This is a genomic window from Nocardioides marinus (assembly GCF_013408145.1).
Lineage (GTDB): Bacteria > Actinomycetota > Actinomycetes > Propionibacteriales > Nocardioidaceae > Nocardioides > Nocardioides marinus.
Genome location: NZ_JACBZI010000001.1, coordinates 1,857,151 through 1,969,118, shown reverse-complemented (window position 1 = coordinate 1,969,118; position 111,968 = coordinate 1,857,151). Strand labels below are relative to the sequence as shown.

General features: G+C 72.0%; 111 protein-coding genes (2 of these 111 only partly in view). 67 read left to right on the top strand and 44 right to left on the bottom strand.

The annotated features are described in order from the left end of the window. On the bottom strand, positions 1 to 119 hold the beginning of the coding sequence (locus tag BKA05_RS09370; protein WP_179531203.1) for an acyl-CoA dehydrogenase family protein. It extends 1,129 nt beyond the left edge of the window; only the first 119 of its 1,248 coding nucleotides appear in the window; it begins with the start codon at positions 117 to 119; its stop codon lies off the left edge, out of view. Then, positions 119 to 1,654: a FadD3 family acyl-CoA ligase gene (locus BKA05_RS09365; RefSeq protein WP_343045588.1), complete on the bottom strand. Its 1,536-nt coding sequence runs from the start codon at positions 1,652 to 1,654 to the stop codon at positions 119 to 121. The genes BKA05_RS09370 and BKA05_RS09365 overlap by 1 nt, the downstream gene beginning before the upstream one ends. A 46-nt stretch (positions 1,655 to 1,700) precedes the next feature. Here BKA05_RS09365 and BKA05_RS09360 point away from each other — a divergent pair, with 46 nt between their 5' ends. Genes BKA05_RS09360 through BKA05_RS09345 form a run of 4 tightly spaced genes read left to right on the top strand, consistent with a single transcriptional unit; the run spans position 1,701 to position 5,554 of the window. Further along, positions 1,701 to 2,912 carry an acyl-CoA dehydrogenase family protein gene (locus tag BKA05_RS09360; protein ID WP_179533088.1) on the top strand — a complete coding sequence of 404 codons (1,212 nt, stop codon included), beginning with the start codon at positions 1,701 to 1,703 and terminating at the stop codon, positions 2,910 to 2,912. Positions 2,913 to 2,915: 3 nt separating this feature from the next. Beyond that, positions 2,916 to 3,719: an SDR family oxidoreductase gene (locus tag BKA05_RS09355; protein ID WP_179531202.1), complete on the top strand. Its 804-nt coding sequence runs from the start codon at positions 2,916 to 2,918 to the stop codon at positions 3,717 to 3,719. After that, on the top strand, positions 3,712 to 4,398 hold the full coding sequence (locus BKA05_RS09350) for a TetR/AcrR family transcriptional regulator (RefSeq protein WP_179531201.1): 687 nt from the start codon (positions 3,712 to 3,714) through the stop codon (positions 4,396 to 4,398). Before BKA05_RS09355 ends, BKA05_RS09350 begins: the two co-directional genes overlap by 8 nt. Then, positions 4,391 to 5,554, top strand: a complete 1,164-nt coding sequence (locus BKA05_RS09345) for an acetyl-CoA C-acetyltransferase (protein WP_179531200.1) — start codon at positions 4,391 to 4,393, stop codon at positions 5,552 to 5,554. The genes BKA05_RS09350 and BKA05_RS09345 overlap by 8 nt, the downstream gene beginning before the upstream one ends. Positions 5,555 to 5,591: 37 nt before the next feature. Here the strand turns inward: BKA05_RS09345 and BKA05_RS09340 are convergent, their stop codons facing one another. After that, positions 5,592 to 6,944, bottom strand: coding sequence for a CehA/McbA family metallohydrolase (locus BKA05_RS09340; RefSeq protein ID WP_218842380.1), 1,353 nt, complete (start codon positions 6,942 to 6,944; stop codon positions 5,592 to 5,594). 109 nt (positions 6,945 to 7,053) lie between these two features. Between BKA05_RS09340 and BKA05_RS09335 the strand changes: the two genes are divergently transcribed. After that, positions 7,054 to 7,707 (top strand): sulfotransferase family protein, encoded by a 654-nt coding sequence (locus BKA05_RS09335; RefSeq protein WP_179531199.1) that lies wholly within the window; start codon positions 7,054 to 7,056, stop codon positions 7,705 to 7,707. A gap of 89 nt (positions 7,708 to 7,796) precedes the next feature. Here the strand turns inward: BKA05_RS09335 and BKA05_RS09330 are convergent, their stop codons facing one another. Genes BKA05_RS09330 through BKA05_RS09315 form a run of 4 tightly spaced genes read right to left on the bottom strand, consistent with a single transcriptional unit; the run spans position 7,797 to position 11,315 of the window. Further along, complete coding sequence (locus tag BKA05_RS09330) at positions 7,797 to 8,879, bottom strand: nitronate monooxygenase (RefSeq protein WP_179531198.1); 1,083 nt, start codon at positions 8,877 to 8,879, stop codon at positions 7,797 to 7,799. Continuing rightward, a complete protein-coding gene (locus tag BKA05_RS09325; protein WP_179531197.1) occupies positions 8,876 to 9,664 on the bottom strand; it encodes a CoA-transferase subunit beta in 789 nt (262 codons plus the stop codon). The genes BKA05_RS09330 and BKA05_RS09325 overlap by 4 nt, the downstream gene beginning before the upstream one ends. Beyond that, positions 9,661 to 10,557, bottom strand: a complete 897-nt coding sequence (locus BKA05_RS09320) for a CoA transferase subunit A (protein ID WP_343045587.1) — start codon at positions 10,555 to 10,557, stop codon at positions 9,661 to 9,663. Before BKA05_RS09320 ends, BKA05_RS09325 begins: the two co-directional genes overlap by 4 nt. Continuing rightward, entirely contained in the window at positions 10,554 to 11,315 is a 762-nt protein-coding gene (locus BKA05_RS09315; protein WP_179531196.1) for an enoyl-CoA hydratase family protein, read from the bottom strand. Before BKA05_RS09315 ends, BKA05_RS09320 begins: the two co-directional genes overlap by 4 nt. Positions 11,316 to 11,445: 130 nt before the next feature. Between BKA05_RS09315 and BKA05_RS09310 the strand changes: the two genes are divergently transcribed. Together BKA05_RS09310 and BKA05_RS09305 are read left to right on the top strand one after the other, a co-directional pair. Next, the gene (locus BKA05_RS09310) at positions 11,446 to 12,192 is read left to right on the top strand and encodes an SDR family oxidoreductase (RefSeq protein ID WP_179531195.1); all 747 of its coding nucleotides are present in this window, start codon (positions 11,446 to 11,448) and stop codon (positions 12,190 to 12,192) included. A 25-nt stretch (positions 12,193 to 12,217) separates the two neighbouring features. Continuing rightward, a complete protein-coding gene (locus tag BKA05_RS09305; protein WP_179531194.1) occupies positions 12,218 to 13,099 on the top strand; it encodes an SDR family oxidoreductase in 882 nt (293 codons plus the stop codon). A 116-nt stretch (positions 13,100 to 13,215) separates the two neighbouring features. Here the strand turns inward: BKA05_RS09305 and BKA05_RS09300 are convergent, their stop codons facing one another. Next, positions 13,216 to 14,151, bottom strand: coding sequence for a type IV toxin-antitoxin system AbiEi family antitoxin domain-containing protein (locus BKA05_RS09300; protein WP_179531193.1), 936 nt, complete (start codon positions 14,149 to 14,151; stop codon positions 13,216 to 13,218). A gap of 156 nt (positions 14,152 to 14,307) precedes the next feature. Further along, on the bottom strand, positions 14,308 to 15,471 hold the full coding sequence (locus BKA05_RS09295) for a steroid 3-ketoacyl-CoA thiolase (RefSeq protein WP_179531192.1): 1,164 nt from the start codon (positions 15,469 to 15,471) through the stop codon (positions 14,308 to 14,310). A gap of 244 nt (positions 15,472 to 15,715) precedes the next feature. Between BKA05_RS09295 and BKA05_RS20290 the strand changes: the two genes are divergently transcribed. Genes BKA05_RS20290 through BKA05_RS09280 form a run of 3 tightly spaced genes read left to right on the top strand, consistent with a single transcriptional unit; the run spans position 15,716 to position 19,516 of the window. After that, complete coding sequence (locus tag BKA05_RS20290; protein WP_343045586.1) at positions 15,716 to 16,954, top strand: cytochrome P450; 1,239 nt, start codon at positions 15,716 to 15,718, stop codon at positions 16,952 to 16,954. Positions 16,955 to 17,001: 47 nt separating this feature from the next. Next, positions 17,002 to 18,246 (top strand): cytochrome P450, encoded by a 1,245-nt coding sequence (locus tag BKA05_RS09285; RefSeq protein WP_179531190.1) that lies wholly within the window; start codon positions 17,002 to 17,004, stop codon positions 18,244 to 18,246. 25 nt (positions 18,247 to 18,271) lie between these two features. Next, positions 18,272 to 19,516 (top strand): SpoIID/LytB domain-containing protein, encoded by a 1,245-nt coding sequence (locus tag BKA05_RS09280; RefSeq protein WP_179531189.1) that lies wholly within the window; start codon positions 18,272 to 18,274, stop codon positions 19,514 to 19,516. Positions 19,517 to 19,534: 18 nt separating this feature from the next. On the opposite strand, the gene map is transcribed toward BKA05_RS09280, so the two are convergent. Genes map through BKA05_RS09260 form a run of 4 tightly spaced genes read right to left on the bottom strand, consistent with a single transcriptional unit; the run spans position 19,535 to position 23,554 of the window. After that, positions 19,535 to 20,302 (bottom strand): type I methionyl aminopeptidase, encoded by a 768-nt coding sequence (gene map / locus BKA05_RS09275; protein ID WP_179531188.1) that lies wholly within the window; start codon positions 20,300 to 20,302, stop codon positions 19,535 to 19,537. A gap of 31 nt (positions 20,303 to 20,333) precedes the next feature. After that, positions 20,334 to 21,494, bottom strand: a complete 1,161-nt coding sequence (locus tag BKA05_RS09270) for a thiolase domain-containing protein (protein WP_179531187.1) — start codon at positions 21,492 to 21,494, stop codon at positions 20,334 to 20,336. Beyond that, positions 21,491 to 22,564, bottom strand: a complete 1,074-nt coding sequence (locus BKA05_RS09265) for a thiolase domain-containing protein (protein WP_179531186.1) — start codon at positions 22,562 to 22,564, stop codon at positions 21,491 to 21,493. Before BKA05_RS09265 ends, BKA05_RS09270 begins: the two co-directional genes overlap by 4 nt. 27 nt (positions 22,565 to 22,591) lie before the next feature. Next, positions 22,592 to 23,554 carry a Zn-ribbon domain-containing OB-fold protein gene (locus BKA05_RS09260; RefSeq protein WP_179531185.1) on the bottom strand — a complete coding sequence of 321 codons (963 nt, stop codon included), beginning with the start codon at positions 23,552 to 23,554 and terminating at the stop codon, positions 22,592 to 22,594. A 59-nt stretch (positions 23,555 to 23,613) separates the two neighbouring features. Between BKA05_RS09260 and BKA05_RS09255 the strand changes: the two genes are divergently transcribed. Genes BKA05_RS09255 through fadD8 form a run of 3 tightly spaced genes read left to right on the top strand, consistent with a single transcriptional unit; the run spans position 23,614 to position 26,961 of the window. Continuing rightward, complete coding sequence (locus tag BKA05_RS09255; protein WP_179531184.1) at positions 23,614 to 24,657, top strand: LLM class F420-dependent oxidoreductase; 1,044 nt, start codon at positions 23,614 to 23,616, stop codon at positions 24,655 to 24,657. A gap of 1 nt (position 24,658) precedes the next feature. After that, the gene (locus tag BKA05_RS09250) at positions 24,659 to 25,297 is read left to right on the top strand and encodes a PaaI family thioesterase (protein WP_179531183.1); all 639 of its coding nucleotides are present in this window, start codon (positions 24,659 to 24,661) and stop codon (positions 25,295 to 25,297) included. Between the two features lie 59 nt (positions 25,298 to 25,356). Next, the gene (gene fadD8 / locus BKA05_RS09245) at positions 25,357 to 26,961 is read left to right on the top strand and encodes a fatty-acid--CoA ligase FadD8 (RefSeq protein ID WP_179531182.1); all 1,605 of its coding nucleotides are present in this window, start codon (positions 25,357 to 25,359) and stop codon (positions 26,959 to 26,961) included. 75 nt (positions 26,962 to 27,036) lie between these two features. On the opposite strand, the gene BKA05_RS09240 is transcribed toward fadD8, so the two are convergent. Next, entirely contained in the window at positions 27,037 to 27,819 is a 783-nt protein-coding gene (locus BKA05_RS09240; protein WP_179531181.1) for a crotonase/enoyl-CoA hydratase family protein, read from the bottom strand. A gap of 46 nt (positions 27,820 to 27,865) precedes the next feature. On the opposite strand from BKA05_RS09240, the gene BKA05_RS09235 reads away from it, so the two are divergent. Genes BKA05_RS09235 through BKA05_RS09225 form a run of 3 tightly spaced genes read left to right on the top strand, consistent with a single transcriptional unit; the run spans position 27,866 to position 32,197 of the window. Further along, on the top strand, positions 27,866 to 29,506 hold the full coding sequence (locus BKA05_RS09235; RefSeq protein WP_179531180.1) for an AMP-binding protein: 1,641 nt from the start codon (positions 27,866 to 27,868) through the stop codon (positions 29,504 to 29,506). Between the two features lie 46 nt (positions 29,507 to 29,552). Then, a complete protein-coding gene (locus tag BKA05_RS09230) occupies positions 29,553 to 30,659 on the top strand; it encodes an NAD(P)H-dependent flavin oxidoreductase (RefSeq protein WP_179531179.1) in 1,107 nt (368 codons plus the stop codon). Between the two features lie 59 nt (positions 30,660 to 30,718). Further along, complete coding sequence (locus BKA05_RS09225; RefSeq protein WP_179531178.1) at positions 30,719 to 32,197, top strand: LVIVD repeat-containing protein; 1,479 nt, start codon at positions 30,719 to 30,721, stop codon at positions 32,195 to 32,197. A gap of 106 nt (positions 32,198 to 32,303) precedes the next feature. Here BKA05_RS09225 and fadD1 read toward each other — a convergent pair whose 3' ends face one another. The 4 genes from fadD1 to BKA05_RS09205 are packed head-to-tail and all read right to left on the bottom strand — an operon-like array spanning position 32,304 to position 37,951. Beyond that, the gene (gene fadD1 / locus BKA05_RS09220; protein WP_179531177.1) at positions 32,304 to 33,872 is read right to left on the bottom strand and encodes a fatty-acid--CoA ligase FadD1; all 1,569 of its coding nucleotides are present in this window, start codon (positions 33,870 to 33,872) and stop codon (positions 32,304 to 32,306) included. A gap of 55 nt (positions 33,873 to 33,927) precedes the next feature. Next, positions 33,928 to 35,574, bottom strand: coding sequence for an AMP-binding protein (locus BKA05_RS09215; RefSeq protein ID WP_179531176.1), 1,647 nt, complete (start codon positions 35,572 to 35,574; stop codon positions 33,928 to 33,930). Positions 35,575 to 35,621: 47 nt separating this feature from the next. Further along, positions 35,622 to 36,725, bottom strand: a complete 1,104-nt coding sequence (locus tag BKA05_RS09210) for an acyl-CoA dehydrogenase family protein (RefSeq protein ID WP_179531175.1) — start codon at positions 36,723 to 36,725, stop codon at positions 35,622 to 35,624. A 38-nt stretch (positions 36,726 to 36,763) separates the two neighbouring features. Then, positions 36,764 to 37,951, bottom strand: coding sequence for an acyl-CoA dehydrogenase family protein (locus BKA05_RS09205; protein WP_179531174.1), 1,188 nt, complete (start codon positions 37,949 to 37,951; stop codon positions 36,764 to 36,766). A gap of 187 nt (positions 37,952 to 38,138) precedes the next feature. Here BKA05_RS09205 and BKA05_RS09200 point away from each other — a divergent pair, with 187 nt between their 5' ends. The 3 genes from BKA05_RS09200 to BKA05_RS09190 are packed head-to-tail and all read left to right on the top strand — an operon-like array spanning position 38,139 to position 40,740. After that, positions 38,139 to 39,326: a 3-ketosteroid-9-alpha-monooxygenase, oxygenase component gene (locus BKA05_RS09200; RefSeq protein WP_179531173.1), complete on the top strand. Its 1,188-nt coding sequence runs from the start codon at positions 38,139 to 38,141 to the stop codon at positions 39,324 to 39,326. A gap of 1 nt (position 39,327) precedes the next feature. Next, entirely contained in the window at positions 39,328 to 39,633 is a 306-nt protein-coding gene (locus BKA05_RS09195; RefSeq protein WP_179531172.1) for a hypothetical protein, read from the top strand. Between the two features lie 6 nt (positions 39,634 to 39,639). Then, entirely contained in the window at positions 39,640 to 40,740 is a 1,101-nt protein-coding gene (locus tag BKA05_RS09190) for a 2Fe-2S iron-sulfur cluster-binding protein (RefSeq protein ID WP_179531171.1), read from the top strand. A 21-nt stretch (positions 40,741 to 40,761) separates the two neighbouring features. Here BKA05_RS09190 and BKA05_RS09185 read toward each other — a convergent pair whose 3' ends face one another. Then, a complete protein-coding gene (locus BKA05_RS09185) occupies positions 40,762 to 41,436 on the bottom strand; it encodes an MBL fold metallo-hydrolase (protein ID WP_179531170.1) in 675 nt (224 codons plus the stop codon). Further along, positions 41,436 to 42,164, bottom strand: coding sequence for a maleylpyruvate isomerase family mycothiol-dependent enzyme (locus BKA05_RS09180; RefSeq protein WP_179531169.1), 729 nt, complete (start codon positions 42,162 to 42,164; stop codon positions 41,436 to 41,438). Before BKA05_RS09180 ends, BKA05_RS09185 begins: the two co-directional genes overlap by 1 nt. Before the next feature lie 198 nt (positions 42,165 to 42,362). Here BKA05_RS09180 and uvrA point away from each other — a divergent pair, with 198 nt between their 5' ends. The 11 genes from uvrA (at position 42,363) to BKA05_RS09125 (ending at position 54,994) form a co-directional block, all read left to right on the top strand. Further along, positions 42,363 to 45,401, top strand: coding sequence for an excinuclease ABC subunit UvrA (gene uvrA, locus BKA05_RS09175; RefSeq protein WP_179531168.1), 3,039 nt, complete (start codon positions 42,363 to 42,365; stop codon positions 45,399 to 45,401). A 76-nt stretch (positions 45,402 to 45,477) separates the two neighbouring features. After that, positions 45,478 to 45,993 (top strand): Rieske (2Fe-2S) protein, encoded by a 516-nt coding sequence (locus BKA05_RS09170; protein ID WP_179531167.1) that lies wholly within the window; start codon positions 45,478 to 45,480, stop codon positions 45,991 to 45,993. Between the two features lie 157 nt (positions 45,994 to 46,150). Then, a complete protein-coding gene (gene uvrC, locus BKA05_RS09165; RefSeq protein ID WP_179531166.1) occupies positions 46,151 to 48,181 on the top strand; it encodes an excinuclease ABC subunit UvrC in 2,031 nt (676 codons plus the stop codon). 19 nt (positions 48,182 to 48,200) lie between these two features. Then, complete coding sequence (rapZ, locus tag BKA05_RS09160; protein ID WP_179531165.1) at positions 48,201 to 49,070, top strand: RNase adapter RapZ; 870 nt, start codon at positions 48,201 to 48,203, stop codon at positions 49,068 to 49,070. After that, on the top strand, positions 49,063 to 50,112 hold the full coding sequence (locus BKA05_RS09155) for a uridine diphosphate-N-acetylglucosamine-binding protein YvcK (RefSeq protein ID WP_179531164.1): 1,050 nt from the start codon (positions 49,063 to 49,065) through the stop codon (positions 50,110 to 50,112). Before rapZ ends, BKA05_RS09155 begins: the two co-directional genes overlap by 8 nt. A 31-nt stretch (positions 50,113 to 50,143) precedes the next feature. Beyond that, positions 50,144 to 51,130, top strand: coding sequence for a DNA-binding protein WhiA (whiA, locus tag BKA05_RS09150; RefSeq protein WP_179531163.1), 987 nt, complete (start codon positions 50,144 to 50,146; stop codon positions 51,128 to 51,130). A 175-nt stretch (positions 51,131 to 51,305) separates the two neighbouring features. Continuing rightward, the gene (gene gap / locus BKA05_RS09145) at positions 51,306 to 52,301 is read left to right on the top strand and encodes a type I glyceraldehyde-3-phosphate dehydrogenase (protein WP_179531162.1); all 996 of its coding nucleotides are present in this window, start codon (positions 51,306 to 51,308) and stop codon (positions 52,299 to 52,301) included. 2 nt (positions 52,302 to 52,303) lie between these two features. After that, positions 52,304 to 53,521, top strand: a complete 1,218-nt coding sequence (locus tag BKA05_RS09140; protein WP_179531161.1) for a phosphoglycerate kinase — start codon at positions 52,304 to 52,306, stop codon at positions 53,519 to 53,521. A gap of 3 nt (positions 53,522 to 53,524) precedes the next feature. After that, a complete protein-coding gene (gene tpiA, locus BKA05_RS09135; RefSeq protein ID WP_179531160.1) occupies positions 53,525 to 54,316 on the top strand; it encodes a triose-phosphate isomerase in 792 nt (263 codons plus the stop codon). 49 nt (positions 54,317 to 54,365) lie between these two features. Beyond that, positions 54,366 to 54,596: a preprotein translocase subunit SecG gene (secG, locus tag BKA05_RS09130; protein WP_179531159.1), complete on the top strand. Its 231-nt coding sequence runs from the start codon at positions 54,366 to 54,368 to the stop codon at positions 54,594 to 54,596. A gap of 38 nt (positions 54,597 to 54,634) precedes the next feature. After that, the gene (locus BKA05_RS09125) at positions 54,635 to 54,994 is read left to right on the top strand and encodes an RNA polymerase-binding protein RbpA (protein ID WP_179531158.1); all 360 of its coding nucleotides are present in this window, start codon (positions 54,635 to 54,637) and stop codon (positions 54,992 to 54,994) included. Positions 54,995 to 55,151: 157 nt separating this feature from the next. Here the strand turns inward: BKA05_RS09125 and BKA05_RS09120 are convergent, their stop codons facing one another. The 5 genes from BKA05_RS09120 to tkt all read right to left on the bottom strand — a co-directional run bounded on the left by BKA05_RS09120 (position 55,152) and on the right by tkt (position 62,054). Continuing rightward, entirely contained in the window at positions 55,152 to 55,988 is an 837-nt protein-coding gene (locus BKA05_RS09120) for a hypothetical protein (RefSeq protein ID WP_179531157.1), read from the bottom strand. A gap of 347 nt (positions 55,989 to 56,335) precedes the next feature. Further along, complete coding sequence (gene pgl, locus BKA05_RS09115) at positions 56,336 to 57,070, bottom strand: 6-phosphogluconolactonase (protein WP_179531156.1); 735 nt, start codon at positions 57,068 to 57,070, stop codon at positions 56,336 to 56,338. Further along, the gene (gene pgi / locus BKA05_RS09110; RefSeq protein WP_179533085.1) at positions 57,067 to 58,716 is read right to left on the bottom strand and encodes a glucose-6-phosphate isomerase; all 1,650 of its coding nucleotides are present in this window, start codon (positions 58,714 to 58,716) and stop codon (positions 57,067 to 57,069) included. The genes pgl and pgi overlap by 4 nt, the downstream gene beginning before the upstream one ends. A 2-nt stretch (positions 58,717 to 58,718) precedes the next feature. Next, positions 58,719 to 59,825 (bottom strand): transaldolase, encoded by a 1,107-nt coding sequence (tal, locus tag BKA05_RS09105; protein ID WP_179531155.1) that lies wholly within the window; start codon positions 59,823 to 59,825, stop codon positions 58,719 to 58,721. Positions 59,826 to 59,870: 45 nt separating this feature from the next. Beyond that, positions 59,871 to 62,054 carry a transketolase gene (gene tkt / locus BKA05_RS09100; protein ID WP_179531154.1) on the bottom strand — a complete coding sequence of 728 codons (2,184 nt, stop codon included), beginning with the start codon at positions 62,052 to 62,054 and terminating at the stop codon, positions 59,871 to 59,873. 79 nt (positions 62,055 to 62,133) lie between these two features. Here tkt and BKA05_RS09095 point away from each other — a divergent pair, with 79 nt between their 5' ends. Beyond that, the gene (locus BKA05_RS09095; protein ID WP_179531153.1) at positions 62,134 to 63,087 is read left to right on the top strand and encodes a heme o synthase; all 954 of its coding nucleotides are present in this window, start codon (positions 62,134 to 62,136) and stop codon (positions 63,085 to 63,087) included. A gap of 41 nt (positions 63,088 to 63,128) precedes the next feature. Here BKA05_RS09095 and BKA05_RS09090 read toward each other — a convergent pair whose 3' ends face one another. From BKA05_RS09090 to BKA05_RS09080, 3 genes are read right to left on the bottom strand one after another with little or no spacing between them, the layout of a single operon-like run. Continuing rightward, entirely contained in the window at positions 63,129 to 63,989 is an 861-nt protein-coding gene (locus BKA05_RS09090; RefSeq protein ID WP_179531152.1) for a COX15/CtaA family protein, read from the bottom strand. Positions 63,990 to 63,991: 2 nt separating this feature from the next. Beyond that, a complete protein-coding gene (locus BKA05_RS09085; RefSeq protein ID WP_179531151.1) occupies positions 63,992 to 64,768 on the bottom strand; it encodes an ABC transporter permease in 777 nt (258 codons plus the stop codon). Further along, entirely contained in the window at positions 64,765 to 65,709 is a 945-nt protein-coding gene (locus BKA05_RS09080) for an ABC transporter ATP-binding protein (RefSeq protein WP_343045584.1), read from the bottom strand. Before BKA05_RS09080 ends, BKA05_RS09085 begins: the two co-directional genes overlap by 4 nt. Positions 65,710 to 65,765: 56 nt before the next feature. On the opposite strand from BKA05_RS09080, the gene BKA05_RS09075 reads away from it, so the two are divergent. From BKA05_RS09075 to BKA05_RS09005, 15 genes are all read left to right on the top strand, one after another. After that, entirely contained in the window at positions 65,766 to 66,134 is a 369-nt protein-coding gene (locus BKA05_RS09075; RefSeq protein ID WP_179531150.1) for a hypothetical protein, read from the top strand. After that, the gene (locus BKA05_RS09070; RefSeq protein WP_179531149.1) at positions 66,127 to 66,546 is read left to right on the top strand and encodes a hypothetical protein; all 420 of its coding nucleotides are present in this window, start codon (positions 66,127 to 66,129) and stop codon (positions 66,544 to 66,546) included. The genes BKA05_RS09075 and BKA05_RS09070 overlap by 8 nt, the downstream gene beginning before the upstream one ends. A gap of 77 nt (positions 66,547 to 66,623) precedes the next feature. Continuing rightward, entirely contained in the window at positions 66,624 to 67,331 is a 708-nt protein-coding gene (locus tag BKA05_RS09065) for a helix-turn-helix domain-containing protein (RefSeq protein WP_179531148.1), read from the top strand. Beyond that, on the top strand, positions 67,328 to 68,746 hold the full coding sequence (sufB, locus tag BKA05_RS09060; RefSeq protein WP_179531147.1) for a Fe-S cluster assembly protein SufB: 1,419 nt from the start codon (positions 67,328 to 67,330) through the stop codon (positions 68,744 to 68,746). The genes BKA05_RS09065 and sufB overlap by 4 nt, the downstream gene beginning before the upstream one ends. A 53-nt stretch (positions 68,747 to 68,799) precedes the next feature. Next, positions 68,800 to 69,975 (top strand): Fe-S cluster assembly protein SufD, encoded by a 1,176-nt coding sequence (gene sufD / locus BKA05_RS09055; protein WP_415836600.1) that lies wholly within the window; start codon positions 68,800 to 68,802, stop codon positions 69,973 to 69,975. Continuing rightward, positions 69,975 to 70,322 carry a non-heme iron oxygenase ferredoxin subunit gene (locus BKA05_RS09050; protein WP_179531146.1) on the top strand — a complete coding sequence of 116 codons (348 nt, stop codon included), beginning with the start codon at positions 69,975 to 69,977 and terminating at the stop codon, positions 70,320 to 70,322. Before sufD ends, BKA05_RS09050 begins: the two co-directional genes overlap by 1 nt. After that, positions 70,319 to 71,077, top strand: coding sequence for a Fe-S cluster assembly ATPase SufC (gene sufC, locus BKA05_RS09045; RefSeq protein ID WP_179531145.1), 759 nt, complete (start codon positions 70,319 to 70,321; stop codon positions 71,075 to 71,077). The genes BKA05_RS09050 and sufC overlap by 4 nt, the downstream gene beginning before the upstream one ends. A gap of 92 nt (positions 71,078 to 71,169) precedes the next feature. Continuing rightward, positions 71,170 to 72,435 carry a cysteine desulfurase gene (locus BKA05_RS09040; protein WP_179531144.1) on the top strand — a complete coding sequence of 422 codons (1,266 nt, stop codon included), beginning with the start codon at positions 71,170 to 71,172 and terminating at the stop codon, positions 72,433 to 72,435. After that, positions 72,435 to 72,917: a Fe-S cluster assembly sulfur transfer protein SufU gene (gene sufU / locus BKA05_RS09035; RefSeq protein ID WP_179531143.1), complete on the top strand. Its 483-nt coding sequence runs from the start codon at positions 72,435 to 72,437 to the stop codon at positions 72,915 to 72,917. Before BKA05_RS09040 ends, sufU begins: the two co-directional genes overlap by 1 nt. After that, the gene (locus tag BKA05_RS09030) at positions 72,910 to 73,290 is read left to right on the top strand and encodes a metal-sulfur cluster assembly factor (RefSeq protein WP_179531142.1); all 381 of its coding nucleotides are present in this window, start codon (positions 72,910 to 72,912) and stop codon (positions 73,288 to 73,290) included. Before sufU ends, BKA05_RS09030 begins: the two co-directional genes overlap by 8 nt. Before the next feature lie 138 nt (positions 73,291 to 73,428). Continuing rightward, entirely contained in the window at positions 73,429 to 73,800 is a 372-nt protein-coding gene (locus BKA05_RS09025) for an ASCH domain-containing protein (RefSeq protein WP_179531141.1), read from the top strand. Position 73,801: 1 nt separating this feature from the next. Continuing rightward, the gene (locus BKA05_RS09020; protein WP_179531140.1) at positions 73,802 to 74,479 is read left to right on the top strand and encodes an acVLRF1 family peptidyl-tRNA hydrolase; all 678 of its coding nucleotides are present in this window, start codon (positions 73,802 to 73,804) and stop codon (positions 74,477 to 74,479) included. Between the two features lie 10 nt (positions 74,480 to 74,489). Next, positions 74,490 to 75,383 (top strand): ATP-binding cassette domain-containing protein, encoded by an 894-nt coding sequence (locus BKA05_RS09015; protein ID WP_179531139.1) that lies wholly within the window; start codon positions 74,490 to 74,492, stop codon positions 75,381 to 75,383. Continuing rightward, complete coding sequence (locus BKA05_RS09010; protein WP_179531138.1) at positions 75,376 to 76,959, top strand: ABC transporter permease; 1,584 nt, start codon at positions 75,376 to 75,378, stop codon at positions 76,957 to 76,959. Before BKA05_RS09015 ends, BKA05_RS09010 begins: the two co-directional genes overlap by 8 nt. 58 nt (positions 76,960 to 77,017) lie before the next feature. After that, positions 77,018 to 77,878: a phosphotransferase gene (locus BKA05_RS09005; RefSeq protein ID WP_246289778.1), complete on the top strand. Its 861-nt coding sequence runs from the start codon at positions 77,018 to 77,020 to the stop codon at positions 77,876 to 77,878. 116 nt (positions 77,879 to 77,994) lie between these two features. On the opposite strand, the gene ypfJ is transcribed toward BKA05_RS09005, so the two are convergent. Continuing rightward, positions 77,995 to 78,903: a KPN_02809 family neutral zinc metallopeptidase gene (gene ypfJ, locus BKA05_RS09000; RefSeq protein WP_179531136.1), complete on the bottom strand. Its 909-nt coding sequence runs from the start codon at positions 78,901 to 78,903 to the stop codon at positions 77,995 to 77,997. A gap of 75 nt (positions 78,904 to 78,978) precedes the next feature. Between ypfJ and BKA05_RS08995 the strand changes: the two genes are divergently transcribed. Genes BKA05_RS08995 through BKA05_RS08985 form a run of 3 tightly spaced genes read left to right on the top strand, consistent with a single transcriptional unit; the run spans position 78,979 to position 83,387 of the window. Then, positions 78,979 to 80,577 (top strand): ABC-F family ATP-binding cassette domain-containing protein, encoded by a 1,599-nt coding sequence (locus BKA05_RS08995; protein ID WP_179531135.1) that lies wholly within the window; start codon positions 78,979 to 78,981, stop codon positions 80,575 to 80,577. 59 nt (positions 80,578 to 80,636) lie between these two features. After that, positions 80,637 to 81,449: an enoyl-CoA hydratase/isomerase family protein gene (locus BKA05_RS08990; RefSeq protein WP_179531134.1), complete on the top strand. Its 813-nt coding sequence runs from the start codon at positions 80,637 to 80,639 to the stop codon at positions 81,447 to 81,449. Between the two features lie 60 nt (positions 81,450 to 81,509). Continuing rightward, positions 81,510 to 83,387: an ABC transporter ATP-binding protein gene (locus tag BKA05_RS08985; RefSeq protein ID WP_218842773.1), complete on the top strand. Its 1,878-nt coding sequence runs from the start codon at positions 81,510 to 81,512 to the stop codon at positions 83,385 to 83,387. A 7-nt stretch (positions 83,388 to 83,394) separates the two neighbouring features. Here BKA05_RS08985 and BKA05_RS08980 read toward each other — a convergent pair whose 3' ends face one another. Beyond that, positions 83,395 to 84,180, bottom strand: coding sequence for an SURF1 family cytochrome oxidase biogenesis protein (locus BKA05_RS08980; RefSeq protein ID WP_179531133.1), 786 nt, complete (start codon positions 84,178 to 84,180; stop codon positions 83,395 to 83,397). Between the two features lie 57 nt (positions 84,181 to 84,237). Between BKA05_RS08980 and moaA the strand changes: the two genes are divergently transcribed. Next, positions 84,238 to 85,236: a GTP 3',8-cyclase MoaA gene (gene moaA / locus BKA05_RS08975; protein ID WP_179531132.1), complete on the top strand. Its 999-nt coding sequence runs from the start codon at positions 84,238 to 84,240 to the stop codon at positions 85,234 to 85,236. Between the two features lie 94 nt (positions 85,237 to 85,330). Here moaA and BKA05_RS08970 read toward each other — a convergent pair whose 3' ends face one another. Next, positions 85,331 to 85,552: an acetone carboxylase gene (locus BKA05_RS08970; protein ID WP_343045582.1), complete on the bottom strand. Its 222-nt coding sequence runs from the start codon at positions 85,550 to 85,552 to the stop codon at positions 85,331 to 85,333. Then, positions 85,553 to 85,897, bottom strand: coding sequence for a DUF3099 domain-containing protein (locus tag BKA05_RS08965; protein ID WP_179531131.1), 345 nt, complete (start codon positions 85,895 to 85,897; stop codon positions 85,553 to 85,555). 79 nt (positions 85,898 to 85,976) lie between these two features. Between BKA05_RS08965 and BKA05_RS08960 the strand changes: the two genes are divergently transcribed. The 4 genes from BKA05_RS08960 to BKA05_RS08945 all read left to right on the top strand — a co-directional run bounded on the left by BKA05_RS08960 (position 85,977) and on the right by BKA05_RS08945 (position 88,390). Next, positions 85,977 to 86,189: a dodecin gene (locus tag BKA05_RS08960; protein ID WP_179531130.1), complete on the top strand. Its 213-nt coding sequence runs from the start codon at positions 85,977 to 85,979 to the stop codon at positions 86,187 to 86,189. 97 nt (positions 86,190 to 86,286) lie between these two features. Then, positions 86,287 to 87,012, top strand: a complete 726-nt coding sequence (gene fabG / locus BKA05_RS08955) for a 3-oxoacyl-ACP reductase FabG (protein WP_179531129.1) — start codon at positions 86,287 to 86,289, stop codon at positions 87,010 to 87,012. 1 nt (position 87,013) lies between these two features. After that, on the top strand, positions 87,014 to 87,793 hold the full coding sequence (gene fabI, locus BKA05_RS08950; protein ID WP_179531128.1) for an enoyl-ACP reductase FabI: 780 nt from the start codon (positions 87,014 to 87,016) through the stop codon (positions 87,791 to 87,793). Positions 87,794 to 87,850: 57 nt separating this feature from the next. Next, positions 87,851 to 88,390, top strand: a complete 540-nt coding sequence (locus tag BKA05_RS08945; RefSeq protein ID WP_343045581.1) for a SixA phosphatase family protein — start codon at positions 87,851 to 87,853, stop codon at positions 88,388 to 88,390. A 180-nt stretch (positions 88,391 to 88,570) separates the two neighbouring features. On the opposite strand, the gene serB is transcribed toward BKA05_RS08945, so the two are convergent. Beyond that, positions 88,571 to 89,812: a phosphoserine phosphatase SerB gene (gene serB / locus BKA05_RS08940; protein WP_179531127.1), complete on the bottom strand. Its 1,242-nt coding sequence runs from the start codon at positions 89,810 to 89,812 to the stop codon at positions 88,571 to 88,573. Between the two features lie 34 nt (positions 89,813 to 89,846). Continuing rightward, positions 89,847 to 90,608, bottom strand: coding sequence for a hypothetical protein (locus BKA05_RS08935; RefSeq protein WP_179531126.1), 762 nt, complete (start codon positions 90,606 to 90,608; stop codon positions 89,847 to 89,849). Between the two features lie 72 nt (positions 90,609 to 90,680). Between BKA05_RS08935 and BKA05_RS08930 the strand changes: the two genes are divergently transcribed. The 3 genes from BKA05_RS08930 to BKA05_RS08920 all read left to right on the top strand — a co-directional run bounded on the left by BKA05_RS08930 (position 90,681) and on the right by BKA05_RS08920 (position 93,192). Next, positions 90,681 to 91,475, top strand: coding sequence for an ABC transporter ATP-binding protein (locus tag BKA05_RS08930; protein WP_179531125.1), 795 nt, complete (start codon positions 90,681 to 90,683; stop codon positions 91,473 to 91,475). Positions 91,476 to 91,516: 41 nt separating this feature from the next. Further along, on the top strand, positions 91,517 to 92,017 hold the full coding sequence (locus BKA05_RS08925; protein WP_179531124.1) for an NfeD family protein: 501 nt from the start codon (positions 91,517 to 91,519) through the stop codon (positions 92,015 to 92,017). Positions 92,018 to 92,088: 71 nt separating this feature from the next. Next, positions 92,089 to 93,192, top strand: a complete 1,104-nt coding sequence (locus tag BKA05_RS08920) for an SPFH domain-containing protein (protein ID WP_179531123.1) — start codon at positions 92,089 to 92,091, stop codon at positions 93,190 to 93,192. Between the two features lie 90 nt (positions 93,193 to 93,282). Here the strand turns inward: BKA05_RS08920 and BKA05_RS08915 are convergent, their stop codons facing one another. From BKA05_RS08915 to BKA05_RS08905, 3 genes are read right to left on the bottom strand one after another with little or no spacing between them, the layout of a single operon-like run. Further along, positions 93,283 to 93,729 (bottom strand): DUF4267 domain-containing protein, encoded by a 447-nt coding sequence (locus BKA05_RS08915; RefSeq protein ID WP_179531122.1) that lies wholly within the window; start codon positions 93,727 to 93,729, stop codon positions 93,283 to 93,285. 56 nt (positions 93,730 to 93,785) lie between these two features. Further along, complete coding sequence (locus BKA05_RS08910; protein ID WP_179531121.1) at positions 93,786 to 94,763, bottom strand: alpha/beta fold hydrolase; 978 nt, start codon at positions 94,761 to 94,763, stop codon at positions 93,786 to 93,788. After that, a complete protein-coding gene (locus BKA05_RS08905; RefSeq protein ID WP_179531120.1) occupies positions 94,760 to 95,575 on the bottom strand; it encodes a glycerophosphodiester phosphodiesterase family protein in 816 nt (271 codons plus the stop codon). Before BKA05_RS08905 ends, BKA05_RS08910 begins: the two co-directional genes overlap by 4 nt. Before the next feature lie 80 nt (positions 95,576 to 95,655). On the opposite strand from BKA05_RS08905, the gene BKA05_RS20285 reads away from it, so the two are divergent. Genes BKA05_RS20285 through BKA05_RS08890 form a run of 3 tightly spaced genes read left to right on the top strand, consistent with a single transcriptional unit; the run spans position 95,656 to position 98,480 of the window. Next, complete coding sequence (locus BKA05_RS20285) at positions 95,656 to 96,753, top strand: SpoIIE family protein phosphatase (RefSeq protein WP_179531119.1); 1,098 nt, start codon at positions 95,656 to 95,658, stop codon at positions 96,751 to 96,753. A 58-nt stretch (positions 96,754 to 96,811) separates the two neighbouring features. Further along, positions 96,812 to 97,528, top strand: a complete 717-nt coding sequence (locus tag BKA05_RS08895; RefSeq protein WP_343045580.1) for a class F sortase — start codon at positions 96,812 to 96,814, stop codon at positions 97,526 to 97,528. After that, entirely contained in the window at positions 97,521 to 98,480 is a 960-nt protein-coding gene (locus BKA05_RS08890; RefSeq protein ID WP_179531118.1) for a hypothetical protein, read from the top strand. Before BKA05_RS08895 ends, BKA05_RS08890 begins: the two co-directional genes overlap by 8 nt. Here BKA05_RS08890 and BKA05_RS08885 read toward each other — a convergent pair. Beyond that, entirely contained in the window at positions 98,434 to 98,964 is a 531-nt protein-coding gene (locus BKA05_RS08885; RefSeq protein ID WP_179531117.1) for a YbhB/YbcL family Raf kinase inhibitor-like protein, read from the bottom strand. The two genes, BKA05_RS08890 and BKA05_RS08885, sit on opposite strands and share 47 nt — an antisense overlap. 84 nt (positions 98,965 to 99,048) lie before the next feature. Here BKA05_RS08885 and cobA point away from each other — a divergent pair, with 84 nt between their 5' ends. Continuing rightward, positions 99,049 to 100,284, top strand: coding sequence for a uroporphyrinogen-III C-methyltransferase (gene cobA / locus BKA05_RS08880; RefSeq protein WP_179531116.1), 1,236 nt, complete (start codon positions 99,049 to 99,051; stop codon positions 100,282 to 100,284). Between the two features lies 1 nt (position 100,285). After that, complete coding sequence (locus BKA05_RS08875; RefSeq protein ID WP_179531115.1) at positions 100,286 to 101,089, top strand: TrmH family RNA methyltransferase; 804 nt, start codon at positions 100,286 to 100,288, stop codon at positions 101,087 to 101,089. A 22-nt stretch (positions 101,090 to 101,111) separates the two neighbouring features. On the opposite strand, the gene def is transcribed toward BKA05_RS08875, so the two are convergent. Further along, positions 101,112 to 101,708, bottom strand: coding sequence for a peptide deformylase (gene def / locus BKA05_RS08870; protein ID WP_179531114.1), 597 nt, complete (start codon positions 101,706 to 101,708; stop codon positions 101,112 to 101,114). A gap of 94 nt (positions 101,709 to 101,802) precedes the next feature. On the opposite strand from def, the gene BKA05_RS08865 reads away from it, so the two are divergent. After that, complete coding sequence (locus BKA05_RS08865) at positions 101,803 to 103,176, top strand: acyl-CoA dehydrogenase family protein (protein ID WP_246289777.1); 1,374 nt, start codon at positions 101,803 to 101,805, stop codon at positions 103,174 to 103,176. Next, a complete protein-coding gene (locus tag BKA05_RS08860; RefSeq protein ID WP_179531113.1) occupies positions 103,176 to 104,396 on the top strand; it encodes an acyl-CoA dehydrogenase family protein in 1,221 nt (406 codons plus the stop codon). The genes BKA05_RS08865 and BKA05_RS08860 overlap by 1 nt, the downstream gene beginning before the upstream one ends. Positions 104,397 to 104,473: 77 nt before the next feature. Here BKA05_RS08860 and BKA05_RS08855 read toward each other — a convergent pair whose 3' ends face one another. The 3 genes from BKA05_RS08855 to galK all read right to left on the bottom strand — a co-directional run bounded on the left by BKA05_RS08855 (position 104,474) and on the right by galK (position 106,636). Continuing rightward, entirely contained in the window at positions 104,474 to 104,968 is a 495-nt protein-coding gene (locus tag BKA05_RS08855; protein WP_179531112.1) for a hypothetical protein, read from the bottom strand. A gap of 127 nt (positions 104,969 to 105,095) precedes the next feature. Beyond that, on the bottom strand, positions 105,096 to 105,389 hold the full coding sequence (locus BKA05_RS08850; RefSeq protein WP_179531111.1) for a YiaA/YiaB family inner membrane protein: 294 nt from the start codon (positions 105,387 to 105,389) through the stop codon (positions 105,096 to 105,098). 71 nt (positions 105,390 to 105,460) lie between these two features. Continuing rightward, a complete protein-coding gene (gene galK, locus BKA05_RS08845) occupies positions 105,461 to 106,636 on the bottom strand; it encodes a galactokinase (protein WP_179531110.1) in 1,176 nt (391 codons plus the stop codon). Between the two features lie 39 nt (positions 106,637 to 106,675). Here galK and BKA05_RS08840 point away from each other — a divergent pair, with 39 nt between their 5' ends. Further along, positions 106,676 to 108,109, top strand: coding sequence for a GuaB1 family IMP dehydrogenase-related protein (locus tag BKA05_RS08840; RefSeq protein WP_179531109.1), 1,434 nt, complete (start codon positions 106,676 to 106,678; stop codon positions 108,107 to 108,109). 28 nt (positions 108,110 to 108,137) lie between these two features. Here the strand turns inward: BKA05_RS08840 and BKA05_RS08835 are convergent, their stop codons facing one another. Together BKA05_RS08835 and BKA05_RS08830 are read right to left on the bottom strand one after the other, a co-directional pair. Further along, the gene (locus BKA05_RS08835) at positions 108,138 to 108,716 is read right to left on the bottom strand and encodes a LysR substrate-binding domain-containing protein (protein WP_179531108.1); all 579 of its coding nucleotides are present in this window, start codon (positions 108,714 to 108,716) and stop codon (positions 108,138 to 108,140) included. Between the two features lie 25 nt (positions 108,717 to 108,741). After that, the gene (locus BKA05_RS08830; RefSeq protein WP_179531107.1) at positions 108,742 to 109,335 is read right to left on the bottom strand and encodes a hypothetical protein; all 594 of its coding nucleotides are present in this window, start codon (positions 109,333 to 109,335) and stop codon (positions 108,742 to 108,744) included. Positions 109,336 to 109,601: 266 nt separating this feature from the next. On the opposite strand from BKA05_RS08830, the gene BKA05_RS08825 reads away from it, so the two are divergent. Together BKA05_RS08825 and BKA05_RS08820 are read left to right on the top strand one after the other, a co-directional pair. Continuing rightward, entirely contained in the window at positions 109,602 to 111,032 is a 1,431-nt protein-coding gene (locus tag BKA05_RS08825) for a DUF1800 family protein (protein WP_179531106.1), read from the top strand. Then, positions 111,029 to 111,968, top strand: partial view of a DUF1501 domain-containing protein gene (locus BKA05_RS08820; protein ID WP_179531105.1) — the 5' portion only. 311 nt of this gene lie beyond the right edge of the window; 940 of the gene's 1,251 nt are visible here — the first part of the coding sequence; its start codon is at positions 111,029 to 111,031; its stop codon lies off the right edge, out of view. The genes BKA05_RS08825 and BKA05_RS08820 overlap by 4 nt, the downstream gene beginning before the upstream one ends.

The following is a 111,968-nucleotide window of genomic DNA, read 5'->3' as shown; positions in this document are numbered from 1 at the left end:
AGGACCCACCCCTCGGGGGTGTCCATCGACGGCAGCGGCTCGGCCGGCACGTTCGCCGCCAGCCACTCCCGTGCCTCGGCCTGGAAGGCCAGCTCGGTCTCGGACAGGGTCAGGTCCATCAGCGCAGATCCTTCTTCAGCACCTTGCCGGACAGGTTCCGCGGGAGCGCGCCCGTGAACTCCACCTGTCGCGGCACCTTGAAGTTCGCCAGGTGCTCCCTGGCGAACGCGATCACGTCGTCGGCGGTCAGTGACTCGCCGGCGGGGGAGTCGGCGCGGACGACGAACGCCTTGCCGACCTCGCCCATCCGCTCGTCGGGCACGCCGACAACGGCGACGTCCGCGAGCCCGTCGAGGCGCATCAGCGACTGCTCGACCTCCGCGGGGTACACGTTGAACCCGCCGGAGATGTACATGTCCTTGAGCCGGTCGGTGATCCGGAGGTTGCCGGCCACGTCGAGCACACCCACGTCACCGGTGTGCAGCCAACCGTCCTCGTCGATGGCCTCGGCGGTCGCCTCGGGGTCGTCGAGATAGCCCAGCATCACGAACTCCCCACGGACTAGCAGCTCGCCGCTGCCGTCCTCGCCGGGCTCCAGGATGCGCGTCTCCATCCCCGGGATCGCCCTGCCGCAGGTGCTGGCCACCAGGTCGGCGGGGTCACCCTCGCGCGCCATCGTCACCACGACCGCCTCGGTCATGCCGAACGCCGTCACGACCTGGTCGACGCCCAGCCCCTCGGGCGCGGCGGCCCGCATCCGCTCGATGAGGACCACCGGCACCACGGCGGCCCCGGTCACGGCGAGGCGGAGGCTGGAGAGGTCGCGCTGCTCGCGGCCGGGGTCGGCGAGCAGGGACTGGTAGATCGTCGGCGCGCCCGGGAGCACGGTGATGCGCTCGTCCTCGATCAGGCGCATCGTCTCGTCGAGGTCGAAGGTCGCCATCGGGTAGAGGGTCGCGCCCGTGAGCAGGCCGACGAGGATGCCGATCTTGTAGCCGAAGGAGTGGAAGAACGGGTTGACCACGAGGTAGCGGTCGTCCCGGCGGACCCCGCCGAGCTCGGCCCACGCCCGCGCCACGCCGATGCTCTGGCGATGGGCGGACATGGCGCCCTTGGGCTGGCCGGTGGTGCCGGAGGTGAACAGGATGTCGGCCACGTCGTCGGCCGCGACGCTCTCCGCCAGTCGGTCCAGGGTGTCGTCGGGGTCGGCCTCCACGGTGTGGAGGTGCGCCAGGTCGACCACCTCGCGCACCGAGCTGAGCGGACTGGCCGCGCGGAGGTCGGCGACCTGGGTGCGCCCGAGGAAGCCGTCGGCGACGACGACCAGGACCGCGTGGGTGCGGTCGACCAGCGCCGCGACCTCGGTGCCGGTGTAGCGCGAGTTGACCGGGACGAGCACGCCGCCGGCGTACGACGTGGCGAGGGCGGCGACGACCCAGTCGATGCTGTTCGGGCCCCAGACCACGACCCGGCCACCCGGCTCGAGCCCGCGGTCGCGGAATCCCGCCGCGGTCCGTCGGACCCGGTCGAGCAGGTCGGTGTAGGAGAGCGACGTGCCGCCCTCGACGTACGCCGGGTGGTCGCCGAAGCGTGCCGCAGCGGCCCGGAGGACCGTCGGGATGGTCTGCTCGTCCACGACGCTGATCGCGATCACCTCTCACTCAACCAAGCAAGTGCTTGGTAGGGTAGCACTCGTGGACATGGGCTACTCAGCAGCGGACGAGGCGTTCCGCGCCGACGTGCGCGCCTTCCTCGAGGACCACCTGGCCGGCGAGTGGAAGGCGCTGCGCGGCCTCGGCGGCCCCGGGCGCGACCACGAGGCGCTCGACGAGCGCCTGGAGTGGAACCGCTTCCTGGCTCGCGAGGGGTGGACCTGCGTCGGCTGGCCGACCGAGCACGGCGGTCGCGGGCTGAGCCTGTGGCAGCAGGTGGTCTTCCACGAGGAGTACGCGCGCGCCAACGCGCCGGCGACGGTCAACCACCTCGGCGAGCAGCTGCTCGGCCCGACCCTCATCGCCTTCGGCACCGACGCGCAGCGCGAGCGGTTCCTGCCGCGCATCCGGGATGTCGAGGAGCTCTGGGCGCAGGGCTACTCCGAGCCGAACGCCGGCTCCGACCTCGCCAACGTCCAGACGCGCGCGCGGCTCTCCGACGACGGCTCGCAGTGGGTGATCGACGGACAGAAGGTGTGGACGTCCAACGCGCACTTCTCCCAGTGGGTCTTCGTCGTGGCCCGCACCGAGCCCGGGTCCCAGCGCCACCAGGGGCTCTCGTTCCTGCTCGTCCCGCTCGACCAGGCCGGTGTCGAGGTCCGGCCCATCGAGCAGCTGACCGGCGGCTCGGAGTTCAACGAGGTCTTCTTCACCGGCGCCGTCACCGACGCCGACCTCGTGGTCGGCGAGGTCGGGAAGGGCTGGGGGGTGGCGATGGGCCTGCTCGGCTTCGAGCGCGGCGTGTCGACCCTCGGCCAGGTCGTCGGCTTCCAGCGCGAGCTCGCCCTCGTCTGCGACCGGGCACGGGCCAACGGCAGCATCGACGACCCGGTGCTGCGCGACCGGCTCGCCTCCCTGCAGGCCGAGCTCACCGTGATGCGCGCCAACGGCATCCGGGGGCTCTCCGCCGTGACCGGAGGCGAGGACTCCGCGGCCGGTGGTGGCGCCGGGTCGATCTTCAAGATCGTCTGGGCCAACTGGCACCAGCGCCTCGGCGAGGTCGCGATGGACGTGATGGCCGCCGACGGGCTGCTGCAGGTCCCGCACGACCGCGGTGCCGCCGGCTACGAGCTCGACGAGCTGCAACGACTCTTCCTCTTCGCCCGCGCCGACACCATCTACGGCGGCAGCGACGAGGTGCAGAAGAACATCCTGGCCGAGCGAGTGCTCGGCCTGCCCCGCGAGCCCAAGGGAGCCTGACGAATGACCGCGACCCGCCCCGAGCAGCCGACCCCGGCGTACGTCCCTCCTCACGACCTGCTCCGCGACAAGGTGGTCGCCGTGACGGCGGGCGCCGGCGCGGGCATCGGTGCCGCCGTCGTGCGCCGGGTCCTGGAGGAGGGTGCCAAGGCGGTCGTCTTCTCCGACACCCACGAGCGCCGGCTGGCCGAGGCCGAGGCCGCGCTGGCCGAGGAGTTCGGCGCCGACCGGGTGCGGCAGCTGGTCTGCGACGTCACCCAGGAGTCGGACGTGCAGGCGATGCTGGACGTCGCCGACGAGCTCGGTGGTGTGGACGTGATGATCAACAACGCCGGCCTGGGTGGCACCACCTCAGTGCTGGAGATGACCGACGAGCAGTGGCTGAAGGTCCTCGACATCACGCTCAACGGCGCGTTCCGCTGCGTGCGCGGCGCTGGCCAGCGGATGGTGGCCAACGGCACCCGTGGCGTCATCGTCAACAACGCCTCGGTCATCGGCTGGCGGGCCCAGGAGGGCCAGGCCCACTACGCCGCGGCCAAGGCCGGGGTGATGGCGCTGACCCGGTGCTCGGCCCTCGACCTCGCCCCGCACGGCATCCGCGTCAACGCGGTCAGCCCGTCGCTGGCGATGCACCCGTTCCTGGAGAAGGTCACCTCGCCGGAGCTGCTGCACGAGCTCAAGCAGCGTGAGGCCTTCGGACGTGCCGCGGAGCCCTGGGAGATCGCCAACGTGATGGTCTTCCTGGCCAGCGACTACTCCTCCTACCTCACCGGCGAGGTCGTGTCGGTGAGCAGCCAGCATGCCTGAGCCGGCCGGCGGCCCAGCGGCCTCGACGGCGGGAGCGAGCCGTCGCGAGGAGCTGCTGCGGATCGCGGCCGACCTCTTCGCCACCAAGGGGTTCCGCAACACCACCGTCCGCGACATCGCGGACGCCGCCGGCATCCTCTCGGGCAGCCTCTACCACCACTTCGACTCGAAGGAGTCGATGGTCGACGAGCTCATGCGCACCTTCCAGGCCGAGCTGTTCGCGGCGTACGACGACATCCTGGCCAGCACCGACGACGCCCGCTCCAAGCTCGAGCGGGCGGTGCGGCTGTCGTTCGAGACGATCGAGCGGCGCGGCGCCGAGGTCGCGATCTTCCAGAACGAGGCAGCGACCCTGGGCCAGCTCGAGCGCTTCGGCTACCTCGCCGAGCGCAACCGGCAGTCCCGCGACGTCTGGGTCAGCCTTCTCACCGAGGGCGTGGAGTCCGGCGCGCTGCGCTCGGACCTCGACATCACCCTGACCTACCGCTTCATCCGCGACACCGTGTGGGTGGCCGTGCGGTGGTACCGCCCCGGCGGGCCGCACACCACCACCGAGGTCGCCGACCAGTACCTCACCATCCTGCTCGACGGGATCGCCACGTCCGGTGGTCGAGCAGCGACGAGCGCCAGCGAGGAGCGGGCGTCGAGACCATCCGAGCAAGGAGACAGCAGTGCCTGAGGCCTACATCATCGACGCCGTCCGCACCCCGGTCGGCAAGCGCGGGGGAGCGCTGGCGGGGGTCCACTCCGCCGACCTCGGCGGCCACGCCCTGTCGGCGCTGATGCGCCGCACCGGTGTGGACCCGGGCGCCGTGGACGACGTCATCATGGGGTGCTGCGACACGATCGGCTCCCAGGCCGGCGACGTCGCCCGCTCCGCCTGGCTCGTGGCCGGTCTCCCGGCGCACGTGCCCGGGGTGACGATCGACCGCCAGTGCGGCTCCTCCCAGCAGTCGGTGCACTTCGCCGCCCAGGGAGTCATGTCCGGCACCCAGGACCTCGTGGTCGCCGGCGGCCTGCAGAACATGTCGGCGATCCCGATCTCCGCGGCCATGCTCGTCGGCCAGCAGTACGGCTTCTCGACCCCGTTCGCGGAGTCCCCGGGCTGGCAGGAGCGCTTCGGCGACCAGGAGGTCTCGCAGTTCCGCTCGGCCGAGATGATCGCGGAGAAGTGGGACATCAGCCGCGAGGACATGGAGGAGTTCGCCCTGGCCTCGCACCAGCGGGCGCTCACCGCCATCGCCGGAGGCCGCTTCGCCGGGGAGATCGAGCCGGTCACGCTGGCCGACGGCACCGTGTTCGACACCGACCAGTGCCCCCGGGAGACCTCGCTGGAGAAGATGGCCGGCCTGCAGCCGCTGGCCCCCGGCGGCCGGATCACCGCCGCGGTGGCCTCTCAGATCTGTGACGCCTCCTCGGCGATGCTGATCGCCTCCGAGGCGGCGGTCAAGGAGCACGGCCTCACCCCCCGCGCTCGCGTCCACCACCTCTCGGTGCGCGGTGACGACCCGGTCTGGATGCTCACCGGCCCGATCCCGGCCACGAAGCACGCCCTGGAGCGCACCGGGCTCTCGATCGACGACATCGACCTCTTCGAGTGCAACGAGGCCTTCGCGTCGGTGGTGCTGGCCTGGATGAAGGAGACCGGGGCCCCGCACGAGAAGGTCAACGTCAACGGCGGCGGCATCGCACTGGGTCATCCCATCGGTGCCACCGGCACCCGCTTGATGACCACCATGCTGAACGAGCTCGAGCGCACGGGTGGGCGCTACGGCCTGCAGACCATGTGCGAGGGCGGCGGCCAGGCCAACGTCACCATCATCGAGCGCCTCTGACCCACCGCCGAGAGGTCGCTCGCGCACGGCCGGGAGGTCAGCCTGCCTGCGGCTCCAGCCACCACGGGCTCGTGTAGGCCACGCCGAGGTCGTTGCACGGGTGACCGTCGGGGCCGGGGGTGGCGTTGGGCTCGTCGGGGTCGGAGATCCGCACCAGCATCCAGTCGCCGTCCTCGACGTCGACCTTCACACGCAGGTCCAGCACCGGCCCGACGGTGAACTCCTCGACGGCCACCACCTCGGGGACCTCCGGTCCGGGTCGCAGCACCTGGGCGTGCAGCCGGCGGCCGCGCCAGGACCGGTCGCGGGCGAGGTCGAGGCGGATCCTGACCGGGCCCTTGCGCATCGGGAGCGTGCCGCCCATCCGGACCGGCCTGCCCCGGCGCGGGGTCGCGACGGCGTCGAGTCGCAGCCCCGACGTACGCGTGGCGAAGAACCGGCGGCGCTTCATCGCGCGCTTGACCCCACCGCGGGTGTGGTGGGTGACCCACAGGCCGGTGCGGCCCTTGCCCTCGGGGAAGCCCCAGTCCGTGCCGTGCTCGTCGGTGACGCCGGCGATGCCGGTGCGCCAGCCGGCGTTGAGGCAGGCGCACAGCGGGCTGGACTTCCCGTCGGCCCAGCCCTCGAAGAGGTAGTCGTCACCCCGGTTGAACATCTCCAGGCTGACGATCCGGTCGCGCATCCGCCCGTCGTAGTGGAACTCCTGGAACCGTCCCGGCTCACGCCCCGGGTGGTTGAAGCCGGCGAGCCCGTCCGCACCGCCGTCCAGGACCAGGCCCGGCTCCCTGGCCAGCCAGTCCAGCAACGGCTGCATGAGGCCGGCCTGGAGGACGTCGACGTAGTGCTCGGTGAACCACACGTTGACGTGGCCCAGCAGCGGCTCGGACCACTCGAAGCCCCGGATGGCGGTGAAGGCGCCGTCGGTGTTCGCCGCGTCGGCGTACGCCTTGGTCTGCGCCCAGTCGCCCTGGTGGATGCCTGCCAGGCCCTTGTACTCCTGGGGGAGCAGCCCGGCGAGGACCTCGCCCAGGACGTTGTCGCTGAGGGTGGCGTGGTCGGTGAGCGCCGCCACGTCCAGGCCGGCGGCGCGCATGGAGTCGAAGGCCAGGGCGGGGTCCCCGTCGCCGTCCGAGAGCAGCGTGTGGTTGTGCAGGTCGGCGTGGAGCAGGTGCGTTCCACGGGTGATCCGGCTCGTGCGCGACGCGCCGCGTCCGGGGGCGGCGTTGCTCGAGAGCGCCGTGCCGGTGACGGCGCCGACCCCTCCGGCGGCCAGCAGCAGCCCGCCGCCGGCCTGTGCGAAGGTACGCCGGCTCATCGGGCCCGTCGGGACCCGCAGCGGCCGGGGCTCGCCGCCGTCAGCGTGGGAGTGGTGGTGTCCGTCGGTGCACATGGCCTGATCAACGCACCACATCGGCGTCCGTCGGCGACGACCCGGTGAACGTCCGGCGACCAGTGGGCGGCGACTCGTGGGGGAGCCTGCGTGGGATAGGTTCGCGGACGTGATCGCCCTGCCTGCCCACGGCTTCGTGATGCTCTCGATGCCCAAGTGTGCGTCGACGACGCTGGTCACCAGCCTCAAGGGGCACGCGGAGATCCTGATGCGGGTCAACCCCAAGCTCAAGCACATGAACTGCCGCACCTTCACCAAGCGGATGGTCCCGGTGCTGGCCGGCGCCGGCTACCAGCGCAGCGACTACGAGCTGGTCACGCTCTACCGCGAGCCGGTGTCGTGGCTGGAGTCCTGGTGGCGCTACCGCCAGCGCCCGGCCCTGGCCGAGAAGAACGACGGCAAGTGGACCGGTGAGGTCTCCTTCGAGGAGTTCGTCGTCGCGCACATCGAGGGTCGGCCCGGCGCGATCAACGGCCGACAGGCGCGCTTCGTCTCCCTCGACGACTCCCTGGCCATCGGCGTGGACCGCATCTTCGCGCTCGAGCGCCCCGACGCCTGGCAGGGCTACATCGACCGGCGCCTGGGCCGCGAGGTCGAGGTCGTCACGAAGAACTGGTCGACCTCGCAGGCCCTGCCCGAGCTCTCGCCCGACACCCGATCGCGCCTGACCGAGCACTACCGCGCCGAGTACGACATCTGGCAGCACCTGCTCGACAACGACGGCGAGTGGGCGCCGCCGCAGGGGTACGTGCCGGGCGGCTGAGCGGGGCAGTTCCACCACCCGGGTGGTGGAACCGGCGCTTGTCGACCGGAACTCCGGTCGACAAGCGGCAGTTCCGGTCGACGAGTCGGTCAGACGACGTACGACGCCGCCCGGCCCAGCTCCTGGGCGGCACCGGTGACCACGCGGTCGATCAGCTCCTCGCAGGTGGGCAGGTCGTCGATCATCCCGACGACCTGGCCGGACGCCAGCACGCCCGCCGAGGTGTCGCCCTCGACGAGACCGGCCTTGAGCATCGTGGGCGTGTTCGCGGCCAGCGCCATCTGGCCGAGCGTGCGACCCGACGCCTTCTTCATGGCGCGGCCGTCCTTGGCCAGCCCCAACCACGACATCCCGGAGTCCTTCTTGAACTCCAGCGTCCGCTTGGCCGTCGGGCCGAGCCGGCGCAGGCGTGAGGTCTCCTCGACCTCCTCGACCAGGCCGGTGCGCAGCATCCGGTGCGGCATCCCGTCCACCTTGGCGGTGACGACCGTGTCGGTGAGACCGCGCTCGAGGTAGAGCTGCTTGACCGCGTCGGGGACCGCGGAGTCCTGGGTGAGCAGGAAGCGGGTGCCCATGCCGACCGCGGCGGCGCCGTACGACAGGGCGGCGGCGAGGCCCCGCCCGTCGAAGAAGCCCCCCGCAGCGACGACCGGGATGTCGCTGTCCACGCTGGTGAGCGCGTCCAGGACGGACGGGAGCAGGAGCGTGGTGGGGACCGGGCCGGTGTGGCCACCGCCCTCGCCGCCCTGCACCATCACCGCGTCCGCACCCCAGCCGGCGACCTTGATCGCGTGCTTGGCCGCACCGATCGAGGGCATGACGACGACGCCGTGGTCCTTGAGCCGCGAGACCAGCTCGGGCTTGGGCTGGAGCGCGAAGGAGGCGACCTTCACACCGTGCTCGATGAGCAGCTCCACGCGCTGCGGGGCGTCACCGGCGTCGGCGCGGAGGTTGACCCCGAAGGGGGCGTCGGTGCGGCCCTTGACCTCGACGATCGCCTCCTCGAGCTCCTCGTAGGACATCGTCGCGCTGGCCAGGATGCCCAGCCCGCCGGCGTTGGCGGTGCCGGAGACCAGCCGGGCACCGGAGACCCAGCCCATGCCGGTCTGGACGACGGGGTGCCGGACGCCGACGAGGTCGGTGAACGGCGTACGGATGCGCTGCTCGATCACGTGGCCGCCTCCGGTCGGGGGACCTCCTTGAAGCGCAGACCCTTGGGGTCGAGCACCTCGCGGATGATCAGCTGCTCCTCGGTGGTGGGCAGCCGCGTCTCGGGTACGTCGCTGTCCGCGCCGTCCACGTGGATCTCGCAGCCGCTGGCCGCGCGGACCTCGTCGACGGTGACGCCCGGGTGCACCGAGAGCAGCCGCAACGTGCGCTCGGGGCCGTTGACGTCGAGGACGCCCAGGTTGGAGACGATCCGGTGGATGTCGTTGAAGCGGCTGGCCGCGGGCCCGGCGGCCGCGGCACGCGACGGGCCGACGCCCGAGACGATGTCGACGGCCTCCACGAACACGCGGGGGGAGTGCCTGGGGACCCAGTACGACGTGCGGTTGTTGACCGTGTTGCCCGGGGCGCCGCGCGAGCCGAGGAGCTGGCGCTTGGGCTGGGCGAAGTCGCCGATCGCGGAGATGTTCTGGTTGCCCTGGCGGTCGATCTGGGTCGCGCCCATCATCACGTGCCGCTTGCCGTAGGCCACGACGTCGAAGACCCGACGGAACGGGATCCAGCCCTCGACCTTGTCGGCCTTGGCGAACAGCGGCGGCACCCCGGCGAGGAACAGCGCCTCGCCGTCGGAGATCACCAGGTCGGGGTTGGAGGTCAGCTTGGCCAGCCGGACGCCCAGCATTGGCAGCATGCCCATCGGGCTGGCGAAGATCTCCCCGTCGTCCTTGAAGGCATCGGCGATCGCCGCCGCGCAGACGTCGGCGGTCGTGAGGTCGGTGCTGGTGCTCATGCCTGCTGCTCCTGCTCGTTGCGGAAGGCCGTCACGGCCGCCTGGTAGGCCGCCTCGTCACCGGCCAGGAACCGGTCGTGGAACGCCTGCCAGTCCTCCTCGGACCCGCCGGCGGCAGCGGCGTACGCGCGCTGGAACTTCTCGTCGCGCTCGTAGTCGGGGGTGCAGGTCGTGAAGTGCGCGCCGTTCGGCGTCTCGACGACGCCGCTGACCATCATCCGGTTGAGCAGCAGCCGCTGGACCGGGGTGTCGTGGCTGAGGCCGGCGGTGTCGACGACCTGCTCGCAGCTGACGTAGGCACGGTCGGCCGCCATGCAGAACAGGTCGTCGAAGTACGGGTCGGGGCCGAGGTACGTCGCGTTGCCGTGCTGGTCGGCGCGGTTCATGTGGACCAGCGCCACGTCGAGGCGCAGCGCGGGCACGGCGACGAGCTCCTCGTGACCGAACCCCTCGTCGTACGGGCTCTGCACGGTCTTGATCCAGGGGTTGTTCACCAGGACGTCGCTGCCCAGGCCGGCGCGCATCGGCAGGAACGGCAGGCGCTGCGCGGCGGCCTGGAGCCCGGTGTTGAACATGCCCTCGTCGAGCTCGACGACCTCGGGGACCGTGCCCTCCTGGCGCGCCTTCTGGAAGTTCGGCTCCAGGGGCACGCTGTCGAGGGAGACGAAGGCGTAGACCAGCTTGCGCACCTTGCCGGCGCGGGTCAGCAGGCCGACGTCGGCGCCGCCCCAGCTGACCAGGGTGAGGTCCTTGAGCCCCGAGCGGTAGATCGCGCGGACCAGGGCCATCGGCTTGCGCCGGGGCCCCCACCCGCCGATGCCGATGGTCATGCCGTCCTCGAGGGTGTCGACGACCTCGTCGATCGACATCCGCTTGTCGCGTGGGCCCTTCACTTGCTCCCCTTCGCCTTCTCGGTGCCCGCGAACTCGTCGCGCAGCTCGTCGGCCACTCCGGCGAGGTTCAGCTCGAAGGTGAACCCCTGCTCGAAGCGGTAGCTCTTGTTCACGTCGACCGGGTCGATGCCGTTGAGCGCCTCCTTGGCGGCGCGGATGACCCGGGTGTCCTTGCTCGCGATGTCGGTCGCGACCCGCAGCGCGGCGTCCATCAGCTCCTCGCGCGGCACCGTCTCCAGGACCGAGCCGAACTGCACGAGGTCCACGGCCTTGATCGTGCGCGCGGTGAAGTACAGCGTGCGCAGCATGTGCGGCGGGACCAGACGGGCCATGTGGGTGGCGGCGCCCAGCGCGCCCTGGTTGACCTCCGGGACGCCGAAGTAGGCGTCGTCGCTGGCCACGATGCAGTCGGCGTTGCCGACCAGGCCGACCCCGCCGCCGACGCAGAAGCCGTTGACCGCCGCGATGACCGGCACCGAGCACTCGTAGACGGCCTTGAACGCGGCGTAGCAGCCCTTGTTGGCGCCGATCAGCGCGTCGAAGCCGCTGGTGTGCTGCATCTCCTTGATGTCGACCCCGGCGTTGAAGCCCCGCCCCTCGGCGCGCAGCAAGACGACCTTGGTGTCCATGTCGGCGCTGGCCTCGTCGAGCGCGGCGGCGACGTCGAACCAGCCCTGCACGGTCAGGGCGTTGACGGGTGGGTGCTCCATCGTGACGACGCGGATGCCGTCGTCGCGGAGCTCGGAGGTGATGGGCATGTGGCTCCTGCAGGTCGGTGGTCGAGCCTCGGCTCTCGGTGGTCGAGCCGGTTTTCCGGTGGTCGAGCCGGCTATCCGGTGGTCGAGCCTGTCGAGACCCAACCAAGCAAGTGCTTGGTAGGGTAGCAGCATGGCGCTCTTGCTGGACCTGACCGGGAAGGTCGTCCTCGTCACCGGAGGCACCCGCGGCATCGGCCGGGGGATCACCTCGGCGTTCCTGTCCTCAGGGGCGAACGTGGTCACCTGCTCCCGCTCGGAGGTGGAGCCGGTCCCCGGCAGCTCCCACCACGTCTGCGACGTGCGGGACCCCGAGGCGGTCACTGCCCTCGTGGACGCGGTCGTCGCCGAGCACGGGTCGCTGGACGTCTTGGTCAACAACGCCGGGGGAGCGCCGGCGACCGACGCCGCGACCGCGTCACCGCGCTTCCACGACAAGATCCTCGCCCTCAACCTCAGCGCCCCGCTGGTGCTGGCCCAGGCCGCCAACCGGGTCATGCAGGAGCAGGGGACGGGCGGCGCGATCGTCAACATCTCCTCGATCTCCGCCCACCGTCCGGCGCCCACGATCGCCGCGTACGGCGCGGCCAAGGCCGGTCTGGACTCGCTCACCCGCTCGCTGGCGATGGAGTGGGGGCCGCGGGTGCGGGTCAACGCGATCGACGTCGGCCTGTGCCGCACCGAGCAGACCGACGACCACTACGGCGACGACTCGCGGGTCGCCGCGATCGAGGCCACCATCCCGCTCGGTCGGATGGCGACGCCGACCGAGGTGGGCAACGTGGCCGTCTTCCTGGCCAGCGACCTGGCGTCGTACGTCTCCGGCGCGCGGGTCACCTGCGACGGCGGCGGCGAGCCGCCCGTCTTCCTGCACATCTGAACCACCGACATCCCAAGGAGCCCCTGTGTCCTCTCTCCTCGCCGGTCGCGTCGCGATCGTCACCGGTGCCGGTCGCGGCATCGGCCGCGCCCACGCCCTCGAGCTCGCCCGGCACGGTGCCGCGGTGGTCGTCAACGACTACGGCGTGTCCCTCGCCGGTGAGGACACCGGTGAGACGCCGGCCGAGTCGGTGGTCGCCGAGATCGAGGCCGCCGGCGGGCGGGCTGTGGTCAACACCGCCGACGTGGCCGACTGGGATCAGTCGGCCGCGATGGTGCAGCAGGCCGTCGAGACCTTCGGGGGGCTGGACATCCTGGTCAACAACGCCGGCTTCGTGCGGGACCGGATGCTGGTCAACACCTCCGAGGAGGAGTGGGACGCGGTCATCCGGGTGCTGCTGAAGGGCCACTTCGCCCCGCTGCGGCACGCCGGCTCCTACTGGCGCGACGAGTCCAAGGCGGGTCGCCAGCGCGCCGCGCGGGTCATCAACACCTCCTCCGGTGCGGGGCTGCAGGGCTCGGTCGGACAGTCGGCGTACTCCGCGGCCAAGGCTGGCGTGGCCGGCCTGACGCTCGTCGCCGCCCAGGAGATGGGTCGCTACGGCGTCACCGTCAACGCGATCGCGCCGGTGGCGAAGACCCGGATGACCGAGGGCGCCTTCGACACCTCCGAGATGGCGCTGCCCGAGGACAACTCCCCGATCGTGGCCTGGCTGGCCTCCGAGGACGCCGGTGACGTGACCGGCCGGATGATCGAGATCGACGGCTCGCTGATCACCCTCGAGGACGGCTGGCGCCACGGGGAGTCCCGCGACGCCGGTGGTCGGTGGTCCGCTGCCGACGTCGGCCCCGCCCTGCGGTCCATGATCGCTGCTGCCCCCGCTCCGGAGCCGGTGTACGGGGCGTGATCTGGGAAGGTCTGACTGATGTCAGTCAGACCTTTCACGTCGCGGTCGAACCTTCGACCGCACACGCGAAGGTCTGACGCTCAGGGAGCGGTGACCCGGCGCTCGGAAGCGTCCGGTCAAGCTGCCCTCGCCATGAACCGGCGCAGTCGGGCCACGAGCAGGTCCGGCCGCACCAGGTCGGCCCAGGTGATGCGTACGACGGTCCACCCTGTCAGCTCGCGGATCCGGTCCTCACGCGCCTTCTCGCGCAGCACCATCTGCTCGATGGTCTCCCCGGGGCGTCGATGCCGGTGGTACTTCTCCCGGCCGTCGAACTCGACGATCAGTCGGTGCTCGGGCCAGGCGAAGTCCACGATCCCCACGAGGCGGCCGCCAGGCTCGTGGATCTCGAGCTGGAGGACGGGTGAGGGCAGACCGTGGTCGCCGAACAACAACCGGCTGCGGGTCTCGCCCACGCTCTGCGAGCCAGCGGCGGCGAGCGACAGCTTGTAGGTCAGGTCGAGGTGGTCCCGCCAGGCGTCGCGTGCGTCGAGGGTCGCGCGAAGCTCAGGCAGGCTGGTCGTCCCCTGCTCGATGAACCAGTCGAGGACGCAGGCGGCGGCGTCCCTCGTCAGGATCGACGCAGTGTCGAGGGCCGTGCGCGTCGGCGTGGTGATCCAGTGGCCCTCCGACCGGGTCACGTCGAGGACACCCAGCTCCCCACGATGGTGTCTGACCCGGGCGCGGTTGCGCTCCCCGATGCGGTGGAGCGAGGTGAGATGGGCCTCGCCGAGGGGGACCTGCCAGTCGGGAGCGCCGTACGCGATGGCGGCGCTGACGTGTGACAGCGCGACGTCGTCCCGGAAGAGCTCGAGCACTGCCTCGGACAGCATGAGATGGCGCGTACGTCCGTCGGCGGCCTGCCATGCCGTCGCCAGCGCGTACGCGCCGTGTCGAAGGGGGACGATCTGTCCCGCGCGCTTGCGATGCAGGATGGCGCGGTCGTCCAGGCCGGCCGCGACCATGTCGCGGCGCAGCAGGACGCCGAGGGGGCTGGCCAGGTGCTCGAGCATGCCTGGCAGCGTGACTGATCTCCGGCCGCAGCGCGGCAGCCTGTCCACAGGCTCCGGTGGCTGCGTGAGTCAGACCTTCGGGTTCGCGGTCGAACCTTCGACCGCGAAGTGCAAGGTCTGACTGACATCAGTCAGACCTTCCAGCCCAGCGACCCCTCAGAGCCGCTCGATCACGGTGCCCGTCGCCATGGCCCCGCCGGCGCACATGGAGATCAGGGCGGTGGAGGCGTCGCGACGCTCGAGCTCGTGCAGGGCAGTGGTGATCAGCCGGGTGCCGGTGGAGCCGACCGGGTGGCCCAGGGCGATGGCGCCGCCGTTGACGTTGACCCTGTCCATGTCGACCCTGTGCTCGCCGGCCCACGAGAGCACGACGGAGGCGAAGGCCTCGTTGACCTCGAACAGGTCGAAGTCGGAGATCGACATCCCGGTCCGGTCCAGGATCCGACGGGTGGCGTCGACCGGCCCGTCGAGGTGGAAGTAGGGGTCCGAGCCCACCAGGCAGTGGCTCACGATCCGGGCCCGGGGCTTGAGCCCGAGCGAGGCGGCCAGGTCGGAGTCCATGAGAAGCACCGCCGAGGCGCCGTCGGAGATCTGCGAGGAGGTGCCGGCGGTGTGCATGCCGTCGGGCAGCACGGTCTTCAGACCGGCCAGGCCCTCGAGGGTCGTCTCACGCAGGCCCTGGTCGGCTTCGACCAGGCGGGTCTCCCCGGTCGGTGTGCCGTCCTCGCCCAGGACGGGCGCCTCGTACGCCGCGATCTCGCGCTTGAAGCGACCCTCGTCCACCGCGACGCGCGCCTTCTGCTGCGAGGCGAGCCCGAAGGCCTCGAGGTCGCCGCGGGTCAGGCCGCGATGCCGGGCGATGCGGTCGGCCGCCTCGAACTGGTTGGGCATGTCGATGGTCCAGTCGTCCGGTCGGGGGTCACCCATGCCCGGCGGGACGTTCGCGCCCAGGGGAATGCGTGACATCGCCTCCACGCCGCAGGCGATGCCGACGGAGATCGTGCCGGCGGAGATCATGTCGGCCACGAGGTGGGTGGCCTGCTGGCCCGAGCCGCACTGCGCGTCGACCGCGGTGCCGGCGGTGTGCTGGGGGAGCCCGGCGTGCAGCCAGGCCCGCCGGACCATGTCGTTGGACTGCTCGCCGGCCTGGGTCACGCAGCCGCCCACCACCTGCTCCACGAGCTCGGGGTCGACGCCGGCCCGCGACAGCACCTCGCGCTGCACGAACCCGAGCAGCTGGGCCGGGTGCACGCCGGCCAGCCAGCCCTTGCGCTTGCCGAGGGGGGTGCGGACGGCGTCGATGATCACTGGGGTACCCATGGCTCAAAACTAGAACACGTTCTCGTACGCCGACAAGCCGAGGCGCCTGCGTGGCAGGCGAGTGCCACCTCGTGTTGCACCGTTGCTCACCTACCGCCGGTATGTAATGCTGCTCACTAGAACGTGTTCCACCTCGCGTGCTCGGCGCGCAGGTGCGGACGCTCCACGACCTGCGCACCACCCACGACCCGCACGCACCCAGCGCCCCACCACGGCGCGACCGCCACCACCGAGGGAGCACCCTGTGACGATCGCCGACACCCCGCTCGCCGCCTTCGACCCGACCGACCCGGACGTGCTCGCCGAGCGCGTGCCGCACGAGGAGATGCTGGCGATGCGCCGCACCGCCCCGGTGTCCTTCGTGGCGCAGGACGAGGACGCGCGCGCCGGGTTCCCCGACCACCAGGGGTACTGGGCGCTGAGCAAGCACGCGGACGTCGCGGCGGTGTCGAAGAACCAGACCGACTTCTCCACCCAGGCCAACGGCGTGATCATGCGGTTCGCGCCCGGGATGACCAAGGAGGAGCGGGAGCAGTCCGGCTTCCTGCTGATCAACCACGACGCGCCCGACCACACCAAGCTGCGCCAGATCGTCTCCCGTGCGTTCACCCCGCGCGCGATCAACGCGCTGCACGACGACCTGAAGGCTCGGGCGCAGAAGATCTTCGCCGACGCGGTGGAGTCCGGCAGCGGCGACTTCGTCGAGCAGGTGGCCGCCGAGCTGCCGCTCCAGGCGATCGCCGACCTGCTCGGGGTGCCGCAGGAGGACCGCGGCAAGCTCTTCGAGTGGTCGAACCAGATGATGTCCTACGACGACCCGACGGTCGAGGGCGACCAGATGGTCGCCTTCATGGAGATCCTGGCCTACTCGATGGCGCTGGCCGACGAGCGCCGCAAGAACCCGCAGGACGACATCGTCACCAAGCTGGTGACCGCGGACGTCGACGGTCGGGGGCTCACCGACGACGAGTTCGGCTTCTTCATGATCCTGCTGGCCGTGGCCGGCAACGAGACCACGCGCAACGCGATCACCTGGGGCATGCACGCCTTCGCCACGAACCCCGACCAGTGGGACACATTCGTCGCCCAGCGCCCGGCCACCGCCACCGACGAGATCATCCGGTGGGCCACGCCGGTGACGGCCTTCCAGCGCACCGCTCTGCGTGACGTCGAGGTCGGAGGGGTGACGATCCCGGCCGGGGAGCGGGTGGGGCTGCTCTACGCCAGCGCCAACTTCGACGAGGACGTGTTCGAGGACCCCTTCACCTTCGACGTGTTGCGTGAGCACAACCCCCACCAGGCATTCGGCGGCCACGGTGCGCACTACTGCATCGGCGCCAACCTCGCCCGCATGGAGGTCGACCTCATCTTCAACGCCATCGCCGACAGCGGCGTGCGCGTCGAGCTTCTCGGCGAGCCCGACCGGCTGCGCAGCGGCTGGCTCAACGGCGTCAAGAGCCTGCCTGTCGCCTACCACCGCTGACGCCACTCGCGTCACGTCCGTCCCGCCACGCCCATCTGAGGAGTTCCATGTCCGTCGCCGACGTCCTGCCCGAGGGCTTCACCGACTTCACCGACCCGTTCCTGCTGGAGCGGGGGATCCCGCACGACTCGTTCCGTGCCGCCCGTCAGCAGTTCCCGGTCACGTGGGTCGAGCAGGCCCCCGGCACGTACGACGGCATGTCGGCCGAGTCGGGATCCGGGTACTTCGCGGTGACCCGTCACGCCGACGTCGCGGCGGTCTCGAAGAACTCCAAGGACTGGTCGACGGAGGAGAACGGGGCGATCATCCGCTTCTCCGAGGGGATGCAGCGCGAGCAGATCGAGCTGCAGCGCACGATCCTGCTCAACCAGGACCCCCCGCACCACACGCAGCACCGGGCGATCGTCAGTCGTGGATTCACGCCCCGCTCGATCGCCGAGCTCGAGGAGACGATGCAGTCGCGGTCGCGCCAGATCGTGGGTGACGCGGTGAAGCAGGGCAGCGGCAACTTCGTCGAGCAGGTGGCCGCCGAGCTGCCGCTGCAGGCGATCGCCGACCTCATCGGCGTCCCGCAGGAGGACCGGCACAAGATCTTCGACTGGTCCAACCAGATGCTCGCCTCCGACGACCCCGACATCCAGGGCGAGCCCGACGTGGCGGCGGCCGAGATCCTCGCCTACGCGATGATGATGGCGGCCGACCGCAAGGCCAACCCGCGCGACGACATCGTCACCAAGCTCGTCAACGCGCACATGGGGGACCGCGGCCTCACCGACGACGAGTTCGGCTTCTTCGTGATCCTGCTGGCGGTCGCCGGCAACGAGACCACGCGCAACGCCATCACCCACGGGATGAACGCGTTCTTCGACAACCCCGAGCAGTGGGAGCTGTGGAAGGCCGAGCGGCCGGACACGATGGTCGACGAGGTCGTCCGGTGGGCCAGCCCGATCAGCGTCTTCCAGCGCACCGCGCTGACCGACACCGAGGTGGGCGGCGTCGCGGTGGCGAAAAGCCAGCGCGTGGGTCTGTTCTACGCCAGCGCCAACTTCGACGAGGACGTCTTCACCGACCCGTTCCGCTTCGACATCACCCGTGACCCCAACCCGCAGCTCGGGTTCGGCGGTCACGGCGCGCACTACTGCCTCGGAGCCAACCTGGCGCGCCAGGAGATCCGACTGATCTTCCACGCCTTGGCCGACCTCGCCCCGGACATCAGCCGCCTGGCCGAGCCGGCGCGACTGCGCCACTCCTGGGTCAACGGCATCAAGGACCTGCAGGTCTCCTACACCTGAGCCCTGCGCTGCCGATGGAAACGGGGTGACCCGCTCCTCTCGGCTGCTCGTGGCGATCCTCCTGCTGGTCGGCACTCCCTGGCCGGCGCAGGCGGTGCCGCGGGGCGACGAGGCCGTGGTGGAGCAGGTGCCGGCCCGCGAGCGGCACCGCACTGACCTGGTGGCGGTGCCGCAGCGGGCCTGGGTCGTGCTGCGCGGCCACGGCTGGGGGCACGGCCACGGGATGAGCCAGTACGGCGCCGGCGGCGCCGCCACGTCCGGGCTCACCTGGCACGAGATCCTCGACTTCTACTACCCCGGCACCGCCACGGGCCACGCCGACGGCGAGATGCGCGTGCTCGTCACCGCGGACATCACGCCCGACCTGGTCGTCCGCCACCAGCCCGGCCTGACCCTGCTCGACGGCGGGGCAGCCTTCGTGCTGCCCTCCGGCGTGACCGACCAGTGGCGCATCGTCCCGACGGCCTCGGGCACGGTCCTGCAGCGTCGTACGACGAAGGGCGGCGTGGTCCGTTGGCGCAAGGACCGCCCGGTGTCGGTCGGAGCGGGCTTCACCGCGGGCGCTGCGCCGGTCGTGCTCGTCACGCCGGCGGGGGAGACGGGCTACCGCGGCCGGCTCCTCTCCGTGCCCGGGTCCGAGGGGCGTGACACGGTCAACGTGCTGGGCCTGGAGGACTACGTGCGCGGGGTCGTGACCCGCGAGATGCCGGCATCGTGGCCCGCGGCGGCGATCGCCGCCCAGGCGGTAGCGGCGCGGACCTACGCGGTGCGTGCGCGGGCAGGGGCGGCCGGTCGCACCTACGACGTGTGCGACACCACCGCCTGCCAGGTGTACGGCGGAGCAGCCGGTGAGACCGCGGCCGGCTCGGCCGCGGTGTCGGCCACCGCGGGGACGATCCTGACCTGGCAGGGGGCTCCGGCACTCACGATGTACTCCTCCAGCAACGGCGGCCGGTCCCTCGGGGTCGACGGCGTCCCGTACCTGGTCGACCGGCGTGACCCCTGGGACGACTGGGCGCCGAACCCGAACCACACCTGGATGCGCCGCATCGCCGACGACACCCTCGAGAGCCGCTGGCCGGCGCTCGGCGAGCTCACCGGCATCCGCGTGCTCGCCCGGGAGGGCGGCGGCGAGTGGGGCGGCCGGGTGCTCGGCGTCCGCCTGGTCGGCACCGCCGGTGCGGTCACCGTGCCCGCGGCGGAGCTCAAGGCCGCCCTCGGGCTCAAGGAGCGGTGGTTCACCCTCGTCGGTGCTCGCCGACGCTGGTGAGCCCCCGGCGGCGCGGGCTCAGTCGCGCGCCGTGAGGATCAGCGGCCCGTCCTCGGTGATGGCGACCGTGTGCTCCATGTGGGCGCCGCGGGACCCGTCGGCACTGCGCAGGGTCCACCCGTCGGCGTCGGTGTAGATCTCGTCGGTGGTGTGCAGGAACCACGGCTCGATGGCGATCACCAGGCCGGGCTGCAGCTTGAACCCGCGTCCGGCGCGACCGTCGTTGGGGATGTGCGGGTCGCCGTGCATGGTGCGACCGACGCCGTGGCCGCCGAACTGGGTGTTGATCGACAGGCCTGCCTCGCGCGCGACGCCCGCGATGGCGGCCGAGATGTCGCCGATCCGGTTCCCGGGACGGGCCTGGGCGATCGCGGCCTCGAGCGCCCGCGTGGTCACGTCGATGAGGCGCAGGTCCTCCTCGCGCGGGGTGCCGACGACCACCGAGAGGGCCGAGTCGGAGACCCAGCCGTCGACCGAGGCGGCGAAGTCGACCGAGAGCAGGTCGCCGTCGGCCAGGACGTAGTCGTGGGGGAGGCCGTGCAGCACCGCGTCGTTGACCGACGTGCACAGCACCTTGCCGAAGGGCGAGGCGCCGAAGGAGGGGTGGTAGTCGATGTAGCAGGACTCCGCGCCGGCCTCGCGGATCATGTCGTGCGCGAGGGCGTCCAGCTCGAGCAGGTTGACCCCCGGCGCGGCCTTCTGGGCCAGTGCGGTCAGCACGGAGGCCACGAAGCGCCCGGCGGGGCGCATCTGCTCGATCTGGGTCGGCGTCCTGAGCTCGATCATGACGCCGACCCTACCGAGAGCGCGAGCGTGCTCAGTTGCTCGGCTTCTGGGAGCCCACGACCCACATCGCGAAGAACTGCGAGCCGCCGCCGTAGGCGTGCCCGAGCGCCCGACGCGCACCGTCGACCTGGTGCTCCCCGGCCGCCCCGCGGACCTGCAGCGCCGCCTCGCCGAAGCGCAGCATCCCCGAGGCGCCGATGGGGTTCGAGGACATCACGCCACCGGAGCAGTTGACCGGGATCCGGCCGTCCATGGCCGTCGCGCCGGACTCGGTGAGCTTCCACCCGCCGTACTCCTCGGCGAAGCCGAGCGACTCCAGCCACATCGGCTCGAACCACGAGAACGGCACGTAGATCTCGGCGGCGTCGATCTCGTCGATCGGGGAGGTGATGCCGGCCTGCTTCCACAGCGCCGCCGCGGCGTCGCGGGAGGCCTGCGGGTTGACCTGGTCGCGCTCGGCGGCGGTCGTGGCCTCCGAGCGCATCACGGTGCCGTGGATCCACGCCGGGTTCGAGGACGACCGCGCAGTGTCCTCGTCGACGATCACCAGGGCGCACGCGCCGTCGGAGGACGGGCAGGTCTCGTCGTAGCGGATCGGGTCCCACAGCATCTGGGAGGACAGCACCTGCTCGACGGTCTTCTCCTCGCGCAGGTGCGCGTAGGGGTTCTTCAGCGCGTTGGTGCGGTCCTTGGCGGCCACGATCGCCCCCACGTGGGTGGGTGCCCCAGAACGCCGGATGTAGGAGCGCACGTGCGGCGCGAAGTAGCCGCCCGCGCCGGCGTGGACCGGCATGTTGAACGGCACGGGGACCGAGAGCGCCCACATGGCGTTGGACTCCGACTGCTTCTCGTAGGCCACGGTCAGCACCCGCTTGTGGACGCCGGCCTGCACCAGCGAGGAGGCGACGATGGCGGTGGACCCGCCCACCGAGCCGGCCGTGTGCACGCGCAGCAGCGGCTTGCCGGCAGCGCCGAGCGCCTCGGCGAGGAACAGCTCGGGCATCATCACGCCCTCGAAGAGGTCCGGCGCCTTGCCGACGACGATCGCGTCGATGTCGTCGAGGGTCATGTTCGCGTCGAGCAGGGCCCGGTCGATGGCCTCGCGGCACAGGCCGGCCATCGAGACGTCCTTGCGCTGGGCGCGGTGGTGGGTCTGGCCGACGCCGATCACCGCGGCGGGCTGCTTGCTCATCGGTTACCTCCGGTGGTCGAGCCCGTCGAGACCTCGAGAGTGCACATGAAGTTCTGCTGCAGCGCCGGACCGCTGGTCGCGTGCGCGAGCGCCTTGTCGGAGTCGCCGGCCCAGATCCGGCGGGCGGCCTCGCCCACGCGGATGCCGCCGGCGGAGAACATCGGGTTGCTGGCCAGCGCCCCGCCCGAGGGGTTGATCGTCACGTCGTCGGCCAGGCCGGCCTCCCGACGCAGCACCAGCTCCTGGTGGCTGAACGGCGCGTGCAGCTCGGCGGTGTCGACGCCGCCGAGGTCCAGGGCCTCGGCGCAGCGACGGGCCGACGCGGAGCCGGTGAGGTCGCGCGACATCGTCATCTCGTCGACGTACGTCGACAGGCCGGTGATCCACGCCGGCCGGTCGCAGACCTCGCGCGCCCGGTCACCGGCGGCCAGCACGATCGCCGCGGCACCGTCGGTCACCGGGGCGCAGTCGTGCTTGCGCAGCGGGTCGGCGTACATCGGCCGCGCCAGCAGCTCCTCGACCGAGGAGCCGCCCTTGCGCACGGCCCACTCGTTCTTCTCCGCGTCGGTGAGCGAGCGGTTGACCACCTCGGCCATGGCGCGCTCGTCCCACAGGCCGGCGTCCATGCCGGCGCGGGCCTGCAGACCCGCCAGGGAGACGGTGTCGGGCCACAGCGGGGTCATCGTGTACGGCTCGAGCTGCAGCGACAGGGTGCGGCGCAGCACGCCGGCCGAGGACTTGCCGAAGGCGTAGACCAGCGCGGTGTCGACCTCGCCGGTCTGGATCTTGATCCAGGCCTCGTACATCGCCCAGGCCAGGTCCATCTCGACGTGCGACTCGTTGACGGGCGGGATGACCCCGATCGCGTCGACGGCCTGCACGAAGGAGAAGGACCGGCCGGCCAGGTAGTCGGAGGAGCCGGAGCACCAGAAGCCCACGTCCTGGCGGGTCCAGCCGGTCTGCTCGTAGCACTCCTTGAACAGGGGGACGAGCAGCTCCACGCACGTGGGCGACCCGTCGAAGTCCCTCATCTGTCGCTGGGCGAACCCGACGACGGCGACGTCTCTCATCTTGTCTCTTCTCGTCTCTTCCGCCGGCTACAGGTGCTGCTTGTAGGTCTCGAAGTCCGCGTCCGGCTCGTCGGTCGGCGCGAAGTGGCTGATGTTCTCGATCGTGGTGCCCCACTCGTCCTCGGGCTTCCAGACCGCCTTGACCCGCATGCCCATCCGCACCTCGTCGGCGGGGCAGTCGAGGATCAGGTGCAGGACGGCGATGTCGGCGCCGTCGAGGAGGATGTACGCCGACACGTACGGCGGGGTGATCCGCTGTCCGAGGAAGGGCACGTTGACGATGCAGAAGGTCGTCACGGTGCCGGTGTGCGACAGCTCGACCTCCTCCGCGGTCGGCGTGCCGTCCGAGGGGCACGCCGCCCTGGGCGGGATGTAGACCTTGTCGCACGTGGGGCAGCGCTGGCCGACGATCCGGCCCTGCTCCAGCCCACGGTAGAACGCGGACTCCTCGGGGCTCGCCGCGTAGGTGTAGTCGAGGCTGACCGGCACGACGATCCCGGTGACCGGGTCGACCGCGCCGCTCGGCGCGACCGCCGGGACGGCCTCCTCACCCGCGGGCAGCGGCTCGAAGCACGCGATGTCGGTGATGGCACCGACCCGCTCCTCGGCCCAGCGCACCCGCACCCGCATGCCGGTCGACACCTCGTCGGGGGAGGAGACGTCGAGCGCGTGCAGGAACGGCTTCGTCGCGCCGTCGAAGGTGACCAGCGCGAAGGCGAAGGGACGGTCGAAGGGCTGGTGCTTGACCGGCTCGGGCACCCAGGTCCACGACGTGACCGTGCCGACGGGGGAGACCTCGACGAAGTCCTCGAGGGCCTGGTGGGTCACCGGGTCGTACTCCGGTGGGGGCACGACGACCTGGCCGTCGGAGGTGCGCCCACCGACCACCACGCCGTCGCGCAGGCCGGTGAGGAACCGGCCGAGGACGGGTCCGGTGGAGCGGGTGTAGTCGAAGGCGACCGTCACCGGCGCCGAGAGGGTGCGGGACATGTCCCCAAAACTAGAACGTGTTCTATGCCGATGGCAACTGTTCTGGCAGGGTGTCCTCCATGAAACTGGGACTTCAGCTGGGCTACTGGCAGGCGCAGATGCCGACGCACCACGGCGACCTCGTGCAGGCGGCCGACGAGTCCGGCTTCGACGCGATCTTCACCGCCGAGGCCTGGGGCTCCGACGCCTTCACCCCGCTGGCCTGGTGGGGCCGGGAGACGAGCAACGTCCGCCTCGGCACCTCGATCGTGCAGATGTCGGGTCGCACCCCGACCTCCATCGCCATGCACGCCCTGACCCTGGACCACCTCTCCGGCGGTCGGCTGGTGCTCGGCATGGGCGTGAGTGGACCGCAGGTGGTGGAGGGTTGGTACGGCCAGCCCTTCAAGAAGCCCCTGGCACGCACGCGCGAGGTCGTGGACATCATCCGGCAGGTGCTGCGCCGCGAGGGCCCGGTCACCAACGACGGCCCGCACTACCCGCTGCCCTACACCGGCGAGGGCGCCATGGGCCTGGGCAAGCCGCTCAAGCCGATCACGCACCCGCTGCGCGCCGACGTCCCCATCTGGCTGGGCGCCGAGGGGCCCAAGAACGTCGCGCAGACCGCCGAGATCGCCGACGGGTGGATCCCGATCTTCTACACGCCCAAGTCGGCCGGGATGTACCAGGACTGGCTCGACGAGGGGTTCGCCCGCCCCGGTGCCCGCCGCACCCGCGAGACCTTCGAGATCGCTGCGACCTGCCACCTGCAGGTCGTCGAGGACGGGGCGGAGAAGCGTGCCGCGGTCGACGCGATGAAGCCCTTCGCGGCCCTCTACATGGGCGGCATGGGCGCCCAGGAGATGAACTTCCACAACCAGGTCTTCGTGCGGATGGGCTACGAGCAGCTCGCCGAGGAGGTGCAGCGTCTCTTCCTCGCCGGGGAGAAGGAGCGTGCCACCGCCCTCATCCCCGACGAGCTGGTCGAGGACATGCACATCATCGGGACCGAGGGCGAGGTCAAGGAGAAGGTCGCCGAGTGGGAGTCCACCGGCGTCACCACCTTGATGGTCAGCCTGCACACGCCCGACGAGGTGCGTCGGGTCGCCGAGCTGCTGGCCTGACATGACCGAGGTCATCGGGCTCAGCGCGTTCGCGCACTCCGACCTGCCCACCGAAGAGGTCGAGCGGCAGCAGGAGGTGTACGACGCCCTCACCGACGCGGTCCGAGGTCTGGTCGACGCCACCATCCGCTCGACCGTGCCGGAGGAGCGCATCCGCTCGGTCGAGGAGCGGGTGCGCGCGCTGACCGAGGAGCTGCGGTCCGAGCAGCTGCCCGGCCCGTTCGGCATCCACTACAACGACGAGGGTCGGTCGTGGAACTGGGGCAACGTCGTGGTCGGCCGGCGGAATGCGATCGCGCCGCCGATGGAGCTGCTCGAGCGGCCCGGGGGAGGTCTGCGCGCGCAGGTCGAGCTGGGTGCGGCGTACGAGGGGCCGCCGGGGCTGGTCCACGGTGGCGTCACGATGCTCCTGCTCGACCACCTCATGGGCGAGGTCGGCAGTGACGGCCATCGTCGCGTGACCATGACCGGCACGCTCACCGGACGGTACGCCGCTCCCACGCCACTGGGTCCGGTCGTGCTCGAGGGGTGGATCGCGCGCGAGGAGGGCCGCAAGGTCTTCGTCGAGGCGACGCTCGGCACCCCGGAGGCGGTCACGGTCGAGGCGCACGGGGTCTTCATCATCCCGTCCTGGGCCTGAGACCCGTTCCCTGGCGGGACACTCTGGCGCAGAACTGGAACACGTTCTAGTCTCGCCCCATGAGCGACCTGGACACCCTGCGCACCGGCACCCACAACGGCCACCTCATGGTCGCCGCCCTCAAGCGGCACCGCACGAAGCCCGTCATGCACCTCGGTGACACCGTGCTCACCGGCGGCGAGACGGCGGCTCGGATCAGCCAGTACGCGCAGGCCTTCGAGTCCCTCGACGCCGGACGCGGCACCGCCGGGGCGCTGCTCGCGCTCAACCGCCCCGAGGTGCTCTTCATCCTGGGTGCCGGGCAGACGCAGGGCTACCGGCGTACGTCGCTGCACCCGCTCGGCTCGCTGGACGACCACGCCTACGTCATCAACGACGCCGAGATCAGCGTCCTGGTCGTCGACCCGGTCTTCGCCGAGCGCGCGGCCGGGCTGCTGGAGAAGTGCCCGGGCCTCAAGCAGGTCCTCACCATCGGGCCGGTGCCCGACCAGCTCGCCCACGTCGGCAAGGACCTCGTGGCTGCGGCCGCGGAGTTCGAGCCGAAGCCGCTCGAGGCGGTCCTGCTCCCGCCCGACCACATCACCTCGATCACCTACACCGGCGGCACCACCGGCAAGCCGAAGGGCGTCATCGGCCTGGCCCAGTCGTTCTCGACCATGACCGCGGTCCAGCTCTCGGAGTGGGAGTGGCCGACCAACCCGAAGTTCCTCATGTGCACGCCGCTCTCGCACGCGGGCGCGGCGTTCTTCGCCCCGACCGTGATCAAGGGCGGCGAGCTGCACGTGCTGACGAAGTTCGACCCGGCCGAGGTGCTGCGCGTGATCGAGGAGGAGCAGATCACCGCGACCATGCTGGTGCCCTCGATGCTCTACGCGCTGATGGACCACCCCGACAGCCGCACCCGCGACCTGTCGTCGCTCGAGACGGTCTACTACGGTGCCTCGGCCATCAACCCGGTGCGCCTCAAGGAGGCGATCGAGCGGTTCGGCCCGATCTTCGCGCAGTACTACGGCCAGTCCGAGGCCCCGATGGTCATCACCTACCTCTCCAAGGAGGACCACGCCGAAGCGGTGGCGACCGGCAACGACGCGCGGCTCTCCTCCTGCGGTAGGCCTGCCGCGATGCTGCGCACCGCGCTGCTCGGCGAGGACGGCAACCCGGTCCCCGTCGGCGAGCCGGGAGAGATCTGCGTCGCCGGCCCGCTGCTCTCCGGTGGCTACTGGAAGCTGCCGGAGGTGACCGCCGAGACCTTCCGTGACGGCTGGATGCACACCGGTGACGTGGCCCGCGAGGACGAGGACGGCTTCTGGTACATCGTCGACCGCACCAAGGACATGATCGTCACCGGTGGCTTCAACGTCTTCCCGCGCGAGGTCGAGGACGTTGTGGCCGAGCACCCCGCGATCGCCCAGGTGGGGGTCATCGGCACCCCGCACGAGAAGTTCGGCGAGGCCGTCACCGCGGTGGTCGTCATGCGCGAGGGCCACGAGCTGACCGACGCCGTCGTCGCCGAGATCCAGGAGATGGTCAAGGAGCGCAAGGGCTCGGTCCAGGCGCCCAAGCAGGTCATCGCCACCGAGGCGCTGCCCCTCACCGGCCTGGGCAAGCCCGACAAGAAGGCGCTGCGCGCGCAGTTCTGGACCGGGGACCGCTCGGTCGGCTGACCCGACGTACGAGCATCGAGTCGAGCCGGCGCATTGATACGCCGGCTCGACCCGCTCGGGGGACGTGGTGGGGCGTCAGCGGCCCTGGAACTCCGGCTTGCGCTTCTCCAGGAACGCCCGGGGGCCCTCCTTGGCGTCGGCGCTGGAGAACACCGCGGCGCCGACCCGGGCGTCGTCGGCCCAGCAGTCCTCCTCGTGCTTGCCCTCGGAGTCGCGCATCGTCCGCAGGATCGCCTGGACCGCGAGGGGTCCGTTGGCGGCGACCATGTCGGCCAACTCGCGCGCCTTGGTCAGCGCCTCGCCGTCGGGGACGACGTGGCCGATCAGGCCGAGCTCCTTGGCCTCGGCGGCCATCAGCGTGCGGCCGGTCAGCAGCAGCTCCGCGGCCACGGTGTAGGGGATCTGGCGGGGGAGCCGCACCGCAGAACCACCCATCGGGTAGAGCGACCAGCGGGCCTCGGCCACGCCGAACTTCGCGGACTCGCCCGCGACCCGGATGTCGGTGCCCTGCAGGATCTCGGTGCCCCCGGCGATGGCGGGGCCCTCGACCGCGGCGATGAGCGGCTTGGTCAGCCGGAAGCCCTTGAGCAGCCCCTTGATGACCGACGGGTCGAACTCGCCGGACTCGAAGGACTCCGAGGGCGGTTTCTCGTCGGCCTTCTGCAGGTCCATCCCGGCGCAGAAGTAGCCGCCCGCCCCGGTGAGGATGCAGACGCGGATCGAGTCGTCGGAGTTCACCCGGTCCCAGGCGTCCTCCATGATCCGCAGCATCTCGCTCGAGAGCGCGTTGCGGCGCTCGGGACGGTTCATGGTCACGGTCAGGACGTGGCCGTCCTGCTCCACCAGGCAGTCAGTCATGGCCGTGATGCTAGCCACAAACGAGAACGTGTTCTAGTCTGCGGTCGTGGCCCTCAACATCGCTGACCTGTTCGAGCACGCGGTCGACGCCGCCCCCGACAACCCCGCCGTCAAGGTGGGCGATCGCACCGCGACGTACGCCGACCTGGAAGCCGAGTCCAACCGGCTCGCCCACTACCTGCAGAGCCAGGGAGTCGGTCCCGGCGACCACGTGGCGATCTATGCCAAGAACTCCATCGAGCACGTCGTGGCGGTGCTGGCCACGGTGAAGATCCGCGCCGTGACGATCAACGTCAACTACCGCTACGTCGAGGGGGAGCTCAACTACCTCTTCGACAACGCCGACGTGGTTGCGGTGGTCTTCGAGCGCTCCTACGCCCCGCTGCTGGCCTCGGTCGCGCCGAACCACGAGAAGCTGACGACGTTCGTCGCGATCCCCGACGCGATCGACCCCGACGACGCCTCGGACGTCTCCTCCTTCGGCGGCGTCCTGTACGCCGACGCGGTGGCCGACCAGAGCGCCGAGCGTGACTTCGGCGAGCGCAGTGCCGACGACCTGCACATCATCTACACCGGCGGCACCACCGGCTTCCCGAAGGGCGTCATGTGGCGCCACGAGGACTTCTGGCGCGTGCTCGGCGGCGGCATCGACTTCTACACCGGCGAGCCGTTGGAGGAGTTCGACCAGTCCAAGCAGGCCACGGACCCGCGGATGACCACCTTCCCGCTGAGCCCGCTGATGCACGGCGGCGCGCAGGCCGGCCTGCTCATGCACCTCTTCGCCGGGCACCTCACCGTCCTCGAGCCGAAGTTCGACCCCCAGCGCACCTGGGAGATCATCGAGCGCGACAAGGTGCAGCTGATCTTCATGACCGGCGACGCCATGGCCCGCCCGCTCATCGAGGAGTACGAGCGCAAGAAGGCCACCGGCACGCCGTACGACGGCAGCAGCCTGTTCGCCATCTCCAGCTCGGCCGCCATCTTCTCCCCGCCGGTCAAGAAGCGCTGGATGGACGAGTTCACCAACGCCGTCTTCACCGACTCGATCGGCGCCACCGAGACCGGGTTCTCCGGGATGGGGATGCAGGACAAGGGCGCGATCAGCACCGACGGCCCGGTCGTGGCCCTGGGTCCCGCCTCGGTCGTCCTCGACGAGGACAACCGTCCGATCCCGATGACGGAGGTCGGCAAGATCGGCCGACTCGCCCGGGGCGGCAACATCCCGCAGGGCTACTACAAGGACCCGGCGAAGTCGGCGGCGACCTTCATCGAGGTCGACGGCACCCGCTACTCGGTGCCCGGTGACTTCGCCCGCATCGAGGCCGACGGCAAGGTCACGCTGCTCGGCCGCGGCTCCAACTGCGTCAACACCGGCGGCGAGAAGGTCTACCCCGAGGAGGTCGAGATGGCCATCAAGGGACACCCGGCGGTCTACGACACCCTCGTCGTCGGCATTCCCGACGCGACCTACGGCCAGGCGGTCGCCGCGGTCGTCGAGCTGCGCGAGGGGCAGAGCCTCGAGCTCGAGGAGCTGCGGGAGTACCTCCGCTCGCACCTGTCCGGCTACAAGCTGCCCCGGTCGCTGACGGTCGTCGACACGATCCCGCGCAACGCCACCGGCAAGGCGCAGTACGTCGCAGCCAAGGAGATGGCGCTCGCCGACCGCTCCGCGCCGGCTGCCGGCTGACACCACCCCCCCATCCGCGACCCACCACTGCCAGGAGAGACCTGACATGCGCACCCCGATCTGCGACGAGTTCGGCATCGAGTACCCCATCCTCGCCTTCACCCCGTCCGAGCACGTGGCGGCGGCCGTGAGCCGTGCCGGTGGCCTCGGTGTCCTGGGCTGTGTCCGCTTCAACGACACCGAGGAGCTCGACCGGACGCTGACGTGGATGGACGAGAACACCGACGGCAAGCCGTACGGCGTCGACGTCGTCATGCCGATGAAGATCCCCACCGAGGGCACCTCGACGGACCTGTCGGCCTACATCCCCGAGGAGCACAAGAAGTTCGTCGACGAGACGCTGCTCAAGCTCGGCGTCCCGCCGCTCCAGGAGGGCGAGGGCCGTGAGGGCGTCCTGGGCTGGCTGCACTCGATGGCCCGCTCGCACGTGGACATCGCGCTGCAGCACCGTCCGGTCTTCATCGCCAACGCCCTCGGGTCCCCGCCGGTCGACGTCATCGAGCAGTGCCATGCCGGGGGCCTCAAGGTCGGCGCGCTCGCCGGTGCTCCGAAGCACGCCCTGAGCCACGTGGCCAACGGCGTCGACATCATCATCGCCCAGGGCTACGAGGCCGGCGGCCACACCGGTGAGATCGCCTCGATGGTGCTCACGCCCGACATCGTCGACGCGGTCGGCCCCGACGTGCCGGTGCTCGGTGCCGGTGGCATCGGCTCGGGCCGGCAGGTGGCCGCGTCGCTGGCGCTCGGCGCGCAGGGGGTGTGGACGGGCTCGATCTGGCTCGGCACCGAGGAGTACCGCAATCTCTCGGCCAACCACTCCGCCTGGGAGACCGCCTTCACCCGGGCGACCTCGGCCGACACCGTGCGCACCCGCGTCTACACCGGCAAGCCGGCCCGCCTGCTCAAGACCAAGTGGACCGAGGCCTGGGCGGAGGAGGGTGCGCCGCAGCCGCTGCCGATGCCGCTGCAGAACCTCCTGGTGGCCGAGGCCCACAACCGGATCGTGGCCTCGAACGACCCCGACGTGATCTCGATGCCGGTGGGCCAGATCGTCGGCCGGATGAACGAGGTGCGCCCGGTCGCCGACGTGATGGCCAGCCTGGTGTCCGAGTTCGAGGAGGCCGTGGCGGCCCTGAACAAGGTCAACGGCTGAGCGGTTCCCAGTCCACGGTCGAGGCCCCGAGCACCTGCTCGGGGCCTTAGCCTTCTGGTGTGACGGACGCAACGCGCGCAGGTGGAGCCTGGCGGCGCCTGGCCCTGGTCGGTGTGGCCCTCGCCCTCGGTGGCGGGACCCTCGTGGCACAGGGCGGCACCGTCTCGGCGGACGACCCGTTCCCGAAGCCGGTGCCGCAGGCGGGCTGCGGGAAGGGCTCGATGCCCGAGACCGACATCCAGGGGCGCGTCCCGCGCGCGGACTACCGCTCGGGGCGTGCTGCGGAGGGCTACACCTGCAACACCCGTGAGCTGGCCCACGAGGGCGGCTCGGGCGGCTTCAAGGTGCTGCGCTACACCGACGAGCAGGGCAACACCTGCGCGTTCTACGACAACACGCTGATCTTCCCCCGCGACGTGGTGAACAACCTGACCACCGGCCAGGGCACCGTCGTGCTCGACATGAACCGGCCGCGTCGTCCGGTGCGCACCACCACGCTCGACTCGCCGGCGATGGTCAGCCCGCACGAGTCGCTGCTGGTCAACCGCAAGCGGGGGCTGCTGGCCGCCGTGCTGGGCACGGCGGCGACCTACCCCGGCGTGCTCGACGTGTACGACGTCAGTGAGGACTGCCGCGACCCGCAGCTGCTCTCCTCGACCCTGTCGGGCGTGCTGGGGCACGAGTCGGGGTGGTCGAAGGACGGGCGGACCTTCTACAGCTCCAGCACGATCGCGACCCTGGCCGCGGTCGACCTCACCGACCCGACGGACCCGCAGGTGCTGACGACGCAGTGGGGCGTGAACTACCACGGCCTGCGGCTCTCCGACGACGGCCGCACGATGTACGCCGCCAACATCGGCGACCCCGGTCCGACGGGTGTCACCGACGGGGGCATCGCGATCCTCGACGTCTCCGAGGTCCAGGACCGGGTCGAGGACCCCGAGATCACGGTCCTGTCGAAGCTCACCTGGCCCGAGCACTCCATCCCGCAGGTCGCCGAGCCGTTCACCCGCGGTGGTCGCCACTACGTGCTGGAGATCGACGAGTTCGTCGACTTCTTCGAGGCGACCAACGCGCTGGCCTACCCGGGCTCCCCGGTGGGCGTCGCGCGCATCATCGACGTCGAGGACCCGACCGCTCCGGAGGTCGTCTCCAACATCCGCCTCGAGGTCCACCAGCCCGAGAACCGTGGCGGCGACCAGCTGCGCGATCCCGGAGCCTGGTTCCCCGCGCAGGGGTACGCCGGTCACTACTGCTCGCTGCCCAAGCGCCGCAACCCGAAGCTGGCCGGTTGCTCGATGATCGCCTCGGGCCTACGTCTGTTCGACATCCGCGACGTCGAGCACCCGCGGGAGGTCGGCTACTTCAACCAGCCGTTGGTCCCCGGGACCGCGCTCAAGCCCCCGACGCTCGGGGGCGCCTACGCCATGTCGGCGCCGGCGTACGACCGCAGGCGCGGCCAGGTCTGGTACACCGACACCAACACGGGCTTCTACAACGTCCGCCTCACCAACGGCCTGAGGAAGCTGCTGCGCTGATCGCAAGAACCGACCTTCGGTCCGCGCCACGCCGACAGACCCGTCCCGAAGGTCGGTTCCTGGCGGCTAGCCCGCCGAACCGGCGTATCAATACGCCGGCTCGCCCTCAGGCGTACGCCGTGCCGCGCTCCTCGCGGGTCCACAGCTCGCCGTCGCCGGCGGAGACGCCCTGGGCCATGAGCTCCCGCTTGAGCACCTTGTTGGTCGCGGTGGCCGGGAGGTCGTGGTTGATCCGCACGTAGCGGGGCCAGGCCTTGGGGGAGAGGTCGGGCTGCTCGCGCAGGAACGCCTCGAACTCCGCCTGGCTGACCTTCTCGCCCTCGTTGAGCACCATCGCGGCCATCACCTGGTCGCCGACCCGGTCGTCGCGGACCGCATACACCGCGACCCGGTTGAGCGCGGGCAGACGCTGCAGGATCCGCTCGATGGGGCCGGCCGCGAGGTTCTCGCCGTCCACGCGCATCCAGTCGGCGGTGCGGCCGGCGAGGTAGATCCAGCCGTCGGCGTCCTTGTAGGCCAGGTCGCCGGACCAGTACATCCCGTACCGCATCCGGTCGGCGTTGGCGTCGGGGTCGTTGTAGTAGCCCTGGAAGTAGCCGCCCCCGGTCGTGTTGACCAGCTCGCCGACGGCCTCGTCGGCGTTGAGCAGGGCGCCGTGCTCGTCGAAGCGGGCGACGGGGCACTCGGTGACGGTCTCGGCGTCGTAGATCGCCACACCGTCCATCCCCTTGCCGATGGAGCCCGGGGGAGTGCCCGGCTCGCGCAGGATGATGATGGCCAGCTCCGTGGAGCCGAAGCCGTCGGTGACCTCGCAGTCGAAGCGCCGGGCGAACTCCGCGATGTCGCGGTCGCTGGCCTCGTTGCCGAAGGCCACCCGCAGCGTGTTGTCCGCGTCGTCGTCGCGCTCGGGGGTGGCCAGGACGTAGGCCAGGGGCTTGCCGACGTAGTTCATGTAGGTGACGCCGTAGCGGCGCACGTCCTCGAGGAAGCGGGACGCCGAGAACCGGGTGGGCACCATCGTCGCGCCGCAGCCCACCGCGACCGCCCAGCCCGCGACCACCGCGTTGGAGTGGAACAGCGGCATCGAGAGGTAGCAGACGTCGTCGGACGTCATCGAGAACCGGTCGACGAGGTTGAGCCCGGAGAAGAGCACCATCAGGTGGGCTACCTGCACGGCCTTCGGGTCCCCGGAGGTGCCAGAGGTGAAGATCATCATGAAGGTGTCCATGGCCTCGACCTCGCGCAACGGCGCCAGCGCCCCGGCGGCGGAGACCTCCTGGGCCCACGCGTCGGAGTCGACGTCGACCACGCGCACACCACCGAGGTCGACGCCCTCGAGCAGCGGCAGGTGCTCGGCGTCGGTGAGCAGCACCTGGCACTCCGCACGGCGCACGTCCGCGGCGAGGCCCTCGCCGCGCCGGGTCGTGTTGATGCCGCACAGCACGTAGCCGGCGAGGCCGGCCCCGGCCATCGCGCGGAGCATGGCGGGGGAGTTGCCGAGCAGGGTCCCCACGTGGGGGGCGTGCTCCCGGTCGAGCACCGCCAGCACGGCCGCGGCCTCGGCGGAGGCCTCCGCGAGGTGCTCCCGCCAGGTCCAGGTCCGCTCGGGCGTCGCGATCGCCGTGCCGTCGTCCTCGAGTCGGTCCCGGAGCATCTGCTGCACGTTCTCGGCCACTGGTTCCCCCTCGTAGAACACGTTCTATTTGACGCGTGTCAACGTATGGTGCGCGTCACACCTGGTCAAGCACTTCGCGCAGATCGGTCACGTCGGCGTACGTCGTCCCGCGCTCCTCGCGCTCGAGCAACCGGCCCCGGCCGGCGACCGGGCCCTCGTCGGCCAGGCTGCGCTTGAGCACCTTGGTCGTGGCGGTGCGGGGCAGCTCGTCGAGGTCGGCGAGCAGGCGGACCCAGCGCGGCCGCCCCTTGGTGGGCAGGTCGGGCTGGGCGTCGAGGAAACGCGTCACCTGCGCGGCGTCCAACGGGGGGTCGGCCAGGAGGGCGGCGACCACCTGGTCGCCGACGCCGTGCGGGCCCGGGTCCGGGACGGCGTACACCGCCGCCTGCGTGACCGCCGGGTGCCGCAACCAGATCCGCTCCAGCGGGGCGGCGGCGAGGTTCTCGCCGTCCACCCGCATCCAGTCCGCGGTCCGGCCGGCGAAGTAGACCCAGCCCTCGGCGTCGCGGTAGGCGAGGTCCCCGGACCAGTACATCCCTCCACGCATCCGCTCGGACTCGGCGCCGGGGTCGTTGTAGTAGCCCGCGAACGCGCCGGACCCGGCGGTGTTCACCAGCTCGCCGATCGCCTCGTCGGCGTTGGTGAGTCGTCCGTCGTCGTCGAAGACGGCGTCCGCGGTCGGCAGCGACGTCTCGGCGTCGAGCACGGCCACCCCCGGCAGCGGTCGGCCCAGCGAGCCGGCGGGCATGTCGGGCTGGCGCTGCACGATGACGGCGTTCTCGGTGGAGGAGTAGGAGTCGACGACCGTGCAGCCGAAGCGCGTCGCGAACTCGTCGATGGCGCGCTCGTTGGCCTCGTTGCCGAAGACCAGGCGCAGCGGGTTGTCGGCGTCGTCCTCACGCGCTGGGGTGGCCAGGACGTAGGAGAGCGGCTTGCCCACGTAGTTGGCGTACGTCGCCCCGTGGCGGCGGACGTCGGGCAGGAAGCCCGACGCGGAGAACCGCCGGGCCAGGGCGACCGTCGCCCCGCCCGCCAGGGCGGGTGCCCAGCCGGCCATCACGGCGTTCGAGTGGAACAGCGGCATCGAGAGGTACGCGGTGTCGTTGCTGCCCAGCCCGAACCGCTCGGCCAGCATCACGCCCGGCCCGGCCACCTTGGCGTGCGTCACGCGGACCGCCTTGGGGTCGCCGGAGGTGCCCGAGGTGAAGATCAGCATCAGCAGGTCGTCCGGACCGATCGTGACGTCGGGTGCGCCCGCGTCCGCGTGCTGCTCGAGCAGGTCGGCCCAGTCCGGGGCGTCGACGGGGACCACCGGCACGTCGTCCAGCCCGTCGAGCAGCTCGGTGTGATCGGCGTCGGTCAGGACCAGCTGGCAGTCCGTGCGGTGTACGTCGGCAGCGAGCGCCTCGCCACGCCGTGTCGGGTTGAGCCCGACGACGACCAGCCCGCCGAGGGCGGCCGCCCCGAGCGTCAGCAGGAAGTCCGGGGTGTTCTCCAGCAGCACCCCGACGTGGGGAGGGCGCTCGTCGTCCAGCAGGGTCCGCAGCGCCGCTGCCCGCTGGTGGCCCTCTCGGACCACCTCGGCCCACGAGTGCCGCTCGTCCTCGAAGAGCAGCCCGTCCCCGGTGTCGTCCGCGCGCGCCAGCAGCAGGTCGCGGACGGTGGTCTCGACGCCCGCTCGCTGCGCTCGCTGCTCGACCACCGGGGGGTGGCCCGCTCGCTGCGCTCGCTGCTCGACCACCGGGGGTCTCAGGCCGGCTCGGCCGCGAGCACCCGCCCGATCGCGAGCGCCTGCTCGGTGCTGCCGCCGAAGGCGAACTCCAGGCGCTTGGCGGTGGTGAAGTAGCGGTGCGCCTCGCCGTCGAGGTCGATGCCGACCCCGCCGTGGACGTGGACCGTGGTGTGCGCCAGCCGGTGCGCGGCGTCGGCCGCCCACAGCTTGGCGATGGCCACCTCGGTCTCGGCGGGCAGGCCCTCGGCGAGGCGCCAGGCGGCCGACCACAGGGTCAGTCGCTGGCCGAGCACGTCGATGTAGCCGTCGGCCAGTCGCTGGGAGACCGCCTGGAACGTCCCGATCGGACGCCCGAACTGCTCGCGCGTCTTCGCGTACTGCGCGGTCAGCCGCAGCGCGCCCTCGGTGATGCCGAGCAGCTCGGCGCCGGTGGTGACGGTGACCAGGTCCCCGAGGCGACGCGCGGTGCTGCCGTCGAGCGAGCCGACCAGGGTCCCGGCCGCCTCCTCCAGGTCGAGGCGCGCGACGGTGTCGCCGTCGCTGGTGCGGCCGGGGGTGGTGCGCACGCCGTCGGCGTCGGCCGCCACGAGGAACACCCCGACGCCGTCTGCCGTGCTCGCGCTGACGAGGTACGCCGCAGCGTCGGTGCCCGCGCGGACCAGCGACTTCGCGCCGGAGACCGACCAGCCCGAGCCGGTGCTGCTCGCGGTGGTGACCGGGAGCGCGGGCAGGTGGGAGCGCTCCTCGCTCAAGGCCACGGTGAGGACCTGTTCGCCGGAGGCGGCGCCCGGGAGCCAGGCAGCGGCCAGGTCGGCGTCGGCCGACTCGGCGAGCAGCAGCGCCGCTGCGCCGTGCGTCGCGAGCGGGACGGGCGCGACGCGCTGGCCGACCTCGTGCAGCACCCGGCACAGCTCGACGAGGCCGAGCCCGGCACCGTCGTACTGCTCGGGGACGGCGAGGGAGAGCAGGCCCGCCTCACCGAGCGCGGCCCACAGGTCGCGGTCGAAGCGGCTGCCGGCGGCCTCGACGGCCTTCTGCCGGTCGAGGGTCACGCGGTCGTCGAGGATCGAGGCGGCCAGGGCCGCGGCGTCGTCCTGCTCGGGGGTGAAGGAGAAGTCCATGTCAGTCCGTCCTGGTGCTGGTCGAGAGGGGCCGCGGGTCAGCGCTTCGCGGCGGGCAGGCCGAGGCCGACATAGCCGATGATGTCGCGCTGGATCTCGTTGGTGCCACCGCCGAAGGTCATGACCAGCGAGGAGCGGAAGAAGCGCTCGAGGCGGCCGGCGATGACCGCGCCCTCGGAGTCGGCGGTGAGCCCGGCGTGGGGGCCGACGATCTCCATCAGCGAGCGGTAGACCTCGGTGGCCAGCTCGGAGCCGTAGATCTTGGTCGCCGACGCCTCGGCGGGGGAGAGGTCGACGCCACGGTCGGCGTCGGAGGCCAGCTTCCAGTTCAGCAGGGTGAGCATCTCCACGCGGGCATGGGCGCGGCCGAGCGCGATCTGCACCCACTCGGCGTCGATCACCCGCTGGCCGTCGGGGTTCTTGGTCTGCTGCGCCCACTCGCGCACGAGCTTGACCGACTGGGTCAGCGGAGCCGACGACGTCAGCGCCACGCGCTCGTGGTTGAGCTGGTTGGTCATCAGCGACCAGCCGCCGTTGAGCTCGCCGACCAGGTTGCCGACGGGGACGCGGACGTCCTCGTAGTAGGTGGCGCTGGTGTGCACGCCGGCGACGGTGTGCACCGGGGTGTAGGAGAAGCCGGGGGAGTCGGCCGGGACCAGGATCATCGACAGGCCCTTGTGCCGCGGCAGGTCGGGGTCGGTGCGGCAGGCCATCCAGATCCAGTCGGCGTACTGGATGAGCGAGGTCCACATCTTCTGGCCGTTGATGACCCACTCGTCGCCCTCGCGCACGGCCTTGGTCCGCAGCGAGGCGAGGTCGGTGCCCGAGCCCGGCTCGGAGTAGCCGATGGAGAAGTGCAGCTCGCCGGCCAGGATCTTCGGCAGGAAGTAGTCCTTCTGCTCCTGGGTGCCGTAGCGCATGATCGTCGGCCCCACGGTGTTCAGCGTGAGGTAGGGGATCGGCACGCCGAAGTCGGCCGCGACGTCGGTGAAGATCAGCTGGTCGACCATGGAGCGGGCCTGGCCGCCGTACTCCTTGGGCCAGCCGATGCCCAGCCAGCCGTCGGTGCCGAGCTGGCGGATCACGCCCTTGTAGACGCCCGCCTCGCCGAACTCGCCGGTCGCGGCGCTGAGCCCGGCACGGATCTCCGGGGTGACGAGGGCGCCGAAGTACTCCCTCAGCTCCTCTCGCAGCGCGATCTGGGCGGGTTCGAGGGCGAGGTGCATGGAGGGCTCCCGGGTGCGGAGGCGGATGTCGCTCGGATGACGCTGGAATGGCGCAGGATGGGGACGAGACCGGGTGTGACGCTGGCCTCGTCGTCCCGAAAACTATAACCTGTTCTCGTTTTGGTCCACCGTCACCGACGACGGACCACCTCCGGCCCCGACTCCGTCACAGACCAGGGAGGTCCTCATGACCGGCACGGCCACCCCCTCCGGCACCCGCCACCTCGACCAGGGCACGCCGCCGGACAGGTACGCCCGCGGCTGGCACTGCCTCGGCCTGGCCCGATCGTTCGAGGACGGCAAGCCGCACGCCATCGAGGCGTTCGGCGGCAAGCTCGTCGTCTGGCAGGACAGCGCGGGGCAGCTCAACGTCCTCGACGGCTACTGCCGGCACATGGGCGGCGACCTGACCCAGGGCACCGTCAAGGGCGACCAGATCGCCTGCCCGTTCCACGACTGGCGCTGGGGCGGCGACGGCAAGTGCAAGCAGATCCCCTACGCCCGCCGGGTCCCGCTGCGCGCGCGCACCCAGCGCTACGAGACCGCGATCCGCAACGAGTCGCTGTTCATCTGGTACGACCCCGAGGGCTCGGCCGGCGACCACGACCTGCTCCCGCCCGAGCTGCCGGGCCTCGCGTCGGGCAAATACACCGACTGGTTCTGGGAGACCGAGCACATCGAGGGCTCCAACTGCCGCGAGCTCATCGACAACGTGGTCGACATGGCGCACTTCTACTACGTGCACTTCGCGTTCCCGACGAGCTTCCGCAACGTCTTCGAGGGCCAGCAGGCCACCCAGTTCATGGAGTCCAAGGGGCGCCCGGACGTCAGTGGCGGCTACGGCTCGGAGGAGCTGTTCCTGAAGTCCGAGGCCACCTACTACGGGCCGTCGTACATGATCAACTGGCTCTGGACCGACTACAAGGGCTTCAAGACCGAGGTCGTGCTGGTCAACACCCACATCGCCACGGGCCCCAACTCCTTCACCCTGCAGTACGGCATCCTCGTCGAGAAGCCCGAGGGCATGGATGACGAGACGGCGAACTTCATCGGCAAGAAGTACGCCGACATGTTCGGCCAGGGCTTCCTGCAGGACGTGCACATCTGGAAGAACAAGGTGCCGGTCCAGAACCCGCTGCTGTGCGAGGAGGACGGGCCGGTCTACCAGCTGCGCCGCTGGTACGAGCAGTACTACGTCGACGTCGCCGACATCACCTCCGACATGGTCGACCGCTTCGAGTTCGAGGTCGACACCACCAAGGCCAACGAGTTCTGGCAGGACGAGGTCGCCCAGAACCTCGAGAAGAAGGCCGCCGAGGACGCCGCCGGCGACACCGAGGGCAGCGACGACCCGGCCCTGATGTCGGGCACCTGAGATGGCCTCGTTCGTCCCCACCAGCGCCGAGACGCTGGAGGACCAGCGTCTCTACACCCAGGCGCGGCTGACCCGCGTCGAGTGCCTGGACTGCCTGGCGGCGGTGGGCGTGAAGAAGAACAGCGATCACCACACGTCGGTCCAGTGGACCGCCGAGGCCGCCGCGCAGTGCCCCGACCTCGCACGGCGCAAGGCCGAGAGCCCCGACGGGCGGCTCGCCTTCCACGCCTGCCCGCGGATGAGCGCGAGCATCGAGGCCGCTGTGCGGGACGGCCGGCTGACCATCGGAGCAGAGGACGGATACTGAGCCACCGTGACCGACTCATACGTGCTGGAGGTCGTGAAGGTCGTCGACGAGACGGCCGACGCGCGCTCCATCTCCTTCCGGGTGCCCGAGGGCGCCGAGTCCGCCTTCGAGTACAAGCCGGGCCAGTTCCTGACCCTGGCGGTGCCGAGTGACCGCGACGGCCTCGCCGCCCGCTGCTACTCGCTGTCCTCGAGCCCGCACGACGGCGGCCCGCTGACGGTCACGGTCAAGCGCACCGTCGACGGCTACGCCTCCAACTGGGTCTGCGACCACCTCGAGGTCGGCTCGACCATGCGGGTGCTGCCGCCCAGCGGCATCTTCACCCCCGCCTCGCTGGACGCCGACCTGCTCCTCTTCGCCGGCGGCAGCGGCGTCACCCCGATCATGTCGATCACCCGCACCGCGCTCGCGCACGGCTCCGGCCGGATCGTGGTGTTCTACGCCAACCGCGACGAGCGCTCGGTGATCTTCGCCGAGGAGCTCACGCGACTGGCGGCCGAGCACCCCGACCGGCTGCAGGTCGTGCACTGGCTGGAGTCGGTGCAGGGGCTGCCGACCGGCGAGCAGCTCAAGGCGTTCGCGTCGGCGTACACCACCTGGGACGCGTTCGTCTGCGGCCCGGCGCCCTTCATGAAGCTGGTCGTCACCGCGCTGCGCGAGCTGGAGTTCCCCCGCGAGCGCCGGCACCAGGAGAAGTTCGTCTCGCTGGGCGGCAACCCGTTCGGCGACGTGGCCGAGGTCGCGGCAGCCGCCCAGGAGGTCGCGGAGGCCGAGTCGGAGGACGGCGCCGAGGGTGCGGCACCGGTCGACGTGCCCGACGGTCCGCAGGAGCCGGTGCGCCTCGAGGTCGAGCTCGACGGCGAGACGCACGCCTTCGACGACTGGCAGCCGGGCACGACGCTGCTCGAGCACCTGGAGTCCAAGGGCGTGAAGGCGCCGTACTCCTGCCGCGAGGGGGAGTGCTCGGCCTGCGCCGTCCGGCTGCTCGAGGGCGAGGTCAAGATGCTGCACAACGACGTGCTCGACGACGAGGACCTCGCCGACGGGATCCGCCTGGGCTGCCAGTCGGTCCCGGTCACCGACACCGTCCGCGCGACGTACTCCTGACCGGTCGCGGCGCGGGGGCGACTACCAGCCGCGCTCGCGCCACTCGGCGAGGTGCGGCCGCTCGTCGCCGAGCCGGCCGTCGGCGCCGTGGCCGGGGTAGAAGTGCGTCTCGTCCGGCAGCGTGCCGAACACCTTCTCCTCGACGTCGTCGATGAGCTGGGCGAAGGCGTCGGCGTCCCCGAAGGTCGCGCCCACCCCGCCGGGGAACAGCGAGTCGCCGGTGAGCAGGTGCGTGCCGCCGTGGGCCGTGCGGTGCAGCAGCGCTATCGAGCCGGGGGTGTGGCCGGCGATGGCGATCACCTCGAGCTCGCACGAGCCGACGGCCACCCGGTCCCCGTGCTCGAGGCGTACGTCGACGGGCACGCCGGTCTGCTCGGTGACCGCGTCGGCGTCCGGCTCGCCGACCAGCACCTGCGCACCGGTCCGCTCGACGACCTCGGCGAGCGCGCGGTGGTGGTCCCAGTGCTGGTGGGTCGTCACGACCGAGACGAGCCCGCCGTCCCCGACGAGGTCCAGCAGCGTCCCGGCGTCGTCGGCGGCGTCGACGAGGACCTGGTCGCCGGTCTCGGCGCAGCGCAGGAGGTAGCTGTTGTTGCTCATCTTCGGGTCGACCGCGACCTTCGTCAGGGTCAGGCACCCCAGGTCGCGGGTCTGGGCGGGGTCTCCCGGCGTCACGTCTCCGGTGTAGGTCTCCATCACCATGCTCCGATCTGCGGCAGGTCGCCGCCCTCGCTGCTCATGCCGGTCCCGTCCCCACGACCGCTGAGCCACCGTGCCGTGTCGGCCGCGGAGCCCCGCACCACGGGGGCGTCGGGCGCGACGTTACCGACATCGCGCTCGCGCCCGGCGTCGGTGAGCAGCAGGCGGAACCCGGGGGAGAGGTCGGCCAGGCGGGCGGCCATGGAGTCCACCGTCGCCTCGGCGAAGGCGTGGGGCCAGTCCTGGTGGCCGTAGCCGACGGCCAGGTCCACGTGGTGGATCTCGACCTCACGCCAGCGCATGGCGGGCACGGCTGCCGCGCGGAACGTGGGACCCCCGGGCACCCGGTCGATCCGTCGCGACCACTCCTGGTCGTCCATGGCCGCCACGGCGTCGGCGAAGCGACTGACCGAGCCGAGCAGGCGGTCCCGCACGACCGGGACCGCGGCGCCCGACAGCTCCTCGATGTCGTGGTCCCGGGCCTCCGCGGAGGGGTACATCGGGACGCCGCGGCCCTGGCGCAGTCCCTCGAGCGACCCGGCGAGACCCTCCGCGTTCAGGGTCAGGTGGGCGACGAGGTGCGCCCTGGTCCAGCCGGGGAGGAGGCTGTCCCCGTGCCAGGTGTCGTCGGTCATGGTGTCGACGGACCGGACCAGCCGCTGCGTCGCGTCGTACAGGGCGTCGATCGCGGCGTGGACGGCGGTGAGGTCCGTGGTGTCGGTCACGTCGCCATCCTGCCCCGACCGCGGCGGGCATGAACGCCCACGTCCGGGTGTTCCCCGGACTGTCGGTGCTGCGTGAGATGGTCCCGACGGGCGTCGACCAGGGGGTCGACGTACCATGACGAACACGTGTTCGAGTTGCGGGCCGCGCTCGGGCACCCCCGACCCGGACCGCCGGGCACCAACCCAGGAGACCTCTCTGTGGCCGACCAGCTGATCATCCGCGGGGCGCGCGAGCACAACCTCAAGGACGTCTCGATCGACCTGCCGCGCGACTCGCTCATCGTGTTCACCGGGCTCTCCGGCAGCGGCAAGTCCTCCCTGGCCTTCGACACGATCTTCGCCGAGGGGCAGCGTCGCTACGTCGAGTCGCTCTCGGCCTACGCGCGGCAGTTCCTCGGCCAGATGGACAAGCCCGACGTCGACTTCATCGAGGGCCTCTCCCCGGCGGTCTCGATCGACCAGAAGTCCACCTCGCGCAACCCGCGCTCGACGGTCGGCACGATCACCGAGGTCTACGACTACCTGCGCCTGCTCTACGCGCGCGCCGGCCGGCCGCACTGCCCCACCTGCGGCGCCAAGATCGAGCGGCAGACCCCGCAGCAGATCGTCGACCGTGTCCTGACGCTGGAGGAGGGGCGCCGCTTCCAGGTCCTCGCTCCGGTGATCCGCGGCCGCAAGGGCGAGTACGTCGAGCTCTTCGCCCAGCTCCAGACCCAGGGCTTCTCGCGCGTGCGCGTCGACGGGGAGACCCACTCCCTGGACCAGCCGCCGACCCTGGACAAGAAGCTCAAGCACACCATCGAGGTCGTGGTCGACCGGCTCGCGGTCAAGGAGTCGGCCAAGCGCCGGCTCACCGACTCGGTCGAGACCGCGCTGACGCTCTCCGGCGGCCTGGTCGTCCTCGACTTCGTCGACCTCCCCGAGGACGACGAGCACCGCGAGATGCGGTTCAGCGAGAAGATGGCGTGCCCCAACGAGCACACCATCGACGTCGACGAGCTCGAGCCGCGCTCTTTCTCCTTCAACTCCCCGTACGGCGCCTGCCCGGCCTGCACCGGCCTCGGCACCCGGATGGAGGTCGACCCCGAGCTGGTCGTCCCCAACCCCTCGGCCACGCTCGGCGAGGGCGCGATCCAACCGTGGTCCCACGCCCACATCAGCGACTACTTCCTGCGCCTGCTCGGCGCACTGGGCGACGAGGTCGGCTTCGACCTCAACACCCCGTGGGAGGACCTGTCGGCGAAGGCGCAGCGCTCGATCCTCGACGGTCACGGCAGCAAGGTGCACGTCGTCACCCGCAACCGCTACGGGCGCGAGCGCGCCTACTACGCCGACTTCGAGGGCGTGCGCGGCTACGTGGAGCGCCGCCACCGCGAGGCCGAGTCCGACACCAGCCGCGAGCGGTTCGAGTCGTTCATGCGCGAAGTGCCCTGCCCCACGTGCAAGGGCTCGCGGCTCAAGGCGGTCTCGCAATCGGTCACCCTCCAGTCCGGCACGGGCGAGCAGCGCGGCATCGCCGAGGTCTGCGCCCTGCCCATCAACGAGTCCGCGGCCTTCCTCGCGGACCTGGAGATGACCGCCCGCGAGCGCCAGATCGGCGAGCGGGTGCTCAAGGAGATCCACGAGCGGCTGCAGTTCCTGCTCGACGTGGGCCTGGACTACCTCTCCCTCGACCGGGCCTCCGGCTCGCTGTCCGGCGGCGAGGCGCAGCGCATCCGGCTGGCGACCCAGATCGGTGCCGGTCTCGTGGGCGTGCTCTACGTCCTCGACGAGCCGTCGATCGGTCTGCACCAGCGCGACAACCACCGGCTCATCGAGACGCTGCTGCGGCTCAAGGACCTCGGCAACACCCTCATCGTCGTCGAGCACGACGAGGACACCATCAAGGTGGCCGACTGGGTCGTCGACATCGGTCCGGGCGCCGGCGAGCACGGCGGCCAGGTCGTCCACAGCGGCACCGTCGAGGACCTGCTGGCCCACCCCGACTCCCTGACCGGTCAGTACCTCTCCGGACGCCGTGAGATCCCCGTCCCGGCCAAGCGTCGCCCCCGCACCGAGGGTCGGGAGCTGACGGTGCTCGGGGCGCGCGAGCACAACCTGCGCGACGTCGACGTCACGTTCCCGCTGGGGCTCTTCGTCGCCGTCACCGGTGTCTCCGGCTCGGGCAAGTCGACGCTGGTCAACGACATCCTCTACACCTCGCTGGCCAAGCAGCTCTACAACGCCCGCACCCTGCCCGGGCGCCACAAGGCGATCACCGGTCTCGAGCACGTCGACAAGGTGATCCACGTCGACCAGTCGCCGATCGGGCGCACCCCGCGCTCCAACCCCGCGACGTACACCGGCGTCTTCGACCACGTGCGCAAGCTCTTCGCGGCCACGCCCGAGGCCAAGATGCGCGGCTACCTCCAGGGCCGGTTCTCGTTCAACGTCAAGGGCGGGCGCTGCGAGGCGTGCGCCGGCGACGGCACGATCAAGATCGAGATGAACTTCCTGCCCGACGTCTACGTCCCCTGCGAGGTCTGCCACGGTGCGCGCTACAACCGCGAGACGCTCGAGGTCCACTACAAGGGCAAGACCATCGCCGAGGTCCTCGACATGCCGATCGAGGAGGCGGTGGAGTTCTTCGCCGCGGTGCCGGCGATCAATCGCCACCTCAAGACCCTCGTCGAGGTCGGCCTCGGGTACGTCCGGCTCGGGCAGCCCGCGACCACCCTGTCCGGCGGCGAGGCCCAGCGCGTGAAGCTGTCGGCCGAGCTGCAGAAGCGCTCCACCGGCCGCACCGTCTACGTCCTCGACGAGCCGACGACCGGTCTGCACTTCGAGGACATCCGCAAGCTGCTGCTGGTGCTGGGTCGTCTGGTGGATGCCGGCAACACCGTGCTGGTCATCGAGCACAACCTCGACGTCATCAAGACCGCCGACTGGTTGGTCGACATGGGGCCCGAGGGTGGCTCGCGAGGCGGCATGGTCGTCGCCGAGGGCACTCCGGAGGCGGTCGCGGCCGACCCCGACAGCCACACCGGCCGCTTCCTCGCCCCGCTGCTGGAGGGCAAGGAGGCCGAGCAGCCCGAGGGCCTGCTGGCCGCCTCGGCCGCCCCCGCGCAGGTGCGTGCCACCCGTCGGCAGGCGGCGCAGCGCACCGCCAACGAGCGTGCCGCCGCCAAGCGGACCGCGACGAAGAAGGCGTCCGCCGCGAAGAAGCCCGCTGCCAAGCGGACGGTGAAGAAGTCCTGAGAGGAGTCGGAGTCGGCGGTCCGCCTGGGGCCCACCTGGCTAGGCTCGCCGCACCCCGACCCTCGAGAGGACCCCGATGAGCCAGCCCACGGAGCCCCGCCCGTCCCGTCAGACCGCCGCTGCGCGCCCGACGCTCTCGCGCCGCCACGCCCTCGGCGGTGTCGCCGGTGTGGGGCTGGGGCTGCCGCTCCTCGCGGCCTGTGCAGGTGACGACTCCAGCGCCACCGACCCCGCCGGCTCCCCGGGCGCCTCGACGGGCGGGTCGCCGTCGACCGACAGCGGGTCCTCCGGTGGCAGCGCTGCCTCGGCGGCGTTCGCCTCGACCGCCGACGTGCCCGTGGGCAGCGGTGCGGTCTTCCCCGACGAGGGCGTGGTCGTCACGCAGCCGACTGAGGGGGAGTTCCTCGGCTTCTCGATCACCTGCACCCACCAGGGCTGCCCGGTCGACTCGGTGAGCGACGCCGGCATCAGCTGCCCCTGCCACGGCTCGGTCTTCGACCTCACCTCGGGCGCCCCGACCGCCGGCCCCGCGACCTCCGCCCTCGGCGCGGTGCAGCTCACCGTCGACGGCCAGGACATCTCCCGCGCCTGATCCACCTCCCACGCCGAGCCGGCGTGTTGATACGCCGGTTCGACGGGACCAGCACGCCGAGCCGGCGTGTTGATACGCCGGTTCGACCCGTGGGTACGCCGGTCGCGGCCGGACCCGCAGCACCAGGAGTGTCCCCGGTCCCTCGTAGGCTGATGGCGTGCCCGCCCGACCGACTCCCCGCACGTCCCGCGGACCGCTGTCCTACCGTCCCGAGCCGGGCTCGATCCCGACCCAGCCGGGCGTCTACCGCTTCCGTGACGCCCAGCGCCGGGTGATCTACGTCGGCAAGGCCAAGAACCTCCGGGCGCGGCTGTCGTCGTACTTCCAGGACATCGCCAACCTCCACCAGCGCACGGCCTCCATGGTGACCACGGCCGCCTCGGTGGAGTGGACCGTCGTGGGCACGGAGGTCGAGGCGCTGCAGCTGGAGTACTCCTGGATCAAGGAGTACGACCCGCGGTTCAACGTGAAGTACCGCGACGACAAGTCCTACCCCTGGTTGGCGGTCACGCTCGGTGAGGAGTTCCCCCGCGTGATGGTGGGGCGCGGAGCCAAGCGCAAGGGCACCCGCTACTTCGGCCCCTACTCCCACGCCTGGGCGATCCGGGAGACCGTCGACATCCTGCTGAGGGTCTTCCCGATGCGCTCGTGCAGCAACGGCGTCTTCAAGCGCTCCGCCCAGGTGGGTCGCCCCTGCCTGCTCGGCTACATCGACAAGTGCTCGGCCCCCTGCGTGGGGCAGGTCTCGCCCGAGGAGCACCGGGAGATCGTCGAGGACTTCTGCGACTTCATGGGCGGTCAGACCAAGCCGTTCATCCGCCGCATCGAGAAGGAGATGTACGCCGCCAGCGAGGCACTCGACTTCGAGAAGGCCGCCCGGCTGCGTGACGACCTCGGCGCCATGCAGCGTGCGCTGGAGAAGCAGGCGGTCGTGCTGGGCGATGGTGCCGACGCCGACGTGGTGGCCCTGGCGGAGGACCCGCTCGAGGTCGCGGTGCAGGTCTTCTACGTGCGCGGCGGGCGTATCCGTGGCCAGCGCGGCTGGGTCGCCGACCGGATGGACGAGGGCGAGACCCCTGAGCTGGTCGAGAACTTCCTGCTCCAGCTCTACGCCGGCGACGCCGACTCCATCCCGCGCGAGGTGCTGGTTCCGGCGCTGCCTCCGGACGTCGAGACCCTCGAGGAGCTGCTCAGCGACCTGCGCGGCAGTCGGGTCCGCATCCGGGTTCCCCAGCGGGGCGACAAGCGGGCGCTGGCCGAGACCGTCGCCAAGAACGCCGCTCAGTCGCTGGCGTTGCACAAGACCAAGCGCGCCAGCGACCTCACCACCCGCAACCGCGCGCTGGAGGAGATCCAGCAGGCCCTCGAGCTCGACGACGTGCCGCTGCGCATCGAGTGCTACGACGTCTCCAACCTCCAGGGCACCGAGGTGGTGGCCTCGATGGTCGTCTTCGAGGACGGCCTGCCCCGCAAGGGGGAGTACCGCAAGTTCGTCATCAAGGGCGTCGACGGACAGAACGACGTCGCCTCGATGCACGAGGTCATCACCCGGCGGTTCCGCCGGCTGCTCGACGAGCAGGCCCGCTCCGAGCTCAAGCCGGGCACCGAGGAGTCCGGCCCGATGCTGGTCGACCCCGAGACCGGGCGACCCCGCAAGTTCGCGTACGCGCCGGGGCTGGTCGTGGTCGACGGCGGGCCGCCCCAGGTGGCCGCGGCGCAGCGGGCGCTCGACGAGCTCGGCATCGACGACGTACCGGTCTGCGGGCTGGCCAAGCGCCTGGAGGAGGTCTGGCTCCCCAGTGAGGAGGACCCGGTCATCCTCGCCCGCAGCAGCGAGGGGCTCTACCTGCTCCAGCGCATCCGCGACGAGGCCCACCGCTTCGCCATCGCCCACCACCGCAACCGCCGCTCGAAGTCGATGGTCGAGTCGGTCCTCGACGACGTCCCGGGGTTGGGGGAGGTCCGGCGCAGGACCCTGCTCAAGCACTTCGGCTCCCTGAAGAAGCTCAGGGAGGCCGAGGTCGAGCAGATCGCGCAGGTCCCGGGGATCGGGGTGCGCACCGCGGAGTCCATCAAGGCCGCGGTGTCCGGCGGCCGGGCGGGCGCGGGTGGAGCGGCGACCGGGCGCCCGGACGGGCCTACGGTGGTCTCCGTCAACACCGCCACCGGTGAGATCGAGGAAGAGTGACGGGAGCAGTGACACCGCGATGAGCATCCCCGAGACCGGCCCTCTGGTGGTCGTCACCGGCATGACCGGTGCCGGTCGCAGCACCGCCGCGAAGGAGCTGGAGGACCTCGGCTACTTCGTGGTGGACAACCTGCCACCGTCCCTGCTGCGTGACGTGGTCCGGCTCGTCGACGAGTCCCGCGGCCCGCAGCAGCCGATCGCCGTCGTGGTCGACGTCCGGTCGGGCTCGTTCTTCGACGACCTGCAGGAGAACCTCGCGCACGGCGCGACCGGGCGGCGCGCCACCCTGGTGTTCCTCGAGGCCAGCGACGACCTGCTCGTACGCCGGCAGGAGGCGGCTCGCCGACCGCACCCGCTGCAGGGCACCGGTCGGCTGCTCGACGGGTTGGTGCGCGAGCGCACCGTGCTCGCCGACCTGCGCGGCGAGGCGGACCTGCTCATCGACACCACCTCCCTCAACGTCCACCAGCTGACCGCGCGGATCCGTGAGGCCTTCGGCACCGAGGAGACGACCCGGTTGCACATCCGGGTGGTCTCCTTCGGCTTCAAGTACGGCATCCCGGTCGACGCCGACTACCTCGCCGACATGCGGTTCCTGCCCAACCCGCACTGGATCCCCGAGCTGAGGGCGCACACCGGCCGGGACTCCGACGTCTCCGACTACGTGCTATCCCAGCCGGGTGCCGCGGAGTTCCTCGACGCCTACGTCCCGGTGCTCACCGGGGTGGCGGAGGGCTACCTCCGCGAGGGGAAGCGCTTCATGAGGGTCGCGATCGGCTGCACCGGCGGCAAGCACCGCAGCGTCGCGATGACCGAGGAGATCACCCGCCGCCTCCAGGAGCTCGGCCACCAGGCCACGGCCACCCACCGGGACCTCGGCCGTGAGTGACCTCTGGTCCCACGACCCGCTCCCCGGGCAGGGGCCCGGCGACACCGCCGGGGCCGGGGGCGGGCTCGACCGCGCCCAGGCGGTCGTCGCCCTCGGCGGCGGCCACGGCCTGCACGCGTCGCTGCGGGCCCTGCGCCACCTGGTCGACGACGTCGTGGTCGACGAGCTCACGGCCGTCGTCACGGTCGCCGACAACGGGGGCTCGTCGGGTCGGTTGCGAGGTGAGTTCGGCGTCCTCCCACCCGGCGACCTGCGGATGGCGCTGGCCGCGCTGTGCGGCGAGGACGAGTGGGGACGCACCTGGGAGGGCGTCCTGCAGCACCGATTCGCCGGGGAGGGCGAGATGAACGGCCACGTGGTGGGCAACCTGCTCATCGTGGCCCTGTGGGAGCAGCTCGGCGACCACGTGGGAGCCCTCGACATCGTCGGTCGCCTGCTGGGCGCCAAGGGCCGGGTGCTCCCGATGGCGCTGTGCCCGATGGACATCCACGCGGAGGTCCGGGGCCTGGACCCCGACGACCCCGACGCGCTGGAGGTCGTGCGCGGCCAGGTGGAGGTCGCCACCACCGAGGGGGTCATCACCAGCGTGGCCCTCGACCCGCCGGCACCGCCCACCAGCCCCGACGCGCTGGCCGCGCTGGGCGCGGCCGACTGGGTGTTCCTGGGACCGGGCTCGTGGTTCAGCTCGGTCATCCCGCACCTGCTGGTGCCCGACCTGCGCGACGCGCTCACCACCACCTCCGCCAAGGTCGTCGTCGTCCTGAACCTCGCCGAGCAGCCGGGGGAGACCGGCGGCTTCAGCCCGGCCGACCACCTCTCGGTGCTGCTCGAGCACGCGCCCGACCTCCCGCTGCACAGCGTGCTGGCCGACGCGGGCACGCTGCGGCGGGCGGGAGCCGAGGCGGCCTGGCACCTCGAGGAGCTGACCGCGGCCGTCGGTGCGCGGTTGGTGCTCGCGGACGTGGCGGCCGCCGACGGCTCCCCACGCCACGACCCGCGGCTGCTGGCCGACGCCTACGAGTCGGTCATGGCCGGGGCCTGAGGGTCGTTGACGTGCGTGCGAGGATCGCCCCATGGCGATGACGGCACAGGTCAAGGCGGAGCTGTCGAGCACCCCCATCACCAAGACCTGTTGTCGCAAGGCCGAGGTCGCCTCGATGCTGCGTTTCGCCGGTGGGCTGCACATCGTGAGCGGCCGGATCGTCGTCGAGGCCGAGCTCGACACCGGTGCTGCCGCACGACGACTGCGCAAGGACGTCTCCGAGGTCTACGGCGCCCACTCCGACGTCGTGATGGTGCAGGGCAACGGCCTGCGCAAGGGCAGCCGCTACATCGTCAGGGTGGTGCGTGACGGCGAGGCGCTCGCCCGCCAGACCGGCCTGCTCGACCAGCGCGGTCGACCCGTCCGTGGCCTGCCCCCGGCGGTGGTGTCCGGCGGCGCCTGCGACGCCGTCGCCGCCTGGCGCGGCGCCTTCCTCGCCCACGGGTCGCTCACCGAACCGGGGCGCTCGTCCTCGCTCGAGGTCACCTGCCCGGGGTCGGAGGCCGCCCTCGCGCTCGTCGGCGTCGCTCGCCGGCTCGGCATCTCGGCCAAGGCCCGCGAGGTCCGTGGCGTGGACCGTGTCGTGATCCGCGACGGTGACGCCATCGGTCAGCTGCTGACCAGGCTCGGCGCCCACGAGTCCCTGATGGCCTGGGAGGAGCGCCGCATGCGCCGCGAGGTGCGCGCGACCGCCAACCGGCTGGCCAACTTCGACGACGCCAACCTGCGCCGCTCCGCGCGCGCCGCGGTGGCGGCAGGAGCCCGGGTCGAGCGGGCCCTGGAGATCCTGGGCGACGAGGTCCCCGACCACCTCAAGCTCGCCGGCAGCCTGCGGGTCGAGCACAAGCAGGCCTCGCTCGAGGAGCTCGGGCAGCTGCACGAGCCGGTCCTCACCAAGGACGCGATCGCGGGCCGGATCCGGCGGTTGCTGGCCATGGCCGACAAGCGCGCCGAGGAGCTCGGCATCCCCGACACGGAGTCCTCGCTGACCCCCGACATGCTCGCCGAGGACGCCTGAGCCTCCCCGCCCGACGGACACTCCCTGCTCCGCCGTACGAGGACGGCGTCCGAGCCCGACGACCCCCGGTGGGCCGCCGGTGTGCTCGCGGTAGGGTCGGCCGGGGAGCCGGCCGTCACGGCCGCCCCGCCCGAACACCACCCGATCGACCATGTCGGACGACCCAGGAGCAGCAGTGACCGTGCGCGTAGGTATCAACGGATTCGGCCGGATCGGCCGCAACTTCTTCCGGGCCGTGCAGGCCTCCGGGGCCGACTTGGAGATCGTCGGCATCAACGACCTCACCGACAACGCGGTGCTGGCCCACCTGTTGAAGTACGACTCGATCCTCGGCGTCATGGGCGAGGAGGTCGAGGCCACCGCTGACGCGATCGTCGTGGGCGGCAAGGAGATCAAGGTCTCCAGCGAGCGCGAGCCGGGCAACCTCGGCTGGGGCGACCTCGGCGTGGACGTCGTGGTGGAGTCCACCGGCTTCTTCACCGACGCGACCAAGGCCAAGGCCCACGTCGACGCCGGCGCCAAGAAGGTCATCATCTCCGCGCCCGCCTCCAACGAGGACATCACCATCGTGATGGGCGTCAACCACGAGCTCTACGACCCCGCCGCGCACACGGTCATCTCCAACGCCTCGTGCACCACCAACTGCCTGGCCCCCATGGCCAAGGCGCTCAACGACGCCATCGGGATCAACAAGGGCCTGATGACCACGGTGCACGCCTACACCGCCGACCAGAACCTGCAGGACAACATCCACAAGGACCTGCGTCGGGCCCGCGCCGCGGCGATCAACATCGTCCCCACCTCGACCGGTGCCGCCAAGGCCATCGGCCTCGTCCTGCCCGAGCTCAAGGGCAAGCTCGACGGCTACGCGCTGCGCGTCCCGACCCCGACCGGCTCGCTGACCGACCTCTCCTTCGAGGCCTCGCGCGAGACCTCGGTCGAGGAGGTCAACGCCGCGGTCGAGGCCGCCGCCGACGGCCGCTTCCTGCGGTACTCCACCGCCCCGATCGTCTCCTCCGACATCGTCACCGACCCGGCCTCGTGCATCTTCGACGCGCCGCTGACCAAGGTGCTCGGCAACCAGGTCAAGGTCGCCGGCTGGTACGACAACGAGTGGGGCTACTCCAACCGCCTCGTCGACCTCATCGGCTTCGTGGGCGAGTCCCTCTGAGCATGACTGCTGCGACGACGGGACTCGACCAGCTCCTCGAGCAGGGCGTGGCCGGCAAGCGGGTGCTCGTCCGCTCCGACCTCAACGTCCCTCTCGACGGGTCCGTCATCACCGATGACGGGCGCATCCGCGCGAGCGTGCCGACGATCCGTCGGCTCGCGGACGCGGACGCCCGCGTGGTGGTGACGGCCCACCTCGGACGTCCCAAGGGCGCCCCCGAGGAGCGCTACTCCCTGGCCCCTGTGGCGGCTCGCCTCGGCGAGCTCCTCGGCACCGACGTGGCGTTCGCCCGCGACACGGTGGGGGAGTCGGCGCACGAGACCGTCGCCCAGCTCGAGGACGGCCAGGTCGCCCTGCTGGAGAACGTCCGTTTCAACGCGGGCGAGACCAGCAAGGACGACGGCGAGCGGGCCGGGTTCGCCCGGCAGCTCGCCGACCTCGCCGACGTCTTCGTCTCCGACGGCTTCGGGGTCGTGCACCGCAAGCAGGCCAGCGTCTACGACGTCGCGCAGATCCTGCCCAGCGCCATGGGCACGCTGGTCTCGACCGAGATCGACGTGCTGCGCCGCCTCACCGAGGAGCCGCAGCGCCCGTACGTCGTCGTGCTCGGCGGCTCGAAGGTCTCCGACAAGCTCGGCGTCATCGACAACCTGCTCGGCAAGGCCGACAAGCTGCTCATCGGCGGCGGCATGGTCTTCACCTTCCTCAAGGCCCAGGGCCACGAGGTCGGCAAGAGCCTCCTGGAGGAGGACCAGCTCGAGACCTGCCGCAGCTACCTCGCGCGGGCCGAGGAGCTCGGGGTGCAGATCCTGCTCCCCGGCGACATCGTGGTCGACACGGCCTTCCCGTCCGGCGACCGCACCCCGGAGCCCCGCGTGGTCCCGGCCACGGAGATCCCTGCCGACTGCCTGGGCCTCGACATCGGCCCGGCTGCCGGCGCCGACTTCGCCGCCGCGCTCTCCGACGCGCGCACGGTCTTCTGGAACGGCCCCATGGGTGTCTTCGAGGTGCCGCAGTTCGCTGACGGCACCCGTGCGGTGGCCGAGGCGCTCACCCGCACCGAGGGCCTCTCGGTCGTCGGTGGCGGCGACTCCGCCGCGGCCGTGCGCACCCTCGGCTTCGACGAGGGCGCCTTCGGTCACATCTCCACCGGCGGCGGAGCCAGCCTGGAGTACCTCGAGGGCAAGGCCCTCCCCGGCATCGACGTCCTGGAGGGCTGACCCATGGCCGCACGTACCCCGCTCATGGCGGGCAACTGGAAGATGAACCTGAACCACCAGGAGGCGGTGGTGCTGGTCCAGAAGCTCGCGTGGACCCTCTCGGACAAGAAGCACGACCCGGCGCGCTCCGAGGTCGTCGTCGTCCCGCCGTTCACCGACCTGCGCTCGGTGCAGACGCTGGTCGACGGCGACCGGCTCCCGATCAAGTATGCCGCGCAGGACTGCTCGGCGCACGACTCGGGCGCCTACACCGGTGAGATCTCGACCTCCATGCTCACCAAGCTCGGCTGCTCCTACGTCGTGCTCGGTCACTCCGAGCGCCGGGAGTACCACCAGGAGTCCGACGAGCTGGTCAGCGCCAAGGCCCACAAGGCCGTCGAGGCCGGGTTGGTCCCGATCGTGTGCGTCGGTGAGGGCCTCGAGGTCCGCCAGGCTGGCGAGCACGTCGCTCACACTCTCGCCCAGGTCGAGGGGTCGCTGGCGGGCTTCTCCGCCGAGCAGGTCGCGGCCCTGGTCGTGGCCTACGAGCCGGTCTGGGCCATCGGCACCGGCGAGGTGGCCACCCCCGACGACGCCCAGGAGGTGTGCGGAGCCATCCGTGCCCGCCTGCGCGAGCTGCACGGGGACGCGGCTGCCGATGGTGTCCGGGTGCTGTACGGCGGGTCGGTCAAGGCCGCCAACGTCGGGGCCATCATGGCCCAGCCGGACGTCGACGGATGCCTGGTCGGCGGGGCGAGCCTGCAGGCCGACGAGTTCGGCGCGATCTGCCGGTTCTACGACATGCCCGTCCTCTGACGCGGCCCGCCGCCCCTCCCGTCCCTCTCATCACGTAGGATCTGCGACCGTGGAACTGCTCTTCACCATCATCCTGATGATCTCCAGCCTGCTGATGATCCTGCTGGTGCTCCTGCACAAGGGCCGCGGTGGCGGCCTGTCCGACATGTTCGGCGGCGGTGTGTCCTCCTCGCTCGGCGGATCGTCGGTGGCGGAGCGCAACCTGGACCGTCTGACCGTGGGCATCGGGGGCATCTGGTTCGCCACCGTCATCGCCCTGGGGCTCCTGCTCGCCTACTGACCTGATGACCTCTCGGGCCTGACGAAGGAGAAGACACCATGGCTGGTGGAGGAAACGCGATCCGGGGTAGCCGGGTCGGCGCAGGTCCGATGGGAGAGGCCGAGCGCGGCGATGCGGCCCCCCGCCAGACCGTGACCTACTTCTGCTCCCACGAGCACCGCGTCGTGGTGGCCTTCTCGGTCGAGGCGCAGGTCCCGGAGTCGTGGGACTGCCCCAAGTGCGGCCTGCCCGCCAGCCTGGACAGCGACAACCCACCGCCGGCTCCGAAGATCGAGCCCTACAAGACGCACCTTGCCTACGTGAAGGAGCGGCGCTCGGACAAGGAGGCGGCCGACATCCTCGACGAGGCACTCAAGCTGCTCCGGTCCCGCCGCAAGTCCGGCGACCTGGTCTTCTGATCCCGCCGAACCGGCGCATCAATACGCCGGGTCGACGTGTCCTTCGTGCCGAGCCGGCGTATCAATACGCCGGCTCGACCTGACCTTGGCGCCGAGCCGGCGCATCAATACGCCGGGTCGATCCGGAGGTTGCGTTGAGCGCCCCGTTGTCGTGCCCTCACGCGACGTACGTCGCCACGTCGGCGCGTGCGCGGGCCGCGCGGTGACCTGCGCGGACCAGCTCCTCGGCCCGCAGCGTCTGAGCGAACAGGTCCTCGGATCGGATCACGACGATGGTCCACCCGAGCGCCCGGGCTCGGTCGCGGCGTCGTCGGTCGCGCGCGAGCTGCTCGGGCGTGGAGTGCCAGTCGGCCCCGTCGTACTCGACCGCGAACTTCAGATCCGGGTCGGCCAGGTCGAACCGAGCCACGAAGTCCGACCCGTCCCACAGCTCCACCTGTGGCTGCAGGTCGAGGCCGGCCTCGTGGCAGCGCAACCAGAGGACGTCCTCGGCCGGCGACTCGCACAAGTCATGGACCAGCGGTGCGACCGCGCGGAACGTGGTGACCCAGCGGCGACCCTTGAAGCCGGCGGACAGGGCGAGGAGCCGCTCCTTGTCGACCAGACCGGTGCGGTAGATCGCATTCATCCCCGCCAGTGACTCCGAGGGCCACCGCACCATCCCGAGGTCGGCGCAGGTCCGCAGCGGCGTGGTCACGGCGAGTCCCTGCATCTCCACGATCTCGTCGTCCCGCAGGTCCCGCTCGCCGCGGACGGAGACCGGGTTGCGCAGGGAGGCAGACCCCCGGCGCCGCATCATCCGCACTGGCATCGCCTCGAGGTGCTCGCCCGGCGCGAGGACCATCTCGGCGCCGTGCAGCCAGGCGGCGTGCCGGTCGCAGACCACCGTGTCCGGCGGGGCGTGCAGCCGGAGTGCCGCGATGCGCAGGTCGAGGTCGTCGGGCACCCCGGCCTCGACGTACACCCCCTTGAGCACGCGTGTGACCACGCCCATGGCTACCAGCTGACGAAGGTGCCGAGGAGTCAGGGCTTTCTCGCATGCCATGGTTGTGGTGAACGGTGCGCGTTCGAACGTCCGTACCTGCGCTCGGACGTCTGGCGGTCGCGTGGGTCGCATACCGAGAGGTTGCTGCGGTGAGGCTCCCCTCGGGGCCCGAGGACCCAGGACTGTGGAGAGGCCCGTCCGCGACGTCCTTGTGGACCATTCCCGGTCCATTCGCGCCGAGCCGGCGTATCAATGCGCCGGTTCGACCTGAAACGAGCGCCGAGCCGGCGTATCAATACGCCGGTTCGACCCGGAACGAGCGCCCAGTCGGCGTATCAATACGCCGGTTCGACGGGTCAGAGGCGGGAGGCGGCGGCGCGGTCGAGGAACCAGACGGTCTCCTCGCGCCCCGAGACTCCCGACGCCGGGGTCTCGGCGACGGAGGTGTGCTCGGGCGACAGCGCGCGGGCGACAGCCTCGGCCTTGGCCTCGCCGCTGACCAGCAGCCAGGTGGCCCGTGACCTGGCCAGTGCGGGGTAGGTGAGGCTGACTCGCTCGGGCGGCGGCTTCGGCGAGCCGGTGACCGGCACGGACGACCGGTCCCTGACGTCGAGCTCGGGGCGACCGGGGAAGAGCGAGGCGATGTGGCTGTCCGGGCCGACACCGAGCATCAGCACGTCGAACTCCTCGGGCCCGTGCGCGTCGAGCTCCGCGGCGTACGCCGCAGCGGCGGCCTCGACGTCGTCGACGTCCTCGGTGGCCGCGACCTCGTGGACCCGCTCGGCCGGCACCCCCACCGCGTCGAGGAACGCGGTGCGTGCCTGGACGGCGTTGCGATCAGCGGAGTCGCGCGCCACGAAGCGCTCGTCACCCCACCAGAGGTCGACGGCGGTCCAGTCGACCCCGGAGCCGGGGGAGAGCCTCGCCAGCTCGCGGTGGATGGCGTCGGCGATCGACCCGCCCGTGAGCACGACGTGCGGTCGGCGGCCGGCGGACTGGGCGTCGGCCAGCACCCGCAGCAGCTCACCGGCGACCGACCTGGCCAGCTCCTCCGGGCCGGCGTGCACCTCGACGCGCGGGGCGGCGGTCACGACCGGTGCTCCCGGTAGTAGGCGACCAGGGCCCGGGTGGAGGGGTCCTGGTCGGCGAGCGCGTCGGCGTCGCCGGCGAGGACCGGGCCGAGCCGGGTGGCCAGCTGCTTGCCGAGCTCGACGCCCCACTGGTCGAAGCTGTCGATGCCCCACACCACGCCCTGGGTGAAGGTGATGTGCTCGTACAGCGCGACGAGCTGACCCAGGACCGAGGGCGTGAGCCGGGGCGCCATGATCGACGTCGAGGGCCGGTTGCCGGCGAAGACCCGGGCCGGGACGATCTGCTCGGCCGTCCCCTCGGCGCGGACCTCCTCGGCGCTCTTGCCGAAGGCCAGGGCCTGGGACTGGGCCAGGAAGTTGGCCAGCAGGAGCTCGTGGACGTCCTGCTCGCCGTCGACCAGGGGGTACGACGGTGCCGCGAACGCGATGAAGTCGCACGGCACGACCTGGGTGCCCTGGTGCAGCAGCTGGTAGAACGCGTGCTGGCCGTTGGTCCCGGGCTCGCCCCAGAAGACCTCGCCGGTGCCGGCGGTCACGGGGGAGCCGTCCCAGCGCACACTCTTGCCGTTGGACTCCATCGTCAGCTGCTGAAGGTAGGCCGGGAAGCGGTGCAGCAGCTGGGCGTAGGGCAGCACCGCGTGGGTACGGGCGCCGAGGAGGTCGACGTACCAGACGTTGATCAGCCCCATCAGGGCCGGGACGTTGGACTCCAGCGGCGTGGTGCGGAAGTGCTCGTCGACCGCGTGCATCCCGGCGAGCAACTCGGAGAACGCTGCCGGTCCGATGGCCAGGACGAGCGAGGTCCCGATGGCGGAGTCCAGGGAGTAGCGGCCGCCGACCCAGTCCCAGAAGCCGAAGGCGTTCTCCGGGTCGATCCCGAAGTCGGCCACCTTGTCCAGCGCCGTCGAGACGGCGACGAAGTGCCGGGCCACCGCCTCGGAGCGCACCGACTCCGGGAGCCCGTCGAGCAGCCAGGTGCGGCACAGCCGTGCGTTGGTGAGGGTCTCCAGGGTGCCGAAGGTCTTCGACGACACCACGAACAGCGTGGTCTCCGGGTCGAGCCCGCGCAGCGTGAGGGCGGCGTCGGTGGGGTCGATGTTGGACAGGAACCGGCACGCCGGACCGTCGGCGAAGGGCTGCAGGGCCTCGTAGGCCATCACCGGCCCGAGGTCCGAGCCACCGATCCCGATGTTGACCACGGTCTCGATCTGCTTGCCCGTGACGCCGGTCCACTCGCCCGAGCGCACCTGCTCGGCGAACGCGTAGACGCGGTCGAGCACCTCGTGGACGTCGGCGACGACGTCCTGGCCGTCGACGTGCAACGACGCGCCGCGCGGCTGCCGCAGGGCCGTGTGCAGGACCGCACGGTCCTCGGTGACGTTGATGCGCTCACCGCGCAGCATCGCGTCGCGACGCTCCTCCAACCCCACCGCCCGTGCGAGGTCGACCAGCGCCCCGAGCACGGCGTCGTCGACGAGGTTCTTCGACAGGTCGACGCGCAGGTCGCCGACCTCGTGGGTCAGCCGCTCAGCGCGCGACGGGTCCTCGACGAACCACCGACGCAGGTCGGGCTCGAGCTCGCCGGCCAGGGCGGCGAGCCGCGGCCAGGCCGCGGTGGACGTGGGGTCGACCGGTGCCTGGCCCATGCTCACGCCTTCGCCTTCTCCATCTGTGCGCGGACCGTCTCGACCAACTCGTCCCAGGACGCCTCGAACTTCGAGACGCCCTCGGACTCGAGGACCTCCAGCACCTCGGCCCAGTCCACCCCGGCGGCGACGACCGCGTCGAGCAGCTCCTGGGCCTCCCGGGCGCGCCCGCTGACCTGGTCACCCTGCAGCTCGCCGTGGTCGGCGACCGCCTCGAGCGTCTTCTCGGGCATCGTGTTCACGGTGTCGGCGACCACGAGGTCGGTGACGTACAGGGTGTCGGGGTAGTCGGGGTTCTTCACGCCGGTCGAGGCCCACAGCGGGCGCTGCGGCCGTGCCCCGGCCGCCGCCAGCTGCTGCCACCGCTCGGAGGCCAGGACGCCCTCGAAGGCGCCGTAGGCGACGCGGGCGTTGGCGACGGCGGCGCGCCCGCGCAGGGCGAGCGCCTCGTCGGTCCCGATCTTCTCCAGGCGGCTGTCGACCTCGCTGTCCACGCGGGAGACGAAGAACGAGGCGACCGAGCGGATCTGCGACAGGTCGTGCCCGGCGTCCTTGGCCCGCTCCAGACCCTCGAGGTAGGCGTCCATGACCGCCTGGTAGCGCTCCACGCTGAAGATGAGGGTCACGTTGACACTGATGCCCTCGGCGATCACGGCGGTGATCGCCGGCAGACCAGCGGCCGTGGCCGGGATCTTGATCAGCGCGTTGAGCCGGTCGACCGCCGCCCAGAGCGCCTTCGCGGAGGCGATGGTGGCGTCGGTGTCGTGCGCGAGCGCCGGCTCGACCTCGATCGAGACGCGGCCGTCGTCCGCGGTGCGCTCGGCCACGGGGGCCAGCACGTCGCAGGCGTTGCGGACGTCCTCGGTGGTCAGCTCGAAGATGACCTCGTCGACCGACCTGCCCTCGGCCACCAGGTCGCGGACCTGCTGGTCGTACCGCTCGCCGTCGGCGATCGCGCCGGCGAAGATCGTGGGGTTGGTGGTGACCCCCACGACCGACCTCTGCTCGACGAGCTCGGCCAGGTTGCCGGTCTCGATCCGCTCGCGGGACAGGTCGTCCAGCCAGATCGACACCCCGGCGTCGGCCAGGGCCTTCAGTCGCTCACTCATGCGTGCTCCTCGGTGTCGAGTCGTGCGTGGTGGTGGGTGGTGGTCTCAGCCGGCCGCGGCGATGCTGTCGCGGGCGGAGTCGGCGACCGCCTGGGCGGTGATGCCGAACTCGGTGTAGAGCCGGGCGAAGTCGGCCGAGGCGCCGTACTGGTCGATGGAGACGATGCGGCCGGCGTCGCCGACGTACTCCCGCCAGCCCATCTTGACCCCGGCCTCGACCGAGACGCGGGCCTTGACGTGCGGGGGGATGACGGTGTCGCGGTAGGCCTGGTCCTGCTCCTCGAACCACTCCAGGCAGGGCAGCGAGACGACGCGGGCGGCAATGCCCTCGGCGGCCAGCATGCCGCGGGCCTCGACGGCCAGCTGCACCTCGGAGCCGGTGGCCATCAGGACGACGTCGGGCTCGCCGTCGGTGTCGAGCAGGACGTAGCCGCCGCGGGCGACGCCCTCGACCGAGCCCCACACCTCGCCGTCGTGCTCGCCGCGGGGGAAGACCGGGACGTTCTGCCGGGTCAGCGCCAGGGCGGCCGGCCCGTCGGTACGCCGCAGGACCTCGGCCCAGGCCGCGGCCACCTCGTTGGCGTCCGCGGGCCGGACGACGTCGAGGCCCGGCATCGCGCGCAGCGAGGCGACGTGCTCGATCGGCTGGTGCGTCGGGCCGTCCTCGCCGAGGCCGATCGAGTCGTGGGTCCACACGTAGGTGACCGGCAGCCGGCTCAGGGCGGCGACGCGCACCGCACCGCGCATGTAGTCGGAGAAGGTGAGGAAGGTGCCGCCGAAGACGCGCGTGAGCCGGTCGGCCGCGATGCCGTTCATGATCGCGCCCATGCCGTGCTCACGGATGCCGAAGTGGAGCACACGACCCTGGTAGGGGTCGGCCTCGTAGCCCTCGGCACCGTTGTCGGCAGGCAGGAAGGACGGCACGTCCTTGATGGTGGTGTTGTTGGACCCGGCGAGGTCGGCCGAGCCGCCCCACAGCTCAGGCATCAGGCCGGCGACGGCGTTGATGACCTTGCCGGAGGCCGACCGGGTGGCCACGCCCTTGGCGTCGGGCTCGAAGGACGGCAGCGCCGCCTCGAAGCCCTCGGGCAGGTCGCGGCGCTTGAGCCGGTGCAGGAGCTCGGCGCGGTCGGGGTGGGCCTCGGCCCAGGTGGTGTAGCGCTCGTCCCACTCCTTGCCCCACGCCGCGCCGCGCTCGCGCAGCGCTCGGGTGTGGGCGAGGACCTCCTCGGAGACCTGGAAGTGCTGCTCGGGGTCGAAGCCCATGACCTTCTTGGTCGCGGCGACCTCCTCGGCACCCAGGGCGCTGCCGTGGGCGGCCTCGGTGCCCTGTGCGTTGGGCGCCGGCCAGGCGATGATCGTGTCCAGCACGATCATCGAGGGCTTGTCGGTGACTTCGGACGCTGCGCGCACTGCGTCGTAGAGCGCGTGCACGTCCTCCTTGTAGGTCTCCCCGCCCTGGGTCCAGTCGACGGTCTGCACGTGCCAGCCGTAGGACTCGTAGCGCTTCGCGACGTCCTCGGTGAAGGCTACGTCGGTGTCGCCCTCGATCGAGATCCGGTTGCGGTCGTAGATCACCGTGAGGTTGCCGAGCTGCTGGGTGCCGGCGATCGAGGAGGCCTCGCCACTGACGCCCTCCTGCAGGTCGCCGTCGGAGCACAGGACGTAGACGTCGTGGTCGAACAGGCCCTCGCCGGCTGCGGCCTCGGGGTCGAGCAGCCCGTGCACGCGGCGCGCCGACATGGCCATGCCGACGGCGTTGGCGACACCTTGGCCGAGCGGACCCGTCGTGACCTCGACGCCGGCGGTGTGGCCGAGCTCCGGGTGACCGGGGGTCTTCGAGCCCCAGGTGCGCAGCGCCTGGAGGTCGCTGAGCTCGAGGCCGAAGCCGCCGAGGAAGAGCTGGGTGTAGAGGGTGATGCTCGAGTGGCCGCAGCTGAGCACGAAGCGGTCGCGGGCGACCCACTCGGGGTCGGCGGGGTCGTGCCGCATGACCTTCTGGAACAGCAGGTAGGCCACGGGGGCCAGGCTCATGGCTGTGCCGGGGTGTCCATTGCCGACCTTCTGCACGGCGTCCATCGCCAGGACCCGGGCGGTGTCCACCGCCTTGTCGTCGATGTCGGTCCAGTCCAGCTGCTGGCTGAGGATCACAGGGTTCCTTCCGGTGCGGTCGTGGGGCCTGCGAGCAGGCGGTTCCGAGCCTACCGAGACTGAGCAGTAGACTCCCATTCGCACCTCTCGGGTGCGCTCTGTCTTCACCCGTACGAGCTCGACCCGCACCAGCCAGCACCAGTTTCGAGGGACGTCCGTGACCCACGTCGGCCACCAGGCCGCTGCTCCGCAGCGCCGCGAGCCGACCGCTGAGGACCCCCGTGCCACCTGGAAGGACGTCGTCGCGGCGTACGTCGGGCTCACCAAGCCCCGCGTGATCGAGCTGCTGCTGCTGACCACGGTGCCGGTGATGTTCTTCGCCGACCGTGGGGTGCCTCCCCTCGGGCTGGTGCTCGCGACGGTGGTGGGCGGCGCGTTCTCCGCCGGCTCGGCGTCGGTGTTCAACTGCGTCTACGACCGTGACATCGACGAGCAGATGCGACGCACCCGTCGACGGGCGCTGCCACGACACATCGTCAGCGCACGGGCGGCGTTGGTCTTCGGCGCGGTGCTCGGCGTGCTGTCGGTCGTGGTGCTGCTGGTGTGGGTCAACCCGCTCTCGGCCCTGCTGGCCGTGAGCGCGGAGGCGTTCTACGTCTTCGTCTACACGATGCTGCTCAAGCGGCGCACCACGCAGAACATCGTCTGGGGCGGCCTCGCGGGCTGCTTCCCGGCACTGATCGGCTGGACCGCGGTGACCGGCGAGCTCGCCTGGACCCCGGTGGTGCTCTTCGCCGTCGTCTTCTTCTGGACCCCGCCGCACACCTGGGCGCTCGCGCTGCGCTACCGCGAGGACTACGCGAACGTCGACGTCCCGATGCTGCCGGTCGTGGCCTCCGCGCACGCGGTGTCCCGCCAGGTCGTCGTCTACTCGTGGGTGATGGTCGCCACCTCGCTGCTGCTGTGGCCCGTGGCCTCGACCGGGCCGTTCTACCCCGTCGCGGCCGTCGTGCTGGGGGCGGCGTTCCTGGTGGAGGCGCACCGCATGCTGGGTCGTGCCCGCGGCACCGAGGAGCTCTCCGTCATCTCACCCATGCGGCTCTTCCACGCCTCGAACCTCTACCTCAGCCTGCTGTTCTTCGCGGTCGCGCTCGACCCGCTGTTCTCCTGAGCGCGGGCTCCCTGGGCCCGGCCGGACCCAGGGACCGGTCCTCAGGGGTGTCGCACGCGCAGCAGCGCGGCGGTGGTGAGCGCGGAGAGGATGGCGGCACCGAGCATGTGCAGGCCGACGAGCACCTCGGGCAGGTCCGTGAAGTACTGCACGAAGCCGATCGTGCCCTGGGCCAGCTCGGCGACCAGGAGCAAGACGACCACCCGGACCGCGGCCCGGTCCGCGCGGACCGCGAGCAGGCACAGCAGCAGTCCCACGGTGAGGCCCAGGTAGAGGAACACCGCATCGGCGTGCAACTGGCTCCACTGGAGGGGGTCCAGGCCGTTGCGGGGGGACTCGGCGTCCCCGGCGTGGGGCCCCGAGCCGGTGACGACGGTGCCCAGGTACAGCACCACCCAGGCGGCTGCGAAGACGGACCAGGCCAGCCAGGTCGCGGGCCCGCCGACCGCGGGTGTCGGGCGGTCCAGGACCTGCAGGAACCGCACGGACAGCCCCACCAGCGCCATCGAGAGCAGCAGGTGCAGGGAGACGATCCAGGGGTTGAGGTCGGTCAGCACCGTGATGCCGCCGATGACCGCCTGCAGCGGGATGCCGGCGGCCAGGACGGCGGCGAGGCCGACCAGGTGACGTCGACCGGTGCGCACCGCCGCGACGAAGGTCAGGACCGCGACGGCCACGAGCACGAACGTCAGCAGCCGGTTGCCGAACTCGATCGCAGAGTGGAAGTCCAGCGCGCCGTGCGGGGTGAAGTCCTCCTCCGTGCACCGGGGCCAGGTCGGGCAGCCCAGCCCGGAGCCGGTCAGGCGCACGGCGCCGCCGGTGACGACGATGCCGGTGTTGGCCACGAGCGACGCCCAGCCGGCCCAGCGGGCCTGGCGGTGCCGGAGGGCGGGGTCGGTCATGCTCACTCCCAGGTGAAGGTACGGGCGGTGAGGACCGTACCCACGGCCGCCCAGCCGAGCAGGGTCAGCATCGACGTGACGTCGGCCGCACCGTCCAGGAGGGCCGCGCGCATCCCCTCGCCGAGCGCACCCGACGGGAGCCAGCTCGCGAGGTCGCCGAAGCCGCCGTAGGCACTGGCCGGCAGGACCACCGCACCACCGGCCATGAGGAGCAGGTAGACGAGGTTGGCTGCGGCCAGGGTGGCCTCCGCCCGCAGGACCCCGGCGACGAACAGGCCCAGGGCGGCGAAGGCGGCGGTCCCCACGGCGGCCACGGCCAGCGCGGAGAGCAGCGCCACCGGCGTCGCCCGCGGATCCCAGCCCAGCGCCAGGGCCACGCCGCCGAGGACGAGCACCTGCAGCGTCTCGACGAGGAGCAGCGCCAGCACCTTGCCGGCGAGCAGCCCCGCGCGGGGCAGCGGGGAGCTGCCGAGCCACTTGATGACGCCGTACCTGCGCTCGAAGCCGGTCGCGATCGCCAGCGAGGTGAACGCGGTGGACATCACCGCCAGCGCCAGCACGCCGGGGGCGAAGGTGTCGATGGCGGAGGCGTCCAGCTGGAGACCCACCCGCTCCGAGCCGGCCACCGCCCCGACCAGGACGATGACGGGGATGACCACGGCCAGCAGCAGCTGCTCGCCGTTGCGCAGCATCAACCGCGCCTCCATGCGGGCATGGGCGACCACCTGCCGCGACAGGGGTGCGGCCCCGGGCGCGGGGTTGAATGTGCCGGCGCTCATGCGGTGAGCTCCCGTCCGGTCAGCTCGAGGAAGACGTCCTCGAGGCTCCTGGTGCCGAGGTTCAGCGACTCGGGGAGCACGTCGTGCTCCTCGCACCAGCGCGAGACGCGCGCCAGGGTGGAGCCGTCGGCGGGGCCGGTGACGAGCAGGCTCAGCGGGTCGAGCACGGTGACGGTCGTGGCCGGCCCGAGGGCGGCCGTGAGCGACTCGGGGGCGCCCGGTGGGAACGGACGGGTGACGACCAGGCGGATGGTCGAGACCCGGCCGCCGCGGGTCAGCTCCACCGGCGAGCCGGAGGCGATCAGCCGCCCGTGGTCGATGATGTGCACGGTGTCGGCGAGGGACTCCGCCTCGTCCATGTAGTGCGTGGTCAGCACGACGCTCACCCCGTCCGCACGCATCTCGCGCAGCAGGTCCCAGGTGTCCCGCCGGGCCTGGGGATCCATGCCGGCGGTGGGCTCGTCCACGAAGACCAGCTCGGGTCGGCCCACGATCGCCATCGCGAGCGCCAGTCGCTGCTTCTGGCCGCCGGAGAGCCGCCGGTACGGCGTGCGCCCGCAGGCCGCGAGGCCCAGGCGCTCCACGAGCAGGCCGTGCGGCAACGGGTCGGCGTGCAGCGAGGCGGCGTGCCGGAGCATCTCCTCCGCGCGTACGCCGCTCCAGGCCCCACCCTCCTGCAGCATCACGCCGATGCGGGGGAGCAGCGCTCGTCGGTCGGTGTGGGGATCGAGACCCAGCACCCGCACGCTGCCGCGCTGCGGGCGTCGGTAGCCCTCGCAGGTCTCCAGCGTCGTGGTCTTCCCGGCCCCGTTGGGCCCGAGCACGGCGGTCACGCTGCCGCGGGCCACGGTGAGCGAGAGCCCGTCGACGGCGGTCTTGGAGCCGTAGCGCATCTCCAGGGAGTCGACCACGACGGCGTGGTCGGGGTCGGGCGCTGGCACGTCCGCAGTCTAGGGAGGCGCCGGGAGCCTCCCGGCCCCGCCCTAGGCTCTGGGACGTGACTGGCTGGCTCGTGGTGACCGTGCTGCTCCTGACCGCGGTGTCGGCGGTATGGGCGGTGCTGATGATCGTGAGGGACGAGAGCCCCCCGGGGGACCGCTTCTTCGTGGTGCTCGGCGTGCTGCTGCTCGCCCTGGTCGTCCAGCTGGTGGGCGGGCTGGTGGCACTCGCGACCACCGACCATGACGTGGACGGAGTGACCTTCGTCTCCTACCTGGTGACCGTGGTGCTGGCCCCGCCCTTCGGCGCGGCGCTGGCGCTGGTCGAGCGCAGCCGCTGGGGCAGCGTGGCCCTGGTGGTGTCGCTGGCCACGGTGGCGGCGATGGAGGTGCGCCTCGACGCGCTCTGGGCGGCCGCCGGTGCGTGAGCTGTCGACCGGCCCGGGCCGGGTGCTCGTCGCGGTCTACGCCGTCTTCGCGGTGGCGGCCACCGGACGCTCCCTGGTGCAGCTGGGGAGCGACGCGGGTCGGGCGCCGCTGGCCTACGGCCTCTCGTTGCTGGCCGCGGTGCTCTACCTGGTGGCCACCACCTGCCTGCTGCGCGGCGGGCGCGCCGCGCGCCGGGTCGCGCTGGTCGCGGTGACCGTGGAGGCGGTGGGCGTGGTCGTGGTCGGCACGCTGTCCTACGTCGCGACGGGGCTCTTCCCCGACAAGACGGTGTGGTCGCACTTCGGCCAGGGGTACGGCTTCCTGCCGCTGGTGCTGCCCTTCCTGGGGCTGTGGTGGCTGCGTGCCTCCGCCGCCCCGGAGGCGGGGAACCGGGTCGACGTCCGGGCTTGAGGCGGGGGAGAGCACCGCCGGGCCACTTAGGTGACCCTTGCTTGAACGGCCGTTCTCATTAACGGCACACTTGCGTTGTGGAATTCACCCGCGACGACCTGAGCACGCGTCAGCGTGTCGCGCGGTCGATCCTGGTGAACGGGCCCTCGACCGCGGCGACGCTGGCCGAGCAGCTCGACCTGACCCCGGCCGCCGTGCGCCGTCACCTCGACCAGCTGGTCGAGGAGGGTGCCGTGGAGCCGCGGGACCCCCGCCCCGGCGCCAGCCGTGGTCGCGGCCGCCCGGCCAAGCTCTTCGCGCTCACCGAGCTCGGCCGCGAGGGCTTCGACCAGCAGTACGACGACCTGGCTGTCCAGGCCCTGCGGTTCCTGGCCGAGACCGGTGGCGAGGGCGCGTTGCGTGCCTTCGCCGAGCAGCGGGTCTCCTTCATCGAGGCGCGCTTCGAGGCGACCCGAGCCGCCGACCCCGAGCTCACCCCGGCCCAGGTGCTCGCCCGCGTCTTCACCGACGAGGGGTACGCCGCGGGGGTCCGGCAGCTGCCCGTGGTCAACGGGCAGAGCGCGGGGGAGCAGCTGTGCCAGCAGCACTGCCCGGTCTCCCACGTCGCCCACGAGTTCCCCCAGCTGTGCGAGGCCGAGACCCAGGCGATCAGCCGGGTGCTCGGGCGCCACGTCCAGCGACTGGCCACCATCGCCCACGGCGACGGTGTCTGCACCACCTGCATCCCAGACCTCCCCACCACGTCCCAGACGTCCAGCACAGAGAAGGAGCGGGTCACCTCATGACCTCCATCGAAGAGCTCAACCCCGAGCTCCAGGGCATCGGCCGCTACGAGTTCGGCTGGGCCGACCCTGACGTCGCCGGCGCGGCGGCGCAGCGCGGTCTCAACGAGGCCGTCGTGCGGGACATCTCCGGCAAGAAGGACGAGCCGCAGTGGATGCTCGACCTGCGCCTGAAGGGCCTGAAGCTCTTCGACCGCAAGCCCATGCCCACGTGGGGCTCGGACCTCTCGGGCATCGACTTCGACAACATCAAGTACTTCGTGCGCTCCTCGGAGAAGCAGGCCACCAGCTGGGAGGACCTGCCCGAGGACATCAAGAACACCTACGACAAGCTCGGCATCCCCGAGGCGGAGAAGCAGCGCCTCGTCGCCGGCGTCGCCGCGCAGTACGAGTCCGAGGTCGTCTACCACTCGATCCGCGAGGACCTCGAGGAGCAGGGCGTCCTCTTCCTGGACACCGACACCGCGCTCAAGGAGCACCCGGAGCTCTTCAAGGAGTACTTCGGCACCGTCATCCCCGTCGGTGACAACAAGTTCTCCGCGCTCAACACCTCGGTGTGGTCGGGTGGGTCCTTCATCTACGTCCCGCCGGGCGTGCACGTCGACATCCCGCTGCAGGCCTACTTCCGGATCAACACCGAGAACATGGGCCAGTTCGAGCGGACGCTGATCATCGTCGACGAGGACGCCTACGTGCACTACGTCGAGGGCTGCACCGCGCCGATCTACAGCTCGGACTCGCTGCACTCCGCGGTCGTGGAGATCATCGTGAAGAAGGGCGGCCGCTGCCGCTACACGACGATCCAGAACTGGTCGAACAACGTCTACAACCTCGTCACCAAGCGCGCCACCTGCGAGGCCGGCGCCACCATGGAGTGGGTCGACGGCAACATCGGCTCGAAGGTGACGATGAAGTACCCCGCGATCTACCTGATGGGCGAGCACGCCAAGGGCGAGACGCTGTCGATCGCGTTCGCCGGCGAGGGCCAGCACCAGGACGCCGGCGCCAAGATGGTCCACGCCGCCCCGCACACCTCGAGCTCGATCCTGAGCAAGTCGGTGGCCCGCGGCGGTGGCCGGACCTCCTACCGCGGCCTGATCCAGGTCAACGAGGGCGCCCACGGCTCGAAGTCCAACGTGCTGTGCGACGCGCTGCTCGTCGACCAGATCAGCCGCTCCGACACCTACCCCTACGTCGACATCCGCGAGGACGACGTCTCGATGGGCCACGAGGCGAGCGTCTCGAAGGTCTCCGACGACCAGCTCTTCTACCTCATGTCGCGCGGCATGGAGGAGGACGAGGCGATGGCGATGATCGTGCGCGGCTTCGTCGAGCCGATCGCCAAGGAGCTGCCGATGGAGTACGCCCTCGAGCTCAACCGCCTCATCGAGCTGCAGATGGAGGGCGCGGTCGGCTGAGGCCACCCGCCCCCTGACGAACCCGACGCTAGGAAGACACCCCACACGTGACCGTGACTGCTGACCCCCGCGACAGCGTGGCCGCCGCCCTCGAGGCCGACCACGTGGAGTCCCACCTGCACCCGGTGAGCTCCTTCGACCTCGCCGACCACCCCATGCCCACCGGGCGTGAGGAGATCTGGCGGTTCACCCCGCTCAAGCGGCTCGCCGGCGCCCTCGATGACGCCCCCGGCGACGAGGGCGCGCTGAGCGTGGAGACCATCGGCGACGCGTCGTACGTCGTCGGCTCGCTCGCACCCGGCCAGGCCCCGCGCGGCGAGGCGCTCGTCCCCGACGACCGCGCCTCGGCCCTGGCCTCGCTGCACGCCGGCGATGCCGTGCACGTGCGGATCCCGGCCGACGCCGAGCTCACCGAGCCGATCGGCCACCGGCTGACCGGCGTCGCGGGCAAGCGCTCGCACCGCCACACGGTCATCGAGGCCGGCACCCACTCGCGGGCCACCTACGTGCTCGACCACCGCGGCTCGGGCGTGCACGCGGGCAACGTCGAGGTCGTGGTCGGGGACGGCGCGGACCTCACCGTGGTGTCGCTGCAGGACTGGGACGACGACGCCGTGCACGTCGGCACCCACGAGGCCGTGGTGGGCCGCGACGCCCGCTACCGCCACATCGTGGTGACCTTCGGCGGCTCCGTCGTGCGCACCAGCTCCAACGTGCACTACGCCGGTCCCGGCGGCGAGGCCGAGCTGCTGGGCCTCTACTTCGCCGACGCCGGTCAGCACTTCGAGCACCGGCTCTTCGTCGACCACAACGCTCCTCGCACCAAGAGCAACGTCTCCTACAAGGGCGCGCTGCAGGGTGAGCGGGCCCGCACCGTGTGGATCGGCAACGTGCTGATCCGCAAGGTCGCGGAAGCCATCGAGACCTACGAGGAGAACCGCAACCTCGTGCTCACCGACGGGTGCCAGGCCGACTCGGTGCCGAACCTCGAGATCGAGACCGGCGAGATCGAGGGGGCCGGTCACGCCTCGGCCACGGCCCGCTTCGACGACGAGCAGCTGTTCTACCTGCGCAGCCGCGGCGTCTCCGACGAGGAGGCGCGCCGCCTGGTGCTCCACGGCTTCTTCCAGGACCTCATCCGCAAGATCGGTCTGCCGGAGCTGGAGGAGAAGCTCACCGCCGCCGTCGAGGACGAGCTGGCGCGCAACGTCGCCGGCAAGGTCCTCTGATGGCCTTCGAGCGCGCCTGCGCGCTGGCCGACGTCCCCGCCGACGAGGCCCTCGCGGTCGTCGTCGGGGAGTACTCCGTCGCCGTCGCACGCGACGGCGACGGGCCCGACGCCGAGGTCTTCGCACTGCAGGACCAGTGCAGCCACGCGGCGGTCTCGCTCAGCGAGGGCGAGGTCGCCGACTGCACCGTGGAGTGCTGGCTGCACGGCTCCCGCTTCGACCTGCGCACCGGCAAGCCCTCCGGGCTGCCCGCCACCGAGCCGGTGGCCACCTTCCCCGTCGAGGTCAGAGACGGCGACATCTTCATCGACACGACCACCACCCTGAACGGAGTCACCCCCGCATGAGCACCCTCCAGATCACCGACCTCCAGGTCTCTGTCGACACCGAGGACGGACCCAAGGAGATCCTCAAGGGCGTCACGCTGACCATCGACAGCGGCGAGACCCACGCGATCATGGGGCCCAACGGCTCCGGCAAGTCCACCCTGGCCTACTCCATCGCCGGCCACCCGAAGTACACGATCACCGGCGGCTCGGTCACCCTCGACGGCGAGGACGTGCTGGCGATGTCGGTCGACGAGCGCGCCCGCGCGGGGCTCTTCCTGGCCATGCAGTACCCCGTCGAGGTCCCCGGCGTCTCGGTCGCGAACTTCCTGCGCACCGCGAAGACCGCCATCGACGGCGAGGCGCCCAAGCTGCGCACCTGGGTCAAGGACGTCAACGCCGCGCTCGAGCACCTCAACCTGGACTCGACGTTCTCCGCCCGCTCGGTCAACGAGGGCTTCTCCGGCGGTGAGAAGAAGCGCCACGAGATCGCCCAGCTCGAGCTGCTCGACCCCAAGGTCGCGATCCTCGACGAGACCGACTCCGGTCTCGACATCGACGCGCTCAAGGTCGTCTCCGAGGGCGTGAACCGCTTCCGCGAGCGTGAGGGCAAGGGCGTCCTGCTCATCACCCACTACACCCGCATCCTGCGCTACATCCAGCCCGACAAGGTCCACGTCTTCGTCGACGGCAAGGTCGCAGAGTCCGGCGGGCCGGAGCTGGCCGACAAGCTCGAGGCCGAGGGCTACGAGTCCTACCTCAAGGTCAACGCCTGAGCGGTGGTCGAGCAGCGAGGCGCGCCAGCGCCGAGCGTGCGTCGAGACCACCTCACCGGCACCACCGTCTCGCAGAAAGGTAGGGATCGTTGATGGAAGGCCTGCTTCCTGACCTCGAGGTCGTCCGCAAGGACTTCCCGATCCTGTCCCGCACCACCCCGGACGGGCGGCCGCTGGTCTACCTCGACAGCGCCAACACCTCGCAGAAGCCGCAGGTGGTGATCGATGCGATGGTCGACCACCTCGAGCGGCACAACGCCAACGTCGCGCGCGCCATGCACATGCTCGGCGCGGAGGCGACCGAGGCGTTCGAGGGCGGCCGGGACAAGGTGGCCTCGTTCATCGGCGCGCCCGAGCGCGACGAGGTGATCTTCACCAAGAACGCCTCCGAGGCGCTCAACCTCGTCGCGAACACCCTTGCCCTGCCGGGTCCCCGACAGGTCGGACCGGGCGATGTCGTGGTCACCACGGAGATGGAGCACCACTCCAACATCGTGCCGTGGCAGATGCTGACCCAGCGCACGGGCGCGGACCTGCGGTGGTTCACCTTCGACGACGACGGCCTGCTCGACCTCTCGCAGGTCGACGAGCTGATCACCGAGCGCACCAAGGTCGTCACCTTCACCTGGGTGTCGAACATGCTCGGCACGATCAACCCGGTCGCCGAGCTGACCCGCCGTGCCCACGAGGTCGGCGCGATCGTGGTCGTGGACGCCTCGCAGGCGGCGCCGCAGCTGCCGATCGACCTGGCCGCCATGGCGCCGGCGGAGCGGCCCGACGTGGTCGTCTTCACCGGCCACAAGGTCGTCGGGCCCACCGGCATCGGTGTCCTGTGGGGTCGCCGAGAGCTGCTGGAGGAGCTGCCGCCGTTCCTCGGCGGTGGCGAGATGATCGAGACCGTCACGATGGAGCGCTCGACCTACGCCGGGCTGCCCCACAAGTTCGAGGCCGGCACCCCGCCGATCGTCGAGTCCGTCGGGCTCGGCGCTGCGGTGGACTACCTCGCCGCCCTCGACATGGAGGCCGTGCACCGTCACGAGCAGACCATCACCGCCTACGCGCTCGACGGCATGGCCACGGTGCCGGGCCTGAAGGTCCTCGGCCCGCTGGACGCCCGGCTGCGCGGGGGAGCGATCTCCTTCGAGCTCGACGGCGTGCACCCCCACGACGTCGCGCAGGTGCTGGACGTGCGCGGTGTCGCCGTGCGGGCCGGGCACCACTGCGCCCGGCCGGCGCACGCGAAGTTCGGCGTGCAGAGCTCGACCCGGATGTCGTCGTACGTCTACACGACGCCGGGCGAGATCGACGCACTGGTCGAGGCGCTGCACTACACCCGTTCCTACTTCAAGGTGGACTGATGTCGGCGGAGCTGGACTCGCTGTACCAGGAGATCATCCTGGACCACTACAAGAACCCCCACCACAAGGGACTCCGCGAGCCCTTCGCGGCCGAGGTCCACCACGTGAACCCGACCTGCGGCGACGAGGTCACGCTGCGCGTGCACGTGGCCGACGGCGTCGTGGCCGACGTGTCGTACGACGCCGTGGGCTGCTCGATCTCGCAGGCCTCGACCTCGGTGATGACCGACCTGGTCATCGGCAAGCCGGTCGAGGAGGCCATGGGCATCCACGAGGAGTTCCTCACCCTCATGCAGGGGAAGGGCGCCGTGGAGCCCGACGAGGAGGTGCTGGAGGACGGCATCGCCTTCTCCGGCGTCGCCAAGTTCCCCGCGCGCGTGAAGTGCGCACTGCTGGGCTGGATGGCATGGAAGGACGCCACCGGCCAGTCGCTCTCGACCACCGACGCAACCAGCCCCGCCCAGGGAGGCACCGATGACTGACACCCACACCCCCGACCACTCCGACCTGCCCACGGACGTCCCGGCCCCCTCGGGCTCCGCGTCGACCGTGACGGTCGAGGAGGTCACCGAGGCGCTCAAGGACGTCGTGGACCCCGAGCTCGGCATCAACGTCGTCGACCTCGGCCTGGTCTACGGGGTCCACGTCGACGAGTCGTCGAACTGCGTCGTCGACATGACCCTCACCTCCGCGGCCTGCCCGCTGACCGACGTCATCCAGGACCAGACCGACTCCGCCCTGGAGGGCCTGGTCAACGACGTCGCCATCAACTGGGTCTGGATGCCGCCGTGGGGCCCGGACAAGATCACCGACGACGGTCGCGAGCAGCTCCGCGCGCTCGGGTTCAACGTGTGAGGCAGGACGTCACGAGGAACGAGTGACGTCCTGACCCGAAGAGGTCGAGCAAGGGCCACGGCCGAGCCTGCGAGGTCGTGACGCCCGGGTCGAGACATCCTGGGTGTTCCACGAGGGCCGTCCGGCTAGCCTGGCGTGATGACCGCCCCCGAGACCGACCCAGCCGAGGAGGCGGTCCGCGCGTTCTGGGACCTCGCCCGGTTCCACGCGCGGCTCAACGTGGCGCCGTCGTACTTCGGCCCGACGACCCTCGAGGTCGTCCCGCCGCCGGCCTGGTCCTTCGGGGACCAGCCGGAGGGTGAGCGGATGCTCGTCGAGGTGCTCTCCGGTGCCCGGACCTCGCTCGAGGGCAGCGTCGAGGAGTACGGCGACGAGCTGCCCGTCCCGGGGTCGCTGAGCATCCTGACCGACGCCGGCGGGCACCCGGTCGCCCTGCTGGAGGTCACCTCCGTCGACGTGCAGGGCGGGTCCGTCGTGGAGCACTTCCGGGTCGTCCACCAGGACTCCTGAGGTGGGTTCCCCCGACACCTCCCTGCTCGTGCCGGCGGACCGGGTCGAGCGGTGGGTGCAGAACTTCCAGGGCCGGCACGGCACGACGGCCCTCACCGTGCTGGATGCCGGGCTGCAGGGGGCGGCGAGCGACGGCTCGGCCTTCCGGATGGAGCTCCCCTTCGCCACGGGGTACGCCGGTCTGCCGGATGCCGGGGCGTTCGCCACCGCCGCCCGGACGGCTCCGCCGGCCGACTGGGGCGTGCTGCTGGTGCGCAAGGGCGGCTTCGCGGTGGCGCGGCTCGCGGGGACGCGCACGAGCGCCAGCAAGGTCGGTCAGCGACACGTGCAGGGGCGCACGAAGGCGGGCGGTCAGTCCCAGCAGCGGTTCGCCCGTCGGCGGGACAACCAGGCACGCCAGGCCTACGAGGCGGCGGCCGAGCACGCCGTACGCCTCCTGGGGGACCTGTCGGGCCCGGTGGTGACCGGCGGTGACGCCGGCGCGCTCGAGGCCGTGCTCGACGACCCCCGGCTGCGGCGGCTCGAGGTCGCCGACCGGCGCCTCCCCGTGCCCGACCCGCGCCGTGCGGTGCTGGAGCAGGCGGTGGCCGACGCCTGCTCGGTCGTGGTGGAGGTGCACAACAGCGACGGCCCGTCGTGGCCGGACCGACCCGGTGCGGACGACGCCGCGGGCCGCTAGCGTGCCGGGCGTGGACGCTCCCATCCGGATCCGGGGCCTGGTCAAGACCTTCGGCAGCACCCGGGCCCTCGACGGGCTGGACCTCGAGGTGGCCGCGGGGGAGGTGCACGGGTTCCTCGGGCCCAACGGGGCCGGCAAGTCGACGGCCATCCGGGTGCTGCTCGGGCTGCTGCGCGCCGATGCCGGCGAGACCCGCCTGCTCGGCGGTGACCCGTGGCGCGACGCGGCCGCCCTGCACCGCCGGCTGGCCTACGTCCCGGGTGACGTCAGTCTCTGGCCGAACCTCAGCGGGGGCGAGTGCCTCGACCTGCTGGGCAGGCTGCGCGGCGGGTTGGACCCCGCCCGACGCGACGCGCTGGTCCAGCGCTTCGGGCTCGACCTCACCAAGCGGGGTCGCTCCTACAGCAAGGGCAACCGGCAGAAGGTCGCCCTCGTCGCCGCGCTGGCCGCCGACGTCGAGCTGCTGCTCCTCGACGAGCCGACGTCGGGCCTGGACCCGCTGATGGAGGCGGAGTTCCAGGCGTGCGTCCGGGAGTTCCGTGACGCCGGGGGCACGGTGCTGCTCTCCAGCCACATCCTCGCCGAGGTCGAGAGCCTGTGCGACCGGGTGAGCATCATCCGCGACGGCCGGGTGGTGGAGTCGGGCACGCTGGGTGAGCTGCGGCACCTGACCCGCACGTCGGTGAGCGCCGAGCTCGAGCGGCCCGCGCCGGACCTGGCCGGGCTCGACGGGGTGCACGACCTGGTCGTCGAGGGCGAGAAGGTGCGCTTCGAGGTCGACACGGCGCGGACCGACGCCGCGCTGTTGGTGCTGGTGCGCTCCGGCGTACGCTCCCTGACCGCGCAGCCGCCCACGCTGGAGGACCTCTTCCTGCGCCACTACGGGGACCGGCCGGATGCCTGAGACCACCGCCGGCACCGGGACCCTGCTGCGGGCCGCGCTGCGTCGCGACCGGTGGCTGATCGTGTGGTGGAGCCTGGGGATCAGCGCGCTCTACTGGTCCCAGGCGGTGGGGATCGACGGCCTCTACGCCGACCAGGACGAGCTCGACGTCGCCGCGGCCAGCATGGGCGGCAACACCGCGATGATTGCGATGGCCGGGCCGGCCCGGGCCCTCGACACCGTCGGCGGGCAGGTCGCCTGGCAGTCCAGCGCCTTCGGCGCGATCGCGGCCGGGCTGATGTCGATGGCCATCGTCATGCGACACACCCGCACCGAGGAGGAGACCGGCCGCGACGAGCTCGTGCGCGCCGCGGCGGTCGGGCGCCTCGCACCCGTCCTCGCGGCGCTCCTCGCGGCGCTGGTGGCCAACCTCGCGGTCGGGTCGGCGACCGCCGTGAGCCTGGTGGTCTACCCGCTGTCGGCGCCCGACTCGATCGCCCTCGGCCTGGGCCTCACGCTCGTCGGGCTGTGCTTCACCGGGACGGCCCTGGTGGCCGCCCAGGTCTCCGCCAGCGCACGCACCTGCTACGGCCTGGCGGGCCTGGTGATCGGGGCCAGCTACGCGCTGCGGGCGGTCGGCGACGTGAGCGCCCCGGTGCTGACGTGGCTCTCGCCGATCGGGTGGTACCAGGGCATGCACGCCTTCTCCGGCCTGCGCTGGTGGCCCGCCCTGCTGCTGCTCGGGGCGACGGGTCTCTCCCTCCAGCTCGCCGCGTCGCTGCTCCAGCGGCGCGACATCGGGGCGGGCCTGCGCGCCGCCCGCCCCGGGCCGGACCGTGCGGGAGCGGTGCTGTCGAGCCCGCTGGGCCTGGTGTGGCGGCTGCAGCGGCCCACCGTGCTGGGTTGGACCGGTGGGTTGGGGCTCACCGGCCTGGCCTACGGCACCATCGGCGACGACGTCGAGGACCTCCTCGGCGACTCCGAGACCACCGTCGAGCTGATGACCCAGGGCGTCGCGGACCCCGTCGCCGGGTTCTACGCGACCGCCCTGCTGATGCTGGCGCTGATCACCTCCGGGTTCGCGATCTCCTCCGCCCTGCGCCCGCGGGCCGAGGAGGAGGCGGGTCACGCCGAGCTGTTGCTGTCCACGGCCGTCTCCCGGAGACGGTGGCTGGCGTCGTACGTCGCGGTGACGGTGGGCGGGGTGCTGCTGGTGCTGGCCGCCGGTGGCCTCGGCACGGGCACCGGCTACGCGCTGGTCACCGGTGAGGCGGGAGCGGTGCTGGACTACGTCGGCCCGGCCCTCGCCTACGCCCCGGCGGTCCTCGTGCTCAGCGCGTGCGCCCGACTCGTCCACGGTGTCCTGCCCCGCCTCGGGGTGCTCGCCTGGCTGCCGCTGGTGGGTGCGGTCGCGGTGATGCTGCTCGGCCCGGTGCTGCGGATGCCGGAGTGGGTGCAGGCGTCCTCGCCGTTCCACCACCTGCCCGCGATCCCGGCCGAGGACGTCTCGATCGGGGTGAGCCTGGCGCTGCTGGCCGTCGCGACGCTCGTGTCGTTCATGGGTCAGTTGGCCTTCTGGAGGCGCGACATCGGCTAGCGTCGATCGCATGTGGCAGCCCCAGCCCGGCTGGCATCCGCTCCGGAGTGGCACCTCCATGTCCACGATCGGGGTCTGGCGAGCGGTCGTGGGCGACGAGCCGGTCGCCGTCAAGCGCCTCGCGGCGCCGGGGGAGCACGATCCCTCCGAGCTCTCCGACCCCCACCACTTCGCCTACTGGCGGCGCGGCGCCGACGTGGTCACCTCGGGGATCCTGGCGCGCTCCCAGGGGCTCCGGCCACCGGTGCGCAGCTACGTCGTGGAGGACGTCGAGGGCATCACCATCACCGAGGACTGGGTCGAGGACGCGGCGGTCAACGGCCTGTTCGCCGCCCACGCGCTCGGCCGGTTCGCCGGTACGCCGGTGCCCGACGTCTCCTGGCTCGCGCGCGACCAGCTGCGCGACCGGCTGCGTCGTACCGAGCGTCGAGGCGGCTGGCCCACGCTGGCCCGCACCACGGTGGCGGACGTGGCCGAGCACCTGTGGTCACGTCGGGAGAGCCACCTGGCCCGGCTCGACGCGCTGCCGCAGGTGCTGCAGCACGGCGACCCGACCCCCGCGAACCTGCCCGGTCGCGAGGGCGACGACGTCGTCGCGATCGACTGGTCGTGCCTGGGCACCGGGCCGGTCGGCGGCGACCTCGGCTACTACCTGCTGTCGGCGCGCGAGGAGTTCGACCCGCTGCTCGAGGCCTACCTGATGGGTCTGCCCGACGGGGCCGCGACGGCCGAGGAGGTCGCGCTCGGCGCGCGGGTCGTGGCGGTCTACACCGCGCTGTCGCGGGCGGAGTGGGCGCTCTCCCGCGTCGCCAAGGGCGAGGGCGCCCTGGCCGGCAAGTTCCGCCACCCCTCCGTCGCGCCCCACCTGCGCGCGCTGCAGCGGCAGTTCCCGCTCATCGAGGGGCTGATGGCGGGCTGAGGTCGGCGGCAGTTTCACCACCCGGGTGGTGAAACCGGCGCTTGTCGACCGGAACTCCGTGAGACAGGCGGCAGTTTCGTTAGACGGGTGGTGAAACTGCCGCCCGGGCGCCCGCGCTACAACCGCGACGCGGCGAAGGTGTCGCAGGCGTCCAGCGTGCCGCGCTCCAGGCCGACGCGGAACCACCGCATCCGCTGCTCGGCCGACCCGTGGGTCCAGGACTCCTCGGTGACCTGGCCCTGGGTGCGCTGCTGGATGCGGTCGTCGCCGACGGCCGAGGCCGCCTCGAGCGCGAGCCGGATGTCCTCGTCGGTGAGCTCGCTGATGAGCACCTGGCCCGAGGCGTCCTCGGTGCGCGTGGCGGAGCGGGTCCACATGCCGGCCAGGCAGTCGGCCTGGAGCTCCAGGCGCACCGCGTCCGACGTCGGCCCCTGCTGGGTGCGCACCCGGGACATGTAGCCGAGCACGTTCTGGACGTGGTGGCCGTACTCGTGGGCCAGCACGTAGGCCTCCACGAACCCCCCGTCGGGTCCGCCCAGCTGCTGCTCGAGGACGGAGTCGAAGAAGCCCGAGTCGAGGTAGATGCCCTCGTCCACGGGGCAGTAGAACGGCCCGACGTCCGAGGTCGCGTTGCCGCACCGGGTGGACACCGAGCCCTCGAACGTCGTCAGCGCCGAGACCGGGCGGTAGCGCGAGCCCAGCTCGTCGGTCCAGTAGTCGTGCAGGGAGTTCTCCACCCCGACCCGGGTGCAGTCGGCCGAGGAGTTCGCGTCGGCGCCGGACTCGCACGCGGCGTACCTGTCGGTGTCGTACGACGGCGACGACCCGCCGCCGAAGTAGGAGACGGCCGCGAAGATCACCACCGCCACGATCACGGCCCCGATCGAGCCGCCGCCGAGCGTGCCTCCGGGAAGCCCGCCGCGGCCCAGCGAGCCGCCGCGGCCGAGGGAGCCGCCCCCACCGCCGCCCCCACCGGCGTGGCGGGTGCGACCGGTGTCCAGCCGAGCCTTGGGGTTGAACCGCACAGTGCCTCCTGGGGCGTCGTGGAACCGGCCGACGAATCGCTCGTGACCCTGCCGCGAGCCTAGAATCGCACCACCATGATCACCGCACACCAGCTGGAAGTCCGAGCCGGCGCGCGACTGCTCATGGAGGACGTCAGCTTCAGGGTCGGACCGGGCGACAAGGTCGGGCTCGTGGGCCGCAACGGCGCCGGCAAGACCACGCTCACCAAGATCCTGGCCGGTGAGGGGCTGCCCGCCTCCGGGCAGGTCACGACGTCCGGCGACGTCGGCTACCTCCCGCAGGACCCGCGGACCGGCGACCCCGAGGTCCTCGCCAAGGACCGCATCCTCTCGGCGCGGGGCCTGGACGCCGTCGTGGCCAAGCTCCGCCGCGCCGAGGAGGAGATGGGCTCCGACGACCCGACCGTGCGCGAGAAGGCGATGCGCCGTTACTCGCGGGCCGACGACGAGATGCACGCGGCGGGCGGGTACGCCGCGGAGTCCGAGGCCGCCACGATCGCCGCCTCCCTGGGCATCGAGGAGCGCATCCTCAACCAGCCGCTCAAGACGCTCTCGGGCGGCCAGCGCCGCCGGGTCGAGCTCGCGCGCATCCTCTTCTCCGGCGCCGAGGTCCTGATCCTCGACGAGCCGACCAACCACCTCGACGCCGACTCCATCATCTGGCTGCGCGACTTCCTCAAGGCGCACTCCGGCGGCTTCATCATCATCAGCCACGACAACGACCTGCTCGCGGCCACCGTCAACAAGGTGATGCACCTCGACGCCAACCGCTCGGTCATCGACGTCTACAACATGGGCTGGAAGCACTACCTCCAGCAGCGCGAGACCGACGAGGTCCGCCGACGCCGCGAGCGGATGAACGCCGAGAACAAGGCCAAGACGCTCACCGACCAGGCCAACAAGATGCGGGCCAAGGCCTCCAAGGCCCAGGCCGCCCAGTCGATGCTCAAGCGCGCCGAGAAGATGCTCGAGGGCGTCGAGGGCGAGCGGGCCTCCGACAAGGTCGCCCGGATCGCCTTCCCCAAGCCGGCGGCCTGCGGCAAGACGCCGCTGACCGCCCGTGAGCTGTCGAAGTCCTACGGATCCCTGGAGGTCTTCACCGGCGTCGACCTGGCCATCGACAAGGGCTCCCGGGTGGTCATCCTCGGGCTCAACGGCGCCGGCAAGACCACGATGCTGCGGATCCTCGCGGGCGTCGACCAGCCCGACACCGGCATGGTCGTGCCCGGCCACGGCCTCAAGGTCGGCTACTACGCCCAGGAGCACGAGACGCTCGACACCTCGCGCACGGTGCTGGAGAACATGCAGTCCGCGGCCCCGCAGCTCACCGACACGGAGGCCCGCAGCGTGCTCGGCTCCTTCCTGTTCTCCGGCGACGACGCGCACAAGCCGGCCAAGGTGCTCTCGGGCGGCGAGAAGACCCGCCTGGCGCTGGCCAGCCTCGTCGTCTCCAGTGCCAACGTGCTGCTGCTCGACGAGCCCACCAACAACCTCGACCCCGCCTCCCGCGAGGAGGTGCTCGCGGCGATCCGCTCGTACGAGGGCGCGATCATCCTGGTGACCCACGACGAGGGCGCCGTGCACGCCCTCGAGCCCGACCGGGTGCTGCTGCTCCCCGACGGCGACGAGGACCTCTGGAACGACGGGTACGCCGACCTCGTGTCCCTGGCCTGAGCCACCGCTCCGGCCGACCGGTGCCCCGGCACCACCCAGGGGGTTCCTAGACTCCCGCCATGACCTCTGGCGCCGTGACCCGTCCCGACGACCGGGAGCTGGCCGCGGCCGGGCTCGGCCTCTCCGTGGAGGGACCGGTGGCCACGCTGGTGCTGGACCGGCCCGAGGTGCGCAACGCCCAGACCCCGACGATGTGGCGGATGCTCGCCGCCGTGGGGGAGGCGCTGCTCGCCGACGAGACGGTGCGCGTGGTCGTGGTGCGTGGTGCCGGCAGCACCTTCTCCGCCGGCCTCGACCGCGCCATGCTCGACCCGGCGGGCGCCGGCGAGGGCGTCGAGACCGTCGCCGAGCTGCTCGCGCTCGACGACGCCGCGATGTCGGCGGTCATCGACGACTACCAGCGGGGTTTCACCTGGCTGCGCGACCCGCGCATCCTGTCGGTCGCGGCGGTCCGCGGCTACGCCGTGGGAGCGGGCTTCCAGCTCGCCCTCTCCTGCGACCTGCGGGTGCTGGCCGAGGACGCCCAGCTGTGCATGAAGGAGTCCGCGCTCGGCCTCGTCCCGGACCTCACGGGAACAAAGCCGCTGGTCGAGGCGGTTGGGTACGCACGAGCACTCGAGATCTGCGTGTCGGCCAGGATGGTCGGCGCGGCGGAGGCCCTGCGGATCGGGCTGGCGCTCGAGGTGGTGCCCACCGACGCGCTCGACGAGACCGTCGCGGGCCTGGTGCAGGCACTGACCTCGGCGGCGCCCGGCGCGGTCCGTGAGACCAAGGCACTGATGCTGTCGGCGGCCGCCGTGCCGCTGGAGGAGCAGCGTCGTCTCGAGCGCGAGGCCCAGGGCCGGCGCTTCCGCGCCCTCGCCCAGGGCTGAGCCGGGGGCACCCATGACCCGCCGGCACGCCGAGCAGCACCAGGAGGACACGTGTCGGGGATGATGAACGCCGGTGCCGCCTGGCGCCACCTGCGCTCGGACCGCAGCGCGCTCGACCGCCGCGTGGGCCGGGCGACCCTCCGGCGCGTCCTCGGCTTCGCCGTACCCCACCGCCGGACGATCTCGGTCTTCTTGGTCCTCACCGTCCTCGACGCCAGCCTGGTGGTCGCCTCACCCCTGTTGATCCAACGCATCGTCGACGACGGGATCCTCGACGGGGACCGCTCGCTGGTCGGCTGGCTGGCCCTGGCGATGGCCGGGCTGGCGGTGTTCACCGCCGTGATGAGCATCCTGCTGGCCTGGCTGTCCGCACGGATCGGCGAGGGTTTGATCTACGACCTGCGCACCCAGGTCTTCGGGCACGTGCAGCGCCAGTCGATGGCCTTCTTCACCCGCACCCAGACCGGTGCGCTGGTGAGTCGCCTCAACAACGACGTCATCGGCGCCCAGCGCGCGTTCACCAGCACGCTGGCCACCACCGTCTCGAACGCGGTGGCGGTGCTGGTCGTCGGCATCACCATGCTGGCGCTGAGCTGGCGGGTCACCCTGCTGTGCCTGGGCCTCTTCCCGCTGCTGATGATCGCCTCGAAGTGGGTCAGCACCCGCCTCGCGGGCCTGACGCGCCAGCAGATGGACGGCAACGCCGACCTGGCCACGATGATGACCGAGCGCTTCAACGTGGGTGGCGCGCTGCTGCTGAAGCTCTTCGGCCGTCGCGACGAGGAGGACGGCTCCTTCGCGACCAAGGCCGCCCGCGTGCGCGACCTCGGCATTCGCATCACCCTCACCACGCGCGTCTTCGGGGCGGCCATGCTGGCGGTCCCCGCGCTCGCCACCGCGCTCGTGTACGGCGTCGGCGGACAGCTCGCCATCTCCGGCACTCTCTCGGTCGGCACCCTGCTGGCGCTCGCGACGCTGCTGCTGCGGCTCCTCGGGCCGCTGCAGGGGCTCTCCAACGTGCGCATCGACGTGATGACCGCGCTCGTGAGCTTCGAGCGGGTCTTCGAGGTGCTCGACCTGCCGTCGCTGGTGCAGGAGAAGGACGGTGCCGTCGAGCTGCCGCGCACCGCCGGCCGGCTCGAGCTCGACGGCGTCGACTTCACCTATCCCGGTGCGGACGAGGTCTCGCTGCCCTCCTTGGAGGGCGTCCAGCGGCCCGACGTCTCCAGCCCGAGCGGTCCGGTCCTGCGCGATGTCTCCTTCAGCGCCGAGCCGGGGCAGATGGTGGCACTGGTCGGGCCCTCCGGAGCCGGCAAGACGACGATCACCCACCTCGTGGCACGGCTCTACGACGTCACCGGCGGCGCTGTGCGGGTCGGCGGCGTCGACGTCCGCGACGTGACGCTGCAGTCGCTCGAGGACGTCGTGGGCTACGTGACGCAGGACGCGCACATGTTCCACGACACCATCCGCGCCAACATGCTCTACGCGCGGCCCGGTGCCGACGACACCGAGATCTGGCATGCCCTGGAGGCCGCGCAGGTCGCCGCGCTCGTGCGCCGGTTGCCCGAGGGGCTGGACACTGTGGTGGGGGACCGGGGCTACCGGCTCTCCGGCGGTGAGCGTCAGCGCCTGGCGATCGCCCGGCTGCTGCTGAAGTCGCCGAGCATCGTGGTGCTCGACGAGGCCACGGCCCACCTGGACTCGGAGTCCGAGGCCGCGGTGCAGCGCGCGCTCGACGCAGCCCTGCAGGGGCGTACCTCGCTGGTCATCGCCCACCGGCTCTCGACGGTCCGCAACGCCGACCTGATCCTGGTCCTGGAGGACGGGAGCATCACCGAGCGGGGCACGCACGCCGAGCTGCTGGCCCGCGGGGGGCTGTACGCCGACCTGCACCGCACCCAGTTCCTCGACGACACCACCGACGCCCTGCCCTGACCGGCGCTCAGGGGGCGGCCGTGGCCTGCGGCGCGCGGTCGGTACGCCGCGGGCGCTGGCCACGGGGCCCGCGGCGGCGCTCGTCGTAGGCGAGGTAGCCGAAGCCGAAGACGGCCAGCACGCCGAAGAACCACCACTGCAGGCCGTAGAAGAAGTGCGGCCCGTTGTCGAGCTCGGGCAGCTCGACGGGCTCCAGGGCCGTGGCCGGGGCGGGGTCCTCCGAGCGCAGCTCGACGAACCCGCCGTAGACCTCCCGGTCAAGGGCCGCCCCGACCCTGTCGCTGTCGATCGCACGGGTGGAGCGGTCGCTCACGGTGGTGCTGTCGCCGCTGCCGTCCGCGCGGACGTAGCCGGAGACCGTCACGGTCCCCGCGGGCGGGTCCGGCACGTCGTCGGGCTCGGCGGTGCCGGCGTTCGGCGTGCGCAGCCAGCCGCGGTCGACGAGCAGCGACGTGCCGGAGTCCGTCACGAGCGGCACGACCACGTCGACGCCGGCGATGCCCTCGCGGGTGCGGTAGCGGACGATGACGGTGTCCTCGACGGCGTACTCGCCGGTGGCGGTGACCACCCGCCACTCGTCCTCCTCGCGGACCTCCCGGCCCGGAGCCAGGACGTCCTCGACGGCCGCCGGATCCTGGGTCTCGTTGGCGCGGATGATCGCGTTGTCGTCCTTGCGCTGCTCGAGCCGGTCGAACTGCCACTCGCCCAGCCACCAGGCGCCCCAGGACAGCAGTGCGACGGCGAGGGCGAAGAGCAGCCACCGCCGCGACAGCAGGAAGCCGAACGAACGCACGTCCCGAGGCTAGCGAGCCCCCGGGAACGCTCAGGCACCGGCCGTATGCTTGCGACCATGGTCACCCGCCCCCTCGCCGACCGCTTCGGTCGCGTCGCGACGGACCTGCGGGTCTCGCTGACGGACCGGTGCAACCTGCGCTGCAGCTACTGCATGCCCGCCGAGGGCCTGGACTGGCTGCCGAGCGAGCAGGTGCTCACCGACGACGAGGTCGTCCGGCTGATCGGCATCGCAGTGGAGCACCTCGGGGTCGACGAGGTGCGCTTCACCGGGGGAGAGCCGCTCGTGCGGCGCGGCCTGGTCGACGTCGTACGCCGCACCCGGGAGCTCGGCGAGCACCTCAACCTCTCCGCGACCACCAACGCGCTCGGCCTGGCGAAGACGGCCACGGCGCTGGCCGAGGCTGGGCTGGACCGGGTCAACGTCAGCCTCGACACGGTGCGTGCCGACACCTTCCACACCATCACCCGGCGTGACCGCCTCTCCGACGTCGTCGACGGTCTCGCGGCCGCCCAGGCCGCCGGGCTGGGGCCGGTCAAGGTCAACGCCGTGCTCCTGCGGGGCGTCAACGACGACCAGGCCGGCGAGCTGCTGCGCTGGTGCCTCGAGCACGACTACCACCTGCGCTTCATCGAGCAGATGCCGCTGGACGCCCAGCACGGCTGGCACCGCGAGGCCATGGTCACCGCCGACGAGATCTTCGCGCTGCTGGAGCGTGAGTTCGTGCTCACGCCGGCGGCCGAGCCCCGGGGCAGCGCCCCCGCTGAGCTGTTCACCGTCGACGGCGGACCCGGCACGGTCGGAGTCATCGCCTCGGTGACCCGGCCCTTCTGCGGCGACTGCGACCGGGTCCGGCTGACCGCGGACGGCCAGGTGCGCAACTGCCTGTTCGCCCGGGAGGAGTCCGATCTGCGCACCGCCATGCGCGCGGGCGCCACCGACGAGGAGCTCGCCGACCGCTGGGTCGTGGCCATGCGCGGCAAGGCCGCCGGTCACGGCATCGACGACGAGACGTTCCTCCAACCCACCCGGCCGATGTCGGCCATCGGCGGCTGAGCCGCACCCGACCGACCTCAGCGCGGGTCGAACCGGCGTATTGATACGCCGGCTCGGCGGACGAAGCAGGTCGAGGCGAAGCACCCGAGGGCGCTCAGACGGTGTGGTCGGCGCCCTTCTCGTGCTCCACGACGTCGCGGATGAAACCGCGGGACCCCAGGAACGACCGCAGGGACTCGAGGTGGTCGGGGCAGGCGAGCCACGCCTTGCGACGCTCGGGCGTGTGGATCTTGGGGTTGTTCCACAGCAGCGCGTGCGTGGCCGCCGCGCGACAGCCCTTGCCGGAGCAGAGGTCCGGCTCGTCCAGGGCGCCCACTCAGCGCTCCGAGGACGCGCCGAGGGGGCGCTGGGGGGAGTCCGAGCCGCCGAGGGCCCGGTGGGTGAAGGTGGCGTCGCGGAGGTCGTAGTCCTCCATGCGGGCGGCCTGCACGTTGGCGAGCACGACCGCGATGTAGGGCAGGACCAGCGCCCCGGCGATGAGGATGGGCCACAGCCAGTCGACCCCGGCCAGCCCGGCGATCACGGCACCGACGAAGCAGGCCGAACGCAGGCTCATCGAGAGCAGGTAGCGACGCTGGCGCCGGCGGAGGTCCTCGGCCGGGCTGGGCGCCGCCGAGGTGATCCGGACCGCGTCCTCGCGGTCGCCGCGCTGGCGTGCCATGGCTCGATCCTACGTGGGGGTCGGTGAGGACCGGAGGGCTCGGCGGGTGAGCTGGCTCGCGCGGGAGTAGGGTCGGCCCGTGACGAACCGCACCTACCGCATCACCGAGATCGTCGGCACGTCCCCGGACGGGATCGACCAGGCCATCCGCAACGGGATCGAGCGTGCCGCCCAGACCCTGCGCCACGTCGACTGGTTCGAGATGACCCAGGTGCGCGGGCAGGTCAAGGACGGCAGCGTCGAGCACTTCCAGGTGGGCCTGAAGATCGGTTTCCGCCTCGAGGACGACTGACCCCCACCACCCTCCACGGGTGCCCGGGCGAGGCTCGGGCACGCCTGCTGGGACGCTCATTTCGGGTACCCCTCGGTAATCACTAGCGTCGATCCGCGTGAGCGACGTACCAGTTCCCGAGCCCCGTTCGGTCCTCGTGACCGGAGGCAACCGCGGCATCGGCCGTGCCATCGCCGAGGCCTTCCTCGCCCAGGGTGACAAGGTCGCCGTGACCACGCGCAGCGGCGGCGCGCCCGAGGGCGCTCTGGAAGTGCGCTGCGACGTCACCGACCCCGAGGCGGTCGAGGCGGCCTTCGCACAGATCGAGGCCGCGCACGGCCCGGTCGAGGTCCTGGTGGCCAACGCCGGCATCACCGCCGACACCCTGCTGCTGCGGATGAGCGAGGACGACTGGTCCTCGGTGCTCGACACCAACCTCACCGGCTCCTTCCGGCTCGCCAAGCGGGCCTCGAAGGGGATGCTGCGGCTGCGCCGAGGCCGGATCGTCCTGATCTCCTCGGTGGTGGGGATGCTCGGCTCCGCCGGACAGGTCAACTACGCCGCCTCCAAGGCCGGGTTGGTGGGCATGGCCCGCTCCATCGCCCGGGAGCTGGGCTCCCGGTCGATCACCGCGAACGTCGTGGCGCCGGGCTTCATCGAGACCGACATGACCGCGGTGCTCAGCGACGAGCAGAAGGACACGATCAAGTCGCAGGTGCCGCTCCAGCGGTACGGCACCTGCGAGGAGGTCGCGAGCACGGTGCTGTGGCTGACCGGCCCCGGCGCGACGTACGTCACCGGGGCCGTGATCCCCGTCGACGGTGGACTGGGAATGGGGCACTGAGATGGGCATCCTCGACGGCAAGACGATCCTGGTGGCGGGCGTGACGATGGACTCCTCCATCGGGTTCGCGACCGCAAAGGTCGCGCAGGAGCAGGGGGCCACGGTCCTCATCTCCAACTTCGGGCGTGCCCTGGGCATCACCCGCCGCATCGCCAAGCGGCTGCCGGTGGAGCCGGCGGTCCTCGAGCTCGACGTCACCGACCCCGCGCACCTCGAGCGGTTGCCCGACCTCGTGCGCGAGCACCTGGGCGCCGACGCGCACCTGGACGGCGTCGTCCACTCCATCGCCTACGGCAACCCGGAGACGCTGCTGGGCGGGAAGTTCCTCGATGGCCCGTGGGAGGACGTCGCCCAGGCCGTCCAGGTCTCGGCGTACTCCCTGAAGTCGCTGGCGACCGCCTGCCGCCCGCTGATGGGCGAGGGCGGTTCGGTGGTCGGTCTGACCTTCGACGCCACGGTGGCCTGGCCGGCCTACGACTGGATGGGCGTGGCGAAGGCCGGGCTGGAGTCCTGCTCGCGCTACCTCGCACGCGACCTGGGACCCGACGGCATCCGGGTCAACCTGGTCTCCGCCGGCCCGTTGCGCACGCTCGCGGCCAAGGCGATCCCCGGCTTCACCGACCTGGAGGACATGTGGTCCACGCGCGCCCCGCTGGGCTGGGACAACACCGACCAAGAGCCGACGGCCAGGGCCGTGTGCGCCCTGCTCTCGGACTTCTTCCCCGCCACCACCGGCGAGATCGTGCACGTCGACGGCGGCTTCCACGCCATGGGCGCCTGAGGCCCGACCAGCCACCCCTGCCTTGAGCCGGCCCGCCCGGCCTGCAAGATTGGGCGCGTGCCCGACACTGCCCGCAAGGACACCCCGCGCCAGATCGTCGTGATGCGTCACGCCAAGGCCGAGCAGCACGGCCCCTCCGACTTCGACCGGCACCTCGCCGACCGTGGCGTGGAGGAGGGTGCCCTGGCCGGCCGGTGGCTGGTGGCGCAGGGCTTCGTGCCCGACCACGTGCTGGTCTCGTCCGCGTTGCGCACCCGGGAGACCTGGGCCGCGGTGGCCGACGGGGCCGGCTGGGACGCCGACACCATCGAGACCGACGAGAACGACACCCTCTACGAGGCCGGCCCGGAGACGGCGCTGGACCTCGTGCGCGAGGTGCCCGAGGACGCGCTGGCGCTGCTGGTGATCGGGCACAACCCGACCATGGGCTACCTCGCCCAGCTCCTGGACGACGGCGACGGGGACGAGGACGCGTCCAACGCGCTGGTGATGGGCTACCCGACCAGCGCGATGACCGTCTTCGACCTCACCGGCGACTGGGCCGACCTCGACGAGCAGGGCGGCACCATCCGCGCCCACCACGTCCCGCGCGCCTGAGCAGGTCGAGCCGGCGCGAACTCCCGGGAGGATGCGCCGGCTCGGCGAGTGGGACGGGTCGAGCCGGCGCATTGATACGCCGGCTCGGCGAGTGGGACGGGTCGAGCCGGCGCATTGATACGCCGGTTCGGCGAGTGGGACGGGTCGAGCCGGCGCATTGATACGCCGGCTCGGCGGGGGTCAGACCGGGGGAGCGGGGGTGGTGACGCCGGCGGCGCTGTCGGCGGCCTCGATCTCCTCGCGGGAGATGCCCAGGAGGTACATGATCGTGTCGAGGTACGGCACGTTCACCGCCGTGTCCGCGGCGTCCCGGACGGCCGGCTTGGCGTTGTAGGCGATGCCCAGGCCGGCGGCCGCCAGCATGTCCAGGTCGTTGGCGCCGTCGCCGATCGCGATCGTGGAGGCCACGTCGACACCCACCTCGGCCGCGAACTCCCGCAGGGCCTCGGCCTTGCCGGCCCGGTCGACGACGCGACCGACGATGCGTCCGGTCAACCGCCCGTCGACGATCTCCAGCTCGTTGGCCCGGGTGAAGTGGATGCCCAGCTCCACCGCGAGCCGGTCGGTGATCTGGCTGAAGCCCCCGGAGACGATCGCGAAGCGGTACCCGAGGCGGCGCAGGGTCCGCACCATGGTCCGGGCGCCCGGGGCGAGCTGGATGGAGTCGTAGACCTCGTGCAGCGCCGACGCCGGGACGCCCTCGAGCAGGGCCACGCGGGAGCGCAGGGACTCCTCGAAGTCGAGCTCGCCGCGCATGGCCCGCTCGGTCACCTCCGCGACCTCGGCCTCGCAGCCGGCGTGCGCGGCGATCATCTCGATGACCTCGCCCTGGATGAGCGTGGAGTCCACGTCCATGACGATCAGCCGCATCCCGCGGCGCAGCAGGTCGGCGGGCTGCACTGCGACGTCGATGCCCTGCCGGGCGGCCTCGGCGGCCAGCTCGGCGCGCAGGGCGTCCGGTGCGGCCCCGGAGACGTGGAGGTCCAGGGCGGTGACGGGGTAGCGCGCCATCCGCTCGATGCGGTCGATGTTGGCGCCGGCGTCGGCGATCCGGCCGGCCACGGCCGCCATCGCCTCCGCGGTCAGCGGGGTGCCCAGGACGGTGACGTGCGCCCGGCCGTGGGACGGCTGAGTGGTGTCGCCGCTGCCGGGCTCGACCTCCAGGGTCATCGCCAGCTCGTCGGCCGTCGCCTGGAGGTCCTGTCGCAGGCCCTGCACGTCGGCGGGCGCGGTCACGAGCAGGCCCAGGATGAGGCGGCGGCGCAGCACGATCTGCTCGAGGTCGACGACCTCGACACCGGCCCGGCCCAGGGTGGCGAAGACGGCCGAGGTCACCCCGGGACGCTCGCGGCCGGTCAGCGTGATCAGCAGGGTCTCGGGTCGCGGCGCCCGGTCCGGGCGTGACTGGTCTGGGGTGCTCATCGCGGCACGAGGCTATCGGTGCCGCCGCCCGGCCTCACTGCGGCGGCCAGACCTCGGGCGAGCTGGCCGCCACCAGGGCCCGGCGTGCCGCGGTGCCCAGCGGGAGGATCGCCTGCTCCCGCCGGGTGAGCTCGTGCAGGGAGACCGCCCCGCCGTCGTCCTCGAGCGCGAGCTCGACGACCTCCAGGGCGTGCAGCGCCCTGGCCGCGAGGGCCACGCAGCGCTCGGGCACGCCCGGCGGCGCCGCGACCGGTGCGCGGTGACGCAGGTCGGTCAGCCGGTCCGCGACCTCGGGTCGCCACCGGGCCACCTCCAGGGCGGCTAGGGCGTCCGCGCTGTGGAGCAGCGCCGAGCGCAGGCCGCGGTCGGCCTCTCCGACGTCGGGCAGCTGGCGGCGTACCGCGCGGTGGGCCACCCAGGTGGTGGTCGGGCCGACCCGCTCGGGCACCAGCCCCACCGCCGTGGCGTCCTGCAGGGTCACCACGACCGCCTCGCCGGCCTCGATGGCCGCCCGGTTGAAGTCCGGTGGCCCCCCGAGCCCCACGGGATCGCCCTCCACCGGGAAGGCCGCGCCGATGGTCGCCACGCCCTCCGTCCGCAGCCGGGCGAGGCCACCCAGGAGGGTCTCGGAGACGTCCTCGGAGCCGCCGAGCCCCAGCGCCGCCAGGCCCGCGACCGCGTGGGTGACGTCGTCGCCCACGACCTCGTCGAGCAGGAGGTCCGTGACGACGTGGCCGCCCCACCACGCGGTGCCCCACCAGGCGAGGCGGGTGGAGGCGGGCAGCAGCTGGCTCACGGCGCCAGAGGCTACGCGGCGGTCCCCGGCGGGGGAGCGCCGACCGGTGCCAGGGCTGGTTAGGGTGACGCCATGGCAGCGGTTCTGGACCTCGTCGACGTCACCGTGCGCCGTGGGGACTCCGTCCTCCTCGACCGCGTCAGCTGGACCGTGGAGGAGGACGAGCGCTGGGTCGTGCTGGGTCCCAACGGTGCTGGCAAGACGACCCTGCTGCAGATCGCCTCGGCGCAGCTGTTCCCCACCCAGGGCTCGGTCCACGTGCTGGAGGAGCGGCTCGGGTCGGTCGACGTCTTCGAGCTGCGCCCGCGCATCGGTCTGACCAGCGCGGCGCTGGCCGAACGGATCCCCCGGCACGAGACGGTCCACGACGTCGTCGTCTCGGCGGCCTACGGCGTGCTCGGCCGCTGGCGTGAGATGTACGACGACCTCGACCACGACCGCGCCGAGTCGCTGCTGCGCGAGCTCGGCGCCAAGCACCTCGCACCGCGCACCTTCGGCACCCTGAGCGAGGGCGAGCGCAAGCGCGTGCAGATCGCCCGTGCGCTGATGAGCGACCCCGAGCTGCTGCTCCTCGACGAGCCGGCCGCGGGCCTGGACCTGGGCGGCCGCGAGGACCTCGTCTCGACGCTCTCGATGCTGGCCTACGACCCGGACTCACCGGCGACCGTGCTGGTCTCCCACCACGTCGAGGAGATCCCGCCGGGCTTCACGCACGCCCTCATGCTGCGCCAGGGCAGGGTCGTGGCGGCCGGCCTCCTCGACCAGACCATCACCGAGCAACACCTCTCGGCCACCTTCGGCATGCCGCTGACCGTCAGCCACGAGGACGGCCGGTGGGCGGCGCGACGCCGCACCCGCGCCCGATGAGGGCACGGGGCCGTCGTGTCCCGGCCTTGTAGGGTCGGGTCATGGACTGGCTGAACGACCACGCGTGGGCGGCATGGCTCGGCCTCGCCGCCGCGTTCGGGGTGGCCGAGATGTTCAGCCTGGACCTCATCTTCATGATGCTGGCCGTCGGTGCGATGGGCGGCATGGTCGCCGGTGCCTTCGACGCGCACGTGGCGGTGCAGGTTCTGGTCGCGATGGGGATGTCCCTGGCCACGCTCACCCTGCTCCGCCCGCGCCTGGTGGCCCGCCTCCACGGCGGCCCCGAGCTGCGGCTGGGCACGGGCAAGCTGATCGGCACCCAGGGCGTCGTGACGGCGCAGATCACCGCCACCCAGTCCGGCCGGGTCCGCCTCTCCGGTGACGTCTGGTCGGCCGCGCCGTACGACGAGCACCTGGTGATCGAGCCCGGCGAGACCGTCGAGGTGCTGGAGATCCGCGGCGCGACGGCCTACGTCCACCCCACCGGCGACCCGCTGCCGCCGCCGGCACCCCCGGCGCCGCCGGCCGGGCCCCACGCCTGACCCCCAGACCCCCGACAGACCCCCCCCGCACGACCGGGGTCGCCCCCCGACCGTCCACACGAAGGAGCACCATGGGTCTCGCGATCTTGATCCTGCTCGCACTGATCTTCCTGTTCGTCCTGACCGTGCTGGCCAAGACGATCCGGATCGTGCCGCAGGCCCGCGCCGGCATCGTCGAGCGGTTCGGCAAGTACCGCACCACGCTGAACCCCGGCCTCAACGTCGTCGTGCCGTTCATCGACAAGGTCCGCTACGTCATCGACATGCGTGAGCAGGTCGTGAGCTTCCCCCCGCAGCCGGTGATCACCGAGGACAACCTCGTCGTCTCGATCGACACCGTCATCTACTTCCAGGTCACCGACCCGGTGGCCGCGACCTACGAGATCGCCAACTACATCCAGGCCATCGAGCAGCTGACCATGACCACGCTGCGCAACATCGTGGGTGGCATGGACCTCGAGGAGACCCTCACCAGCCGCGACGAGATCAACACCCGGCTGCGCGGCGTCCTCGACGAGGCGACCGGCAAGTGGGGCGTGCGGGTCAACCGGGTCGAGCTCAAGGGCATCGACCCGCCGCCGTCGATCAAGGACTCGATGGAGAAGCAGATGCGCGCGGACCGCGACAAGCGTGCGCTGATCCTCACCGCGGAGGGCCAGCGGCAGTCGGCGATCCTCACCGCCGAGGGCCAGAAGCAGTCGGCGATCCTCACCGCCGAGGGTGACCGGGAGTCGCAGATCCTGCGGGCCCAGGCCGACCGGGAGTCGCAGATCCTGCGGGCCCAGGGCGAGGGCCAGGCCATCCAGACGGTGTTCCAGGCCATCCACGACGGCCGCCCCGACCAGTCGCTGCTGGCCTACCAGTACCTCCAGATGATGCCGCGCATCGCCGAGGGCGATGCCAACAAGGTGTGGATCGTGCCCAGCGAGATCGGCAAGGCACTGGAGGGCCTGGGCTCGACGATGAACAACCTGCAGGGCATCCCCACCGAGACCGACGGCCCGGCCAAGCGGGTCGACATGGGCCCCACCGAGCCGTCGGTGCCCGCCGAGCCGGGCAGGTCCGCGGCCGGGGACGCGGTGCAGGAGGCGATCCGGGAGGCCCAGCGCGCCGCGAACCCGCGCCGGCCCGCGGGAGGCGCAGCCGAGGGTGCCGGGGAGGACCCGCCGGCCTGATCGACCGTGACGAGCGACGGCCCGCACCCCACCGGGGTGCGGGCCGTCTGCGTCCGCTGGGGGAGCGCTCAGGCTCCGCCTGCCTCCTGGCTACTTCTTGCCGGCCCTCTTGCTCGCCTTCTTGGCAGCCTTCTTGCTGGCCTTGGTGGTCGCCTTCGTGGCCTTGGCCGCCTGGGAGCCGCCGCGGGCGAGGAGGCCGAGCAGCCCCGAGAGCACTGCACCGCCGGCCACGCCGGTCATGAGCATCCCGGCCTTGGGGTCGATGCCGTCGGCCTTGGGGCCGACGTACCCGGCGTAGGCGTCGGCGCCGTCGACACCGACGCCCAGCAGCACCAGGCCGGTGCGGCCCCTGCCCGAGGCGACGAGCGTGGCGGCACCGAGCGCGATCTCGCGCGCACCGAAGAGCCGGGTCATGAACGTGGTCTGCGGGTTCGCCTCCACGTCGAGGCCGAAGGCCTTGGTCACCATCGTGGGGTTGGCCACCGACGCGGCGCCGATGACGATGCGGCCCAGGGAGAGTCCGGTCACAGGGTTCATGCAGCGACCTTAGCCATCTCGGCCAGGGGTGTGGGGGAGGAGTCGCCGTGCGTCCCTCAGTCGGCGACGTACGCCGCGTGCCACCGATCGAGCTCGGCGTAGACCCGCTCCCGGGAGGGGCGGCGGGAGAGCACGACGTCGTGCCGCGCCCCGGGGACGGCGACGTAGGTGACGTGCGCCCCGACGGCCGTGGCCCAGCGCCGGATCTGCGGCACCTCGAGGACGACGTCGGTGACGTGGACGTCCTCGCCCATCTCCTCCGGCAGGCTGGAGCGGTCCGAGGACAGCACGAGCACGGGCGCAGGCACGTCGAGGCCCTGCTGGAGCCTGGCGTGGCCCTCACGGACCGCCCGGAGCCAGCCGGCGTGGACCCGGAAGGACTCCAGTGGCTTCCACGCGAGGTCGAAGTCCCACTCGCCGTCGTGGTCGCGGTGCAGGGAGCGGCCGTAGAGCCCGTTGACCTCCCGCTTGATCTCCTGGCGCGGGCGGCGGCGGCCGAGCTCCTTGAGCACCAGCGTGCCGATGGTGCGCAGCAGGGCGCTGCCCTGCAGGTCCAGCCACGGCGAGTTGAGCACGACGCCCGCCAGGGCCTCCGGGCGCCGACGGTCCAGCCACAGGGGGAGGGTCAGGCCTCCGGTCGAGTGCGCCGAGACGACCACGTGGTCGTGGTCGTCCCGCCCGGTGATCAGGCTCCAGGCGGCGTCGAGCTCCTCGTCGTAGACCGCGAGGTCCGTGACGTGGTTGGCGGTCTGCCCAGGGAGCAGGGACCGGCCGTACTTGCGCAGGTCGAGCGCGTAGAAGTCGTAGCCCCGCTCCAGCCACCACGCGGCGTACTCGACCTGGAAGAAGTAGTCGGCGAACCCGTGCACGTGCAGCACGGCACGACCGGTGGGGTCGGCGGCACGGCGGGAGACCAGGGTCGCGACGACCGGTCCCTCCTCGTCGTGGCCGAGCTCGAGGGTCTCCGCCTCCCACGGCGGGCCGAGGACGTCGGTGCGCGGCTGGGTGGTGTCGTGGTCCTGGCGAGGGGTCACGGGGCCATCCTGGCAGCCGAGCGCTCCCGGACCCGCAGGGCCACCTCGGGGCGGTTGCTGGTCACCAGCCAGGCCCGGCCCGGGCGCATCCAGTAGCGAAGGGACCGCTCGGTGTCGACGGTCCACACCAGCAGCGGGAGGCCCCGTCGGCGGGCGTAGGCCGCGACGCCCAGCCGTGCGAGGGTGTGCTTGGCGACCACGAGGTTCGCGCGCGAGCCCGACAGCCGCAGGTGCGGTCGCAGCTCGGACCACCGGGTGCGCAGCTGCCGCACCACCGGCAGCCCCTTCACGCTGCGCCCCAGCGACAGCCCCACGAGCAGGTCGAGTCCCTCGCCGTCGGCCCAGTCGCGCACGGCGCGGACCGAGGCGTCCTCGAGCGTGGTCACGATGATGTTCTCGGCGCCCAGGACCTCCACGGCACGTCGAGCCGCGCGCACCTCGTGGGTGCCGGCCGGGTCGGTGTAGGCCGTCGAGGGTGAGGTCAGCTTGAGGTCGATGTGGGCGCGGCGGGTGCCGGCCAGCGCGGCCAGCACCTCCTCGTAGCGCAGCAGCGGCCCGACCAGCTGCTCCACCCGGGCGACGGTGAGGTCGGCCAGCGGCGTACGTCGACCGCCGACGTCGACCTCGTCGTCGTGGTAGAGCACGAAGGTGTCGTCGGCGCAGCGCTGGACGTCGAACTCCACGAAGTCCACGGCGAGGGCCAGCGCCCGGTCCAGCGCCGGGCGGGTGTTCTCGAGCTCTCGGTCCTGCCCGGCCCCGCAGCGGTGCGCGCTCACGAGCACGGGGTCGTGGGTCCTGCGTCGCACCGGCACGGGCCGCGAGCCTAGTGCGCGCGGCGGGCGGCGTGTCGTCCGGACCACGGCGCCGGGCCCGAGCGCCTAGGGTTCGACCCGTGCCCCCACGTCCCCGGAGCAGCCACACCCTCGTCGGTGAGTGGCGCAGCGGCACCTCGCGCAGCCAGTGGATCGTCCTGGCCCTGCTGCTCGTCCTCGTCACCGTCTGCTTCGCGATCTCGCTGCCGTTCTACTCGGTGATGCCGGTCAGCACCTACTTCGTGTGGCTCGTCCTGGGCATGCTGCTGCTCAAGCACCGCCAGCTCTCCGTGCTGGTCGCCTACACGGTGCTGGGGGCGCTCGCACTGGCCGTGGTCGACGGGGTCCACGACGGCGAGTTCGGCAGCGCCCGTGCCTCGGGAATGGTCGCGCTGGCGCTGGGAGGGGCGCTGATCCTCTACCAGTCCCGGCAGCAGCGGTCCGGGCTGCCGGTGCCGCTCGGCGGCGCCATGCTCGCGGACCTGCGGGACCGGCTCCAACGCCAGGGGACCGTCCCGCCGCTGCCCGACGGGTGGCACTGCGAGACGGCCATGGTGGCCGCCCACGACGTCGGGTACGCCGGGGACTTCATGGTGGCCCGACTCGATGAGGCGCGCGGGCAGCTGGAGATGGTGCTGGTCGACGTGGTCGGCAAGGGGGTGGCCGCCGGCACCGACGCCCTGCAGTTCGCCGGCGCCCTCGGTGGGCTCATCGGGGCGTTGCCACCGGTCGCCCTCGTCGAGGCAGCCAACGACTTCCTGCTGCGCCAGGACTCCGACGAGACCTTCGCGACCGCCGTGCACGTCCTGGTGGACCTGCACACCGGCGGGTACGAGCTGCACTCGGCGGGCCACCCGCCCGCACTGGTGTGGGACCACGCCGATCGGCGGTGGACCCCCGACTCGGCCCGGGGCACGGCATTGGGTGTCCAGGTCCGGCCCGAGCTGCACCACAGCACCGGTGTCCTCGCGCCCGGCGACGGACTGCTCTTCTACACCGACGGCGTGGTCGAGCGCCCCCGCGTGGACATCGACGCCGGGATCGAGTGGCTCTGCAGCACCGCGGCCACCGCCGTGGCCGACGGGTTCGAGGGCGCCAGCCGCCGAGTGCTGCGCAAGGTCCCCAGCGGCGACGACGATCGCGCCGTCCTGGTCCTGCACCGCCGCGCAGAGCCGTGAGGGCCCCGTCACGCGCGCTGACGGGTGTCGGCGACCGTCCATCGGGCACAGTGGACAGGTGCCCCCTGCTCCTCCCAGGCTCCTCGCACGCCTGCCGCGACGCCGCGCCCTGCTGGCGTGGGCCGGTGGCGGGCTGGCGGTGCTCCTCGCCGTCGTCGTGATCGCCGTCCTGTCGAGCCGGGGTGGTGAGGCTCCCACGCCCGCCGCCCCCGTGCCCGCCCCGCCGAGCAGCACGCCCTCGGTCCCGCCCGGTGTCGACACGACCCGGGACGCGACGTACGCCGCCGCCCGTCCGGGGTCCCCGGACCGCCTGGTCGTACCGGCGCTGGACGTGGACGCTCCGATCCGCCCGATCACCGCGCCGGACCGCACGCTCGTGCCGCCCGCCGACCCGCAGGTGCTGGGGTGGTGGGCCGACGGGGCCCGCCCGGGCGCGGAGACCGGCAGCGCCCTGGTGGTGGGGCACACCGTGCACACCGGCGGAGGCGCGCTCGACGACCTGGAGACCCTCCGTCGCGGGGACGAGGTCCACGTGCACAGCCACCGTGGGACGGGGGAGGAGCGTCGCGAGCGCACGGAGACCTACCGGGTGGAGGACGTCGAGGTCTACCGCAAGGGCGCCCTGGCCCGACGGGCGGCCGAGCTGTTCAGCCAGGAGGTGGACGGTCGCCTGGTGCTGCTCACCTGCGAGGACTGGGACGGCACGCGCTACCTGTCCAACGTCGTGGTGACCGCGCTGCCCGTGGCCGACGACGGGGGGACAGCCCGTGGCTGACGGTCACCTGCCCGACCCGGAGCTGCCCGACCCGGAGCTGCCCGACCCGGCGGTCCTCGACCTGCTGCTCGCCGAGGCCGATCGGGACCGTACCGGCCCGGTCACCTCGCCGCCGCAGTGGGCGGCGGTGGTCTCGGTCGAGCGGGTCAGCCTCGTCAGTGGCGAGGAGCGGCCCGGCGCCCTGCGCCTGCTGGTGCAGGGCGAGGCGTCCGGAGCCACCCTCGTCGAGGTCCGGCGGGCCTGGGCGCGGGTCGCCGACGCGCTCGCACGGAACAGGCTGGGCCGCACCCCGGACGCCGGCACCTCCCACCGCGACGCCGGCCACCACTCCGTCACGACCGACGCCGAGCGGCTGCGGGCCGCCGTGCGCGCGGCCCACCGCACGTTCGAGGCCGAGCCGTACTACCGCGCGCGGTACGCCGACCGCGGTGCCCGCTTCGCCGGGACCGACTCTGCCTGGCTGGTCACGCTCGCCGACCTGCCGGTCGACGGCTGCGTCGGACAGGTCCTGTGGCTGGCCCGGGTGCTGGCGGCGCGCGGGATGCCGAGCTGGCTGCTCGAACGACACCTCGACGACCTGGCCGGGGAGCTGCGTGCCGCCTGCGGCGCCGACGCCGCCGGGTCGCTGCCCGACGCCGCGGCCCGGCTGCGGGCCACGCGCACCGCGGTGCTCCCCGAGCCCGCACTGCAGGACGCTGCGGCACGGATGCGCGAGGGGACCGGGGCCCAGGAGCCGTTGCCCGGCGCGGCCGCGCTGGCCCTCGCCGCCGCCGCGGACGTGGCAGCCGGCACGGTGGCGTCCTGGGCGCCCTGCGTCGACTGGCTCACCGACGAGTCGCGGTGCGACCCGCGGGCCGCGGCCTGGCTGCGTGTCGAGGCCACGCGGGTGGCACCGGACGGAGGTCTCAGTGCTGGTAGGTCCCGTGGAGGATCGCGCGCCCTGCGGTCTTGAAGGCCAGGTTGAACGACACCACCGCGGGGCTCGCGTCCGAGTCGACGCCGAGGCTGTCCTCGGTCACGGCGTGCACCACGAAGAAGTAGCGGTGCACCTGGTCGCCCTCCGGCGGAGCGGCGCCCATGAACGCCTTCGGCCCGCCGTCGTTGCGGCACATGAAGGCCGAGCCCGGGAGGTCCGCGTCCTCGGCACCGACCCCGGCGGGCAGCTCGGTGCAGTCGGCCGGCAGGTCGACCAGGACCCAGTGCCAGAAGCCGCTGGGCGTGGGGGCGTCGGGGTCGAAGCAGGTCAAGGTGTAGCTCTTGGTGCCCTCCGGGCCGGGCTCCCACGACAGGTGCGGTGAGGTGTTGCCCTCGGCGGCCACCTGGGCCGGGCCCAGCGGCTGGCCGTCGGTCACGTCGTCGCTGCGGACGGCGAAGGACGGCACGGCCGGCAGCAGGTCGTACGGGTTCGGGCTGACAGGTCGCTCCAGGGACGTCATAGCGCGAACCTAGCCCGGTGCCGACCCGTGGACCACCACCCGGGCACTGCGAGCGAGCGGGCCCGGCCGCGGGAGGATGGGGGCATGCTCGGAGACCACACGGACGCCCCGCCGTACCCCGTCGGACTGCGCCTGGCCGGACGCCGGGTCGTCGTGGTGGGCGGTGGTCACGTCGCGCAGCGCCGCGTGCCGGCCCTGATCGGGGCGGGCGCCGACGTGCTGCTGGTCTCCCCCGAGGTGACCCCTGCTCTGGAGGGACTGGCCGGGGAGGTCACCTGGCTGCAGCGCCGCTTCGAGGTCGCCGACCTCGAGGACGCGTGGTACGTCGTCGCGGCGACCGACGACCCGGTGACCAACGCCCTGGTCTCGGAGGAGTGCGAGCGTCGACGCATCTTCTGCGTCCGGGCCGACGACGCCGCCGGGGGCACCGCCTGGACCCCCGCCGTCGGCCGGCACGGCGGGCTCACCGTCGCGGTCCTGGCCAACCGCGAGCCCCGGAAGTCGGCCGGCGTCCGCGACGAGATCATGACCGCGCTGCGCGACGGCACGCTGACCGCCCGGACCACCCTGGACACCACCCCGGGCGTGGTCCTGGTCGGCGGCGGGCCCGGGGACCCGGAGCTCGCGACGGTCGCCGCCCGCCACGCCCTGGCCTCCGCTGACGTCGTGGTCGCCGACCGGCTGGCGCCGCGCGAGCTGCTCGACGAGCTGCCCGCACACGTCGAGCTGGTCGACGTGGCCAAGCTGCCGCGCGGCCGATCCGCCACCCAGGAGGCCATCAACGACGTCATCGTGGCCCGGGCCCGCGAGGGCAAGCGGGTGGTGCGCTTCAAGGGCGGGGACGGCTTCGTCTTCGGCCGGGGCTACGAGGAGGTGCTGGCCTGCCAGGCAGCCGGCGTGCCGGTCTCGGTCGTCCCGGGGCTCACCTCGTCCATCGCGGTGCCTGCCTCCGTGGGCATCCCGGTGACGCACCGCGGTGTCGCCCACGAGTTCACCGTCATCTCGGGGCACCTGCCGCCCGGTCACCCCGACTCCCTGGTCGCCTGGGACGCCGTGGCGCGCATGCGGGGCACCGTGGTACTGCTGATGGCCGTCGAGAACGCCCCGGCCATCGCCGAGGCGCTGCTCGCCGGTGGCCGGGGGCCGACGACGCCGGTCGCGGTGGTCCAGGAGGGCACGATGCCGGGGGAGCGCACCGTGCTGTCGACGCTGGCCACCCTCGCCGACGACCTCGCCGAGCACGGGGTCCGGCCGCCGGCCATCATCGTCGTTGGGGACGTCGTCGCCGTGGCCCGTCCCGGTCATTACGGGCGGGGGTGACGTGGCCCGGCTCATCGAGGTCGACGACCCCACGGACCCGCGGCTCGCCGACTACCGCGACCTGCGAGACGTGCAGCTGCGACGCGCGCTGGAGACCGAGCACGGCCTGTTCCTCGCCGAGGGCGAGAAGGTCGTCCGCCGCGCCGTCGAGGGCGGCTTCACGCCCCGCTCCTTCCTGATGGCGCCGCGCTGGCTCGACGGCCTCGCCGACGTGCTCTCCCGCTCGGACGCGCCCTGCTACGTGCTCTCCGAGGAGCTGGCCGAGCAGGTCACCGGCTTCCACGTCCACCGCGGTGCGCTGGCCTCCCTGCACCGTCAGCCGGACCCGCCCCTGGACGCCGTCCTCGACGGCGCGCGGTTCGTCCTGGTGCTCGAGGACCTGGTCGACCACGCCAACGTGGGCGCCGCGTTCCGCTCCGGTGCGGCCCTGGGCGTCGACGCCGTGCTGCTCGGCCCCCGCTGCGCCGACCCGCTGTACCGACGGGCGGTGAAGGTGTCGATGGGGGCGGTGTTCGCGCTGCCCTGGACCCGGGTGCCGGACTGGTACGACGCGCTGCCGACCCTCTCGGCACGCGGGTTCACCACCGTCGCGCTGACGCTCGCGCCCGACGCCGTACCGCTGGAGGAGGCGGTGGCCGGTCGGGACCGGGTGGCTCTCGTGCTCGGCTCGGAGGGGCACGGGCTGACCACCCGCTGGGAGGAGTCGGCCGACCACCGGGCGATCATCCCGATGGCCGCGGGCATCGACTCGCTCAACGTCGCAGCAGCCGCCGCCGTCGCCTGCTACGTCACCGCACGCCGCTGACGCACCGGCAGCCCCTGGGTGCTCAGTCCTCGGCGGGCCAGCCCGGGGGGAAGTCCTCGACCTGCTTGTCGTGCTCCTTGGTCAGCTTCTTGCGCGCCTTGGTGGAGAGCCGGTCGCCGAAGACCGTGCCCCGGGTGTGGTCGGTCTCGTGCTGCAGGCAGCGGGCCAGCAGCCCGGTGCCCTCGAAGGAGACGGGGGAGCCGTCCAACCCCTGGCCGGTCACCGAGGCCCGGTCGGGACGGGCGCACTCGACGAAGGCGCCGGGGAAGGACAGGCAGCCCTCGTCGGCGTCGTCGAGCTGGCGCTCCCGGCCCTCGGGGAGCGTGAGCTCGGGGTTGCACACGACCCCGACGGTCCGCTCGCCGGACTCGTCGGGACAGTCGAAGACGAAGACGGCCGCGTCCACCCCGATCTGGCAGGCGGCCAGGCCGACCCCGTCGGCGGCGTACATCGTGGCGACCATGTCCGCGACGAGCGTGCGCAGCTCCTCGTCGAAGGCGGTCACCGGCTGCTGCGGGCGGTGCATCACCGGCGTGCCCCAGCGGGTGATGGGGCGCACCGTCCCCCCGGAGGGGAGCTGACCGTACGGCGCGTGCTCGGGCGGCGGGATCTCGGTCATGGTCAGGATCCTAGGAAGCCGCGGCCCGCGCCCTGTGACCGGCTCCACGAGACAACCTGTAGCGCTATGTGTAACTCACAGTTACATTTGCCGCATGGACATCGGCAAGAGCCTCATGACGCGCCTGTCGCCCGGCGGCAGGCACGGGCTGGCCAGCACCGAGCAGCGTGACCCGATCGGGTACGCGGTGGCGGCGCTGAACAAGCTGGCCCAGAGCGACCTCCTCGACCGCGTCGGCCTGCGCAAGCAGGCCGAGCAGGTCGTCTTCACGAGCACCCGCGAGGGCTTCAGGACGGTGACGGCCGCGAGCCGTCAGTTCAAGAAGACCGGCGGCAAGGGTGCAGGCACCCGCGCTCCCGCGGCGCCCCGCCAGGGCGTCTTCGACCTCACGCCCACCGAGGACGAGCAGATGCTCGTCGACGTGGTCTCGGAGTACGCCGAGGAGGTCGTGCGCCCGGCGGCCGCGGAGGCCAACGAGACCTGCGAGGCCCCCGAGGCCGTCCTGAAGGCGGGCCTGGAGATCGGCCTGCCGATCCTCGGCGTGCCTGAGGCCCTCGGCGGCATCTCCGAGGAGCGCTCGGCGATGGCCGGCACGCTCGTCGCAGAGGCCCTGAGCAAGGGCGACATGGGCATCGCGCTGGCTGCCCTGGCGCCGGGCTCGGTCGCCACGGCGCTGGGCCTGTGGGGCACCGAGGCGCAGCAGCAGACCTACCTGCCGGCCTTCACCGAGGACAGCGCTCCCGCCGCCGCCCTGGCGCTGCAGGAGCCGACGGTCCTCTTCGACGTGCTCGAGCCGTCGACCACCGCCCGCAGGACCCCTGACGGCTTCGTCCTCGACGGCACCAAGGCCGGTGTCGTGCGCGGCGCCGAGGCCGAGCTCTTCGTCGTCGGCGCCTCGCTGGACGGCACCCCGGTCCTGTTCCTGGTCGAGTCCTCGACCGCCGGCCTGACCGTGGAGGCCGAGCCCTCGATGGGCGTCCGCGCCGCCGCCCTGACCACCCTGCGCCTCGAGGGGGTCACCGTGCCGGCCGACGCCGTGCTCGGCGCGACCGACGGCTCGACGTACACCGAGTGCGTCCGGCTCTCCCGCCTGGCCTGGTGCGCTCTGGCGGTCGGGACCGGGCAGGCCGTGCTCGACTACGTGACGCCCTACGTCAAGACGCGTGAGGCGTTCGGCGAGCCGATCGCCCACCGGCAGTCGGTGGCGTTCATGGTCGCCAACATCGCGATCGAGCTGCAGGCCATGCGCCTGCTCACCTACAAGGCCGCCGGCCGCGCCGCGGCCGGTCAGGAATTCACCCGCGAGGTCGCCCTGGCCCGCAAGCTGTGCTCGGAGAAGGGGATGGCCATCGGCAACGACGGTGTCCAGCTCCTCGGTGGGCACGGATTCGTCAAGGAGCACCCGGTCGAGCGGTGGTACCGCGACCTGCGTGCCGTCGGAATCATGGAAGGTGCGGTGCTGGTCTGATGGCCATCTCCCTGGACGACCCGAAGAAGCTCAAGCCGCTGGCCTCGCAGGCCCACCAGGTCGCGATGAACATGCTGCGGCCCATCTCGCGCAAGTACGACCGCGCCGAGCACGCCTACCCCACCGAGCTCGACATGCTCGCCGCGATGATCGACGGGCTCTCGGAGTCCGGCGCGTCCGAGGGTGCGGGTGCGGCCGGCGTACGTCGCGACGAGAAGCCGGAGGGCAAGGAGAAGGGCACCAAGAACGGCGCCAACCTCGCCTCGGTGATGTCGATCGCCGAGATGTGCTGGGGTGACGTGGGCCTGCTGCTGTCCATGCCCCGCCAAGGCCTGGGCAACTCCGCGATCGCCTCGGTCGCGAACGACGAGCAGTCCGAGCGCTTCGCCGGGGTGTGGGCCGGCATGGCCATCACCGAGCCGGGCGTCGGCTCGGACTCGGCGAACATCAAGACCACGGCGGTCCTCGACGGTGACGAGTACGTCATCAACGGCGAGAAGATCTACGTGACCTCCGGTGACCGGGCCGACCACATCGTCGTCTGGGCCACCCTGGACCGCGAGCTGGGTCGGGCCGCCATCAAGTCCTTCGTGGTCGCCAAGGGGACCCCCGGCATGCGGGTGGAGCGGCTTGAGCACAAGCTCGGCATCCGTGCCTCCGACACCGCGGCGATCATCTTCGAGAACTGCCGCGTGCCGAAGGAGAACCTCCTCGGGTCGCCCGAGATCGACACCAAGCAGGGCTTCGCCGGTGCGATGGCGACCTTCGACAACACCCGCCCCTTGGTGGCGTCGATGGCCGTGGGCTGCGCCAAGGCCGCCCTCGACCTCACCCGCGACCTGCTCACGCAGGCCGGGGTGGAGATCGACTACGACCGGCCCGCGCACGTGCAGTCCGCCGCCGCCGCGAAGTTCCTCCAGATGGAGGCGGACTGGGAGGGCGCCCGGCTGCTGATGATGCAGGCGGCCTGGATGGCCGACAACCGCGAGCCCAACAGCCTCGAGGCCTCGATGGCCAAGGCGAAGGCGGGCCGCGTCGGCTCGGACATCACGTTGTCGTGCGTCGAGCTCTGCGGCTCGGTGGGCTTCTCCGAGGGCGAGCTGCTCGAGAAGTGGGCCCGCGACTCCAAGATCCTCGACATCTTCGAGGGCACCCAGCAGATCCAGCAGCTGATCATCGCGCGCCGCATCCTGGGGCTCTCCAGCGCCGAGCTGAAGTAGCCGGTCCGGCAACAGACGCAGTCGTGCCCCTCAGCGCGCGCCATGGCGCCCGCTGAGGGGCACGACCCGTCTCGGGACTAGTGCTGCTCGGCGGCCCGGCGCAACGTCCCGGTCTCGGCCGCGACCTGCTTGGCCGTGGCCTCGTCGAGCAGCGGCTCGGGCTCGGCGAGGCCGGTGGCGCCGTCGGTGCCGAACTCCTCGGCCGGCGCGTCGGGACCCTCGGGCTCCGGGGGCAGCGCGGAGGCCGGGGTCGGGTCGCTCTTGAGGGGCACGTCGGCGGCGCGCCTCTTCATCCCCGGGGTCGCGGGCTCGGGCTCCGGGACCGGCACGGGCTCGGGTTCCGGAGCCGGGGGAGGTGGGCCGGGGACGACCGGCTCCGGCTCGACCGGCGGGGCGGTGGACTCCGGGGCCCCGGCGCCGTCGGTGGACGGGCCGGGGGAGTCGGGCCACACCATCCGGCGCGCGCCCAGCGTCACGTTCGTGGCGACGGACAGGCCGGTGCGCAGACCCACGGCCGCCACGGAGGTGGCGGACGAGGTCAGCTGGCGGGCGACGGTCATCAGGGTGCTCACGGAGTGTCTCCTCTCGTCGGAACCCCTCGAGTCAAGCAACTGCGACCGCCCCACCCATCACCCGGTCGAGCGGGTGGGGTGGGGCGGTCGTGAGGTCCGACGTGCGGTCGGGGCCGGTGCTGCGGGGTCAGGACACCGCGCGGAAGGGGTCGTGCTCGGCGAGGATCTTGTCGACGCGGGCCTGGTCGAGCCGCACGGCGACCGAGGTGGACTCCTGCTGGTCGCGGACGATCTTGGCCAGCGTGAACGCCGACGTCGTGAGGTAGAGGGTGCCGAGCCCGAGGAAGGCTCGGACCCACGGGTCGACGGGCAGGTAGAGCACGGCGACGACCATGGAGAGCAGGGCCAGGCCGAAGGAGATCCAGGCCTGGGCGTGGAAGGCGGCGGTGGTGCGCGACTGCGGGGCGGTGTTGTTCGTCATGCCCCCAGGCTCGGCGCCGACCCGGGTACGCCGCGCCCGCCGGCGTACCCGTGCCGACTGAGCACGCGGGCTCAACCCTCGAGGCGCTCCCACCCCGCGCCGCCGGAGGGTGTCGCCACCAGGTGCTGCGGTGCGGCGAACCCCTCGCGCTCGAACCGCCGGTCGACGGCCTGCGCCACCTCGGCCACCAGGTCGGTGCGCACCCACGCCACCGACGACCCCCCGAAGCCCCCACCGGTCATGCGTGCGCCCAGCGCACCCGCTTCGACGGCGGCGTCCACCGCGGCGTCGAGCTCGGGGCAGGAGATCTCGAAGTCGTCGCGCATCGAGACGTGCGAGTCGGCGTTCGCCCGGGCCAGGGCCTCCCGGTCGTCGGTCGCGAGGGCCGCGACGGTCCCGCTCACCCGGTCGATCTCGGTCACGACGTGACGTGCCCGCCGACGCAGCCGCTCCCCGTGCAGGTCGTCGACCGCCGCACGGGTGGCTCCCCGCAGGGTCGGTACGCCGAGACGGCGCGCCGCCTCCTCGCAGTCCGTCCGTCGATCGCCGTACCCGCCCTCGACCAGGGCGTGGCTGACCCGGGTGTCGGTCACGAGCAGGGTGAGCCCCCGCTGCTCGAGGTGCAGGGGGACCTGACATCGCGTGTCGTCGGAGAAGTCGATCAGCAGCGCGTGGTCGGCCGTGGCGCGGACCGCCACCGCCTGGTCCATGCCACCGGTGGGCGCGCCGACGACCTCGCGCTCCGCGGCGACGGCCGCCTCGACCAGCAGGTCGGCGTCCCCACCGCGCACGGGTCGCTCCAGCAGACCGAGCACCGCCGCGCCCACGGCGCACTCCAGCGCCGCTGAGCTGGAGAGTCCCGCGCCGACCGGCACGGTGGAGTCGACGACCAGGTCGATACCCGGGACGGGCACGCCGGCGCGCGACAGCGTCCAGAGCACCCCGACGGCGTACCCGGTCCAGCCGTCGGGCCCTCCGGGACCGCAGTCGGCCAGGGTCCCCGCGAAACCGCCGTCGCGTTGCAGGCTCTGGACGGTGACCCGGCCGTCCTCCCGGGCCCGCGCTGCCACCCGGGTGCGGTGGGGCAGGGCGACGGGGAGCACGAGCCCGGCGTTGTAGTCGGTGTGCTCGCCCATGAGGTTGACCCGCCCGGGTGCCTGGGCCAGCACGGTCGGTCGGGCGCCGGTGCCGTGCTCGAAGGCCCCCACCAGGAGCTCGGACCGGTCTTCCGCTGCCAGCATCCTCATGGTCGTCACCCTAGGAGGGGGACCTCGTAGGCTCGCGGCGTGCGCTTCCTCCACGACGTGACCCCGCCCCACGACCTCACCTACGACGACGTGTTCATGGTGCCCGCGCACTCCAGCGTCGCCAGCAGGTACGACGTCGACCTGGCCAGCACCGACGGGACCGGTGCCACGATCCCGCTGGTCGTGGCGAACATGACCGCGATCGCGGGCAAGCGGATGGCCGAGACGGTCGCCCGGCGCGGTGGGCTGACCGTGGTCCCGCAGGACATCCCGGAGCAGGTGGTCCGCGACGTGGTGCGGTTCGTGAAGTCGCGCCACCTGGTGCTGGACACCCCCATCGAGCTGGCGCCGCACCAGACCGTCGCCGAGGCGATGGCGCTGATCCCCAAGCGGGCGCACCGCGCAGCCGTGGTCGTCGACGACGGCAGGCCCGTGGGCGTCGTGGGTCTGCACGACTGCGAGGAGGTCGACCGGTTCGCCCAGGTGCACTCGGTGATGCGGCCCTCCAGCGTGACGATCTCGGCCGGCACCGACCCGCGGGAGGCGTTCGACGCCATCGACCGGGCCCGCTCGGCGCTCGCCGTGGCGGTGGACGGCGAGGGCCGCCTGGTCGGTGTCCTCACCCGCGCCGGGGCGCTGCGAGCGACCCTGTACAGCCCGGCGGTCGACGCGGACGGCGGGTTGCGGGTCGCCGCCGCCGTCGGGGTCAACGGCGACGTGGCGGCGAAGGCGGAGGCCCTGTTGGAGGCCGGGGTGGACTGCCTGGTGGTGGACACCGCGCACGGCCACCAGGACCGGATGCTCGACGCGCTGACGGCCGTGCGCGCGCTCGACCCGCCCGTGCCCGTGGCGGCCGGGAACGTCGTGTCCGCCGAGGGGGCCCGGGCCCTGGTCGGCGCCGGAGCGGACATCGTCAAGGTCGGCGTCGGCCCGGGTGCGATGTGCACGACCCGGATGATGACCGGTGTCGGCCGTCCGCAGTTCTCCGCGGTCCTGGAGTGCGCCGCCGCGGTCCGGGACCTCGGCGGGCACGTCTGGGCCGACGGAGGGGTGCGGCACCCGCGAGACGTGGCCCTGGCGCTCGCCGCGGGCGCCTCGAGCGTGATGATCGGCTCCTGGTTCGCCGGCACCCACGAGTCACCCGGCGACCTCGTCGAGGACGGCGGCCGCGCGTACAAGGTCTCCTTCGGGATGGCCTCGGCCCGGGCGGTCGCCCACCGGACGGCGACCGAGTCGGCCTACGACCGCGCGCGCAAGGGGCTCTACGAGGAGGGGATCTCCGCCTCGCGGATGTACCTCGACCCGGCCCGTCCGGGGGTCGAGGACCTCATCGACCAGATCTGCTCCGGGGTCCGCTCCGCCTGCACCTACGCCGGTGCGGGGTCGCTGGCCGAGCTGCACGAGCGGGCCGTGGTCGGCGTCCAGTCCGCCGCCGGGTACGCCGAGGGACGCCCGCTCGCGACCTCCTGGTGAGGCCCCGGCGACCCCATGGGCGCCGGCGTCAGCGGCGTGAGCTGTTGGCCGTGCGCCCGCGGACCACGCCGATGAAGGTCTGCACGCGGTCGTCGTCGTGGTCGGTGCGCCACACCAACCCGACCGTGGTGGTCGGCAGGTCGGTGACCGGCCGGAACGTGACGTCCTTGCGGTGGTGCAGCCGGGCGACCGACATCGGGACCACGAGCACGCCGGTGCCCGCCGCGACGGTCTCGACGGCGTCCTTGACGCTCATCGGGGGCCAGGCCAGCTGCTCGGCCGCCGGCCGCCACCCGGACCGCTCGGGCAGGACGAGCTGCTCCTGGTCGAGGTCCTCGGTGCTGACCTCCTCCACGACCGTGGCGACGTGCTCGACCCCCATGACGGCGACCGGCCGCTCCTCGTAGAGCGGGATGCAGTGCAGCCCGTCGCGGTCGACGGGGAGCCGGGCGAGCACCATGTCGAGCGAGCCCTCGCGCACGCCCTGCTCCTGCTCGTCCTCGGCCACGGGGACCAGCTCGAGCGGCCCACCGCGCTCGCGGAACACGCGAGCCCACTTGTCGGGGGTCGCACCGGTCACGAAGCCGAGTCGGAAGGGCGCGCTCACGGGGTGAGCCTAGGTCAGGCCCTGCTCAGGGACAGATGGGACAGCTGTCGGGGTCCTCGAGCCCCTGCTCGACGCGCCAGGCGTGCAGGAAGCGGACGGCGCCTTCCCCCTGGTCGTAGACCCGGGTGCCGTCCCCGGCGTACGACGGCCGCGAGGTCGCCACGACCCACAGGTAGACCAGCAGCATCTCCAGCGTCTCGCCGCCCTTGGGCGAGTGGCCCGCGAAGACGTAGCGCGTCGTCGCGACCGCGCACTCGTCGATCTGGACCACCTCGCGCGGCGGCCGCAGGTCGCTGATGCACCACCCGCACTCGACGTCGCGTCCCTGCCGGGCGCGATGGCCGTGCAGGAACGCCGCTGCCTGGCCGGCGGTGGGGTACACCTGCAGACCCGGGGGCAGGCCGGCGCTCCCGCCGGTGCCCGTCAGCACCCAGTGGTAGACGGTGACGGCGTCCTCGATGTCGTGCCACCCGACCTGGTGGTCGGACATGACGAAGGCCGCGGTGGTCGCGGCGGCGACGTCGAGCTCGGGGGCCACCCCGAGGGCCGTGCTGCCCCGCGGCGTACCGCCGAACGGCTCGGGGGTGAACGTCGGGTTGGAGGAGGGAAGCGCAGTCATCGCGACGGCTCTCAGGTGGGGGGTGGGGGGGTGCAGCGGGGGTCTGCAGACGGTGCGCAGCGAGCCATGGACTGGCCCGGTGCTGGGCCTGCACAGGGGGGATCGACCTCCAGCATGCCTTCTTGAGCCTTTCAGATCCGCGGTTCGGGCAGTGGTCCAGACCATGCGGTGCCCGGTGGTAACCGCCCACCGGGCACCGCGTTGGCCAGGTCAGTGACCGCACGACACCGCCGAGGGAGGCACCGGTGCCGCGAGGATTCCCCCCGTTGCTGGACCAGGCCGACCGCCACGTCGCCGAGCGGTTCAGCTACGGCGTCGACACCACCTTGGCGCAGGAGGTGCGGGCCGCCGGTGGGGGCGCCGCGTGGTTCGAGCAGCAGCTGTCGGGACTCGTCGTGGAGTCGCCGCGGGCGCTGGCCGTGGCCACCTGGTTCCCCCAGCTGGACCTGCCCGCTCCGCTGGTGCGCAGGTTGCAGGAGCAGGGGCAGCGCACCGTCCGCGAGACCGCCGACGAGCTCGTCGCCCGCACGTTCGCGCTGCGGACGCTCACGCGACGCCACGTGCACGAGACGATGGTCGACTTCTGGAGCAACCTGCTCTACGTCCCGGCCGGCGAGGGACGCTCGTGGCCGTGGCGCGCCGACTACGACCGCGTGGTGCGCCAGCACGCGCTCGGCTCGTTCTCCGCGCTCCTCAAGGCCACGGTGACGCACCCGGCCATGACGGGGTACCTCACCAACGACCTCAACCGCCGGGGAGCGATCAACGAGAACCTCGGTCGGGAGGTCCTCGAGCTGCACACGGTCGGCCGCGACGCCGGCTACACCGAGCGCCAGGTCGTCGACTCCTCCAAGATCCTCACCGGGTTCACCCTCGACGACACGACCACGTTCCGCGCCGGGTACGACCCCGAGCGCCACGCCACCGGCAGGGTCCGGGTCCTCGACTTCACGCACCGCAACGCCGACGCGGACGGTCGGGTGGTGCTCGACGCCTACCTCGAGCACCTCGCCCTGCATCCCGCGACCGCCCGTCGGCTCGCACGACGGCTGGCTGTCCGCTTCGTCTCCGACGACCCGCCGCAGGGGCTGGTGCGGGACGTCGCTCGTGCCTACCGGCGCTCCGGCAGCGACATCCCCAGCACGCTCCGCGCCCTCGTGGCCCATCCCGCCTTCCGCCGGGCGCGGTGGGAGAAGACCCGCAACCCCAGCGACGACGTGGTGCACATGGCCCGCGTGCTGGGGCTGCGGCCGACCGGAGCCCTCGACGACAGCGCCTTCGTCTGGTACCTCGTGCGCCAGGCCGCCAGCCAGGGGCAGGTCTCCTTCCGGTGGCCCACGCCGGACGGGTGGCCCGAGGACGGCGCCCACTACCTCAGCGCCTCGCGGGTGCTGCGGGCCTGGCGGTCGCGGTACGACGTCTCGGGGACGTCCGGACCCGTGCTGCTCTCGGTGGACGTGCCCACCAAGGCCTCCCAGCTGCCCGCGGAGTGGCCGCTCACATTGGCCCAGGTCGTCGAACACCAGTCCCAGCTGCTGCTGGGCCGAGCGTCCGACAAGCCGCTCGTGCGGGCCGTCGCCCGCACCCTCGACCTGCCCGCGACCACCGAGCTGACCGGCCCCGACGACCTGTCCGACCAGCACTACCGCCTGCTGCGCGGCACCGTGCTCAACGCCCCCCGAGGTCTGCAGCGATGAGCGAGCCACTCCCCGACGTGCACGCCTGCGGCTGCCGCGACTTCACGACCACCCGTCGCGCGGCACTGGCCCTCGGTGCGGGGGCCGTGACCGCGATGGTCGGGGACGTGCTGACCCACACTGTGTACGGCGCCCAGCCGCGCGGCAACGTGCTCGTGGTCCTGTCCCTGCGCGGCGGCGCCGACGGTCTCTCGCTGGTGGTGCCGCACGCCGAGAAGGCCTACTACGCCGCCCGTCCGACCACGGCGGTCCCGAAGGACCGCCTGCTGCACACCGACGCCACGTTCGGCCTGCACCCCGCCCTGGCGCCGCTCAGCCGGCTGTGGGCCACGAAGCGCCTGGCGGCCGTGCACGCCGTCGGTCTGCCGGCGCCCAACCGGTCGCACTTCGAGGCGATGGAGGTGCTCGAGGACGCCGACCCCGGCAGCGACGCCCGGGTCGGATGGCTCAACCGCTTCGTCGGCCAGCTGCGCGGGGACTCCGTCCTCGAGGGCGTGCAGGTCGGCTCGAACGTCGTGCCGACCTCGCTGGTCGGCCCACGACCCACGGTGGCGCTGGAGTCGCCGAGCTCGATCAGCACCCCGTTCGCCGGGTCCGACCGCGGTGACGCCGTGGCGCGCGGCCTCGCACAGATGTACGGCGATGGCAGGTCCAGGGTCCATCGGGCCGGACGCGAGGCGCTCGAGCTGGCCCGACTGGGCGGGCGGTACTCCGAGGCGGCCGCGCAGCCGCCGCAGCACTCTGCGTCGTACCCGGGCAGCGCGCTGGGTACGTCGCTGCGTCGTACCGCCGCCCTCATCCGTGCCGAGGTGGGCGTCCGGGCGGTCGCGGTGGACAGCGGTTCCTGGGACCACCACGAGAACCTGCGCGGGAACCTCACCGCACGCGCCGGCGACCTGGCCGGCTCGCTGGCCGCCTTCTTCACCGACCTGGGGC

Excerpts from the sequence above, each read along its gene's own strand:
- BKA05_RS08995 (WP_179531135.1), top strand. The coding sequence starts at position 78,979 with ATGATCACCGCACACCAGCTGGAAGTCCGAGCCGGCGCGCGACTGCTC.
- sufC (WP_179531145.1), top strand. The coding sequence starts at position 70,319 with ATGAGCACCCTCCAGATCACCGACCTCCAGGTCTCTGTCGACACCGAG.
- def (WP_179531114.1), bottom strand. The coding sequence starts at position 101,708 with ATGACCGAGATCCCGCCGCCCGAGCACGCGCCGTACGGTCAGCTCCCC.
- galK (WP_179531110.1), bottom strand. The coding sequence starts at position 106,636 with ATGAGGATGCTGGCAGCGGAAGACCGGTCCGAGCTCCTGGTGGGGGCC.
- BKA05_RS09030 (WP_179531142.1), top strand. The coding sequence starts at position 72,910 with ATGACTGACACCCACACCCCCGACCACTCCGACCTGCCCACGGACGTC.
- BKA05_RS08830 (WP_179531107.1), bottom strand. The coding sequence starts at position 109,335 with ATGACTGCGCTTCCCTCCTCCAACCCGACGTTCACCCCCGAGCCGTTC.
- BKA05_RS09085 (WP_179531151.1), bottom strand. The coding sequence starts at position 64,768 with ATGAGCGCCGGCACATTCAACCCCGCGCCCGGGGCCGCACCCCTGTCG.
- BKA05_RS09170 (WP_179531167.1), top strand. The coding sequence starts at position 45,478 with ATGAGCCAGCCCACGGAGCCCCGCCCGTCCCGTCAGACCGCCGCTGCG.
- BKA05_RS09360 (WP_179533088.1), top strand. The coding sequence starts at position 1,701 with ATGGGCTACTCAGCAGCGGACGAGGCGTTCCGCGCCGACGTGCGCGCC.
- BKA05_RS09270 (WP_179531187.1), bottom strand. The coding sequence starts at position 21,494 with ATGAGCAAGCAGCCCGCCGCGGTGATCGGCGTCGGCCAGACCCACCAC.
- BKA05_RS09200 (WP_179531173.1), top strand. The coding sequence starts at position 38,139 with ATGACCGGCACGGCCACCCCCTCCGGCACCCGCCACCTCGACCAGGGC.
- BKA05_RS09255 (WP_179531184.1), top strand. The coding sequence starts at position 23,614 with ATGAAACTGGGACTTCAGCTGGGCTACTGGCAGGCGCAGATGCCGACG.
- BKA05_RS09185 (WP_179531170.1), bottom strand. The coding sequence starts at position 41,436 with ATGGAGACCTACACCGGAGACGTGACGCCGGGAGACCCCGCCCAGACC.
- BKA05_RS08865 (WP_246289777.1), top strand. The coding sequence starts at position 101,803 with ATGGACATCGGCAAGAGCCTCATGACGCGCCTGTCGCCCGGCGGCAGG.
- BKA05_RS09005 (WP_246289778.1), top strand. The coding sequence starts at position 77,018 with ATGTCCACGATCGGGGTCTGGCGAGCGGTCGTGGGCGACGAGCCGGTC.
- BKA05_RS09040 (WP_179531144.1), top strand. The coding sequence starts at position 71,170 with ATGGAAGGCCTGCTTCCTGACCTCGAGGTCGTCCGCAAGGACTTCCCG.
- BKA05_RS09300 (WP_179531193.1), bottom strand. The coding sequence starts at position 14,151 with ATGCTCGAGCACCTGGCCAGCCCCCTCGGCGTCCTGCTGCGCCGCGAC.
- BKA05_RS09265 (WP_179531186.1), bottom strand. The coding sequence starts at position 22,564 with ATGAGAGACGTCGCCGTCGTCGGGTTCGCCCAGCGACAGATGAGGGAC.
- BKA05_RS09240 (WP_179531181.1), bottom strand. The coding sequence starts at position 27,819 with ATGACTGACTGCCTGGTGGAGCAGGACGGCCACGTCCTGACCGTGACC.
- BKA05_RS09140 (WP_179531161.1), top strand. The coding sequence starts at position 52,304 with ATGACTGCTGCGACGACGGGACTCGACCAGCTCCTCGAGCAGGGCGTG.
- fabI (WP_179531128.1), top strand. The coding sequence starts at position 87,014 with ATGGGCATCCTCGACGGCAAGACGATCCTGGTGGCGGGCGTGACGATG.
- fadD8 (WP_179531182.1), top strand. The coding sequence starts at position 25,357 with ATGAGCGACCTGGACACCCTGCGCACCGGCACCCACAACGGCCACCTC.
- BKA05_RS08920 (WP_179531123.1), top strand. The coding sequence starts at position 92,089 with ATGGGTCTCGCGATCTTGATCCTGCTCGCACTGATCTTCCTGTTCGTC.
- BKA05_RS09315 (WP_179531196.1), bottom strand. The coding sequence starts at position 11,315 with ATGCCCATCACCTCCGAGCTCCGCGACGACGGCATCCGCGTCGTCACG.
- BKA05_RS09340 (WP_218842380.1), bottom strand. The coding sequence starts at position 6,944 with ATGTGCACCGACGGACACCACCACTCCCACGCTGACGGCGGCGAGCCC.
- BKA05_RS08915 (WP_179531122.1), bottom strand. The coding sequence starts at position 93,729 with ATGAACCCTGTGACCGGACTCTCCCTGGGCCGCATCGTCATCGGCGCC.
- BKA05_RS09025 (WP_179531141.1), top strand. The coding sequence starts at position 73,429 with ATGACCGCCCCCGAGACCGACCCAGCCGAGGAGGCGGTCCGCGCGTTC.
- BKA05_RS08850 (WP_179531111.1), bottom strand. The coding sequence starts at position 105,389 with ATGACGAACAACACCGCCCCGCAGTCGCGCACCACCGCCGCCTTCCAC.
- BKA05_RS09325 (WP_179531197.1), bottom strand. The coding sequence starts at position 9,664 with ATGAGCACCAGCACCGACCTCACGACCGCCGACGTCTGCGCGGCGGCG.
- BKA05_RS08860 (WP_179531113.1), top strand. The coding sequence starts at position 103,176 with ATGGCCATCTCCCTGGACGACCCGAAGAAGCTCAAGCCGCTGGCCTCG.
- BKA05_RS09125 (WP_179531158.1), top strand. The coding sequence starts at position 54,635 with ATGGCTGGTGGAGGAAACGCGATCCGGGGTAGCCGGGTCGGCGCAGGT.
- BKA05_RS09205 (WP_179531174.1), bottom strand. The coding sequence starts at position 37,951 with ATGCACCTCGCCCTCGAACCCGCCCAGATCGCGCTGCGAGAGGAGCTG.
- tkt (WP_179531154.1), bottom strand. The coding sequence starts at position 62,054 with ATGGGAGTCTACTGCTCAGTCTCGGTAGGCTCGGAACCGCCTGCTCGC.
- BKA05_RS09250 (WP_179531183.1), top strand. The coding sequence starts at position 24,659 with ATGACCGAGGTCATCGGGCTCAGCGCGTTCGCGCACTCCGACCTGCCC.
- sufB (WP_179531147.1), top strand. The coding sequence starts at position 67,328 with ATGACCTCCATCGAAGAGCTCAACCCCGAGCTCCAGGGCATCGGCCGC.
- BKA05_RS09010 (WP_179531138.1), top strand. The coding sequence starts at position 75,376 with ATGCCTGAGACCACCGCCGGCACCGGGACCCTGCTGCGGGCCGCGCTG.
- BKA05_RS08885 (WP_179531117.1), bottom strand. The coding sequence starts at position 98,964 with ATGACGTCCCTGGAGCGACCTGTCAGCCCGAACCCGTACGACCTGCTG.
- BKA05_RS09230 (WP_179531179.1), top strand. The coding sequence starts at position 29,553 with ATGCGCACCCCGATCTGCGACGAGTTCGGCATCGAGTACCCCATCCTC.
- tpiA (WP_179531160.1), top strand. The coding sequence starts at position 53,525 with ATGGCCGCACGTACCCCGCTCATGGCGGGCAACTGGAAGATGAACCTG.
- BKA05_RS09350 (WP_179531201.1), top strand. The coding sequence starts at position 3,712 with ATGCCTGAGCCGGCCGGCGGCCCAGCGGCCTCGACGGCGGGAGCGAGC.
- BKA05_RS09285 (WP_179531190.1), top strand. The coding sequence starts at position 17,002 with ATGTCCGTCGCCGACGTCCTGCCCGAGGGCTTCACCGACTTCACCGAC.
- whiA (WP_179531163.1), top strand. The coding sequence starts at position 50,144 with ATGGCGATGACGGCACAGGTCAAGGCGGAGCTGTCGAGCACCCCCATC.
- rapZ (WP_179531165.1), top strand. The coding sequence starts at position 48,201 with ATGAGCATCCCCGAGACCGGCCCTCTGGTGGTCGTCACCGGCATGACC.
- serB (WP_179531127.1), bottom strand. The coding sequence starts at position 89,812 with ATGAGCACCCCAGACCAGTCACGCCCGGACCGGGCGCCGCGACCCGAG.
- tal (WP_179531155.1), bottom strand. The coding sequence starts at position 59,825 with ATGAGTGAGCGACTGAAGGCCCTGGCCGACGCCGGGGTGTCGATCTGG.
- BKA05_RS09120 (WP_179531157.1), bottom strand. The coding sequence starts at position 55,988 with ATGGGCGTGGTCACACGCGTGCTCAAGGGGGTGTACGTCGAGGCCGGG.
- BKA05_RS09090 (WP_179531152.1), bottom strand. The coding sequence starts at position 63,989 with ATGACCGACCCCGCCCTCCGGCACCGCCAGGCCCGCTGGGCCGGCTGG.
- BKA05_RS08985 (WP_218842773.1), top strand. The coding sequence starts at position 81,510 with ATGATGAACGCCGGTGCCGCCTGGCGCCACCTGCGCTCGGACCGCAGC.
- BKA05_RS09295 (WP_179531192.1), bottom strand. The coding sequence starts at position 15,471 with ATGGGTACCCCAGTGATCATCGACGCCGTCCGCACCCCCCTCGGCAAG.
- BKA05_RS08925 (WP_179531124.1), top strand. The coding sequence starts at position 91,517 with ATGGACTGGCTGAACGACCACGCGTGGGCGGCATGGCTCGGCCTCGCC.
- BKA05_RS09310 (WP_179531195.1), top strand. The coding sequence starts at position 11,446 with ATGGCGCTCTTGCTGGACCTGACCGGGAAGGTCGTCCTCGTCACCGGA.
- map (WP_179531188.1), bottom strand. The coding sequence starts at position 20,302 with ATGATCGAGCTCAGGACGCCGACCCAGATCGAGCAGATGCGCCCCGCC.
- sufU (WP_179531143.1), top strand. The coding sequence starts at position 72,435 with ATGTCGGCGGAGCTGGACTCGCTGTACCAGGAGATCATCCTGGACCAC.
- BKA05_RS08990 (WP_179531134.1), top strand. The coding sequence starts at position 80,637 with ATGACCTCTGGCGCCGTGACCCGTCCCGACGACCGGGAGCTGGCCGCG.
- BKA05_RS09050 (WP_179531146.1), top strand. The coding sequence starts at position 69,975 with ATGGCCTTCGAGCGCGCCTGCGCGCTGGCCGACGTCCCCGCCGACGAG.
- moaA (WP_179531132.1), top strand. The coding sequence starts at position 84,238 with ATGGTCACCCGCCCCCTCGCCGACCGCTTCGGTCGCGTCGCGACGGAC.
- BKA05_RS08965 (WP_179531131.1), bottom strand. The coding sequence starts at position 85,897 with ATGGCACGCCAGCGCGGCGACCGCGAGGACGCGGTCCGGATCACCTCG.
- cobA (WP_179531116.1), top strand. The coding sequence starts at position 99,049 with ATGCTCGGAGACCACACGGACGCCCCGCCGTACCCCGTCGGACTGCGC.
- BKA05_RS09355 (WP_179531202.1), top strand. The coding sequence starts at position 2,916 with ATGACCGCGACCCGCCCCGAGCAGCCGACCCCGGCGTACGTCCCTCCT.
- pgi (WP_179533085.1), bottom strand. The coding sequence starts at position 58,716 with ATGGGCCAGGCACCGGTCGACCCCACGTCCACCGCGGCCTGGCCGCGG.
- BKA05_RS09195 (WP_179531172.1), top strand. The coding sequence starts at position 39,328 with ATGGCCTCGTTCGTCCCCACCAGCGCCGAGACGCTGGAGGACCAGCGT.
- BKA05_RS08930 (WP_179531125.1), top strand. The coding sequence starts at position 90,681 with ATGGCAGCGGTTCTGGACCTCGTCGACGTCACCGTGCGCCGTGGGGAC.
- BKA05_RS09260 (WP_179531185.1), bottom strand. The coding sequence starts at position 23,554 with ATGTCCCGCACCCTCTCGGCGCCGGTGACGGTCGCCTTCGACTACACC.
- BKA05_RS09210 (WP_179531175.1), bottom strand. The coding sequence starts at position 36,725 with ATGGACTTCTCCTTCACCCCCGAGCAGGACGACGCCGCGGCCCTGGCC.